This is a genomic window from Fredinandcohnia onubensis, from assembly GCF_002734215.1.
GTDB lineage: Bacteria > Bacillota > Bacilli > Bacillales > Bacillaceae_L > Ferdinandcohnia > Ferdinandcohnia onubensis.
Genome location: NZ_NSEB01000007.1, coordinates 313,400 through 398,047 on the forward strand (window position 1 = coordinate 313,400; position 84,648 = coordinate 398,047).

Genomic DNA, 84,648 nt, shown 5'->3' on the forward strand with positions numbered 1-84,648 from the left:
CTCGGCCAATTTCAGATGTAACGATTGTCTTAAGCACGATACCATTTTCCGGAAGAATACCTTGTTTCTTCTTTTCTGATAAAATGTAGTGCAGCAAAATAGCACCTGTTTGGTTTCCTGTTAATACGACATATTCACCATTGTCATCCTTAACAGCTACTCCTAAACGGTCTGCATCTGGATCTGTTCCAATTAAAATATCAGCATCAATCTTTTTACCTTCTTTAATCGCCAATTCGAAAGCTGCATGCTCCTCTGGGTTTGGTGATTTTACAGTTGAGAAATTTGGATCAGGAAGCTCTTGTTCCTTTACCACCGTAACATTTTCGTATCCAAATGCTTTTAAGCCATTTCGAACGGGCTTATTAGCAGTACCGTGAAGTGGAGTAAACACAACCTTAACTCCAGCTTGAGAAAGGGTTGGATTAATCGAGATCGTTTTTAGCTTTTCTGTATAGGCATTATCGATTTCTTTACCAATCATTTTAATGAGTCCGGAAGCTTTTAATTCTTCTTCACTGCCAACTTTTAACTCAAGCTCATTATGGATCGCATTTACCTTTGCAATCACTGTATCAGCAGCCTCAGGTGGTAGTTGTCCACCATCTGAGCCATATACCTTATACCCATTATATTCTGGCGGATTGTGGCTAGCTGTCACCACGATTCCTGAAAAAGCACCTAAATGACGAACCGCATATGAAAGTTCTGGTGTAGGTCGAAGTTCGTCAAATACATAGGTTTGAATACCATGTGTAGCGAGTGTTTTTGCAGCTTCCATTGCAAATTCGGGAGACTTGTGACGAGAATCGTACGCAATGGCAACCCCACGGCGCTTTGCCTCTTCACCAAAGGACTCTATAAATGCTGCAAGCCCAGCTGAAGCTTTTCTTACGGTATATAAATTCATACGGTTTGTCCCCGGTCCGATTTCTCCACGCATTCCACCAGTTCCAAACTCGAGATTTTTATAAAAGCAATCTTCAAGTTCTTTTTGATTTTCTTTCTTTTCAAGCAACGCATTCTTGATTTCTTCATCTAACCCTGGCGTATTAAGCCATTGGTTATATTTTTCCATCCAACTCATGTTCGATGCCCCCAATTACAGTTGTATTGTTAATATCTTTGTTTTATCTTCTACTTATTCTATATAAAATCCTGTCTTTTTCCAATTAATTTAGCAAAGTTTGTCTTGTTTCTTATGAAAATGAGTAAAAAGGCTAGGTTGATCAAATGAAGTTTATGATTTTTAGTAGGGGTTCCTGTTATGATCCCAATCGTACTTGTACAATAGGGACCACTAAGTTTGTTCTCTTTTAAATTTACAGGAGGTACATGTTTAAGGAGGTCACTGGTTCACTATTCCCTAATTTTATCCAGATGCGTGCCTATTTAACTGGTTTGCTGGTTCGATGTCTCCTAATTTTATCCATATGCTTGCCTGTTTAACTAGTCTACTGGTTTGCTGCTCCCTAATTTTATCCAGATACTTTCCTGTTGAGCCAGTCTGCTGGTTCACTGTTCCCTAATTTTATCCAGATGCGTGCCTGTTTAACTATTCTGCTGGTTCGCTGTTCCCTAATATCCTCCAGTTACGCACCTATTTAATTTGTTTACCGGTCAATGTCTCTGTTAATTTATCCACAGGTCGGAACTAAAAATTCCCTAGAAATCAAAAACAGACGGATTTCTCCGTCTGTCTACACAAATAACTATCTCTCTTCAGTTGGCTCGGTTGCGTCTTTAATGTGCGCTTCAACTTCGGCTTCGTAGCCTAGTTTTTCTTCGGCAGTCCAGTTAAACTTTTCTGCCATATAGGCAACAATCTGTTGTTTCCATTGATTGACCCAATCAATATCAAAGAACATCGCACCTGTACGGCGAATGAGGAAATCGATTGGTTTTGTGACCATCTCATATTGAATTCCATATTCCAATGCTGCAAGTACTGGCAGAGTCGCTTCATTCGCTTTTTCACTAAAATCGACCATGAACCCCTGAATAATTTCGATGTTTGATCCATACAATCGCGTTAATTTTTGAGCATCCTTTTGAGAAAGGTGGAATTCGTTCATGAGTTCCTCAACTTTTTTAGCCACAAATGATGGATAGTTTTTCGAACCACCAACATTCCCTCCAGATATAGCCATACTTTTTGTTTGACAAGGTTTAAGTGTAGTTGCCCCTTCTTCTTGCAAAAGCATTCCGACTTTGTCTACCACGGTTTCGGCCATTTTACGATAGCCTGTTAATTTTCCACCTGCAATTGTGATGAGACCTGAATCAGAAATCCAGATTTCATCTTTACGCGATATTTCGGAAGGATCCTTTCCTTCTTCATATATCAATGGTCGTACACCAGCCCAGCTCGATTCAATATCCGAATCCTCTACATTTACACTCGGGAACATGTAGTTGATTGTATTAATTAAATATGCACGGTCCTCTGTTGTTACTGTTGGATGTGCGGTATCTTTGTCATAAAATGTATCCGTTGTTCCGATATACGTTTTACCATCACGAGGGATTGCAAATACCATTCGGCCATCTTGTGTATCATAGTAAACCGCTTGTTTTAACGGGAACTTGGATTGATCAATTACAATATGAACACCTTTTGTTAGGCGTAATACTTTACCTTTTTTCGAATTGTCGGCTTCTCTCATTTTATCTACCCAAGGCCCTGTTGCATTGACAATTTTTTTCGCATGAATTTTGTAATCTTTTCCTGTAAGTTGGTCTACTACCTTTACTCCTTTTACCTTTTCATCCTCATAGATAAATGATTCCACCTTGGCATAATTGACCGCTTTTGCGCCACTTTCGATGGCTTTTTTCATCACTTCAATTGTTAAGCGTGCATCGTCTGTTCGATACTCAACATAATAGCCTCCACCTTTAAGACCTTCCTTTTTGATAAGTGGCTCTTTTGCAAGAGTTTCATCAGCACTTAACATGAATCTTCTCTCTGACTTTTTCACTCCTGCTAAATAGTCGTAAACACGTAGGCCTATGGATGTTGAAAATTTCCCAAAGGTACCTCCTTGATGAAGGGGTAATAGCATCCATTCTGGAGTTGTCACATGTGGACCATTCTCATATACAATAGCCCTTTCCTTCCCCACCTCGGCCACTAATCCGACTTCAAATTGTTTTAAATAGCGAAGGCCACCATGGACGAGTTTTGTAGAACGGCTTGATGTTCCGGCAGCAAAATCCTGCATTTCAACAAGAGCTGTTTTAAGTCCACGGGTAGCAGCGTCAAGTGAAATACCAGCACCCGTTATTCCACCACCAATTATAAATAAATCGTGAACCTCCTTCTCCATATCCTCTAAGATTGAACTTCTATCTATACTTGAAAACTGTGTCACGATCCCCACTCCTTAAAGAGGTAGAAAAAAGAGACCACAAAAGTCATTGTACACATAGTGACAATGCTCCTGCGGTCTCTCCCTAATCTCCTACCGAATGATTAACTTATCTTCATGATAGCATACCTTTTATTTGAATGCCATGGCAGCCTGTACTGCCTTTTTCCAACCGTTATAAAGTTCTTCACGTTTTTCTTCACTCATTTTTGGTTCAAAGGTTTGATCAATCGCCCATTTACTAGAAATTTCTGATTGACCCTTCCAATAACCAACTGCCAACCCAGCCAAATATGCAGCCCCTAAAGCTGTTGTTTCATTGATTACAGGACGTTCGACTGGAACTCCTAAAATACCGCATTGGAAATCCATAAGGAAGTTATTTTTGACAACACCACCATCTACACGAAGTGTTTTCAACGATATGCCAGAATCAGCCTCCATTGCTGTTAAGACGTCCTTTGTTTGGTAGGCAAGTGATTCTATAGTTGCTCGAACGAAATGTTCTTTTGAAGTCCCACGTGTAAGACCAAACACAGCGCCACGAACGTCACTATCCCAATACGGCGCGCCTAGTCCAACAAATGCCGGGACTACATATACTCCATCAGTTGAATCCACCTTTACAGCATAGCCTTCGCTATCCTTGGCATCTTTAAACATGCGAAGACCATCCCGTAGCCATTGAATAGCGGAACCTGCGACGAAAATACTTCCTTCTAAGGCGTATTCAACTTTTCCGTTAATCCCCCATGCGATTGTTGTTAATAATCCGTGCTTAGAAGGTACTGCTTTCTCACCGGTATTCATCAGCATAAAGCAACCTGTGCCATATGTGTTTTTAACCATCCCCTTTTCATAACAAGCTTGCCCGAAAAGAGCTGCCTGTTGGTCACCTGCTGCACCCGCAATTGGCACCTCTTGACCAAAGAAATGATAGGGAGCTGTAGTTGCATACACGTCTGATGATGGGCGAACCTCTGGTAGCATCGACTTAGGTACGGTTAAATGTTTTAATAACTCCTCATCCCATTTTAGTTCATAAATGTTGTACATTAAGGTCCGGGAGGCATTTGAATAATCTGTTACATGAGCCTTTCCACCTGATAGCTTCCAAATAATCCAAGAATCAATTGTCCCAAATAGAAGTTTCCCGCTTTCCGCTTTTTCACGTGCTCCTTCAACATGATCTAAAATCCATTTCACTTTTGTCCCTGAAAAATAGGCATCAATTAATAGGCCTGTTTTTTGACGGAATGTATCACTTAATCCCTTTGCTTTTAACTCTTCACAAATATCAGCCGTTTGACGTGATTGCCACACAATTGCATTGTACACTGGCTGGCCTGTCTCTTTATCCCACACAACCGTGGTCTCACGTTGGTTTGTAATCCCAATTCCTGCAATCTGCTCTGCTTTTACGTTTGCTTCTGATAAAACAGATGCCATGACTGATAAAATGGAACCCCAAATTTCATTTGCGTTATGTTCCACCCAACCTGGTTTAGGAAAAATTTGCGTGAATTCCTTCTGTGCTACATGTACAATTTCACCTTTTTGATTAAATAAAATCGCGCGCGAACTTGTAGTACCTTGATCAAGTGAAAGTATGTATTTTTCCAATTAACAGCCCCCCTTAAAACATTTTCCTTACTTAAAATTAACACGCTTACATATTTTTTTCTACCTGAGATGAGGAGCTTTTTTAGGTCTAAAATTATTTTCTCAGAATAAATGTAGTAATGGTCAATTTTAAAATTACCTCTTGTAAGGAGTGGAATGATTTGATTGAAAAAGAAGTTACAGTTACGATCAAGGAAGGTCTACACGCTAAGCCAGCCGGGGAATTAGTTCAGAATCTCAGTAGGTTTACAAGTGATGTTGAATTTCAGTTTAAAAATAGATCATACAATGCCAAAAGTATTTTAGGGTTAATGGGGGCAGGTATTCGTGAAGGACAGATCATTACTGTTAAAGTTGATGGTCCAGATGAAGAGGAAGCATTAGAGTGGCTTGAAAATTTTATTTAGTCTCTATTTGAATAAAAACCACGATTGATATTGGGCTGATATTAATCGTGGTTTTTATATTTTAATTTTGAGTAATTCTGTCTATTTTTTTAATTAGTTCATTTAATTGAATCGCTGCCATCGACTCTAAGCGATGATCAACCTCACAGAATTCTAAATCCTTTGTTACTTGATTCGGCACTACGACACAGTACATTCCAGCTCGTTTAGCTGCAAGTGCACCATTTGCAGAGTCTTCAAAGACAAGACATTCCTCTGGTGACACACCTAAGCATTTAGCTGCCTCTAAATATAGGGTCGGATCGGGTTTTACCTTTTCAACATCATCAGAAGTACGGATGCATTCAAAATAATCGAATAAGCAAAGATTCTTTAAATGATTTGATACCCATTCGTAAGTAGAGCTTGAGGCCAAACCGATTTTCAAACCGGCTTTCTTTGCGGCTGCAAGGTACTCCTCAACTCCTGGTAATGGACCTTCATTCTTCATTCGTTCATTGAATCGGTCTCTTCGTATCTTGGTTAATTCCTCGTGGTCAACTTTCTTTCCAATTTGCTCTTCTAAATAGGAAAGAGCATTGAATCCTGCTTGCGTTCCAATCACCTTGCCCCACACCGACATTGGAAGTTCGGAGCCATGCTCTTGAAAGATTTCATTTAACACATTATATTCATTGGTTTCTGTATCATAAATTAAGCCATCAAAATCAAAAATAACTGCCTTTATCACTTCACCATCTCCTGTCTATCTAATCCACCTACTATTATAAAGAATTAATAGGCAATGTCCATGTTCTCTCTGTCGACTTTGTCACAAATTGTCCACAAATATATCTTCACTTCAAGATTTTACATTTTACAATCGCCTATAGTGATACTATAATTTTGAGTATACTTATGTGGAATGAGGGAGACAATTGAACTCTAAATCAAATGAAAAGGTACTGGAAACGTATTTATTTATTGCATTTGCTGCAGCATTAATTTCTACGCTTGGTAGCCTTTATTTTTCAGAAATACAGAAATTCGTACCATGTGAACTATGCTGGTACCAGCGTATCTTCATGTATCCTCTCGTAATCATTTTAGGAATCGCTATTATTAAAAAGAACTATTCCATTGCACTTTATACCTTTATCCTGTCTTTAATCGGTGGTTCTATTTCAATCTACCATTATCTTGTGCAAAAGATCCCTGCAGTTGGTGAGAACTCACTCGCATGTGGTGTTGTACCATGTACAGGCCAATACATTAACTGGTTTGGTTTTGTAACAATTCCTTTTTTAGCATTAATAGGCTTTACAATTATTGCAATAACTAGTTTTATAACACTAAAAAGATTGAAAGAAGGGAAATAAACCTTGAAAAAAGTTATTATTTTTACAGTTATTATTGTTGCTATTTTCGGAGCACTAGCTTTTGTAACAACTACTCAAAACAAACAACAATCGGAAGGTAATCCTTATGGGAAGGATAAGCTAGATCCTGCGACTGTTAAACAGCTTAATGATCCAAACTACGGAAATCAAATTTTACCTGACGAATTAGAAACAAAATTAGAAAATGGTGAAACCATGACTGTTTACTTTTACAGTCCCACATGTCCACATTGTCAGGAAACAACTCCGGTCATCGTTCCAATGGTCGATGAAATGGGACTTGATTTAAAGAAATACAATCTTCTTGAATTTGAGGAAGGTTGGAATAAATATGGAATCGAGTATACACCTACATTAATTCACTTTGAAAATGGTGAAGAAGTTTCGCGTCTCGTTGGGTACCATCCAGATCATAATGAATTTAAAACTTTCTTCGAAGGCGCAATGGCAACTTCAAAATAAAAGCAAATCCCTGCTCTGTGAGCAGGGATTTTTTCATCTGTAAAGGCTAATATTACCTTTATGTATTAAGCTAGATATTGATTGGCTGGCTTTGAATATTTACTTAATACGTCCGAATTATTCACACATTGAAACTCTTCGATGGTGAACGGAAACAAATAACCATAATCATTTAAGATTTGCACATTCTTTGCAAAGATTTCCCCGTGATATTCTTGATAGCCTTCTTCTCGAATTGTTTCCAAAACAGCAATAATTGCTTGAAGGCTTGACATGACTTTAAAAGCCTTATCCAAAGTTCGGTTATAGTAGACGTCTTCCTCTTTTGGTGCTAACACATTCCACTTTTCGAGTTTTGTAATATACTCATCTTCAAAGTAGGTTGGAAAGATTGAAGAATACATATAATCGACTAGCTCCGTAATATGATTTTCCTGCTCAGGAGTTGATGCTACTACAATTTTCAATGTAAAACCCACCCTTATATCTCCATAGTATCCATAGTAATAAGACTAGAATAACATAGGATTCTTTGTTTTTGGTACGGTAAGTCTTTCCTCCATACCCACCTTTCTCTTTCATTCATTACCTGGATTGGATATACTTTTAAAAGACATAAATTCAGAGAAAATCTAAAGGATGATTGTATGTTAACAAAACGATTTGGAGAATGGTTTGAGGTTACTGTTCCGAGTAGTTGGGAAGGTATCACCATTGAAGACGTTCTTAAGACTGAATGGACAATACCGAAGCAAATGCTTCATCAATTACGTATGGAAAAAGGGACAAAGCTTAATGGGGAAACCAAGAATTTAAACACTCCTCTTAAACAGAATGATAAACTTCAAGTTCACCTTTTCCCTGAAGAGGAATTTGGAGTGATACCAGAATATGTAGCTGAGTTACAAATTTTATATGAAGATGATCATCTCCTAATTGCAAATAAACCACCAGGAATGGATACACATCCAAATGAGGAAGATCAACTTGGCACACTCGCTAACGCAATTGCCTACCATTTTCAAGCGAACGGTGTGCACACAAAAGTTCGTCATATTCATCGCCTAGACCGTGACACAACGGGCGCTGTTATTTTTGCGAAACATAAATTAGCTTCATCCATTTTAGACCGGAGATTGGAAAAACGTGAAATTAAGCGGACCTATGTCGCGTTAGTGCATGGAATTATCAAACAGAAAAAAGGGACAATAGATGCTTCGATTGGTCGGGATCGACATCATCCAACCCGTAGAAGAGTATCTCCGACAGGACAAAAGGCGATCACAAAATTTAACGTGATTCAAACACTAGTCAATAAAAAAATGACATTGGTGGAACTTGAACTGTTAACAGGTCGTACTCATCAAATACGCGTTCATATGAGCCATCTAGGGTACCCACTTGTGGGAGATACTTTATATGGTGGACAACCAATAGTTCCAAGACAAGCACTACACGCAGCCAGAATTAGCTTACAGCACCCTCTTACAAACGAGAAAATTATGTGTGAGGCACCTTTTTTGGATAACTCGTTTATTTTTTCATAGTTCATTCATCTAAATCCTCAGGTATTGGGTCTTGTACACATGCGGGAATTACTTTTTTCCTGTATAATATTGGACACAAAGTGAATAAGGAAAGGGGTTTGCCTTTGCAGGACTTACTTATTTACCTGATATTAGGTCTTTGTGTTGGAGTAATGTCGGGCTTTTTTGGTATCGGCGGTGGATTTATTCTTACCCCAACATTAATTCTAATGGGATTTTCTCCGGTTATAGCAATCGCTACAAGCCTATTATACACAGTTGCGACATCACTTTCTGGTGTTGTTGCACATTTTCGCCTAAACAATATTAAATGGGAAACATCCATTGTGATTGGGATAAGTGGAATTATTGCCACTCAGCTTGCGCACCCGTTCGTTATATTACTAGGAAAGTATCAGCTGGAAAATACTGTAATTCCATTGATGTATATTGCACTAATTTTATATTTTTCAATTTCAATACTTGTGAGTAACTCGTCAAGTAAAGAAAAAGCCATTAGTAAAACCAAATTTTCATATATGAAGATTGTGTTAATCGGCTTATTCGCAGGTTTTATTTCTACCGTATTAGGTGTAGGCGGAGGGTTTATAATTGTTCCTTTATTGATTGGAGTTCTCGCCTTTCAACCAAAGTATGCGGTGGGTACAAGCTTATTAAGTGTATTAATGATTGTAATAGCAGGTTTTACCACATATGCATCTACAGTTGAACTTGATTTCGGTGTTATCGGGAGTCTTATCGTTGGCGCACTAATTGGTGGTCAGCTTGGTGCCAGAGTTTCAAATGTGTATGAGGATAAACAGGTTCGCCACTTCTTAGCTGGTTTGTATATTGCTACCGGGGTAAGCTTAGTATTAAAGTTGTTTAATATGGACCTTCTTGGATTACTTATACTATTTTCCTACTGCCTCTATATGCTTTTACATTTCTTACTTCATACTCTTAAGGTACGAGTTAAGGAAAAAGAGGTTAGTTAAAACAACATCCCTATTATCGAGAGGATGTTGATTTATTTTTTAGATGCACAAAAAATAGGTTAGAACCTTTTTTTTGATTTCTCCATGTATGTCCATTTCATATTTGCTGTCTTTCCATAGGATATAGTATCTCTCAAAGAAGGAGGTGCTATATATGAGTTACGATGGAGGCCGAAACAACAACAACTTTGTGTTAATCGTAGTTCTATTCATTCTATTAGTCATTGTAGGAGCTTCATTTATGAGCTACTAATCGATAGGTTTTATGCGTATCCACCACGTATCCTATCCTATCTCCTCATTAAGGTGTTTCAAAGGCTAATGCCTTTGAAACACTTTTTTATATATACTTTTCTAGCCAGTTGATGACATCCGTAAACACTTCTTCTTTATTTAATTCATTTAGGATTTCATGCCTACTATCTTCATAGAGTTTCACGGTCACATCCTCGATGCCTAATTTTATATACATATCTGCAGCTTGGAGAATGCCCTTTGAAAAATTCCCAACCGGATCTTTATCACCTGCCAAAAAGTACATCGGTAAGTCTTTAGGAATTTTACGATTCGCACTATGTTTATTTACTTTCGCTACTCCACTAACTAGGTCATAAAAAAAGCCTGCTGTGAAAATTCCTCCACATAGAGGATCTTCAATATACTTATCCACTTCACTATCATCTCTTGTTAACCAATCAAACTCGGTTCTAGCAGGTGTAAATGCTTTATTATAACTACCGAACGTAAGCTTGTTCATTAGGGAGCTACTCGTTCTCTTTCCTTTTCGCTTCATTTCAAATTTTGAGATGCCAATTCCTACCTGCCCAATAAGTCCAGGATTGCCACCTGTACCCGATAGAATGACTCCTGCTAATTGGTCACCATGCGTTTGTATGTATCTCCGAGATAAGAATGAGCCCATACTATGTCCGAATAAAAAAATGGGTTTGTTCGGATAATCCTTTTTTATGATATTTGTTAGCTGAAGCATGTCTTCAACCACAAGATCAAACCCATTTTCCTCTGCAAAAAACCCCACCTGATTTGCATTTTTTCCCGTTTTTCCATGGCCCCGATGGTCGTTTCCGTAGACGACATATCCTTCCTGTATTAACGCTTTGGCAAATAAATCATAACGTTCAATATGCTCAGCCATCCCATGAGCAATTTGGATAATTCCTTTTGGTATTATATTACTTTCATTTTCCCACTTTTTGTAAAATATTGTGAAACCATCATTCGTTAAAAATGTAAAATCCGTACAGCCCATCTATATAGCCTCCTTTTATCTCTATTATATGAAATGAATTAGGGAAATAGATATAGATTTGGTAACAACCACCTATTTTCATTTAGTAGAGGGTTCGGTAAAATTAAGACATAAACAACAGATGCTGTAATGTTAGTTGCCTAGTATTGTTTTAACCGAATACTAAATTTTTGGGAGTTTAAGAGACTAACCCGCAACACCATGCCATCTCCTTAAGTGGAAGGTGAAGCAGGTTATGCAAACACCCACCTGTCAAGAGTGCAGGTTGAGAAACAATATGGGGACGGCAATTGTGGCATTCCCTTTGTGATGAAAGCTGATTTTCGTTTAATGCGGAATCAGCTTTTTGTTTCTCTTATATATCTCTTTCTTGTTTCCATTTTTTGTGCATATAATAGTAGTAGTATGTGAGAAACATGACGAGGGGATGAAAAAAATGAGTCTATTTACAGTGAAGGGTACTTGGAATGGGGATAGAAACGGGGAAGGAACCATTACCACAGATGGACTTCATACGGTGGTTTCTGCACCAAAACAACTTGACGGCCCCGGTAAAGGGGCAAATCCTGAAGAATTATTAGTAGCAGCAGCTACAAATTGTTATATGCTTACTCTTGCTGCTATCTTGTCTAATCGAGATGTTGAATATACTCATCTCGATGTTGAAACGGAAGGGACAGTTGGAAAGATTGGTAAGCGCTTAATCTTTGAAAAGATTGTTCATAAATTAGTTATTTATGTGAAGCAAGCTGACGAAGAATTAAAAGAAAAATTAATTCAACTTGCACATCGTGCAGAGACAGCCTGCTTTATTTCACAAACGCTTAAAGGAAATGTTGAAGTAACTGTTGAACCTGTTGTTAAAGTTGTTGATTAGTTGTTTCGTTACACCCCTTGTAAGGGATGCTGCCAATTGGTGGCAAACCCAAACAGGGGTGTTTATGTCTGAAATAATGTAGTGGCAGTATTTTTTAGATAGTGTTAGTAAGTTAAGATTAGTGACAGTATTTGAGAATAGCGGCAGTAAATCAAGATTAGTGGCAGTATTTTGAGAATAGCGGCAGTAAATCAAGATTAGTGGCAGTATTTTAAGATTAGTGACAGTAAATCAAGATTAGTGACAGTATTTTGAGAATAGCGGCAGTAAATCAAGATTAGTGGCAGTAATGCATCAAACAATAGAAAAAGGCAGTGCGCTCACACTACCTTCCCCATTTCAATTACCCTCTTTGTGCTTGATAAACCTTTAAGTTTGAATAGATGATCTCTAATAATGGCGTATCGATTCCTTTTTCCTGGGCAATTTTATATAAATAACCTTGTAATTGATCAGCCTCTACATCAAAGCCTTTTTCCATATCACGCTGCATCGATGATTTCATATCATAGCTCAATAAATTGGTTGTTTTTAAATGCTTTTCCTCTATGTCCTGATCAATAGGTGCACCAATTGCCCTCATCACAGAACCGATTTCTTTGTACAGGTTTAGAATAAGCTTTTGACCATTCTGCTCTTCTCGAATTGGGCCAATCGCTGATCTCATTAACGCTGTAATTCCTGAAAAACCAGTGATAAACATATATTTATGCCACATCTCTCGATCAATATTATCGCTTGATTGAATCGTTGTTTTCGTTCCTGACATGATATCCGCCAAACTTTCAATACGATTCGTTCTTTCTCCTGAAAACTCCCCGAATAAAGCACGATGGCTTGGGCTTGTCTGAATGATTTTCCCCTCGGAATCCAATGTTGATTCTATGAAGCATAAACCACCAATTACATTTTGTGGGTTAAACTTGGATTTAATGACATCCACATGACTGTAACCATTCAAGAGCGGCAGGATCATTGTATCCTTGCCCACATATGGCTCAATACTTTCTAAGGCACCTTCAAGGTGATATTGTTTTGTTGAAAGAATGATAACATCAAAAGCACCTGCTTCATCACCCGTTTTAATTGTTTTTGGTTGAAGTGTCACATTTCCATGGATGCTCTCAATTTGAAGCCCATTTTTTTGGATTTGTTTTTGTCTATTTTCACGGACTAGGAAAGTAATGTCTTCCCCTTTTTCTAGTAGGCGTCCCCCAAAGTAGCCACCAATTGCCCCAGCTCCTACAACTAGTATTCTCAAAATCTTGCAACCCCTTTCATACTGATACTACAATATTATAACAAAAAAAGACCAGATAAGTACTGATCTCTTAGACTCTCAATTAGTTAGATACATAATTTGCTGCGGAACGAACTTCGATTTGAAGTGAACCGCCTTTTACTGACGATTTCAATACTACTGGATATGGACGATTATTTGAAAACTTAAAGTCTAAATACGGATAAGCAACTGTCGCGTCACTCCCAATTGGAACATAACCGACTGGTTTTGAGTGGTGATGGACCTCAATCATTTCAAGTCCCGCCTTTGCAACAGCATTATAAAGAGTACTAGAAGTTTGACATACCCCTCCCCCATATCCCGGAACAAATTCCTTGTTCACAATTACGGTCGCAAGCGCATAGCCGTTTTCTTTTGATGCATTTCCAACAACTGTATTAAAATAAAAACGGTCCCCTGGTCCCAACACTGTATCATTAATTTGATCTGCAGATTTTTTGATATTAAAGCTTCTTCCTTCTACAGAAGCGTCAAAATACGTTGTGAAGCTTCCAAGCACAACTTCATTAATACCTTGAACTTGATCTTGTGTAACGTTTGGATTTGTTTCTTCAATCGGAAGTACAACCTGCTTATTAAAAACCGAATTATCTAGTAATCTAGTGACAAGCTCATCTTCCTTTAAAATCATTTGGCTTTGACCTTGTTGCAATTCTCCAGAAGTACTAAGTTTTGCAGGTATCATTGGTCGATCAATCGTTGATGCCAAATCACTTGCTATTTGAATGGCTTTTGCTTTTAATTCTTCTTCATTTTGAAATTCATCCATGTTCAGAACTTCAATGATACTGTTATCTCGAGGATCGATTATAGAAACTTCACGTACATCAACGCCTTGCTTTGTCTCAATTACTTCAACAGGCGCTACCTGATGAAGATCTACTGTCACTGGTTCTTTTTCGATGAGACTGCACCCACTCATCAATAATACACCTAATAATAATGGCAAAGTTGTTTTCTTCAAATTACTCTCTCCCATAGTTTAATGGTCTTGCTTTTTTGTGGACAATGTTACAAATATTAAAAATGGTTAACAAAAGAACTTACATTGGAATCTTATTAATGAAAAATGAATATATTCCAATTTACTGTAAGTATTTAAATTCCTTCTCGTATTAGGGATATAGACTGAGATGTTTGATAAATGAAAGTGAATGTTGTGGAAAGAATAGTAGTTTAGCAGTAGAAGAAGATAACCTTTTTCACCTCATTAGACGTTGGATAGCTTGTATTTGTTACAAACTTTTGAAATATTTGTCATATTTTTATTATACGTTCTTTCTAAAGAACAAATCAACTAAAAAAACTGCAATCAGAGTCATTTGATTGCAGTTTTTTCTTTTAAAAGAGAACCACAAGAATAGTCCTAGCTTTTATTGTTGTGATAGTCCCTTTGATTTTTGAGTGCAACTTTCCATCGCTGCGATTATAGCCGCACGAAAGCCCTGTTCTTCAAGGGTTGCAATGGCTTGAATTGTTGAGCCACCCGGTGTGCATACATCATCTTTTAGTTCGCCAGGGTGTTTTTCAGTTTCCAATACCATTTTTGCTGCGCCAAGTAAAGCTTGGGATGCAAGTTTGTACGCTTGTTTTCTAGGAATTCCTTGCATAACCGCTCCATCTGCTAAAGCTTCGATAAACACATAAGCATAGGCTGGCGATGAACCACTTACTGCGGGAATGGCATCCATAAGCCGTTCTTCGATAACCTCAGTCTTTCCAAAACCTTCAAATAGTTGGACGATTTCAGATAAATCTTCAGTCGTCACATATGAGTTTACGCAAAGCGCACTCATTCCTTCTCCAACTAATGAAGGTGTATTTGGCATGGAGCGAACTGTCTTTATAGGTTTTTCAAATTGTTTTTCGATAAAGTCAAGCGTTATCCCAGCAGCAATTGTAATGATAATCGCTTCTTCTTTTACAACCTCTTTAACCTCATTGATAACCTCAGCATATAAATCTGGTTTTACAGCTAGAAATAAATAGTCAGCATGTGCAGCTACTTCTATATTTTTAAGGGAAGTTCCGACTCCGTATGTTTTCTCTACGAATTGTAATGTTTCTTCAGTTCTTGCACTCACAATAATTTGTTGTGGGGTAGCCACTTCAGAAGTGATGATCCCTTGAATCATCGCTTGAGCCATTTTTCCACATCCAATAAACCCAATTTGTTTGTCCATGTTGTACCTCCTCTACTTACTCCATTATAGAGAAGTTCTACGAATAAAAAAACTTAGATGACCAGTGCATATAAATGGAAAGGGCGGATAAGCTAATCCAAAAAGAGGTGAAAAAGATGTATCGATTTGAAAGACTTCTTGATACCGTCTTTGGGTATACAGGCTGGCACGACCTTACAAATACAATGATTCACAGTGAACAAGAACTCGGGTCTTTATATGAAGACGAAGAAGATGATTCGGTCATGTAAAAAAAATGACTCCTTAAATGGGAGTCATTTCTTATGTACGCTTATAACAATGACAGCTTATTAGATGATCATTAACCATCCCTGTTGCTTGCATAAATGCGTAGCAAATGGTGGAACCAACGAATTTAAAACCACGCTTTTTTAAATCCTTGCTTAGTTTATCGCTAATTTCAGTAGTGGTTGGTACTTCACTTAAGGTTTTAAAATGATTTTCTATCGGTTTACCACCCACGAATGACCAGATGTATGTATGTAAGCTTCCGAATTCCTCTACGACTTTATGAAATGCTTTTGCATTTGTGACAACCGCATTTACTTTAAGACGATTTCGAACAATCCCTTCGTTTGATAATAATTCCTCAATTTTCTCGTTATCATATGTAACAATTTTTTCTGGATCAAAATCATCAAAAGCTTTACGGTAATTTTCTCGTTTTTTTAATATGGTGTACCAGCTAAGCCCAGCCTGCGCACCTTCTAAGTTTAGATATTCAAATAACAAACGGTCGTCGTAAACAGGTACACCCCATTCATGATCATGGTAATCTTTATATAGAGGGTCTTCATTCACCCACCCACATCTTTTCAAATACTCTCCCCACCTTCTATTTCATTTTATTAAGGATTATACCAGAAGAGTGGGAATAAAGGAGATTCCCCTTTATTCCTTTATTAACCTCCGTTTTTATTCTTTTATCCCTTCAAGCCACTCCTTGTAGCATTCCTTACATAATGTTTCTTCTCGTTCTCCTTCAACATTAACAAATGCAACATAATGAAATCTTTCGTTTTCAAAAGGATCTTGGCAATAAAAGCAATTAGTCGTCATTTTATAACCTCTTATGGAATAATCTTTTTCTTATTTTTATCTAACTGTCCGTTGTTTTTTCACGTTAATAATATCCAAAAAAAAAGAGTCAGCATCTGCCGACTCTTTGTTATACTTCTAAATATTTTTCATTATTAATCTCATCAAAGAAAAAGCTTCGTTGTCCAATTGAAAAAAGCTGCAATTCATGCATGGCCCTTGTGCAGGCAGTGTAAAAAAGCTTTCTTTCATATTCTCTTCCGTAAACGTCATTTGATGCGTTATAAATAATAACGGCGTCGAACTCGATTCCTTTTGCTAAATACGTCGGCAATATTAAAACACCTTTATCAAATTGGTACGTCTCTTGGCTCATTAAGCGGACCTGTATTTTATCTTGTAATGCCTGAAATGCTTCGTTACTTTCCACTGCAGTTTTACAAATGACCGCAATCGTTTCATGACCTTTGTCTTGAAGAGCTTTTATATGGTTTAAAATTTCTTTGTGGAGATTCGCCTTAGTATCCACTTCCTTAAGAATAGGAAGCGATCCTGAACGATTAAAGGCTTCGATTTCCTCTCCGCCAGCGACAATGCCTCTAGAAAACTCAACAATTTCTTTTGTAGAACGGTAGCTTTTTTTCAATTGTATAACTTCATATTTCTCTTCCTCATAAAGCTCTGGAGATAATAATGTTGGTGCATTCATGGAATGAGCGTATATCGCCTGATTGTAATCCCCAAGAATGGTCATCCGACAGCTTGGAAATAACTGCTTCAAATATTCAAATTGGAACGGAGAATAATCCTGGGCTTCATCAATGAATAAATGACGGATACCAGTGTTCGATTTTTTTCCCTCTATTAAGTCCTGTAAATATAAAAATGGAGTTGCATCCTCATAATTCAATTGGTTTTGTTGCAATTGTTTGATGGAGTACGAACAGATTTCGTTCCAATCCTCTGATAATTTTTGTTCATTCACATACGAAAATAATTGCTTATATAGTCCTTTTATATCTAGATATTCCAATTTTTTAATCGCAATCTTGATTGGTTTAAAATGCTTACGTACAATTTCCTTAGCAATTAATTTTTCCTCACGTTCATAATCATCAAAGGTATCCTCAGAAAACTCCTGCTTTTTCTGTAATTGTTTAAAGATTTCGAGATGATCTTCCTTCTCCATTAATTCAGCTTCTTGAAGAACCCAATCCTTTTTACGTTCTTTTCGTTCGAACTTAATAACTTCCTTCATTAGCCACTCTGTCACTTTGGTCAATCGATTCGGAATTGAAATGGTTGGATCTAATGTATAGAAGTATTCCTGAATCTTATTTTTCGAAATAATTTTTTTTCTGTTAAAAACAATATTTTTAAAAAGAAGTCCTTTTTCTCCAAGTTGTCTTACATAAGAATCGATTAATTCCATAAACCCAATGCTTGCTTTTAACGTTATTGCTTTAAGCCTCACATCATAATCAGGTTGATCCATCGCTGTTAATAAATATTCCATTTGGGAAAATGGATCCTCCACATCATATAGGGTGCCTAATCGATGCTCTACATACTCTTGGAATGTAGATTGCTGCATGTTATCTTCCCCAAGTTCAGGCAGAACAGTTGCAACATAGCTGTTGAAAAGAGGATTTGGTGAAAATAGCATGATGTTACTAGAGTTAAGCTGTTCACGATAACGATAAAGTAGGTAAGCAACCCGCTGTAATGCAGCTGACGTTTTCCCTGATCCAGCCACACCTTGAACAATTAAATAACGACTTTTTTCATTTCGGATGATTTTATTTTGCTCACGTTGAATAGTTGCAACGATACTTTTCATCTGTGTATTCGCATTATTACCGAGCACCTCTTGAAGCATTTCATCCCCAATTGTGACACCCGTATCAAACATACTTTTCATCATGCTATTTTTGATAATGAATTGACGTTTTAAAGTCATTTCCCCTTGAATTTTTTCAAATTGGGATTCATACTTTGCTGGGCCAGGATAATAATCATAGTACATACTTGAAATCGGTGCTCTCCAGTCAAATATTAAAAAATCCTCATCCTTTTTATCTAATAATGAAGCAATCCCAATGTAAATTTTCTCTTCTTTTGTTTCTCCATCTTCCAAAAAATCAAATCGGCCAAAATATGGTGAGTCTTTTAGTCTTTCAAGAACTTTGATTTGTTTATGAATCAGTCGATGGTTTCTTTCACGTTCACCTAATAGTTCGGACTGCTGTTTAATACTTTGAAATGTTTCAATGACGTCATCAGGTTCATCAAGATTGACAGTTACATCTTCCCAAAATGTTTTTCGAAGGTCGACAAGTTCACTTTTTGTGCCTCCTACCTTTGATTCAATGGCTGCTTTCTTACTATCGATGACCTCCAGTACATCTTCAAGTCTGTCTTGTTCCTGAATCCAGTCTGGATTATGTTTTTCCATGAACACCACTCCTCGTATAAGTGAACTTTGCGTCTCTACCCTGAAATTGATAATAGTTGACAAACAAAAAGTATTGTTATAAAATTATAATAGGGTAATTTGAACGCATTTATTTATATGTTGCAAAAAAAAGACAGAACAATGACATCATATCATGTCGTTCTGTCTTTTTCAATGTTTTTTTCAGTAATTACTGGGGTTACTCTTCATAAAATCTAAGGTTCTTCTAATTCCTTCTTCATATGGTGTTGCTGGTAAAATGCCGATTTCCTTCTCATATTTTGAACCATCTAATACCACCGGATCCTCTGTTAAATAAAGCATTTCTACAACTTCTCTCATTTGTTTATCAAAAATCCCTAAGAATTGAATCATTCTCTTTGATACAGTTGAAACAGACTTTGGATAATGTAAATGACTTCCTGCAATACTGATGATCTTTTCACCAGAGATAACTCCCGTAGCTGGAATATTCCAACTTTGCCCATATGCTTTATCGTGTATTGCTAGCTCAACAATTGCCTTTGCCCCATCAGGAGTATAGATATATTCCCTTGCATTTTGTTGATTTCCAACGAACATTGCCTTTTTATTTTTAACCATTTTATCGAATGTGTAGGTCAACATTGCATTTACTGCGTTAGGTCCATAAAAATCAGGAAAATGTGCGATAAGTACTGGCACATTTGCTTGAAATGCTAAATTACTAAGCTCCACCCTTATCTTCCCTTTTTTCGTATGAGGATTTTTTGGATGCTCTTCATTTACTTTACGACCAGTTCCGCGACCGTATGCATAAATATTATCAACTATCGCAAGCTTACTATTTGCTGATTCAGCAGCTTGAACGACATTTCTCATTAGAGTTGGCTGCTTTTCATACCATTCACTATACGGAATATTGATCGCATGAAAAATAACATCAATACCTTTCGCCGCATTTATCAGATCTTCCTCATTAAAAACATCCCCTGTAACGATTTGTACTTTTTTACTGTTTTTAAATAGCTTCTCCAATTTTTCTTTAGAACGAGCAAAAGCTATTACTTCAATTTCTCTTTCAAGTAACTCTTCAACAATCGCATATCCCATTCCACCTGATGCACCTAATACTAATGCCTTTTTCATCCTAACCCTCTCCCTTGCAATTTATTAACCAATGGTCAATAATGTTTAAAAAAATTTAAATTCATGGGAAAACTTAATCAAATACGCCAAGGCGTATTTGCGCCCGATTTTTTCGAGCCTGCTCGAAAATTTCCTTTGAAAAATCGTGGCATCCGCCGGAGGCTTAACTTTATTCACCGGTTTTGAAACCCAATGATAGTGTAAACTCATCCCCTATATAGCAATAGGGATTTCAGAGGAATAAAGTTAATCTCTCCCAGTTAAAATTGGTTTTAAGATAAATTCAACATGAGACTCCGCTAGTGTTTTCACATCATGATATGATTGATTGCTTCTACAATAATGCGTAACAAAACCATGAATCGATAAGAAAATAGACCAAATATCTTGAATGCTCGTTTTTTGGTTGCTTAAATTAGAAATGGCATTTGCAAACATTCCATAACTTTCGAGTGGTTCCTGTTTAATACAGCTTTTTACCTCTTCATCATTAATTAAAAACATTAATTCATATTGGCTTTTATTTGAAAGCCCAAATTCAATATACCCTAATAAAATTTTCTTCACTTTCTCTTCTGGTGGTAAGTTCTGATTCATGATTTGCTGTAAAACATCGTTAAGCATGTCAAAGTCCTGCACAACCATTGCATAAAATAAATCAGCTTTATTTTTAAAATGATAATAAATCGCACCATGGCTATATTTTAATTCATTTGCAATTTGACGCATTGAAACATGTTGGTAGCCTTTTTGTACAAATAATTCATGAGCAACATCCATTATTTTTTCTCGTGATAATTCCTCTTGTACTTGTTTTCTTGGTGACATTAGAAACAATTCTCCTTTATTAACCACTGTTCAATAATAAATATATTCCAGTTTCAACCAGATGTCAATCTGTTCCATGCACATTTTTATATAATTTCAATACAATATAAAAGCGGACCCTTTTACGAGTCCGCCTTCGATTATTCTGCTTTACTTAAAACTTGCTTTTCTTGCTGCTCTTCAGCTTCATTGGCAGCTTTTTTCTGTTTCATGTAACCAATCCCTACAACTGCAGCAACTATGATTAACTCAAAGCCATACTTCACAAATCCATTACTAAATATTGAGCTTAGGAATGGTTCTGCAACTATCATCTTTGATGCAGTCCAGGCTAATATAGCAGCACCAATTGTAATAATGATCGGGAAACGATCAATTAATTTAATAAATAATGTACTTCCCCAAACCATAATTGGAACTGAAATAATAAGTCCTAACACAACTAGTAAGAAGTTTCCGTGAGCAGCACCTGCAACCGCTAATACATTATCAAGACCCATTAGTGCGTCAGCAATGATAATCGTACGAATAGCTGCCCAGAAACTGCCAACAGCTTTTATTTCATGGCCTTTGTCATCTGTTAACAGATTATAAGCAATCCATACAAGAAGTACTCCACCCACTAGTCGTAGTCCTGGTACTTCAAGTAACCACACCACGGCTAAAGTGGCTGCAGCTCTTATGACAATCGCACCTACAGTTCCCCAAATAATTGCTTTTTTCTGTTGTTCTTTTGGTAAATTTCTTGCCGCTAAGCCAATAACAATGGCATTATCTCCCGCTAATACTAAATCAATCGCAATAATAATTAAGAGTGCGGAAAAAAACTCTGCGCTTAAGAATTCCATCAAAGATCTCCCTTCTATTTTTCTTTTATTCTATAAAATTAGGAAAAACAATATTGCCCTTCACTAGAATAAACTACTTGATTATTGCCATATGTTTATCATCTAGACGTTTTTCAATCTTTTCGAGTTCTTTTTTGTCTTTCAAAATCTCTTCTTTGTTCTTTTTTATTAAGTCCTCAATTGATACTGTTTCTATCTTTCTCTTAAGCATTCCTCTTCTCACCTCACTACTCTTTGTACTAAAAAACAAAAATGACCTTTACCTCATGAGGTAAAGGTCATAAATATAGACCTCTACCGTAATCTGGTAAAGGTCTTGCTAACAACGTTAGTTGCCAACAAAGCCGAGAGTGGCGACACTCTGAAATGACGACTTTGCTGTAAAAGCTACTCCCCTTTAGGAGAACACTATTCACAATATTTATTATATAATCAATATTACACATTGTTTATACTTTTGTCAACGATTATCTTATATTTTTTCCGTAAAAGATTTCATCCATTTCTGTAATTAACTTTTCAGCAATAACTAATTCCTCTTCGGATGTCAGTTTTTCTCTTGTATCACTAAAAAATAAATAGTGTTCCAGGTCAAATTCCTTCAATTTGCATTTCGTGTGAAAAATGTTTTCCTGATACACATTCACATCAATCATATGATACATTTCCTGAATATCTTCTGGTATATAGTTTTGTATCGAATTTATTTCATGATCTATAAATAGTTTATGTCCTGTTACATCTCTTGTGAATCCACGAACACGATAATCAATGGTCATCACATCGGTTTCGAACGATTGGATCATATAATTTAGTGCTTTTAGAGGGGATATTTCTCCACAGGTTGAAACATCGATGTCCGCCCGAAAAGTGCTAATTCCTTCATCTGGATGAGATTCCGGATAGGTATGAACCGTTATATGACTTTTGTCCATTTGTGCAACGACTGATCCTGGTATTGGACCAGGAGATTCTTCAAAGACATCTTTCGTTGGATCATTTACTGGTCCCTCTGATACTAAAATCGTGACACTAGCTCCTTGGGGAACGTAATCCTGTTTTGCGACATTCAAAATATTAGCCCCAATAATATCGGCAACATTACTTAGTATCTCGGTTAATCGATCTGCATTATAGACATCATCAATATATTCAATATACGCATCTCGTTCTTCTTGAGAACTTGTATAACAAATATCATACATATTAAAGCTTAGCGATTTCGTAAGATTATTGAAACCATGTAGGTCTAATATCTGGTTCGAACTCATCTCCATATGTTTCATATACTTCTCCCCCTTTTATTATTTTTTCCATATTTTTATATTGGTTGATTCGTGGAAATCTATGCACGTTAATGAGATTTTTCATTTTGCGCAAAAAAAATCCGGCTAAAAAGCCGGACACTGTAACGATATGATCATTTAAAAGGGGGGTATGAAAAAGCTTATCTTTTCCATGTCTTTATCTTACGTTGTAAATATGAACAAACTATGAATAAAGAATTAAGTTTCTATTAAATCTTCTTTTAGGTCTATAACATAGATAATCATTTAATTAGAACATACATAAATAGCAATATTTGCACACTTTTTAAGCAATTCATACACATTTTTGAGTATCCCTGCTATGGTACACTCATTTTTGAAACCGCTTTATTGTTGAACATATCAGCATTCTAGCTAAAAAGGCAGGTGTAGAAAAATGAGAGTTTATCATGATAAATTGTTTAGCAAAAAATTTAAGAGACCGAAGTTTACTATTCAACATAAAGCAGATCGGAAAACAGCTTCTAACTTCCACTCTCATTCAGGTTTTGAAATCGTGTGGCTCCAAAAGGGAGAAGCCACATACATTTTTGAAGAAAAAGTCTTTCGTTTAACAAAAGGACAAATTTTATTTTTTAAGAGTACTGATTTTCACAAAGTTAAATTACATGAAGGTGTGCCTTATGAACGAGTTGTTACTCTATTCTCTGAAGACTTTCTAAAGTTTAAACATCCGATTTTCGAGAAATTTAAAAGCTTTTTGGACAACCTCCCTTCCCCTCAATATGTATTGAATGTACAAGCCTGGAAGGAAGAACAGCTTCAGCAAATCGTTGATCATTTATTATTTGAGCAAGAGAATGAAGATCTCTGGGAAAAGGAGGCAGCACTAGAATTATACCTCCTCGAACTCTTACTATTCTTATGCAGAGAAATTCAGTCATCCTTTGCGCAGAATTCCCATTTAATTGTAAAGCGCGACTCTCGAAAAGTTGAAATGCTTGAACGTATCTTAAAAGAAATTAATGAAATCTGGAACACAGATTGGCGTCTTGATTCACTAGCTCAAACTTTACATCTAAATAAATATTACCTTTGCCATTTCTTTAAAAAAGAATTTGGTCTTACCATCCACGATTACATACTTCAAAGAAGAATTTACGAAGCGAAAAAACTACTTATTTTAACGAGTTCTCCTGTTAATCAGGTGTCCGAAAAAGTAGGTTTTTCCTCCCCTTCTAGTTTTATCAGAAGCTTCAAACAACAGGTCAGTATGACCCCAAAACAATATCGAACAAATGCCAATATCCTCTAACATTAGATTTGAGAATATGGGTGATTTAAGGAGGTGATTATTGCTCAAGCGTTGAGTTTTTCATCTGTATTTCATTACATAAAAAAGGGAGGCCAAATGGTGAGGAAGTTTAAACGTTTTATTACTGTGCTACTTTGTTTACTATTATTGTTGCCTAATATGAGTTTGAATGTGTTTGCTGCTGAAGGTGAAACCACTGAGATGGTTGATATTCCTGAAACTTCTGATTGGAAAGGTGCTGTCGGTGGCGATGTTGGCGGTAATGATAAAATTACTGCCGAAAACTTTTCAATTAAGGAAAATGAAGACGGCACTGTCAATATGAGCGTCAAAAACGATCGAGGAAAAATCTCAAGTAGTTCAGAAGGAATTGCTTATTATTATCAGCAAGTTAATCCAACAGATAATTATGAACTAACAGCTAAGGTTAAGGTTGAAACCTTTGAGGCAAATAGTCAGGTTGGTTTTGGGATTATGCTAAGAGGCAATCTATTAACTTCAACTGATGTAAAAACTGGTGATTATCTTGCGGTAGGTGGTATCAAGCAAGATATTAGAGGGTTCTATAAGTACAGTAGCGCTTCATCTATATATCCAGATGAGCTAGACTTTGCAGCAAACAACCCTGCTCCCGGGGAAGAGTATACACTTAAGCTTAGAAAAGAAGGAAATATTTATCAATTAACAGTCGGTGAAGAAACAAAAACGTTCACAGATTTTAATGGGGAAATGAATTATGTTGGATTTTTCGCCGCAAGAAATGTAAGCGTTATCTACAATGATATTAATTTAAATAAATATAAAAAAGTCCAAAGATTAGAAGTAAATAGCGATCATATGAAAAAGGAATATCTAACGGATGAAGAACTAAACCTCGATGGTTTAGTCGTTAAAGCAATTTACGATACTGGCGAAGAATCTACTTTATCTGTAAATGAATTTATCGTTACCGGTTTTGATAGCAGCACTGTTGGGACAAATACAATTAAAATTAGTTATGGTGGAGTTGTATCAACAGTTGACTTAACAATCAATGCCATAACTCTAAATGACTTAACAATCAAATACTTCCCTGCAAAAACGGTTTATTACCCCGGTGATAAGTTTGAATCAGCTGGATTACAAGTATTCGGTTCGTATAATAATGGTGAAACCTATGAACTTTCTGCGGAACAATATAATTTTAAGATTGATGATATTACTTTAGATGATTCATTCGAATTTAAAGTACCTGGTACAAAAACCGTATCAATTGTGCCAAAAGATTTTCCTGCTGTTACAGCAAGCTTTTATGTAACTGTAAAAGATACTGAGCTTGAAGGGCTTGAGATAAAGAAACAACCTGTTAAAACACAATATTTTATTGGTGATCCACTCGATCTTACTGGATTGGTTGTTTATGCCATCTATAAGGACGGATCTCAGGTAAGATTACTAGAAAATGAATATGATGTCTACAATTTTGATACGACAACACCTGGAGACAAGAATGTAGTAATCAGCCATAAGGATGCAAGTAAAACTATCACATTCAATGTAAAAGAAAAGGAAGTACTTGAATTAAAAATAACTAAGTTTCCTAATACAACTTTTGCAATCGGTGACGTGTTTGCATCTAATGGATTAGAAGTTTCAAAGGTTTATGATAATGGAGATCAAGAGGTATTATCAACTGATGCCTATGTTGTTGACTCCAGTTCATTTAATAGTGATGTGGCCGGTACGTACTCTATTACTGTGAGTCCAACAGTAGATTTGGAAGTCAGCCCCATCACATATAAGGTTACAGTTAGAGAAAAAACAGCATACAATTTTGATTTTATTCGCTTTGGCCAATCAACCTCAGATGAAAGAAATACAATTGAGTACTTAGAGAATGATACCGTTCGTTTAGCTGCTATTGATGGTGGCGGTAAGGTTACTGGAGACCATGATGGAATCTCCTTCTATTACACCGAAATTGATGCGAATGAAGATAATTTTGAGCTCTCAGCTGATATCAAGGTTGTTGAATACGCAAAGAATCCTCATGATGGACAAGAGTCCTTCGGAATTATGGCGAGAGACGCCATATACGAAACTGGCGACCAAAAGGGAATTTTTGCGAGTAATATTGCCGCAATCGGAGGTTATTCAGGTGGTACTCGAGATGACAACGGAACACAACTGTTTGTTCGAACAGGGGTAACATCACCGGATGGTACAGGAAGCCTAGGTATTCAAAAAGAAATGGTAAAGGCAGAAAGACCAACACCTTCTAATACTCATCCAAACAAAACATATCGTCTTACACTTAAGAAAACGAACAGTGGTTTTACAGGAGTACTTAATGACGGTGAGAAAACGATTGAAAAAGAGATTTATGCACCAGATATTCTAAACGTCCAAAATGGAAAAGCTTATGTCGGCTTCTATACTGCACGTGTAGCAACAATTGAAGTTAGTAATATAGACTTCAAGGTAACAGCAGCGGAAACAGATGCTCCTAAAGAAGAAGCACCTGTTAAAGAGGTCACTCCTCAGTTTGATATTTTATCATTGGAAAGGACTTCTGATGCGAATTATCGCCTTATCGTTCAATCAAATGTGAATGGAACTGTGACGATTAAAGAAGGCAATGAAACGATTCGTTATGATGAACCTATTATTGCCGGGCAAAAGCTTGAAATACAAACAAAAATCGCAAAAAATGCAAATACAAACTTTAGTTTTGTATTTATACCTGACGAAACTCAAAAACTAACAGACTATAATAGAATCATTCAAAACTTCACGGTTGAAATGAAGACATTTGCCGAAGATGGAAATATCTATGTTTCTCCTAACGGATTGAGTTCCGGTGACGGATCAAAAGAAAATCCATTAGACTTAGATACAGCCATTGAATTTGTAAAACCAGGTCAGCACATCTATGTGATGGAAGGTCGCTATGTGAGAAATGCGATACTAGAAATTAAGAAATACAATGACGGCACTGAAGATGCGATGAAGTACTTATGGGCTGATCCTGCCGCTACAAGTAGACCTATCATTGATTTTGATAAGAAAACGGAAGGTGTTATTCATAGCGGTAACTACTGGCATGTAAAAGGCTTAGACTTTATTCAATCTGCCGGCAACACAAAGGGCTACACAGTTGGCGGTAACCACAATATTATTGAAAACATAAAAACCTATCAGAACGGAGACACTGGTCTACAAATCAGCCGTACGGATGATTCTACTACTATAGCTGATTGGCCATCTTATAACTTGATTCTTAACAGTGAATCATTTGATAACCGTGACCCATCTGACAATAATGCAGATGGTTTTGCTGCAAAACTCACGGTTGGTGAAGGTAATATTTTTAGGGGTACTATCGCCCATAATAATATTGATGATGGATGGGATCTTTATACAAAGGTTGGTACAGGTGCTATTGGAGCAGTTACAATTGAGGATAGCATTGCGTATAACAACGGTTTCTTAACAGATGGAACTGTTGGGAGTGGTGATAAAAACGGCTTTAAGCTTGGTGGTGAAGGTGTCCTTGTCCCTCATACTATTAAAAATAGTGTTGCTTTTGGAAACGGAGCATCAGGTTTCACAAGTAATAGTAATCCAGGTGTGATTGCCGAAAATAACTATGCATTTAATAATGCCGGTGGAAATATGGCGTTCACAACATATGGTCACATTACACCTGATTTTACAATTGATGGGTTTATCTCATTCTTTACAGAAAACAGCCAAAAGAAAACAGACAATTATCAACACGCTGATTTAGATAAGAACTTCATGTTTAATGGAGAACAATCTGTTAATAAATCTGGTGATGTGCTTCCGGATGAGATCATTCAATCTTTGGCTACCATTCAGAACTTCGAACGTAGTCAGGATGGTGAAATTGATTGGAATGGTGTTTGGGATACGTTTGGTGACTTTATGGCTCAATATGAAGAACCAAGCGAAGTTTGTAAAAAACCAGGTAAAGGGCCTAAACCTGGTAAGGGGCCTAAACATAGAGAAGGTCAAAAACCTGGAAATAACCCAATCCCGGGATATTGTAAAAACCTAGTAAACATGCAGAATCGTTAATTTAATATCTTAAAGAACGAAAAATAATCATACGAGGTTTTCTTAACTAGAGTTAAAGAGGGGGTCCCCCCTCTCTTTTTTTACCCCCTTCTTCTCTCACACTCCCCCCCATTACATAGATAATCATTTAGTAAGGATTTCCCTTTTTAGCAACATCCGCATACTTTTATAGCAATATGTTGCTATAGATTGGCATCAAGCTTATGTTACACTCTCCTTTGTAACCGTTTTATTAATTGAATATTCTGATAGTTCTTTAGACCTATTAGGGAGGTGAGTCGTTTTTACTAGAAATTAAATGACTAGTTTTTGTTGTTCTACTTATTGTTTATAGAAAGGAGATTTTAATGAATGAGTACAATTAAACGTTACTTTTATTTGACATTGGTAGTTTTGCTCACATTCACAAGTTTATTTTCTACCGTATCTATTACTCCTGTTCATGCTGAAGAAACGGACGCATCCACCTTCCTTTTTGAGGCAGACTTTAATAATGACACCACTGGGGAACATCCCTCAGGATTTGTTGTATCTGAAAGTGGTGGAACCATTCAAGTAACAGAGGTTCCCGACGCCACGAACAAAAGTGTGTTTTTAGATGATACAAGTGATTCAGCAGACGTTAATCTAAGCAAATCCTTCGAGGAGCTTGTTGGTGTCGTTACTGTCCAAATGAAATTTATGCAACCACAGTATACAAGCTCCACAAAGGTAATGAGAGTAAAAGGAGACAAAACTCCACTCATTATCGAAACCAAAGACAAGAACATATCATATCGTATTGGCAGCACCTATGTACCATTAGTCCCTCTTGAGGAAAATGTGTGGTATGACATCAAGACTGAAATCGATTTAAATAATCAAACAGCAAATGTTTATATCAATGGAGAACTTAAGTTAGAGAATGCTAAGTTAAATGAACCTACTACAAAAATAAGTTATTTTGAAACATTCACACCTGGAAGTAAAGCATTAGGACATTATGTAGATGATATTACAATTTCTGGTTCATTTCCTGAGGCTAATCCTGAAGAACCTACAGATCCTGAGAATCCATCTGAGCCGACACCTCCTACTGAACCAGGTGCAGGTGGAATCTATGAAGCGGAAGATGGAAAGTTAGTAAATGCAATCATAGACAACAAACATCCTGGGTTTACAGGAACTGGCTTTGTAGATATGGTACCGAATGCACCGGGCGGATCAATCGAATGGAAGGTAGACATTCCTGCTGCAGGAGAATATACCTTAGATTTCCGCTATGCTCATGGTGGTACAGACGAACGTCCTTCAGAAATTAAAGTTAATGGAGAAATTGTTGAACCTAAACTTGCATTTAATCCAACAGGTGGTTGGGCGAATTGGATCTACACTTCAACCAAGGCTAACTTAAAAGCAGGTGAAAACGTCATCGTAGCTTCCGGTGTTGGGTCCAGTGGAGGTGCGAATATCGACCATCTAAAAATTTATACGGAAGTTGATCAAACCTATGAAGCAGAAGATGCCCTACTTGATGAAACAGGGGTCATCATCGATAATCAGCATACTGGGTTCACAGGAACAGGTTTTATTGATTTTAAACCAAATCAAGCTGGTAGCTGGGTTGAGTGGACAGTACATGTTCCAACTGATGGAGAATACTTCCTTGACTTTAGATACGCGTCCGGTGGAACTGATGCAAGACCTGCTGAGATTAAAGTAAATGATGAAGTAGTTGCAGAATCGTTAGCTTTTGATCCTACAGGAGCATGGACAACATGGGTATATACTTCTACGAAAGCGACCCTAAAAGCTGGTGAGAATAAAATTCGTGCTACAGGTGTCGGTACTAATGGTGGCGCAAATATTGACCATTTACGAATCCATAATAAAGAAGCTGGGTCTGATGAAGGACCTATCGAAATTGAGGACTCTGAATTAAAGGATATAGTTAGCGGACTTTACTTGAAAAAGTTAAATGAGTTGGGAGTAATCGTTGAAAACCAGCCTGAAGATACCGATTCTATTACAAGACTCGAATTCATGTCTTTAATAAACAGTAAACTTGTATTAGTTAAAGAAGAACAATTCAAGGGATTAAGCACTGAATCTATGGTTTGGGAAGTTTCTCTAAATGAGTGGTACTCATATGTTCTAGCTGCTGCTAAACAAGCTGGATATATGGATGCTCTTGTGAGAAATGGAAAGATACAACCTAACAAGACCCTAAAGAAAAAGGAAGCTGTAAAAATTATCCAAGAGCTAAATGGCTCCTCAATGAATGCAGATAATAACAAAGAACTCACATGGGGGGAAGCTAAGAAACTCGTTAATTCCCTTCCATCAGGAGAACAAAATAAAACAGTGCAAATCGCGGATATTCATGCAATTTCAAACAATCTTATTGCGGTTACGTTAAATAGTACTTTTGATGAATTTGATTTCTCTGATATTAGTGTGGTTTACCCTACTGGCAATTGGGCGACTCTAAGCCCTAACTTTAAGAATCTTAGAATTGACAAGGCCGCAAAAGGTAAAAATAAATTTGGTCAAACGGTCCTTATTTTAAATAGTTTGGATGAGTTAGATCAAAACGGGCAGTATATCGTAGAGCCTGAGAAAGTAACTTTTAAGGGCGATTTAAACGATGCGATTCGTAAAGCAGATAATCTATTAACCTGGCAAATGGAACACGGTGGTTGGACCAAGAACTGGCCACATATATATGAACGTCCATGGGATGGTAAGGAACCGCGTTCAGAATGGGTAGCCAATGGTGTTGAATTAGGAACGATTGATAATGATGCAACGATTAAGGAGATACTTTTCTTAGCCGAAGTATATCGTGAAACTGGTGATGAAAAATACAAAGATAGTATTGAAAAAGGCTTTGAATTCTTGTTCCAATTACAATATGACACAGGTGGATTTGCTCAGGTTTATCCTAGACGCGGTAACTACTCTGACTATGTCACATTTAATGATGAAGCGATGATCAATGTATTGGAGATGATGGATGATGTTGTCGAAAAGAGATATCCATTCGATGCGGATGTAATAAATGATTCTTATGTTAATAGAATCAAACTATCCATTAAGAGTGGTATTGATTATATCTTAAAAGCACAGATCAAATTCTCTGATGGAACATTGACGGCTTGGGGTGCTCAGCATGATCCATATACGTTTGAACCACAAAAAGCACGTGCATATGAGCATGCTTCAGTTTCAGGTTCAGAATCTATTGGAATCATAAGATTCCTTATGTCTCGTCCACAAACTGACGAAATAAAGAAGTCTGTTCGTTCTGCGCTAGAGTGGCTAGATGAGGTTAAACTTGAAAATACGCGATATGTAAGTGGTGATCCAAATAATGTGTATTTTGTTGAAGATCCAAATTCAACGGCTTGGTACAGATTTTATGAGATTGGTACAAACCGAGGAATCTTCTCAGGCCGCGACGGTGTTATTAAATATGACATTATGGAGATTGAAGAAGAGAGACGAAATGGCTATTCTTGGGGCGGGAACTGGGCTACGAAATTATTAAGTACCGCTGAAGAAACTGGATATTTTACAAATAACGTATATGTTCAGGTTGTTGGTAGTAACTCTAAAGATCTATATGATAGACAATTAGAAGATGGTGATATCAAAGTTGTGAAAAGCCTAGAAAAACAGATTAGCCAAATTGAAAATGAAATTTTTGTTGCTAAAGATGGAACTGGAGATTATACAACAGTCCAGGCAGCAATCGACGCAATTCCTGCAAACAATACAACTCCAATTACAATTTTCATTAAAAATGGAGTCTATAAAGAAGTTGTTACTGTGCCGAATAATAAGCCATTTATTACAATGATTGGTGAAAATCCGGAAAACACAGTGATTACATTCGATAACTTTGCAGGTAGAGATAATGGTGTTGGTGGAACTCTTGGTACAAGTGGAAGTGCCAGTGTGTATTTACGCGCAAATGATTTTAGAGTAGAAAATGTAACATTCGAAAACTCTTTTGATGAAAGCTCAACAGATGTGAGCGGAAAACAAGCTGTTGCCGTATATGCTGCTGGGGAACGTCAATATTTTAAAAATGTAAGATTCATAGGTAATCAGGATACATTATATGTTCACTCTGGAACACAATATTATAATCAAGTATATGTTGAGGGCGATGTCGATTTCATCTTCGGTGCAGCACGTGCTGTTTTTGAGGATTCCGTCATTCACTCACTTGACCGTAAATCAAACTCAAATAATGGCTATGTCACTGCTGCAAGTACATTGATCACGGACCCATACGGTATTTTGATTAAGGATAGTAAGCTAACAAGTGATGCCCCTGCTGGTACTGTATATTTAGGCAGACCTTGGCCTGCTGGTGGCAATCCGAATGCGATAGGTAGTGTGGTCATTATGAATAGCGAACTGGGTGATCATATTAAGACAGAGGGTTGGACTTCCATGAGTGGTTTAAATCCAGAAGATGCCCGTTTGTTTGAGTATAAAAACTACGGCCCCGGTGCTGCAATCAATGAATCAAGAAGACAGCTTACAGATGAAGAAGCTGCTAACTGGACAGTACAAAATGTATTAAAAGGTTGGGATCCTTCTGATGGTGAAGGTTGTGAGAAACCAGGAAATGGACCCAAGAAAGAGAAAGATCCAAAACCTGGAAATAATCCAACACCAGGATATTGCAAAAAGGCTGGAAATTAAGTTAAAATCGTGGACTTAAGCTCCCTATAAAGTTTATAGCTTCACAGGAAAAGAGAGGGTCTCCCCTCTCTTTTTTAGATCAGATACATGAATAATTGGTGTTAGAATTGCTATTCCATAACCTCGTACACTAATTAGAGCATAGTAAGTACATATTCATATCCTAAGATAAAACTAAATTATACACTTTTCCTTTTTCTGTATTAAATTGAATGAAAGAGTCACCCAATTGCTTCACATCGAGCACTTTACCCTCAGATAGGACAACCAGACTTTTTGTGTATCTTACGGTACATTTATTCCCATTGAAAGAATAAATGCTTGCATGCTTTAACTCATTGCCTTTCCATACAATATCGACTTCATATCCACCTCTTGCTCGTAATCCCTTCACTTCTCCCTCGCTCCATGCTTGAGGTAGGGCGGGCAAAAGATGAATCTCATCCATATGACTTTGTAAAAGAAGCTCCGCAATCCCAGCAGTTCCTCCAAAGTTCCCATCAATTTGAAACGGAGGATGATTATCGAATAGATTCGGGAGTGTTGAAGATGATAATAATTCTATAATATTTTGATAAGCTATATCGGCTTCCCCAAGTCTTGCCCACATATTGATAATCCACGCTCTACTCCACCCAGTATGGCCTCCCCCATTTTGCAATCTACGTTCTAATGTTACTTTCGCAGCGTTAGCTAATTCAGGCGTATGTGTTGGATTGATTTGATTTCCCGGATGTAGGCCAAATAAATGAGAGATATGACGATGCCCAGGCTCTGCTTCGACATAGTCCTCCAACCACTCCTGTATTTGACCATGCTTTCCAATTTGAATGGGTGGCAGTTTCGATTGTAAGGCTTGTAGTTCTAAGCGAAATTCTTGATCTGTTTGCAGAAACTCACTCGCTTGAATACAACTTTTGAAAAGTGCATTAATGATTTGACTATCCATAGATGGTCCTTCACACAATGTACCTTTTTCCCCGTTTGGCAATATGTATTTATTTTCTGGAGAAACCGAAGGTGAGGTAATGAGGTACCCATCTTTGTTCTCAATGAGAAAATCAACAAAAAATAGTGCTGACTCTTTCAATATTTTATAAGCTCTTTCTAAAAAGCTAATATCCTCTGTATATTGATATCTCTCCCAAAAATGCAGGCTTAACCAGGCAGCACCTAAAGGCCATACTGTTGCAGGCATATACATATCTTGTGGGGCTGTATCTGCCCATATATCCGTATTGTGATGAGCTGTAAAACCTCTGCAACCATACATAACTTGTGCAGTTTTCTTTCCTGGCTCAACCAAACGTTCAATATGTTCAAATAACGGTTCATGGCATTCAGAAAGGTTAGCCACCTCTGCTGGCCAATAGTTCATTTGTGCATTAATATTGATTGTAAATTTACTATCCCACGGTGGTAGCATCTGATTATTCCAAATCCCTTGGAGATTTGCCGGTAAGGATCCAGTACGACTTGATGAAATGAGTAAATAACGTCCAAACTGAAAGTATGTACCAATTAGGCCTAAATCCTCCTCACCTTTTCTAACTAAATTTAATCGCTCGTCAGTTGTAATTGAACTTTTGTCATCCTTGGAGGATAATTGTAAGGAAACACGTTTAAATAATGATTGATAATCTTCAATATGAGATTGACGTAATGCATGATATGATTGAAAAGTAGCTGCTTTAATCGTATCTAGGCATTCTACTTTCGGGTTCTCACAACGAAAAGAAGTAGCTGCTGAGAGAAGAATCGTAACTGCATCTGCATTTTCAATTATCAAACGGTTCCCAAGCGCCTTAACTGAACCATTTTCTGGAATTAGCTTAGCAACACTACAGAAGGTAATCCCGCCTTCTCCCCCTGTTTTACCTTGCATCATGATTTGACTATCGTGAAGGGGCTTCATTTCATCGTAATTACGACCTTTTCCTCTATCAAAATATAATTGAAGTGAGATTGACTGTTTTTCCGACGCTGTAATTCTTAGAACCATGACTTGCGAAGGGTAACTAGAAAAAACTTCTCTATTAAACTCTATTTCTCCGATTTTATAATGTATATTCACGATTCCCTTCTGTAAATCAAGCTCTCTTCTATATGAGGACACTTCACCTTCTCCATGCAACTGCGAAAAATATAAATCACCAAGTGGTTCATAATGTCGCTGTGTTGCTGGGATTCCAGACAATGCTAAGGCTGCAAGGGATTCCGCCTTCTTAAGTTCACCTTCCGATAAGAGTCTACGTACCTCCGGTAGATTTTTTAGTGCGTCGGGATTGTTACGGTCCCTTGGTCCCCCATACCAAACTGAGTCCTCATTGAGTTGTATTTGTTCAAATTCAACACCACCAAATATCATTCCACCTAATCGGCCATTTCCAATCGGCAATGCCTCATTCCAATCTTTTGCAGGTTGTTCATAAAAAAGTTTATTCATTCCTTAGCCCTCACTTCTTGTAGGTAGTCTTCTTTCAAAATAGAATAGGCTGTTGGGGAGTTTACTCAACAGCCTATTCTTATTTAGTTGATTTCTAAACTTCATAATCCATTGAGTTTAAGTCTATCTTTTAACATTCTGACTTAGCAGTAACCGTTTTAGTCGAATCTATTTAGACTTTTGATATGCCTCATTAAATTCAACAATCACTTCACTACCACCCTGTTTTTTCCATTCTTCTATCGCTTTATTAAAACCATCTTTATCAATTTGTCCCAAAATATATTTGTAAGTAGCATCGACCATAATTTGTTTTAGTGTTTCTGATTTTTTTGTAAATGTATCCGATTCAAGTGTGACGGTTGGATTATGAATAAGGTATTTGTTATTATCAACTATTAACTCTTCTGCTTTAAGTTTTACATCGTAACTATGATATGGTTGTATTCTTATAGTCTCTATATCACCGATATGAATTGAACTTAATGGTCGCACATCCCGATCTATAACCGCTCTTTTTTCTTCTAATGGTGCAGCGAGTCCATCTTTTATTTCATAATGCTCCCCTTCAATACCATAAGAAATTAAGTTTGCCATGTCAGGATTAAGTAATTTATCGTAAAAGCTTAAAATTTCTTTTAACTGTTCTTCAGTTTTAACTGACGACTTAGGGAACAAGTTAATACTTCCAAATCCAGGAATTGCCCAAATTCCATATTCTCCATGTGGTCCTTCAACATAGTTTTGAACGTCATATTCTAAATCTGGATTTAGCTGAATTCCATCATTATATAAACCTGCCACATCTCCTATTGAGCCTACATACACACCAGCAGATCCATTTTTAATCATCGCTTGTTGATCAGGCTTACTTGTAACTGGAAAATCTTGATTCATATACCCATTACTATGAATTTTTTTCATATAATCTAAGGTTTTCATATATTCATCAAACATAAACTCTGGTAAAAGCTTACCATCTTTTATTCCCCAATCATTAGGGGTTCCAAACCAAGAAGCAATCGTTTTAAATGCACCATAAACCAAATCACTTCGATCTGTTAAACCAATTGTATCGTCTTTACCATTTCCATCAGGATCATCTTCGGTAAAGGCTCTCAGCATTTCGTAGAAATCTTCGGTTGTTTTTGGCGTTTCAATACCTAATTTATCTGCCCAATCTTTTCTGTATATATATCCTTGTCTTGACATAGGTGTTGCTCGATAGATTCCATACACTTTTCCGTTTACCTTTGTATTGTTTATAACCTCTTCCCTTAGTTTACTTAAATTTTCATAGTCGTCTAAATAAGGGCCAATTTCCCAAAACTGTCCATCCCTGATTGCCTCTTTGTACTGGTTATACATCTCAAAACCCATTGGAACGATTTGGGGAAGTGATTCTGTGGCAAATGCCGAGTTTAACTTTTCATCGTAAACATTATTGGGAATCCATTGAATGTCTAATTCTGTGTTTGTTTTCTCTTCAATCATGTTGATTATTTTGTCACTTGGTATTTCTGGAGTGTGAAGTGCTGTCATCATCGTAATCTTTGTTGATCCATTGTTACGAGTTTTCTCTGATACTTCTTCTCCTTGACTACAGGCTGAAAATAAAATTGTGGAACAGGCTAAGATAGCTGCCCAAGAAAATTTTGTTCTTTTTCGACTCATAGAATTATCTCTCCTGTTATAATTATTCTTCAATTCTTTACTTCTTTGAATAAGCGTCATTAAATTCCTTAATTACTTTTTCTCCGCCCTCTTCTTTCCATTTTTCAATTGCGGCGTCAAAACCTGTTTCATCGAGTTGTCCGATCATATATTTATAGGTTGCATCTTCGATAATTTGATCTAGCCTTCCGCCATCACTGAAATAAGTTTCTGATTGCAGTGTATAGGATGGATCCTCGATTAAATACTTATCATTATCCACGTATAACTCGTCGGCTTTGGCTCTCGGCTCATAATCATAGTATCCTTCATATCGTCCATTTGTTGCCGACTCTCCTATCTCGAAAGCCGAATATGGTTTTACCTCTCTACTGAACAGATCGTCGTCGATCGTTCTTGCTTTACCATCAACTACTTCATAGTGCTCTCCTTCGATTCCCCAAATAATTAAATTTGCCCCTTCTGTCGTCATTAAGTAATCTATGAATCCCAAAACTTTTCTTAATTCATCCTCAGTCTTAATGGCAGATTTCGGAAATAGAACTAGACTCCCGAAACCTGGATTTGAAAATACTCCATACTTACCATCTGGACCTTCAATATAATTATGAACATCAAATTCTACATCAGGGTTCAAGTCCTTGGCATTGCTATACATACTAAGAACATCACCCATTGTTCCTATATAGACACCACCTGTACCATTAACCATCATGTTCACTTGGTCATTTTTACTAGTAACTGGGAAATCTTGATTCATATAACCATTCTCATGAATTTTTCTTATATAATTCATTGTCTCTTTGTATTCAGGAAACATAAATTCTGGTAACAATTTTCCGTCCTTTTCACCCCATCTATTTGGAGTACCAAACCATGAAGAGATATTTTTAAATGAACCACCTGTCAACGTTGTCCGATCAACAAGTCCTAAAGTATCATCTTTGCCATTTCCATCAGGGTCCTCTACTGTAAACGATTTAACCATTTCGTAAAACTCATCCGTATTTGTTGGAGCTGAGAGACCAAGTTTATCTGCCCAGTCTTTGCGATAAATAATACCCGCTCTCGAGCGAGGTCTACCCATATATACTGTATACAGTTTGCCTTCAACCAGTTGGTTAGCTAATATATCATCATTAAGCTTGCTCAAATTTTCAAACTCATCTAAATAAGGACCTATTTCCCAAAATTGGCCATCTTGAATCGCTTCTTTAAATTGTATAAATGTATTAGTACCAGTAGGAACGATTTGTGGAAGTGAGCCGGTTGCAAAACCATTGGTAACTTGGTCATCATAGCTTGATGCAGGAATCCAGGTTACATCTAGACTTACTCCTGTTGCCTTCTCAAGTTTTTCTTCAATTTTAGTATTGGGAACTTCTGGTGTGTGCAATGGAACCATCACCGAAATTTCATATGGTTTATCATTATTTTGATTATTTGAAGCCTTTTCACTTGAATTCGATTTGTTGCAAGCACTCAAAAGACTTAGCATAACAATTGTTACAACTAATAAAACAAAACGATGTTGTTTCATAATAGCCCCCTATAATAATTGTAGTGAGAATGGAAAACTATGCTTTTATTAATTAAAACTGCCCATTCAATCTAAAACACCGATATTCATAACTCCACCTTCCTTTCAATTAATCTCTTAATTCAATTTTATCAGGTCTAATTTTACATATTTTGTTGTAATCGCTTTTTTTATTAACATATAAATTTCTGCTAAATAAAAAGCTACTAAAAAATGGAGTACCACTTCTTTAGTAGCTTTTTTATATATTTTTATATTTCTTTTTTTCCTGCAGAGAGTCTACCCTAAACTGAGTTGGAGACTTTCCAATTTCTTTTTTAAAGACCCTACAAAAATGAACATGATTAGAAAATCCAATTTTTATTGCAATGTCATGTATCTTAAGATTTGTTTCAAGTAGTAATCGCTTCGCTTCATTTACTCGGACAACATTTACATACTGAACGATTGTACAACCGGTAACGTTACGGAATAGATGACAAAGATAATGCTCACTTACATAGAACTTTTGAGATAGCCACGACAATGACATGCTTTTGTTAAATTGATCATGAATATATTTAATAATTGAGGATACCAAATCACTTTCTGTACTTTCCTTCCCAATAGTCACATGTTTCCTTTGTTTTTCGTAAAGTCGTTTACTTGCAATGAGAAATTGTATAAGTAGTGATTGAATATATAGAGTGGAATCTTGTTGGTCATTGTTAGAATACTCAAATTGAATTCCTTTTAATAATTCAACAAATAGTTGTCGCTGTTGAATGGGTACATTAAGTATTGTTGGTCCGTTTTCAAATAAGAGCTGTATTAGATAATAAGTTTCAGCTGATATAAATGATTTTTGAAAATTAAGTACAAAACGTTTATGGGGAGAATCATTTGCTGCACAAGTTTTGTGAAGAACATTTCTATTAATAAAGACTAAACTATTGTCATGAACATGGTACTCTTCGTTGCCAATGATAAATTTCCGTTGTCCTTCAAGCTGAAAATATATCTCATAATCATTATGTATATGATCCAATATCATACTAGTAGGTGCTCCTTTATTTTCATAATGAATATAAAAAGAACGATCCCGATGAGTGATACATATATTTTTAGCCAAAATAGATCCTCCCTCGTAGATATAATTTTTATAAATTAAAATCACAAAATAATTAATTTAAGTAGTGTGATTCCTTCGATTATTGTGATATTATTTAGTTCGAAAGAATGTTATCGATAACAAAATCCTAACATCAGATTACAGAATTGTCTAGCTTTTCAGAAATATTTTAGAGAAATTTGTTTAACCGCTTTCTTTTCATTTTTACACTTATTATTATCGAAAAATTTGATAAGGGGGGGGGAGATTTTTGGCTACTATATACGAAGTCGCTAAAAGGGCAAATGTTTCAGCCATGACTGTCTCCAGAGTAATAAATAATCATAAATCAATAAGAGCCGAAACACGGGATCGCGTATTTAAAGCGATCAAAGAATTAGATTATATTCCAAACAGTACAGCGAGAAGTCTAATCTCAAAGGATTCAAAACTCTTAGGTTTAATAATAACTGATATTACCAACCCTTTTTTCACTAATATTTCTAGAGGTGCTGAGGATAAAGCTAGTGAAAAAGGATACCAAGTGGTATTTAGTAATTCTGATGAAAATCTTGAGAAAGAGAGTGCATATATTCGCTCAGTTATTTCACGAGGAATTGACGGACTTCTTTATGCACCAACAAACGATTTCTCAAAAAGCAATGTAGAAACCTTAAAAAAACATAATATTCCTTTTGTATTAGTAGACCGTGAGATAGAAGGAATTGATGAAGATTTAGTTATTGGTGATAATAAACAATCCATATATTGTTTAATGGATTATTTAGTAAAATTGGGCCACTCAAAAATTGCGTTCGTTTCGGGACCAGTCAGTATTTCGAATACTAGAGAAAGAGAAAAAGCATATCTAAATTATATTAAGGAAAATAACTTATTTCACGAGACTTCATGGAGCTATTTCACATCATTAACAAATATTAACGTTGATGAGTTTTTGCAATTGTTTATACACTTTTCTATTCCTGAAAGACCCACAGCCATAATAGCGACAAATAACTTTATTTCTATTGAACTCATTAAAGGGCTAAATAAACATGGATTTAGTGTACCTGAAAATGTTTCTATTGTATCTTTTGATGATCCTAGCCCACTGCCGCTTCATAAATCTCTATTAACACTTATTAAACAACCGGCTTACGATATTGGCTATTTGGGTATGGAACTTTTAATTCAAAAGATTGAAGGAAAGGAATGCAAGAAAAAGAAAAAAATCGTCCTCCCTACAAACTTACTCATAGGCGAATCTACAACTACAGCTAAAGATGGTAATTCCAACATTAAAAGTGGGTAACTTACTTTGACTGATTTGATAATAAATACAAATGATAGGGAGGTTCATTTTCTCATGAGGATAGATGCTCACCAACACTATTGGAAGATATCTAGAGATGATTATGGTTGGATTAAACCGGATAATCACCTTATGTATCGTGATTATTACCCATCAGATCTTCTTCCTCACTTAACACATCACAATATAAATAAAACGGTATTAATACAAGCAGCTCCTACATATGATGAATCCATATTTTTACTTCAACTTAGTAATAATGTTGAGACAGTAGCGGCTGTTGTTACATGGCTGGAACTAAATGATCCAAAATTCAAAGAACAGTTAGAAGTTTACAAAAAATATCGTAAATTTGCAGGTATACGTGTCATGATTCAAGATATGACCGATGAAACCATAATTTTAAGCGAACGATATGTCAATGCTTTTAAATACTTGGAGAAAATCAATTTACCAGTAGATTTATTAGTCACTCACAATCAGTTAGATACACTGAATTTGTTATTGAAAAAAGTACCTAACCTCAGGGGGGGCATAGACCATATAGGGAAGCCTGATATAGCCAACAAATCCTATGAAGCATGGTTCAATAGTATGGATAAGTTATCAAACTATCGAAACCTTTTTTGTAAAACATCTGGGATGATAACCGAAGCTTCAACTAATTGGAAAATGATAGACTTCAAACGGTATTTAAGTGCTGTTTTAGAACTTTTTGGTACCGATAGATTAATGTTTGGAAGTGATTGGCCTGTTTGTTTATTGTCAGGTACATATGATGAAGCAATTGAAGTTGTTCGAACAAATTTAGGTGATCAATTAAACAGTTTAGAGTTAGAAAAACTTTTCGGGAGAAATGCCAGCAGGTTTTATAAATTAGAATAGTGGGTGGGGTCTATGAAATATCGTAAGTTAGGAAATACTGGTATGTCAGTGTCATCTCTTAGTTTTGGAGCTTCCTCATTAGGATCCGTGTATAGAGAAGTAAGTGAAAGTGAAGGTATTAATACTGTTAGAACAGCAGTAGAGCATGGAATCAATTATATTGATGTATCCCCATACTATGGTCTAACCAAAGCAGAGACAGTATTAGGAAAAGCAATACAAGAGTTAAATAGAGACGACATTATACTGTCTTCTAAAGCAGGAAGGTATGGAAGTGAAGAATTTGACTTTTCCTATGGACGAATTATTAAGAGTGTCGAAGAAAGTTTACAAAGACTTCATACCGATTACTTGGATATATTATTTTTGCATGACATTGAATTTGGTAATTACACACAAATTCTTGAGGAATCTATTCCAGCCTTACAAGATTTAAAAAAAGAAGGAAAAATAAGATTCTACGGAGTATCTGCCTTACCTTTACCAACCTTCACAAAAATATTGGATGACGTGTCATTAGATGTAATCCTTTCCTATTGTCATTATTCATTAAATGATACATCATTGTTAGATTTAGTGCCTATGTTGAAGAAGAAAGGTGTTGGATTAGTGAATGCATCTCCCCTATCCATGGGGTTACTGCATGACGGTCCTATAGCCGAGTGGCATCCTGCTGATAAAGAAATTATTAAGGTTTGTAAAGAAACCGCAGTTTATTGTAAAGAACAAGGAGTAGACCTGGCTAAACTTGCGATTCAATTTTCAACTTCCAACAATAATATTTCTACAACTTTAGTAAGTACTGCCAGTGTAAAAAATATTATCAAGAATATTAATTGGCTAAAGGAACCTATTAATCTGAAGTTACTAGAAGAAGTTCGCAACAGATTATCTCCAATACATAATCGTACTTGGCCAAGTGGAAATAAAGAATATCACCAATTCATTTCAAAAATAGGCGGTGAATAAACTTGAAACAAATTAAATGTATTAAACCAGGCCAATTACAGGCAGTAATATGACTGATATAGTTATAGATGCTACTGAAAATAAAGGTTCATTGGAACAATCATTGGAGTATATTTCCTTTGGTGGGAAAGTGGTTTATGTTGGGCTGGTCAAAGATACAATTCATTTTCACAACCCGGATTTTCATAAAAGAGAAACTATATTAATGGGCAGCAGAAATGCAACGATGGAAGATTTTCAAATGGTTTATAACCTTTTGAGGAAACGGAAGTTTGACATGCAAAAGTTTATAACTAATAGGTCATTATTCGCAAATATGATAAAAGATTTTACTGGGTGGACAAATCCTAATTCTGCTATTATAAAAGCCATGGTAGAAGTATGAGGTTCAGAAAAATTAAAAAACCAAAAAGCCAGCGTCTCAGCTGGCTTTTTTCTATGCATACGCCTTATTTTCTTCTTCATTCTTAAAAAAGCTCTTCATCGCATGAAATACGTCTGCTTTTTGTTTTAAAATATAGTACCTAAATCGTTCATCCTCAATGTTTTTATAGGCTGACATAAGGGTCGAATGACGGTTATACTGGTTTACCTCCCCATAGCCAAACATATTAGAAACCTTCATTAACTCGCTCACTAACTTCACACATCTTGCATTATCTGAGGTTAAATTATCTCCGTCTGAGAAATGAAATGGATAAATATTATAACGTGCCGCTGGATACTTATCATCAATTACTTCTAATGCTTTGCGGTACACTGATGAACAAATTGTACCCCCACTTTCACCTTTTGAAAAAAAGTCCTCTTCAGACACAACTTTGGCTTCCGTATGGTGGGCAATAAATTCGATTTCCACCGTTTCATATTTTGTACGCAGGAATCGAGTCATCCAGAAGAAGAAGCTTCTTGCCATATACTTCTCCCAAATTCCCATTGAACCACTCGTATCCATCATCGCAAGCACTACTGCCTTTGAATCTGGTTTTACAATCTCATTCCATGTTTTAAACTTCAAATCCTCCCGATAAATCGGATGGAAGCTAGGCTTCCCTGCCATCGCATTTCGTTTGTATGCCGACATCATTGTCCGTTTCTTATCAATATTGCCCATTAAACCGGTTCGACGAATATCATTAAATTCAATATTTTCTACAATGTTTTGATCCTGTTCTTTCCGCTTAAGATTTGGCAGCTCTAATTCCTTAAATAGGGCTTCCTCAAGCTCCATTAGAGAAACTTCCGCCTCATAATAATCTTCACCGGCTTGATCACCTGCACCTTGCCCTTTTCCAGGGCCTGCTTTTCCTGCACTTTGTCCGGACCCATCTCTTGCAATAACGTCACCAACCTGGCTATCTCCATTCCCTTGGCCAACATGTTTATTTTTATCATAGTTGTAACGGATTTTATATTCGTCTAAGGAACGAATAGGAATTTTAACAACATCTTTTCCGTTTGACATAATTATACTTTCTTCCGTTATCAAATCAGGTAAATTATTCTTAATAGCATCCTGTACCTTATCTTGGTGTCTTGTTTGATCATCATGGCCTTTGCGATGGAGGGACCAATCTTCTTGGGAAATGACAAAGTTCTTTGAATTACTTTTCGACATAATCTTTCCCCTCCTAAAATTTTTTTATTAAACCATTCACATTTTTACCTTGACCTTCATACATTATCTTGACGGTTTGTGAAAGAACTTCGTTAAACGAAAAACTGTATTAAACAAAAGCTGTTTGAAATAAAAAAGAGACCAGCTTCTACCTACTCTTTAGCAAAAATTAACCAATAGTAGATTACTCTATACTATGCAAGAACATTGATTTATTGACAAAAATTTTCGTGAATTAGGCGATTAGTCTTAAAAATAGACAAGTTCCTGCTGTTTATTACAAACAGACTCCATCACTATTATTCATAAATGGACAAGTTTCATCTTTCTAAGTGCGATGAAGGAGATTACAAGTGGATTCCTTACTTGAATTGCTCTTCAAAAGCGCAATGAAGGGGATTAACGGTCGATTTCAGCTCGGATTCCTCTTCATGAGCGCGATGAAGGGGATTACAAGTGAATTCCTTGCTCGGGTTCCTCTTCACAAGCAGGATGAACGGGATTAACGATCGGTTTTCTCGCTCGAATTCCTCTTCATAAGCCCGATGAAGGGGATTACACGTGGATTCCTTACTCTGGTTCCTTTTCATAAGTACAACCGAATAGATCCGTCCGATTTGAAAAACAAGGGATTAGACCATCAAGCTGGCCTAACCCCTATTTTCTTTCTAGATTATCGGTTCAATAAGCTTCCTACGTAACGTAGCAGTTCATTCGCGGATGTTGAATTATAACCGTGCTCATCAATTAATCTTGCCACAACCTCATTGACCTTCTTCAGCTGTTGCTCATCTGGTGTTTTTGTAGAAGTAGTGATTTTCACGACGTCTTTCAGGTCCGCAAATAATTTCTTTTGAATTGCCTCACGAAGACGTTCATGTGACTTGTAATCAAATCTTCTTCCTTTACGGGCATATGCTGAGATACGAATAAGGATTTCCTCTCTGAATGCCTTCTTTGCATTTTCAGAGATTCCAATTTGCTCCTCAATCGAACGCATAAGCTTCTCATCTGGATTCATTTCTTCCCCTGTTAAAGGATCGCGAAGTTTGTTTTTATTACAGTATGCTTCAACATTATCTAGATAGTTATCCATTAATGTCTTCGCAGACTCTTCATATGAATAAACAAACGCCTTTTGAACCTCTTTCTTCGCAATATCGTCATACTCACGTCTCGCAATTGAGATGAAATTCAAATAGCGCTCACGGTCTTCATTCGAAATGGATGGATGGTGTTCAAGGCCATCCTTTAAGGAACGCAATACATCCAATGCATTAATGGATGGGTTTTCTTTTCGAATAATCGTGGATGATATCCGGTTAATTACATAACGCGGGTCAATACCACTCATTCCCTCATCCTGATATTCCTTTTTGAGCTCCTCCACATCAATTGCATTGAAGCCTTCCACACTTTCCCCATCATACAATCTCATCTTTTTAATAATATCGATATCGCCTTTTTTAGGGGCCTTTAATCTAGTTAAAATCGTAAACATTGCTGCCACTCTAAAGGTATGTGGAGCAATATGAACATCGCGCACATCGCTTTCCTTAATCATCTTTGCATATATACGCTCTTCCTCAGAAACACGTAAATTATATGGAACCGGCATAACAATGATACGTGAATGTAGCGCTTCATTTTTCTTATTCGCAATAAAGGAACGATATTCTGTTTCGTTCGTGTGTGCGACGATCAGCTCATCCGCTGAAATTAAAGCAAATCTTCCTGCTTTAAAATTACCTTCTTGCGTTAAGGAGAGTAAGTGCCAGAGGAATTTTTCATCACACTTTAGCATTTCTTGGAATTCCATCATTCCACGGTTCGCTTTGTTTAATTCTCCATCGAAGCGATAGGCACGTGGGTCTGATTCTGAACCAAACTCAGCAATTGTTGAAAAATCAATACTTCCAGTTAAATCAGCAATATCCTGAGATTTTGGATCTGAAGGACTAAAGGTTCCAATTCCTACACGCTTATCCTCGGACAAGAATATTCGCTCAACTCTAACATCCTCAATTCTGCCTCCGTACTCTTCCTGCAATCTCATCATATTTAGTGGCGATAAATTACCTTCAATCCGAACCCCGTACTCATCGAAGAAGTCCTCTCTTAAATGATGGGGAATAAGGTGCAGTGGGTCTTCATGCATCGGGCAGCCTTTGATTGCATAAACCGCGCCTCTTTCAGTATGTGAGTATGTTTCTAATCCTCTTTTTAACATGGAAACCAATGTTGATTTACCACCGCTAACAGGACCCATCAATAATAAAATTCGCTTACGAACATCAAGTCGTTTTGCTGCTGGATGAAAATATTCTTCGACTAGTCGCTCAAGTGCTTCCTCTAAACCAAATAGTTGGTGGTCGAAGAACTTATATTTACGTTTTCCATTTTCCTCTTCAATCCCGGCGTCTTTAATCATATTATAAACTCTGGAATGAGCAGACTGAGCAACCCATGGCTTTTCCTTTAGTAGTTCTAAATAATCAGCGAAGGTTCCTTCCCACTTCAAACGTTGTTCCTCTTCACGAAATTGTTCTATCTTTTTTAAGATATCCATTAATTAGGGGCCTCCTCCATCTTTGTTGTCTCTTGCACGGTTTAATAAAATGTATGCGAGGATGTCCTTTAACATGCTTTAATCTTACAAAATTCAACATGTCCTATTCTGAATTATAAGAAAAATTCCCCTAGTATTCTTGATTGGACAAAATGAAAATAATTTAGAAAAAATAAGGGGATACAATGTAAAAGGAGTTTATAAAGTTTATGTGCCTGTTTTTAAAAGGTTCGAAAATGTTTACAATTTGTCCATAGATAACATTCACACAAAATTGAATTTAGGTTATAATACACCTAGGAATCTTTTTTGAAGGTTATTTTTGAGCTTCATACATAAAGGAGGAAAAACACATGAAATTATTGTTAATTTTAGGTGTTATTGTTACATTTTTAGCAGCTATCTTTACGGGTGGGTATGAAGATAAGCCAAGCGTAAACAAAAAATAATAAAAAAATGACCTCTGCCAATGGGTAGAGGTCGTTTTTGTTTTACGTTAGTCCAGGATAATTTTGTTGTCTTAAAGCTTCGTATACTAAAATAGCTGCGGTATTAGATAAATTTAAAGAGCGGACATTTTCTGTCATTGGTAGTCGGAGAGCCCGTTCTTTATTTTTTTCGATGAGTTCCTTAGGTAGCCCAGTAGTTTCTTTTCCAAATAAAAAGAAATGATCCTTTTGTAAATCACTATAATCAAAGGATGAATATGCTTTCTGTCCAAACTTTGTAATAAAATAAAATTTTCCATCCTGGTATTTTTCAAAAAGCTCCTCTAAAGAATCGTAATAAAGAATCTTTACAAACTCCCAATAATCTAAACCAGCACGCTTAAGCATTTTGTCCTCGGTTGAAAATCCCATGGGCCGAATTAAATGCAAAGTTGTCCCTGTTGCTGCACATGTACGCGCGATATTCCCTGTATTTGCAGGAATCTCTGGTTGGTATAATACGACGTGTAGTCCCACTTTCATTCACCTCAATCGTTATTATACCAAAAAGAAATCAAATACGCCTTGGCGTATTTGCGCCCGATTTTTAGGCCCACACGATGTGGGTCATAAAGACGTTGCCACAGGAAGTGGCGTTCTTAGTCTTTGAACTTACTGCTCGAAAAATTTCCTTTGAAAAATCGTGGCATCCGCCGGAGGCTGTAACTTTATTCAGCCACGATTTGAACCCCACATAAATAGTATATCTTATTTTCTTGATTCCACACGGACAGTTAAGGGGCTTCTACTGAATAAAGTTATTAGTTATTTATGATATGAAAAAACTTATATTTAATATTCGGTGTATAGGCTGTTGAATCATAATAGGACCAATACCTCATCCGACTGTTTTGCGACTGGGCATTAACAAGTGGATAACCTTCAATATCCTTCGCCACGACAATCGTATTATGATTAAAACGCCCATCTCCTTCAAAGTCATAGCAAATGATATCACCCAATAAAAGCTGCTTTGGCGAGGATACTTCTTTTGCTTGAAGACCTTTTTGTGATCCACTTAAATACCATCTCAAGGCATTCGCAACAGTCCAACTATAACTCCAATTATTATTTTGCATCCACCAACCTTTACTGCGATTTGGATATCCATACATCGGTGAGCCCCCAGCACGGAGACATTGCGAAATAAAATTCGTACAATTATCTTCAAACTTTTTGTATTTTGGGTTGTAATCATTCCACCAACGCTCCGCGTATTGAACCGCTGCAAGACGGTTATATTTAAAATCCCGATCGTCTTCTTCTTGGTTTTCACGATCCATCGCTTCATGATGGGTGTCTTTTTCTTTTGGAACCTCTTCATCACTGATTAATTTATTTAATGTAAATACAGCCCTTCTTTCTTCACATTGCTCCTCGACGTACAGATTTTTATTCTGACGAATTAAATATTGGTAATGAACAAGATAATTAAGATGGACCTTTCCATCCACCTCATTTTTACTAATGATCTGGCCGTTTGAATTGCATTTAACGATTTCAGCTGAACGTTTATCAAGAAGCTCTTTTTTCCTCTGAATAAACTCAAGGTCCTTTACTGGCAAACTTATAGAAGGAACACTTCGTTGATTTCCAACTAGTAATTGAGCTTTAGCCTCAATTACTTTTGCTAAGGTCGATTTCAACTACCAACACCACCTTCAGGTTGTGATATTACACAATATGAAAGAATTCGTGAAAATATTTTATTGTTTGTGATCTGGACTTGCGTTTAAGAATGGTATTTCTGATATTCGCGTTACTTCGGATCGGGGCTGTTTGCCGATTTAGTAATCAATGGTCTCAACCTATTTATTTTGTGGTTCTAATCTGAACTCACCACGATTATTGGGACGTTCCTATTGGTTCACATGCTTCTCCTGTCGGAATCAACCTTCTTTTTGGACTCTGCCTTGGTTTTTCACATGCCTTCTGTCAAAATCAACCCTTCATTAGGACTCTACCTTAGTTTTTTCTCATGACTTCTGTCGGAATCAACCATCTATTTTGACTCTGACTTAGCTTTTCTGGTGACTGCTGTCAAAATCAACCCTTCATTCGGACTAAGCCTTTGGTTTTTCTCAGGCTTCGGTCAGAATTAACCTTCTATTTTGACTCTGACTTGGTTTTTTTCATGCATTCTGTCAAAATCACCCCTTCATTTTGACTATGCCTTTGGTTTTTCTCAGGCATCCTGTCAGAATCTCCCCTTCATTCGGACTAAGCTTTTGTTTTTTTCAGGCCATCTGTCGGAATCAACCTTCTTTTTGGACTCTACCTTTGGTTTTTTCTGGTGACTCCTGTCAGAATCGCCTCTTCATTCGGACAACTATCTGTTCCTTTTAATTCTTTTTGTCCAAATCATGCATAATACTAAAAATCACTTCACTCGTACAAAAAAGGATGCGTCATCGCATCCTTTTTTGTTGATTAACATATTCAAACCTTTTTCAATTTCTTGTAGAACTTGCTCGTCCTTCTTTTATAGACAGACAGTTATTAAGCTACCTCTAGTAAATTTAATCTAATCTCCATTTCAAGAAAATAATCTTAAAGAAAAAGGAAACAAGATGATGCACTTGTTTCCTTTTCATTATGTTTACATTTGGTTCCACACAACTAGTTTCATTTCAGTCATTTCTTCAATCGTATATTTCAACCCTTCGCGGGCGTTTCCACTTTCTTTTACACCGCCATACGGCATTTGATCTACTCTATAAGTTGGAACATCATTAATCATAACTCCTCCAACCTGAAGTTTCTTAGAAGCTTCCATCGCAGTTTGAATGTCGTTTGTAAAAATTCCAGCCTGTAATCCAAACCTAGAATCATTTATTAAATTAATTCCTTCGTCTATACTTTTAATACAATTAATTGTAACAATAGGTGCAAATACTTCTTGGCAGGATACCTTGGAGTGAGCTTGGGCATTCGCGATAGCCGTCGGCAGTAGGATATTTTCGTTTATTTGGCCACCTGTGATTATCTTACCGCCCTCTTCTACTGCTTCGTCAATCCAGACTTTTGCTCTTTCTAAATCTTTTCCAGAAATAAGTGCTGAAATATCGGTACTTTCCTCTATTGGATTTCCTAAAATAAGCTTTTCAGTTTCCTCTTTAAATTTATTTATAAATGCATTAAAAATATTTTCATGAACGTATATTCTTTGAAGTGATATACAAACTTGCCCTTGGTTAGAGAAAGCACCAACTACACATTTTGGAATAATCTTATCTAAATCTACACCATCATCTATGACCAGTCCTGAATTTGAACCTAGCTCCAATGCGACTCTCTTTAGCCCAGCCTTATTTTTAATACCGATGCCTACTTCAGGGCTTCCAGTAAAAGTTACCATACTGACTTTTTCACTAGTTACTAACCGATCACCTACTATACGCCCACTTCCAGACACTACATTTACAGTACCTTTTGGAAGTCCAGCCTCTTCTAATAATTCGGCAAGAAAAAATGCAGACAACGGCGTTTGTGAAGCAGGCTTTAAAACCACTGTATTTCCTGCTGCAATCGCAGGCCCTACTTTGTGAGCAACCAAATTCATTGGAAAATTAAATGGAGTAATTGCAGCCACAACGCCAATTGGCTCTCTGAGAGTATAACCTAACTTATTTGCACCATTTTTTGCTGCATCTAAAGGAATCATTTCTCCATGGATCCGTTTAGCTTCTTCAGCTGCAAACTTATATGTTTCAATTGTTCTATCCACTTCGCTCAGTGAAAACTTTATTGGCTTGGCAGACTCTATAGAAATGATTTTAGCTGCTTTTAATCTGTTTTTTCTTAATAAAATAACTAAGTTCTCTAATATCTCGGCCTTTTCAAACGCTGTTAAACTTGCCATTATTCCTCTATTGTTATAGGCAGAGTCAATAGCTGCATCCACTTGTTCATTGGATGCTTGTGGTATCTCTGCAATTTTCTCACCTGAGAAAGGTGAATATAAATCTGCATATTCATTTGATTCAATCCACTCGCCATTTATATATAATTTTTCTTTCATTAAATACACCTCTTTTATCTTCACGTTCTTAATTTCTAGAACAATAGCATTATTCCAATAATAAAAATCATCGAATGAACAACTGTAAAAAATGACTTTTCTGATATTTTAGAATGAACCCATTTTCCAACTAAAGCACCAACATAAATAAAAGGAATATATAATGCTACTAATAAAAAGTTTTGTATGTTCAGGATACCTAAGATTAAATAAAGAATAATTTTGATCGAATCCATTATCGCTAACATGATAACAATATTAGCAGCAAATGCATTTTTATTTATTGATCGATCATTCAAAAAGAGGACAATTAGTGGAAGGCCTCCGGAATTAGCAGTTGATCCTACTAACCCTGATAATAATGCCCCTAAATGATATTTAAATCCTATTTTCTTAGTTATAACAGATGTACTATCTTGTTTTTCTTCAACTTCCTTTTCACTCATTATTTTTTTACGAGATATCAAGAGGAAGAATCCCATTATTATTGCAATAATTCCTATAGTTGGTTTCAATATTTGATCATTTACATAAGCGAGTACCAAACTACCTAATAATGTACCAATTATGGCCATTGGTAACATTTTTTTTATGAGATTCCACTCTATCGATTTCCTATGTGTTCTTGCCCCAGTAAAATTACTAAACCAGAGAATTGGTGCCAGCAGGGTAACAGCTGTTGCTGATGGTACAAATAATGTTAAGATTGGGTTTAATACAATACCGGCTCCAAACCCAAAGCCTACTTTTGCAAGTCCACTTATCATTGCAAATAGTATTAAAACCCCTATTAATATGTCCATCTATTTTTTCTCCTTCTGCATGATGAATTTATCTAGTTCGAACATAAACTGTTTTCCACTCTGTATAAAACTTAATTGCATGAGTACCTAATTCACGGAAACCGCCAATACCAGTTGATTTAATACCACCAAATGGCATATGCGGCTCACTGTAGGTAGAAGGTAAATTAATGTGCACAAGTCCTGACTCAATTTCATCTGCATACTTCATCGCAGCTGATATATCTTTTGTGTAAATAGTCGAAGATAAACCGTATTCAATATCGTTTGCTTGTTTCAAACATTCATCGAGGTCTGAAAACTTAATGATCGCTAATACTGGGCCAAATATTTCTTCCCTTGCTATAGTCATATCTTGTGTAACATTATCAAATAATTTTGGTTTAATATAATAGCCTTGTTTTACCCACTCTTCAGATGGCTCATCATCACCATAAATTAAAGTTGACCCTTCAGCCAGAGCCTTATTAATATAATGCCAACTATTTTCGTATTGTCCTTTATCTACAACAGGACCAATAATTGATGATTCTTCCGTAGGAGGTCCCAGCTTTACAGAATCTAAAACTTTCAACATTTGCTCTTTAAATGATTCATAGATCGTATTATGGACAAAAATTCGACTAGTCGCAGTGCAACGTTGTCCTGCATCTAATAATCCACCTGCTACGATATCTTTACATGCTAGTTCTAAATCGGCATCAGGCATGATAATAAACGGGTTTTTCCCTCCCATTTCCGCCTGAAAACGAATACCTCTAGTTGATAATAGTTTATTAATAGTCTTTCCTGTTTTATTTGAGCCAGTGAATGTAACTGCTTTAATATTTTCGTTTTCTGCAAATATGTCGCCAACTAATGGACCGTCGGCTGGAATCATGGCTACAAGATTTTGAGGGAATCCCACTTCTTCAAATAAAGAGACAAGCTTTTGAGAGATTAGTAGCGATTGGTTAGCAGGCTTCCACACCACACTATTACCTGCAATTAGTGCTGGAGCAATTTTCCAAACAGGAATGGCAAGTGGGACATTCCATGGAGTTATGACGCCTACTACCCCTAAAGGTTGTTGTTTCGTATACGCAAAGACTCCTTCTTGTCTAGAAGGAATCGTTTCCCCTGTCATCCGAAACCCTTCCCCGGCAAAAAAACGCAGTATAGTGACTGTTCTATGAACCTCAGCAATTCCGTCCCTTAAACATTTACCAACCTCTTCAGTTAGTAGCCTTCCCCATTCTTCGGCCTCTTTCTCTAATTTATCTGCCATTTTTAAAAGCATTTCCCCTCTTACTGGAGCGGGGGTTTTCTTCCATTCTTTTTGAGCTTCAACTGCAGAAAGTATTTTTTCTTCAACTTCTTGACGATTCATCATTTCGAACTCTGCAATCATTTCTTCAGTTGCTGGATTAATTGAAACATATTTATTTTTCTCTAAAATGTCTTTCATTTTATCATCCCCCAGTAAAATTTCAGTGCATAAATATGGATGTAAGCGACCTATTATTTGATAAGAAATAGTAGGTCGCTTACTAGTAGAAAAACAGTTTTAAAATAAGATTTATAAATTGGTTTATTTCATCTGTTATTGATATCTTGCTGTTAACATTTTCTTTCTAGTATAAAACTCAACACCATCTGTTCCATTTGCATGAAGGTCCCCGTAAAAAGAATCTTTCCAACCAGAGAATGGGAAGAATGCCATTGGGGCAGGGACGCCTACATTAACTCCTAACATTCCAGAGTCGATTGTTTCACGGAACTTACGTATTGAACTTGCGTTTTTTGTGTAGATACAGGCACCATTTGCAAATTTTGAACTATTTGCAACTTCAATCGCCTCTTCTAATGACTTTACGCGTACTACGGATAAAACAGGTGCAAAAATTTCATCCTGCCATATTTTCATATCTCTTGTTACTTTATCGAAGATAGTCGGACCGACAAAGTAGCCGTCACCTTTTACTGCAGCATCCTTTCTACCATCACGAATTAGATCTGCACCTTCTTTGATACCTGATTCAATATATCCAAGAGTTCGTTTTTTATGTTCATCACGAATAACTGGACCTAAAAATACATTTTCTTCCAATCCATTCCCTATCGTAATATCATTAGCTTGATTATATAGTTCCTTAATCAAATCATCTGCCACGTCCTCCTGAACAGTAACAACAGAGGCCGCCATACAGCGCTCACCTGCTGAACCAAATGCTGCACTTGAAATTTGAGCTGCTGCATCTTGAATGTCTGCATCATTTAATACGATAGAGTGATTTTTAGCGCCAGCTAATGCTTGAACACGCTTCAAGTTTTCAGTTCCTTTTTTATACACATACTCTGCTACAGGCTGTGACCCTACAAACGAAATAGCCTTAACCAGTTTATGCTCTAAAAGTCCATTAACGACATCATGAGCACCATGTACGATGTTCAAAACCCCTTTTGGTAAACCAGCTTCCTCAAATAGCTCAGCAAGTCGATTTGCTAATAAAGGAGTTCGTTCAGATGGCTTTAATACAAATGTATTACCGCACACGATTGCTAACGGAAACATCCAACAAGGTACCATCATTGGGAAATTAAATGGTGTAATACCACCAACCACTCCAATTGGATAACGATACATGCCAGACTCCATATTAGTAGCGATATCTGGTAGTTGTTTTCCCATCATTAATGTAGGAGCACCTGCTGCAAATTCGACACACTCAATTCCACGCAAGACCTCACCATGGGATTCTGTATAACTTTTTCCATTTTCCATCGTTATTAATCTAGCAAGTTCATCCCAATTTTCTACCAATAATTGTTGATATCTAAAAAGAATACGTGCTCTTTTTGGTACAGAAACCTGTGACCATGATTTAAAAGTTTCGTTAGCCACCTGAACAGCTTTATCCACATCTTCTTTTGTAGAAAGCGGTACTTCTGCGATTATTTCTCCGGTTGCTGGATTATATACTGGCTGTTTAATAGTAGTAGAGCTTTCAATCCATTCCCCACCGATATAGTTAAACAATGTTTCTGATTGAACTAGCATGAATTTCTCTCTCCTTTTGGCAAGCCTATATTAATAAGCTAGGGTAGTAAATTCACCTTGTTTTTTCTGATTCATAGCCTGACGATAAGGCATTGTTGGTGATTGCCACTCATCAGTATATACATTAATAACGCTAGGTCTGCTAGCTTCAAGTTCCCGTTTTAGAATAGGGCCTAAATCTTGAATGTTACTTACGTTTTCTCCAACCATTCCAAACCCTTCAGCAATTGTTCCAAACTCAAAAGTTCCTAGCTCAACGGATTGGTTATGACCTGCTAAATTCAGTTGTTGCGTCCATTTAGACCAAGATAAAACTGAGTTGTTAAAGACAACATTGATAATAGGTAAATTTAATTGTTGTAAAGTCGCTAGTTCACCTACGTTGTAACTAAATGCACCATCACCACTTATAGCAATAATACGTGCACCTGGTTTTGCCATTGCTGCACCAAGAGCAAATGGTAAAGAAGACCCTAATCCTGCCGCTCCACGAGGAAGAATAATATTGCGTCCTTTTCTATTTAATTCTACAAATCCTCCAGCCCATCCACTTGAAAAACCAGCATCACAGGTAATAATATCGTTTTCTCCTAATTGGTCTACAATGGCTTGAATAGCGGCTTGAGGCCAAATAGGAGTATTCTTACTATAGTTCTCACTGTTACGTACTTGTAACCACTTCTCTTTCTCAGTTTTAACTACATTCAACCATTCACTTGAGGTTGCAAATTGATGGTTCTCTAACTCAACTAGAATTTGTCTTAGAGTTTCACGAGCATCTCCCCATAAAGCAATATCTGCGTTGATTATCCGTCCAAACTCAGCAGGATCTATATCGATGTGAATTAGTTTCTGATCTTCTCTTGGCCAACTCCAACGATACGAGCTATTTTGGGAATGTTTATATCCAATTGCAAGAATGACATCAGCTTGATCAGCTACCACTTTTGCACAAGGACTACCTAATTCACCTAATACACCAAGACATAAGTCATTTGTTTCAGGTACACTTCCCTTACCAGTTAAGGTTGTTACGACAGGAATTTTATAGTCATCTGATAATTGATTAAGTTCCTCGTATGCTTGAGAAAGTTGTACCCCTCCGCCTGCAAGAATAATAGGTTTCTTTGCTGTTGAAAGTAAACGAACTGCTTTAGCAACCTCAGATTCAGGTGCAGAACATCTAAATTTAGGAAAATGACTCGTTCCTGATAACGGTTCCAATTCTGTTGTCGCTAAGAAAACATCTTGAGGAATTTGTACAACTACTGGTCCAGGACGACCTGTAACTGCTGTATGAATAGCAGCAGAGACAACTTTAGAAAGCATCTCAATACTAGGAACATTAAATGTTTCTTTAGCAAATGGTTTTAACATATCAAGTTGGTTTCCACCTTGGCTAATACGTCCATATTGGTGCAATAATACAGAGTTTTGCGGATGATCACTTACAATTACTAAAACCGGAACTGAGCTATTATACGCTTCCATTAGTCCGGAAGGAAATTTAGTAGCACCTGGACCTACAGTAGCGTCACAAACACCAATGCGACCCGAAACTCTAGAAAATGCATCAGCAGCAAATCCTGCAGTTGTTTCATCCCTAATCAAAGTATGAGTAATTTTATCTTCACGTTGTGATAAAGCATCATAAAAAGCATTTGCCTGTCCTCCTGGCATTCCAAAAACATGTGTTACACCGTGATTAATAAGTGTATCGACTAAAACATAACCTCCGTGACGTTGCATAACAATTCCTCCTATAAGTTCGTATTATTTTTATAAATTAATATTTTGATAACCTATAACTTGAATAGCACCTTTACTTGCTCTTTGTTTTTAAAGACTTCAAATGCTTCTTTCCACTGCTCTAACTCATAAAATTCGTCAAATAGAAGTGAAAAATCAACTTTACCTTCCTTTACGATACGCAGTGAATTTTCCCAATCTTGTTTGGTATGTCCAATACTTCCAGTAACTAGAATTTCTTTATAAGCTATTTTCATAAAATCAATCGTTACCGGTGTACTTCTTGTACCTATCTGCACATACTGTCCAGCTCTTCTACATAACTCTAACCCTTGATTTACACCACCTGCGGTACCAGTACACTCAATTACTATATTAGGTCCTTGACCATCAGATAAAGCTAAAAGCGGATCATCAGACCCATTATTTAGTTCGTTAGAGACAACAACCAAATCAGCTCCCAACTTTTTAGCTAATCTGAGTCGCTTTCGATCATCTTCTAACCCAGATACGACTACTGTTGCACCATAAGCTTTACAAAGAAGCACTGCCATAAGTCCAATAGGACCTGGACCAATTATAAGGACAGCATCAGACGGCTTAATTGTAACCGCATTCATAGCGTGGACTACTACAGTAAATGGCTCTGTTAGCGCAGCAGTTGCCAAATCAATTTCTTTAGGAAGTACATGAATTTGATTTTTATGGACTTTTACAAATTCAGCAAAAACACCATCATGATCGAAACCAATTCTTGTTTTTTCCTTACATAAATTTTCTCTTCCCTTTATACAAAGCTCACACGCTCCACATGATGAGTAAATCGTTCGAGCAACTACATTTGTTCCAATTGTCAAATCACTTACTCCTGGTCCAAGTTTTACAATTTGACCACTAAATTCATGTCCCAGTACTAATGGATTTTTATATGAATGATAATGACCATCATATATTTTCATATCTGTCCCACAAATACCTGCATAATGGACTTTAATGAGCACTTCATCATGGCCAGGTACTGGTTTTGCTAATTCTTGTAGCAATACATCTTCAGCATCAAAGCTTTGTTTCATTAATGCCTTCATTAACTACTCCTCCAATACTGTATAGAGAATGCCAGATTGTTACATCATCAATCGTCCACCATTAATATCAATTACAGATCCAGTAATGTAACTTGATTGAGTTGTTACTAAAAATAGAATAGTATTTGCTACTTCTTCAGGAGTACCTAAACGTCTCAATGGGATATTATTTATTACTTGTCTATTTACTTCTTCCGGAACGTCCTTAACCATAGGCGTGTCTATTCGACCAGGAGCAACCGCATTTACATAAATTCCACTTGGTCCTAATTCACCTGCCATTTGACGTGTAAGAGAGATAAGACCTGCTTTACTAACAGCGTAATGTGCTCCCGTAATAGAACTATAAGACCTACCAGCTTGGGAAGAAATATTTACAATGTGCCCACTTCCATTCTTCAACATTAATCGTGCTGCAGCCTGTGAGCAGTAAAAGGATCCATTTAAGTTAATATTAATTACTTTATGCCATTCCTCAGTTGACATTTGTTCCACTGGTACTCTTCCATTTTCCCCTTTAGGAGATATACCAGCTCCATTTACCAGAATATCCAATCGACCAAATTTATCCTTAATAATAGCTTCTACATGTTCTACAGCACTTTGATTTGACACATCTAACTGTAGTGGTACAACCTCAACACCATATTTATATAATTTCTCTGATAGTTCCTGCGCCTTTTCAAGATTTACATCTGTTATCACTAGGTGACTTCCTTCTTTAGCTAAGGCCTCACAGATTGCGCTTCCTATACTCCCTGTAGCTCCTGTTATCCAACTAACAGAATTATCTAAAACTCTCATCTCTTCAATGCTCCCTCTCCAATCAACGTTTTTGAATTTTTTGATTATTAACTATTGATTAAAAGTTTAAATAATAGTTATCTATATGTAAAATATCAATATTATATGATATCCATATGTACTGCATATCTTTACTTATATAACATCATAATGAAAAACATCCCCATAGCTATGGAGATGTTAGAAGTTTCTTACTCAGTTCGCAGAGTCGCAAATGGAGAAAATACCTTGAAATAACTAAATTGGTTTAAAAGTTGAGTTACTTAATCATGCAGTATTTGTTTATTAGGTTTTTTAAGTTGATTATTACAGGGTTTGTCTCATTTTTTCTCCAAATCACGGCAGTAGGAATATAAATGTCTGACTCCCCGAATGGTAAAACTTTCAATCCCTCCTCAACTTGATAAACAGCTGAATGCGGTGCCAACCCTACCCCTGGACCAGTTTTCACCAATTTTAGCAGTGTAGAGCTTGTTTCTGTATGTGCTATTATATTTGGCTTTGTCTTAGTTTCCTCTAATCTCTGAACAATTTGAGTAAATGCACTATGAGTAGTACTGGCTCGTATCAAAATCAGCGGTCTTTCCTTTAAATCCTTTGGTAATATTTTTTCTTTTTCAGCTAATGGATCATCTTTACGAACAACAACACGAATTGGATCATTTCCAAGAATAGAATAATTAAGTTCAAGATGATGTATCGGTAATCGTGCGATTCCTATATGGGCTTCTCCACTTAATACTAATGATGCTACTGCATTTGAATTTCCTTCTTTAATTGAAAAGTGCATATTAAGGTCATCTTTCCATATATTTGCCAACGCAACACTTAAGCTAGCAGAAAAACTCGACATGATAGCCACCGTAATGTTGCCCATCATTAGATTTTGAGGATCTGATACATAGTTAAGAACTTCGTCATATTGACGAAGTAAAGGGCTGATTTTTTGTAGAAGAAGTTTACCTTCCTCTGTAAGAACAACTCCCTTTTTATGTCTTTCAAATAACTTTACTCCCATTTCGTTTTCCATGCTTTGAATCTGTTGACTAAGTGGTGGTTGAGACATATTTAATTCTGCAGCAGCTTTTGTGATGTTACCAAACCTTGCCACGGCCTCAAAATATTTAAAGTTTCTAAAATCCACTTTACTCCCTACCTTTCTTCTAATATTTATGAATCTTCTCTTTTCAAACTGATTTTATTTATTTGAACAAATTCAGAATCTACTACTAAATAACCATATGATATTTTTAATATTTTTCTTTTATCATATGCCTAGGATATGTCATCAATATTAGTTTCATATTGTACATTTGTAAAGTTGTTTATTATTATTAAATTACAAGATTTAGAATTGTCGACGAATTCTAATTAATATATTTATAGTTTTTTATTAATGATGAAAATGTATAATAGAAAAATGTACAGATTTTTGAAAGTTCTTTAATACACATTCAGAAATTATTTCAACATTAAAATTTAAACGCTTACATTGTTAAAGGTCTGAAAGGAGGACTTTATCCTAAGCATTTATTTAATTAGTGGGAATTTTCACTTATAATTTAAGTAATTTCTTGGTAAGTTATCTTGATTATTTTGGTGGGTGTAGTTCATTTTTAAAGTGAAAAATAAGGAGAGTGGAAGTATTGAAGAAAATGAAATTTAATAACCTTCTTTTAGTATTAGCTTTAATATCTATTATTTTAGTTGGTTGTAGTTCAAATAAGAATCAGGCTCAGGGATCTTCGTCAAAAGATACAAAACTTGATTATCCTACTAAATCAATTAACTTCATTGTTCCTTTCGCAGCTGGTGGAAGTACTGATACAGTTGCTAGAGGGATTGCTGAAACTGCACCTAACATTATTGGTCAATCCATGGTCGTTGTTAACCGTCCAGGTGCAAGTGGAACCATTGGAACCGCCGAAGGGGCAAAAGCAAAACCAGATGGATATACGATTAATCTAGTTACTGGTACTTCCCTTGCAATGCAACCCTTATTAAAAGATCTTAATTATACTATTGATGATTTTAAATTCATTTCTAGTGTTGTTTACAATCCATTACTATTAGTAGTAGATGGTAATAGTCCATATGACTCCATTCAAGACCTCATTGGTCACGCAAAAGCAAATGATCAAACCCTTAAAGTTGGTCATCCAGGTGTTGGTACAGTTAATGATATTGCTCATGCAGCCTTTTTTAATAGCACAGGTATAAAGACTTCAAATATTCCATTCAAAGCTAATAACGAATCAATTGCTGCAATTATTGGTGGCCATATTGATATTGCTGCAGTTCACCCCATGGAATCGTCAGAATATCTTAGAGATGGAAAATTAAAAGCCCTTGGTATTTTTACACCAGAAAGACTAGATTTATTTCCAGATGTTCCGACAATTGGCGAAGAATTAACAAAGGCTGGTATTGATTCACCATATAACAATTATGACTTTTCTGCCTGGTACTACTTAGCAGTGCCAAAAGAAACTCCAGACGAAGTCGTTAATTTTCTCAGAGAAAACATGAAGTCTGTTTTAGAAGATGAATCTTTTAAGAAAAATGCTGACAATCTAAAAATGACCATTCGCTTAATTGAAGGTGAGGAAATTACTAACCAATTAAAAGAAATGGAGAAAACGAACGAAACTATGATTAAGGATTTTGGAATCGGTAAGGAATAATATTTTTTAACTAAAGACTTAGGAATATTTAGAGTTAGTAGGTGGTGTATTTGGAAAAGAAATTAGTAACAAATATTTTTAACGGTATTCTATTCTTAATTTGCGTAAGCTATTTAATTATTTCTTTCAGTATGTCTATAGGTAAGCCTGATAACCCTGGCCCCGGATTTGTACCTATTACTATTGGTGTTATGGGTACCCTTTTAGCTTTAGGTTTATTAATAAAAGACATAATTAGTAAGTACGATGTTAAAATTGAGGATTTCACTAAACCAGGTGTTTTACGATTTAGTGGGTTTGTCGTTTCAATCCTTCTATTTTTATTAACTTATAATCTATTAGGGGTACCTGTACTGTTTTTATTAGTTCTTAGCCTTGCCAAAATTATAGGCTATAAAGGCTGGATATTCCCCATTCTATTCGCTGGAGTTTTCACATCAATTGTATACTTTTTATTTAGTTTACTACAAATCCCATTCCCTGCTGGGATCTTTTAGGGGGTGAATGTTCAATGGACGCATTTTCAAATTTAGCTGCTGGGTTACAATCCGCCCTATCATTAGAATTGTTATTAATCTGCTTTTTAGGGGTTTTGGTTGGACAAATCACAGGAGTACTTCCAGGAATCGGTCCAACCGGAGCTATGGCGCTTCTATTGCCATTAAGTTTTGGAATGGATCCAGGTGCGGGTCTAATTATGCTGGCAGGTATTTATTACGGTTCAATGTATGGTGGTGCTATTACTTCAATCCTTGTAAACTTACCAGGTGAAGCTGCTTCTTTAGTTACAACGCTTGACGGCTATAAAATGGCTAGAAAAGGTAGGGCAGGAGCGGCTTTATCTATAGCGGCAATTGGCTCTTGGGTTGCTGGTACCCTAGCCATCGTAGGACTTATGTTTTTTGCGCCGATATTAGCAAATGCCGCGCTTGCTTTTGGCCCTCCTGAATTTTTTGCTCTAGGTTTATTTGGACTAATCGTACTAAGTAACTTAACTGGTGGTTCGTTCGGAAAATCTTTTATGATGGTCATAGTTGGATTAATGTTGAGTACTGTAGGAGTTGATTTGGTTACTGGTGAAGATCGATTTACATTTGGTTCACTGGAACTATCAAAGGGTATAGACTTAGTACCGGTCGTTATGGGATTATTTGGTCTAGCGGAAATATTCAACGTTGCACTTAACCCCTATCAAAATAACGATATGATCAAAATAAAAGCTAGAGACATGTATCCTAATAAGAAAGAAACCCGGAGATCGGTATGGCCTATTTTAAGAGGTACATTCGTTGGATTTCCTATGGGACTACTACCTGGTCCTGCTGGGTTTATGTCTACATTAATTTCTTATAGATTAGAAAAAAAAATGTCTCGTCACCCCGAGGAGTTTGGTAAAGGGGCGATAGAAGGAGTTGCTGGTCCAGAATCCGCTAATAATGCTGCATCAACGAGTGCAATGATTCCATTTTTAGCATTGGGCTTCCCATTTTCTCCACCAACAGCGTTATTACTAGGAGGATTATTAGTACATGGGATTACTCCTGGTCCAATGTTTATCACTGAACATGGTGATTTATTTTGGTTAGTTGTAGCAAGTATGTACATTGGTAATGTAATGTTACTAATTCTTAACCTACCTTTAGTAGGCGCATTTGCTTCTTTAACAAAGGTACCAGTGAAAATACTTATTCCTATTATCACAGGTATAATGTTTATTGGAGCATATAGCATTAACAATAGCATATTTGATTTATGGATTATGTTTATTTTCGGATTAATCGGTTTTGTCATGAAGTACTGCGACTATGATCCTGCACCGTTAGTTGTCGGTCTAGTATTAGGAACCATCTTTGAAGAGGGACTTCGTCAAGGCCTTATTATGGTCGAAGGTAACCCCCTACTGTTCTTTGAAAGGCCAGTAGCTGCTACATTACTAGGTATATCAATAATTATTGTCTTATGGAAAATAGTACAGAGTTTACTACCGAATCGAAATACTACTGTTAATAATAATCAAACACAACAAGAAGAGAAAGATATTAATATTAAGTCCTCATAAGCTCAAAACTACTATCCATGTTTTAAAAAAAGGATGCGTCATCGCATCCTTTTAGTTGATTAACATATTCAAACCTTTTTCAATTTCTTGTAGAACTTGCTCGTCCTTCTCTTTCTGACTTGCATCTTTTAAGATTTCAATTGCACTTTCGTCGCCTATTTTTCCTAATGCCCATGCAGCAGTACCCCGCAGTACCGGTCTTGGGTCTTCCTTTAAAACTTTTGTTAATTCAGGAATCGCACTGCTATCCTTAAAGTGGCCAAGTGCAATAACTGCATTTCGTTGGATTGGTTTTTTCCCTCTCCAAGACCCCGACAGTGAACCGAATGTTTCCTTAAAATCACGATTACTAATTGATAAAATCGGTTTTAACAATGGCTTAACGACCTCAGGCTCCGGCTTCATTTCCTCATGAAAATGAAAGTCAATTCCTTTGTTTTTCGGACATGCTGTCTGACAGGAATCACAGCCATACAGTCGATTTCCAATTTTCGAACGCAACTCGTCCGGTATAAAGTCTTTTGTTTGCGTTAAGAAGCTAACACATCTTTGTGCATTGATTTGTCCACCCTGCACCAAAGCGCCCGTTGGACAAGCATCAAGACATGCTCGACATGAACCACATTGATCCTCAATTGGTGAATCAGGTTTGAAAGGAATATTCGTAACCATTTCCCCTAAATATACATACGAACCGAACTCAGGTGTAATTATTGCACAGTTTTTTCCACTCCAACCGATCCCTGCTCTTTCTGCTACAGCACGGTCAGATAATTCCCCTGTATCAACCATCGATTGGAGTTTAGCATCAGGCAACTTTTCTATGATAAACGCCTCAAGCTTTTGTAACCTGTCCCGTAATATATGGTGGTAATCCTCTCCCCAAGAGGCACGTGCAAACAAACCTCGACGTTCGTTTCGTGTACTCCTTGGTGCATCCTTTAGCTTTGCTGGATAAGCCAGTGCTATCGCAATAATAGACTTCGCACCAGGTAAAAGGAGCTCTGGATTTGTTCTTTTTTCAATATCTTTTGGTTCAAATCCCGATTGATAGCCCAATTCCTGTTGACGTAATAGTCGTGATTTTAATTCTTCAAATGGCGAAGCACTCGCAAAGCCAATTTTATCGATCCCAATCGTTTTACTATAATCAATGATTTCTTGTTTAAGTTGTATAGTGTCCAAGTCTTGGAACCTCCCTTCTTAGGACTTGTAAGCCGTTCTATTTAATGAATTACTAGGATTTATGGTACACTATTTACAATAATTTTTGGAGGGATAAATGATGGAAATTAAGATTTCGCCACATTTAAAGGAACTTGTTCCTGATTTTAAAGTAGGAATTATTCAATACGATCATATCGAAGTTGGCGATTCTCCACAAATGATTCGTGGCAGATTACAGACCTTTCAAGAATCGCTTTTTTTTGATTTAGAAGACAAGCATGTAACAGATTTTCCGGGAATCGCTGAGTGGAGAGAGATTTTTAAGCAAGTTGGTACAGATCCCAATCGATATCGTCCATCTGTTGAGGCAATCTATCGTCGGATCCAAAAGCAAAACTATTTGAACTCCATACACTCCGCTGCTGACTTAAACAATTTCTTTTCGATGCAGTATGAAATACCATTAGGGATTTATGATACAAATAATATTAACGGAGATATTGAAATCCGTGTGGGACAACTGGGTGATGAGTATTTAGGGATTAATGGGAGAACCATTTCGATGGAGGATAAAATTTTATCCAGTGATGAGTCAGGAGCATTTGGAAGTCCTTATGTCGATTCCGAGAGAACTGCTGTAACAATCGAAACCAAACAGGCCATTCAAATTGTGTATCTGAAGCCATCGTTACAAAATGATAGCTGTGAAAAATTACTGACTTCACTAGGTGCAATGTTCACACAAGTACATGGTGGCTCGGCTGAATCCTTTTTAGTTATGTAAAATCTATACAAAATAAAAAAACGCAACACCTCGTTTATCTAAGAAACGAAACACTGCGTTATATATGTATGGAGCGGGTGATGAGAATCGAACTCACGACATCAGCTTGGAAGGCTGAGGTTTTACCATTAAACTACACCCGCACATTGATATTAAGTTTATGAAGTATTCAGTACGTCTTTCGGGCCTTACATGCCTCTTCCTCTGCAAGATTATTCAAGAAGTAAATGCGTCGAGGCAACTCGAAGCAAATTCATTGAAGCTTTGCTCGTGGCTGAGGTTTTACCATTAAACTACACCCGCATATAAAATTTGTATGAAGTTCGTTAATCAATTATGTGATTATTATAACAAGTTTGTAAATGAAGTGCAATAGGTTTTGTAACTTTTTGTCGAAGTTTTTTTATCGGCTGACTACCTGATTTATTATACACGCCTCATTATTATTTTGCAATAGTAATATTAAAGATATATTCATGTTATTTGCATAGTTAACGCAACGTATCATAAAATTAACCTTTATCAATATAATAATATTCCTTATGGACTGCCTGATTTCTTCTTGGCATCCTTTTTTCTTTTCATAAATTTGTTTTGACTTTATAGATTATTAGGAGTAGATTCATATGTATATTCAAATAATCAGATATTCTATTATTCAGAAGGAAGGATAAAAATGCTACATAAGTGGGCTTTTTCAGGGAGATTTAAAGGGTATTCGGTTCATTCTTTTCAAAAGGATCTTATTTCTGGCGTCGTTGTTGGGATTATAGCAATTCCTCTTGGAATGGCATTCGCGATTGCTTCAGGCGTCAAACCTGAATATGGGATTTACACAACCATCATCGCGGGTATTCTTATTTCACTCTTTGGAGGCTCCAAATACCAAATCGGGGGACCAACTGGTGCCTTTATTCCGATATTATTTGGAATTGTCGCAACCTACGGGCTTGAAAATTTATTAATTGCTGGCTTTATGGCGGGTGTCCTTCTATTCTTAATGGGTATTTTCAAACTTGGGTCTTTAATCAAATTTATTCCACGACCGGTTACCATTGGATTTACATCAGGAATCGCAATTATTATTTTTGTTGGGCAGGTACCAAATTTTCTAGGCCTCGATAAGATTGAGAAACACGAACTATTTTTAGATAATATGAGAGAGATTATTTTTCATATTCGTGAGATGAATATTTATAGCATTCTAACAGCAACGATTTGTTTAGTCGTACTGGTGTTAACTCCAAAGCTCTTTCCTAAGGTACCTGGTTCATTAATCGCTTTGCTTATTTCTACTGGTATCGCGACTATTTTTTACCCAACTCAGGTTGCTACAATTGGGTCAACATTTGGGGATATTCCTAGCAAACTACCAAGCTTTCAATTTCCTGAGATCACATTTGAACGAATCAAACATTTGATTCAACCCGCATTTGTGATTGCAATGTTAGGGGCAATTGAATCTCTTCTTTCCGCAGTTGTTGCTGACGGAATGACAAATAGTAAACATAATAGTAACCGTGAATTAGTTGGTCAGGGAATTGCTAATATGGTTACCCCATTATTTGGTGGAATTCCAGCAACTGGTGCCATTGCAAGAACGGCAACCAACATTAAAACAGGGGCTGTATCACCTTTTTCAGGTGTCATACATGGTGTCGTTGTTTTGCTTGTTTTACTTTTATTTGCACCATATGCTTCAAAAATTCCTTTAGCTAGTATGGCCCCCATTATTATGTTGGTTGCTTGGAACATGAGTGAACGCCGTGTTTTTTATCATGTGTTACAAACAAAAACGGGAGATTCTCTTGTCCTCGTTGTCACCTTTTTACTGACAGTCTTTATGAATCTAACTGTTGCGGTGCAGGTAGGCCTCATTTTAGCAGTTGTACTTTTTACTAAGCGAATGAGTGATATAATAGTAACGGAAAAAGCTTTACCAAACCCAGAATCTAAACATGAAAAAGTAGATAGTCGTGTTGTGACAGATTCACATGATTGTCCACAAATAAGCATTTATAATGTGGAAGGACCTTTGTTTTTCGGAGCTGCTCAGGCTTTTGAACAACAAATTATGAATTCAATTAATTACAAACCAAAGGTTCTTCTCCTACGATTAAGTAGGGTACCTTTCATGGATACAACAGGAGAAGGGCGATTGGCTAGTATTGTTCAGGATTTTTCAAAGCAAGGTATTGTTTTAATTTCAGGAATCAAACCACAACCAAAAAGCGTTCTTCATAAAACAGGTTTATATGAGGTAATCGGAGAGGAAAACTTTTTTGAGCATACAGGCGATGCCATTGATTATGCCCTTACCCAGATTAACAACAATAAATGTTTGGGTTGCAGACACTTTGCTTTTAAAGAATGTCAGGCTCTCTCCGGAGTCCAGGAAAAAGTAGTGAAAAACAGAGGTATTTCAATGAGTTAATGTAGAAAGTGAGGTAAGGTAGTGAATCTAGAAATGCAGCAATTCAAGGCTGACTTTTTTAAAGCTCTCGCACATCCATTGCGGATTCGTATCCTAGAGCTTCTTGCTGAGGGAGATAAAAATGTGAATGAAATACAAACCCTTATTGGAAGTGAAGGGTCAGCCGTGTCCCAGCAACTAACTGTACTCCGTGCTAAAAATATTGTCTATGGAACGAAAGACGGCAATCGCGTCATATACTCACTAAGAGACCCAATGATTGTTGAACTTCTCTCAGTGGCAAAACAAATTTTTAATAATCATCTTGTTGATACCATTTCCCTACTTGATAAAATCGGGGAAAATGAAAACTAATAGAAACGGCTAAAATGATTGCAACCATTTTAGCCGTTTTTTTACTTTACTTAACTACTGGGAATCCGAATCCAGAAGCGATGTCATCACCATTTCCGGCATATTGTCCAGCAGTGATATCGTTACCCTTTGCACGGTTTTGCAACTCAGTTCTTAATTGTAGGTTTGTCATACTTGGATTTTCCGCCCATATTTTTGCTGCAAGACCTGAAATATGAGGTGTTGCCATTGATGTGCCGCTGATTGTGTTGTACGTACCGTCACTCCAAGTTGATTCAATTGCACGACCTGGTGCTGATAGTTCAACATCTCCTTCTCCAATCACAAAATCACCAACTGTTGTTGGATTTCCTCTAGAAGAAAAATCGGCAACACGGTAAGAACCATTCTGCAACACGTTCTCTAATGCAGCTACTGCAATTGCATTTTGAAGTCCACCAGGGTATTCAATCGTATTCGGTGCTGGACCACTATTGCCAGCCGCTGCGACGACTAATGCTCCATTATTGACTGCATACGTAACAGCATCGGCAATTAATGAGCTTTTCCCGCTCGATCCTAATGACATTGAAATAACGACTTTGACTCCGTTTTTCTTTCCTTCATCGGCTGCATGGCGAATGGCTGCAGCGATATCATCTGCATATCCAGAGCCACTATTTCCTAATACTCGATATGCCCATAGCTTTGCATCAGGTGCGACACCATAAATTCCATTTCCATTGCCGCCATTGGCTAAAACAGTTCCGGCTACATGCGTTCCATGACCATTTTTATCGTCACATGAATTATTAATGATTGGAGATTTTCTTTGGCTAAAATCCTTGCATTGCTCAACATTGGCTTGTAAATCAGGATGACTTATATTTGTACCCGTATCCAATACCGCTACTCTAATATTGTCCCCACCATCTGTAGCGGCAATTTGTGGGTCATTATAGATTGATTCAATTCCCCATGGAGTGCGATCAGAAGGTACCACTTCTCCTCCCGCTTTTGGTTTTGCAGCAATTGAAACTTGATCAACAAGCTCTATCTTTACATTTTTATTTTTTAATAAGGCGTTGTACTGTTTTTCATTAACCGTTGTTGAAAAGCCTTTGGATTCAAAATCCCATCGTGCACCATAAGTAGATTTTAGTTCTGATTTATCATTTTTATTGAGTGGTTGGATTAAAACGCGCAATTCATTGTTCGAGGACTCGTTCTGTTGGGGAGCAGCAAACACTCCAATAGCTAAAAGAGAATAAAACATAACCGCAATAATGAAAACTGACAGTAGCTTTGAAATTGATTTCAAGAACATCCCTCATTTCTTTAATATGTAGATAATGGATGGAATCAGTTTCAATAATCTTGGGTTAAATTGAAGTTGGATAAACTAGAAGGAAAATTGGCAGGAAGAATAACAACCTTTAACTTTACACCACCTTTTCTTTTATTGAATATTCCGCCTCTCAATTATAATTGAAAGCCCTATCATCTTCATTAGTTCAAAAGAACGTTTTTATCGTAAGCGACAGGGAAAATAAGACTAATTTAAAAAGGCTAGTTCATAATGAACTAACCTTTAATCTGGTAAAAATTCATCACCAAAATTATTGATGATAAATCTTTTTTCTTCAGCTTCATTCATTAAACCATATGCTTTTCCAATTGATCCGTTTTGATAGTCCCAAAAATAATTATGATCATCATCGGCTCTACTGAAATCACCATTTTTCCATCGTTCCGCAATTGCTAAGAGCTCTTCTTTTCTAGCAAAATCACTTTTGGAAATGATATCATATATCTCATTAATGGTATCTGGAATCATCGGAGTTGCCCCCCATTTATCATCGGCTTTTACCTTTTGATGGGTCATATGATGCATCACTTCAATTACTTCATGCTCATCCGGTGTTTGGCTTATTTTCAGATCATATGTGATGCCGCCAATTTTCTTAGTCTGTTCCTTAAACTCATTCACATTACTGGATTCCTGCTTTGATGAAGAGCCTGCTTTTTGATTCTCACCACTGTCGAACATATTAAAAACACTGAACATCAAACCAACTGAAACGGCTATTAAAACCAAAAAACCTATTATCCAGAATTTCATCATTTCCCCCTCTAAAAAACCACATTCTTACTTTTAAGTATTATGTATCCATATCCAATATTAGCATAAAATAAATAGTTAAATGACATATAAGCTTAAGTGAAGTATTAGATTCAAAAAAATAGGTGAAAATACCTATAAACAAGTCGGAGGTTATTTTGATTGAGTCTTGGAGCGTGGGCTTATCTACTTTTATTTCTTTCAGGATTAACAGTATTAGTTTTTTCATATTGGAAAATTAGGTCTAGTCGTGCTTTTATCCTTTATTTTACTGTCACTGGTACTACCCTTTTATTTGATTACTTCGTTTATCTTTGGGGTAAAGCTTATGTTTATAAAGTTGGTGTGTTAGACCATGAATTAGATTCACATTTAGGTGCAATGGTTAATGGTCTTGTGCTTCCTTCGTTTGCAGTCTTATTTGTCGTTTTAAGGTGTAAGTGGTACTGGAGCATTCCGTTGGCTCTATTTTTCACCCTTATTGAACTCATTTTTACTAATTGGGGAATATTTGAAACGAATTGGTGGAGCCCCTGGTATACTGTTGCTGGTTTAGTTATTTATTTTCCTATTGCAAGACTTTGGTGGGTACATTTAAAAAGGAAATGGATTCACTTTGGAACATTACTATTATCGTTTTATGGTCTATTTATCCCTCTACATTTTCTGCTCCACGCAGTTATTGATATAAGAACCTACCATATTGAATGGTTGGACCAAATACATCGGAGTAGTTCTGCCATTACAACAGTCACTGGTCTCGTTTTTGCCATTTTACTTGCTTTTTTAAGCATTGTTAATGCAAGAAATGGCTGGTATTTTATTATTATTGTTTGCTATATTGCTTATGATATAGTGTTGAAAATGACCGGTGTTGTTAAGGCTGAACATACGGTTCTAGATTATGCATTAAGCTTTCTTACCTTCTTCCTTGGATATCTATTTGTAAGGTATGCAGATAGAAAAATCAAAAACCTTGTAAATGATGTATCTATTAGGATTTGAACCGATATTACATTGGAAGAAGGAATAATAAATGTAGAATTCGCCTGTTCCCGGATTAAAGCGGTGGACAGGCATATTTTTAAAGTTTTTTAGTTAAACATATAATTCGATTCGCTTCTTGAAATCCATTTCTTAAATGAAAATTCAAGCTTACATTATTCTCAAGTTCAACGTCACTTGCAAATTCTTTACACCCTTTACTCGTTGCCCATTTTTCACAAGCCGATAAAAGCTGTTTAGCAACACCTATCTTCCTGTATTCTTCTTTTACAAAAATACCTTCAAGATATCCTACAGGGCTGCTTTCAGTTCCCTCAACATAATCCATTCGTAATTGACATTGAGCAAAACCAATGGCAACATTCTCTGCCTTAGCTAAAAAAATGATCGCTTTTTGGTCAAGAATTAGCTCAGAAAACTCACTGGTTAGTTCGTTTTCTACATTATCTGGCCATAACAGCAATGCAAGTTTCGTAATAGCTTTTACATCATTCTCAGTAGCCTTTACTATTTCCATAAATTCCTCCTAAATCGCTTCTTCTATCTTGAACGTCGGCTATAATCACGTTCGATTTCTTCCTTCCAGCTTCGGTCTATTTTTTTCCCGCTTCGCAAGTTTGTGACGGCCTCACTTACCATTTGATAGTTCAATTGTGTTCCTTGTTCGTCAGCATGGTAGTCTACCGCAAAATCCTCATCAATTCCAAACTGTGATGCAGTTGAAACCGCATCAATATTCGCACCTAAAAACATGAATTCCCATCCATATTTCTGTTTTTGGTCTTGAACCATTTTTTTGATTTTATCTGCTGTAAATTCATGGCTTGCATTTTCCATTCCATCTGTTGTAATAACAAATAGTACTTTTTCAGCTCGTTCATTTTTGCTCGTGTGTTTTTGAACATTGTTTATTTTTTGGATTGTAAAACCGATTGCATCTAATAATGCAGTGGTACCACTAACCTCGTAATCTTTTTCGGTGATTGGTGAAATTCCCTTCACATTGATTCGGTCATGCAATAATTCATAATGGTGATTAAATAAGACTGTGGTGACAAAAGCTTCTCCTTCTGCCTTCTTTTGTTTCTTTAGCATTGAATTGTAACCACCAATTGTATCAGCTTCAAGTCCTGCCATTGATCCACTCTTATCTAAAATAAACACTAATTCGGTTTTCATCACGTTATCCTCCGTTCAAATTTGATTACATCGTAAGGATAACAAGATTAGGAACAGTGTTGGTCGCTTCAAAAGCGACATTTTTAAGCACCTAATAACGGCTGGTCGAACATAAATAAAGCTTCATTAATTTCATGAATATTATATTTTGCTTGTTTAATAAAGAATTCAATGATAACGTCAAATTTGCTGCTATGGGTCAATGTGTAACCAGCAGCAGACAATAAATGAATGGTTTCATCAACATCTAATTGTAATGCGATCGCAAAGGCAATCGCTGTTTTCTTTTTAGGGGTGTAGCCTTCATCTTTGCGAATCTTGGAGAACAATCGACGATCAATATTTGCTCGCTTATAAGTTTCGGCATCAGTCAATCCTCGTTCATCAATTAAACGAAGGAGTCTTTCGGAAAATGATTCATCTAATTGGTTGACGATATCAGCTAAACTGCTATCAACCTGAAGGCTTTCTTCGATTTCGTAGAGTTCGAATTCGTCTGTTTCCTCAATTGGTTCGGCATTATAAAGTTCAATGTTTCTAGCACGGCTAAAGGTCGTTTCTATTTCATCTACATAGTGTTCGTCTATATACTGGTTTATGGAAGCAAACAACTTTTTACTAACACCAAAAGATGCTTTATCAAAAACGACTAGATAGACAACCATCTCATTGTCCATCAAATATGAGCTAACCGTCGATACCGCGATTTGTAGAGCTTCTTCTTTTGGGTAACCATAGATACCTGTTGATATCAGTGGAAACGCGACGGATTTGCATTTATGCTGACTAGCAAGCTCTAATGATTGTGTATAAGAGGATTGTAAGAGCTTGGCCTCATTCTTAGAACCCCCCTGCCAAATCGGCCCAGGAGTATGAATGATATATTTTGCTGGCAAATTAAAAGCATCGGTGATAACTGCATGTCCTACTGGGCATTCACCCATTTTATCACAAGCAGCTTGGAGTTCATCAGCACCCGCAGCATTAAATATTGCTCCACACACACCTCCACCCATCTTCAGCTCTGTGTTCGCAGCATTTACTATCGCATCGACCTTCATCCTCGTAATATCATTCCGAACAATCTCCAACGGCATGACTGATTACTCCTTTCTCTTGGGACAAAAAGGACAGGTTCTCTGTCCCGTTAATAGATTTCTTTTTCAAAGCGATCTCCGTTACTATATTCGACTTTCATCACTAGTCTGATATTTTCATACTGTTCAACTTGATGGATGTTGAAAAAACGTTCACTAAAATCTGGTGAGTTTTCTTTGACCATGTCCAATTCTTCTTCTCCGATTAAGGTATCTCCCTTATATTTTAAGAGGGTTGCTTTTTCTACATATACTGATTTTTCATCAACTTGATAATTGATCAACGTTATATCTAATTTAGATTTAAAAATATGAACATCTGTCTGGATAATTCCGTAAAAACTCGATCTCAAATCCCCTAAAAATTCATTCTGAAGTTCACTGCTTTTTACCATATCATCATAAGAAACCGTTACATAAAAATGAATTCCATCATTCCCATCGAGGGCTTCTTTTTCTGATGCCTCTTCACTGTGATAGGAATCTGAAGTAATCAGGCCGACATGCCATTGCGGCTCCTTATCAAATCTAAAAGGCACTTTTACCTGGAAAAGACCATTTTGGATTTCATTTGCAGGAAGAGCTTGATATTCCTCACTCTCACCAAATGCATAATGAAACACAACCTCTGAATTTTTTTGTAACTCCTTGACCTGCCAATTAAAAATGGCATTCGCTTGGCCATTTGTTACTGCATTGTTATCAATATCCATCGTAATCCTACTAATCCAGCTCTGATCATTTTTAAATTCTTCTAAAGCACTGTACACTTGTGTTGCCTGACCATCAATACTAGAGGTAATATCATGTTGAAAGTTAGAAATATTGCTTACCTGCCCCTCAAGCTGATTCACTTTCGAAACTAACGTAAAATTCATCACCAAACTCCCCACCAAAGCCAGTACTACAAAAATCCTAAAATTTCTCTCGATCCCCATCATCTCCCCATAAAAAATAGAAACTTCCGCATAATAACATCATATTCTCCTTACATTAAATATAACAAAATTCTGGGACATAGGGACAGGTTCCTTGTCCCGCTGCAAATAAAAAAAGGGACTGGGGAGCCCCGTTCCAAAAGAGGGTAAAAATGAAAATTCGTTTTGGTTATGTGGCAAATGCTTTAGGTTTATGGGATTCAAGTCCTTCAAAATCATTAACTTTCACACGGTATGCAGCACTACCTAAAGATGAACGTATGGAAAAGCTAAAATTTGTGACCGCACAGAATTTACTTCATACAAAGAGAATTCTGCATTATAATATCGCACATGAAATTGAGGTTTACCGACTTTCAAGCTCACTTGTCCCCTTGGCCACCCACCCTGAGGTCATGTGGGATTTCATCACTCCCTTTAAGAATGAATGGGATGAGCTTGGGCGACTTATCCAACAATTTAATATGAGGGTAAGCTTTCACCCGAATCAGTTCACCCTGTTTACAAGTCCAAGAGAAGAAGTCACGACGAACGCTGTAAGCGATATGGAATTTCATTTCAAGATGCTTAAAGCATTGAATGCACTTGACAAAGGAGTCCTTAATATACACATTGGTGGTGCGTATGGAGATAAGGAAACATCATTATCACGTTTTCATCAAAACCTTAAACAACTACCAAATGAAATAAAAAATCAAATGACACTTGAAAATGATGATAAAACCTATGATGTAGAAGAAACACTGCTTACTTGTGAAAAAGAAAACATTCCAATGGTTCTCGATTACCATCACTATATGGCAAATAAGGGAGACGTTGACCTCCCTCTTTATTTGGAACGCATTTTCAATACTTGGAATGATAGGCCTACTATACCAAAGGTGCATATTTCATCACCCAAATCTGATAAAGCCTACCGTTCACATGCTGATTTTGTGTCACTAGATTTTATTATGCCTTTTTTAAAAATGGCTAAGGAGTTTGATGAAGACTTCGATATCATGATTGAAGCAAAGCAAAAAAACCTTGCCATGCACAAACTCGTTGAAGAAATATCGAAAATCAGAGGAGTAAAGCGAACATCTAGTTCAACAGTGGAGTGGTAGGGACAAAGGTCCCTTGTCTCACTAGTAATCGTTAATAATAATGTGAGGTGAATGATGATGACAAAGGTACGTCTCGGTTACGTGGCAATGAGTACGGAACTTAAAAATGCTTCCCCTTCTAAAACAATGACATTTGCCCAATTTCAAAAAATAGAGGACCGAGAGGCAGCGATTCGCAAATTAGAGCGAATTGCCCTTTCCAATTTACATAATACACTAAGACTACTAAAGCATAATGCGGCATCTGACATTCATTTTTACCGACTTACTTCTCGACTCATTCCTTTAGCCAATCATGAAGAGCTTCTTGATTGGAATTATATGAAACCATTAAAGGCAAGCCTTCGTGAAATTGGAGAATTTGTGAAGGAACATGAGATCCGGGTGGATTTTCATCCAGATCACTTTGTGTTGATCAATTCTCCTCAAGTGGACATTCTTAAAAACTCAGTGCGCACCCTAAAGCTTCACTATCTTCTTTTAAGAGCTATGAGGCTAGATCCCACTCACCGCTGTGTCATGCATGTCGGAGGCAACTATAAAGAAACGGATGTTTCACTAGAACGATTTGTTACCAATTGGATGGATGTCCCGGCAAAAATTCAAAAGATGATCATACTTGAAAATGATGATACATCGTTTACTCTAGAAGATACCCTGTACTTATGTGAAAAACTAAATATTCCGCTCGTATTTGATTATCATCACCATCTCGCCCACCATGAGAATCCTAATTGGGAAATCCATTGGGAGAGGGTTGTCCAAACGTGGAAGCATTCACCTCTTCCGATCAAAATGCATATTTCAAGTCCAAAAAGCAAAGAAGCGTTTCGTCATCATTCAGACTTCGTCGATAGTGAGATGTTCTTTACATTTTTAAAAGAAATAAAAGGCAGTGTACCACAAATCGACTGCATGATCGAAGCAAAGAAAAAAGATGTTGCACTCTTTCAACTAATGAAAGAAATCAAAACGAGGGATGATGTAGAAATAATCGACGGCTCTTCCTTTTATTTAAAATAAGTGGATCACAGGGAAGGTCCATTGTCCCAAAATAAAAAAATGGGACAGGTAATAACCTGTCCCTCCGTCCCATTAGGATACTAAGTCTCTCATGGAATTGTATATGCGTTCTACCACTTCTACACCAGCTTGTTCCCATCTGCTTTTATCGGATATACGCCCATCCTTATCCAGTGGCTCTTGGAATTGGTCAAGTCCCGTCGTTGCAGTGACAAATGAGTTTTCGTCATGGTCAAGACCAAAATTCACAATATGCTTTATGACATATGGTGTACCAAATTGAATTTGGGTACTCGAATGATCAAGCATCCCTTCCACAACGAAAAAAGGAACCCGTAAATAAATCGTTTCTCCATTTTCACGCGATAATACAGCATCAAACTTTCCTTGATCATATTCAAAATTACTACAAAAACTGCAGCCATGGGAATCAAATATATCTCGGACTGCGCCAAAGTTTGCTGTTTTCCCATCGATTACTGAATTTAATGCAATCACACTTATTCACCTCTACTAATCATAGTTACTATTGGTAGTATTTTCAAAATGGTAAAGGAACATACATGGTTGTATGAAACCTCTTCTTTTTCCATAATCCAACAGACATAACTTAGGGAATGAATAGCAAAAATGAGTAAAAAGGATTCATCCTTTTTATTGGGACACATGTACAAATTCGTTGTCCCAGCTAATACAAATTTCGGGACGAAGGACCTCTGTCCCACTGTAAAGGTGATGTCATGGAACAAATGTATCAGGCTGGAGATGTTGTTTATGTATTTTATCGAAATCCCCATACTCAAGATGTAGCTAATATCCAAGCGGCAGCTGTAGTGAATCACCCTGAGAGGCCAAATGAGCTAGCCCTATTTCTGTATGAAACATATTATCCATTATCAAATGAGGTTGCTGTTTATTCCACAGAAGAGGAAGCAAACCAAGCCTATCAGTATTACTATGGGGATGTTTCAGAAGGGACATTCGAATGAAGCCATTTAATCCAAAACTCATTTATTTTGAACCGAAAGCATTAGATTATCCGTTAGGAAAACAGCTTCTTGAAAAATTTGAAAAGATGGATGTTGAGATTCGATATACCACATCACACAATCAGGTAAGAAACTTACCAGGTGATAACGACTTCCAAAAATACCGAGTCGCTAAATCAACACTTGTAGTGGGGATTAGGAAAACACTTAAATTTGACACCTCAAAGCCTTCAGCAGAATATGCAATTCCATTTGCAACAGGCTGTATGGGGCATTGCCATTATTGTTACCTGCAAACAACGATGGGATCGAAGCCATATATTCGTACATATGTAAATGTCGACGAAATTTTAGAAGCTGCTGATCAATATATGGCGGAGCGCGCACCTGAAATAACAAGGTTTGAAGCATCTTGTACATCGGACATTGTAGGGATTGATCATTTAACACATACTCTAAAAAGAGCGATTGAACATTTTGGTGAATCAGAATTCGGTAAATTACGGTTTGTGACAAAGTTTCATCATGTCGATCATTTATTAGATGCCAAACACAACGGCAAAACTAGGTTCCGCTTTAGTATGAATGCTGATTATATTGTAAAGAACTTTGAACCTGGAACATCCCCATTAGAAAAAAGAATCGAGGCTGCAGGTAAAGTTGCGAGGGCTGGTTATCCTCTTGGGTTTATCATAGCTCCTATCTACCTCCATGAAGGTTGGGAAGATGGATACTATAAGATGTTCGAGCGTTTAGAGGCAGAGTTACCGCCAGAAGCCAAAAAGGACTTAACTTTTGAGTTTATTCAACACCGATTTACCAAGCCAGCAAAAAGGGTCATCGAAAAAAATTACCCAATGACTAAATTGGAATTAGATGAAGAAAAAAGAAGGTATAAGTGGGGTAAATACGGGATCGGGAAATACATCTATCAGAAGGATGAAGAAGAGGATATCAAAAAACACCTCTATTCGTATATGGAAAAATTTTTCCCAAACGCAAAACTAGAATACTTCACATAAATCAAGGTAACAATACCGTTGGACAAGGTATCCTTGTCAGGGACACAGGGACAGGTCCCTCGTCCCAAAAAAATGCAGAGGTGAAAATGATGGCAAAGCAAAAAGGAAATAACAACGCGAAACAACAAAGAAATAGTGATGTTGGTTCAGGATCAAGATACCATGAAAAACACGCAAGCCATGTTCCAGATTATGGTGCTAATAGCATGGATCCAAATGCAAAGGGATACAAATAAGCTTTAGAAAAGAGGAATCAATAGTATGGATTTTGAAGCTAGAAATTCAACGGAGGCTGCCCTCCTTGATTACAAGACCGGTATTGGTACTTTCACTAAAAAAATGCCAAAGCTTGCTGAGTTATATAATGCTTTTACAGAAGAATGCTTTAAAGAGGGCGTTTTATCTCAAAAACAAAAACAACTTATTGCTTTAGGAATAAGTCTGTATTCACAAGATGAATATTGTATCATTTACCATACAAAAGGCTGTTTAGATCAAGGTTGTTCTGAAGAGGAAATTCTCGAAGCTGTCGGTGTAACTGCGGCGTTTGGTGGAGGGGCAGCCATGAGCCAAGCTGTTACACTTGTTCAGGAGAGTATGGAAGAATTGAACCAATTAAAACAATAAACCTTTTAACCCAAAGACAGTTCTCCTCAAGGCTGTCTTTTTTTCACTAAAAAACACACCCTTATGTGTTAATGAGTGTGTCATACATTAATAGGGTTCATCTATTAAGTAAGATTTTAATCTCTTCTGCATGTCTGCGACTTGAATCGATGACCTCTTCAGCTATTTTCCTGCTTTCTGGATCAAGATCTCCCTTAACAAGCTCTTCTGAATACTCAACACCATATTTATCTAGCCCTTTTATCGCATCCTTCATAATCCCCTCCGGATCGTTGGAAAGCATCATTTTGTGCATGGAACTGTGGATTCTTCCGGATAAACCCTCGTTATCTGCAGGCACTCCATTTAAATTCTGAATCCTTTCTGCGATTTTTTGAGCATTTTTCTTGGTCTCTTGTTGCATCGCTTGGAACCTCTGTCTTAACCCAGGTTCGTCAAGATTTTGAATGTGATGTTCAAAGGCACGAATCCCCATATAACATCCTCTCAATAAAGTGTTAAGTTCCTCAATCACGATTTCGTTATTATTCATATTCACACACTTTTCCTTTTTCCCTTATTATGAGGGATTTAAAAGAAATTATGCATGTAAAGGAAACCACTATACAGGCACCTATCCTTATTTTAGACATAAATTGAATTATGATAAATATATGTCTGGAGGACTCAATATGGAGAAGAACAAAACACCACAATCCATGCCAAAAACAACAAGAGCAAATTGGCATATGTGGGAAATTATCGGGGTTATTTTAGTTTTTGGTTTACTGCTTCTTTTATTAATTTCTCCTAACTCTATGTCTACGCTTTTTGATACCATCATTCAAGAAGTAAAACCAGTTGTTGTAGATATTTTCCTCACAAGTGAAATTGGCATCGCTATTATTGTGAGCGTTATCATTGGTAGAATACTAGAACGATTAGGTTTTACAGACGGGTTAATTCGGATTTTTGTCCCCATTATGAGGTGGTTTAAAATCAATCCTTCAGTCATCATCCCAAGTGTGTACAATATTCTCGGTGATATAAATGCAGCTGGAAAAATTTCTGGACCGATTTTAGTAAAGGCAAACGCTACAAAGGCTGAACAAAAAATTGCCGTTGCGACAATGATTCAGTCCCCCCAATCCTTTGCTACTTTTGTACTTGGACTGATTGCTCTTTCCGTTTTTGGAATTAATGCTTTTCCATTAGTACTATTATCTATTTTCGTTCCAATTGTTATTGTTCCATTCCTGCTATCAAGAACGATTTACCGAGACACAAAAAAAGTAGAACTTACCGAATTACCTCGTTTTACGCCCAACACACGTTTTTTAAACACGATCTTTGCATCAGCTAAAGAAGGAGCAGAACTTCTCTTTCTTATTATCATCCCTGCGGTAGCTACAGTATTCTTTTTCATCGGCGTATTAAAATTTGCGGGTGTCTGGAGCTTCATTGAATCAGGTCTTTCTTCTAGTCTAACGTTTCTCAGTATCGAACCTGCTACTGGAATTGTCTCGGTACTTGCTGCACCAACATTGGCAGTTGCCCAACTTGCTGACCTTGCTACAACCATTGATCCTCGATTAATTGTTGGTTCATTTGTTCTTGCCAATTCAGGTTTGCCGTTATCTGTCATTTTTGGCCAAGTGCCTGTCACTTGGGCTGAAACCTCAGACCTTACAGAAAGAGAAGTACTTGGAGCAGCCGTAATTGGACTGATTATCCGCATTGCCACAGCCTGTGTGCTTGGCTACTGGCTAACTCCATTTTTGGTGTGATGATAGATGAAATATATTATTCGCTGCAAAAAACTCATTACAGTTTCGGAAGAGGGAACGATTGATAACGGTGGAATGTTGGTCGAAAACGGATTAGTTAAAGTGGTGGGTACATGGAATGATTTACAAACTCAATACCCTGATATTGAGGTGGTTGATTGCTCGCAGCATGTGATTACACCATCACTTGTTGACTGTCATACCCATTTACTTGAGTTTGCGCCAACCTCGCTTTATCCGGTAACTCCTGAGACCCATCTTATTGCCGGAAAAGGGATTCTTTTTAAGGCTTTATCCTTTGGAATCACAGCATTAGGTGAGCAAATATGTGGTCATCCCCTATGTAAATTTTCTATAAGTGATTATCGTGAAGCAGTGGCTGGTTTTCCAATGGATATCTCGTTTGCAACGACAAGCATCTCCATTGGCTTTGAGAAACTTGCTCACTTCACATCGATTACCGAATCAACGGCTGTTACACAGGATGACTTAACTTCATCTACTCTTGTAAAAAAAATAGCCGAAAACAGTGACTATCCCGGTGAAAATATATTTGTTAATGCCACCCCAGCTAATTTTACGGAGGATGTGGTACCAAGAGCCGGCGAAATCATTTATACACGCCGTCAACTGCAGGAACTTGTCTCTATTTTTCATGAAACAGGTAAAGACATTGGTTGCCATGTTGCGGGTAAAGAAGGAATTGAGCTGACCCTTGAAGCAGGGTTTGATGTCTTGCATCATGCCCACGGGATTACGGATGAGCAGATCAATCAAGTAGCTGAAAGAGGAATACAGATTGTCGCTACTCCAATGGGCGGAACACATCTACCACCCAACTCTCCTGAGGAAATTATGAAGTTGGTGCAGAAACAGATTACTGTTTCTATTTCAACAGATGCATACTTGCCACCTTATCCTGGGGTTCCATGGCTGCCATTTCAGGATCGCTCTTTAAAAGGCCCAGATTCTTTGATGCTTATCGCCGGGCCAGCTATGAAACTGTTAAAGGATAGCTACAATGAGAACGACATTCTTGCATTATTAACCGCAAATCCAGCTAGGATTCTAGGAAAACAAAAACAATTTGGTAAGTTAAAACCAGGACTTGAAGCCAATTTCCTAGTTGCTGAGGGCATACCAGGTTTGGAAATAACAGATGTAGAACAAATTAAAAAAGTCTATTATAAAGGTGTAAAAGTGATTGAACGAGATTGATTAAGACGAAAAATGGTGGGACACAGGGACAGGTCCCTTGTCCCTGTAAAAATATGGTGGAACAAGGGTCCTCTGTCTAATTATAATAATTCCTTAGCCAGTAATCTGTATACATTCAGTCGCTTTTCTTGTGAATGAGGGATGCTACAAATCATTGCTTCGTCAAAGCCATATTCCTGCTGCTCTTGACGAAGTTTTTCAGCAATTGCTTTAGCTGATCCAACTAAGTGAAGTTTTTTGCGATTTTCTTGTATGGTCGTCCATTCTACTTCAGTTAACGGATAGTCTTGTGCTTCCTCTGGAGTTAACACCTGTCCAAGCTTACCTCTCATCAGCCATAGACGCGCAATGTCATGTGGCAATGCTTCAAACTCAGCTTCCTCCTCTGTTTCAGCAACGGTCACCATATAGGAAACTGTAATTTCTGGCTTTTCCATAAAGACAGTTGGCTTAAATTCATCTTTATATAAGTCTAGAATATCCTTTGTTATTTCCCCGCTAAAAAATTGTGCAAAGGAATAACCAACACCCATCCTTCCTGCCATGACAGCACTGTTTCCAGTTGAACCTAATAACCATGCTTCAGGCAGTACAACTTGAGACGGGGTTGCGATTGTATTTTTATAGAGTGGATGGTCAGGTACTTCGTCTTTAATCATTTGTAATGCTAGGTCGAATTTTTCGTACATATTATTTACCATTGGTTGGCGGCCTTCAGATAAGGCATAGATTGCGTATTGGTCCCCACCTGGTGCACGTCCAACTCCAAAATCAATTCTACCTGGAGAATATGAACTTAGTGTTTTGAACACTTCAGCAAGCTTTAGCGGTGAGTAATGCATCATCATGACTCCACCTGTTCCAATTCGAATCTGCTTTGTTTTCGCCGCCAAATGTGCAACAGAAATCTCAGGAGCAGAACTCGCATACGAGCCGGTTCCGTGATGCTCAGCCATCCACATCCGATGGTACCCTAATTCATCAGCCAAGATTGCAAGCTCCTCGGCTTTTTTCAATGCATCCGCAGGAGAATTTCCTTTTGTAATCGGGGCTTGGTCAAGAACACTTAATCTCATTTTTTGAATTCTCCTCTCTATGTTGTGGTAACGAGGGACCTGTCCCTCTGTCCCTAAAAATAAAGTGCCAGCATCCTTAATGGGGCTCGCACTTCTTATGTTTTAGTTTGTTTTTGTGAAATCGACAAATGCTTCAATTTTACTATCTAAGAAGCTTAGTGTTGATTCGTCAACGAATTGTCCAGTTTGTTCATCAACTTTTTGATGTACTGTGTTTATTAGGATTTCATTAGCTCCTGGAGGTAGAATATTTGCCTGGATACCTGGGGCTACTAAAATATCACGTAAATGTAATTGGGCTCGAATCGTTCCCATCATCCCTGGAGTAGCTCCAAGCGTCATAACAGGTTTGCCAATGAATACTTGCTCCACGCGTGAAGTCCAATCTAAGGCATTTTTTAATACACCAGGAATCGACCAGTTGTACTCAGGTGTAATAATAATAACACCGTCAGCATTGGCAATGGCCGCTTTAAAATCCTTTACAACCTGTGGCGGATCTAATTCATCATCTTGATTAAAATGAGGCAAAGCACCGATATCTGGGATTTGCATGTTCAGTTTGTCCTTATATCGTTCTTGCATGGTTTTAGCGACTTGCATATTAAACGAATTTTTTCTCAAGCTTCCTACGAGTGTTACGATGTTCATTCCTTTTACCTCCCAAGAATTAAAAACATTAACACTTTCACATTATAGTAATTTGTTCCATTTTTCAAACAGATTGCTCATTCTACTAAGAAGGAGGTTCTACGTTCTAGATATGGTGGGACGATGAACCTGTGAACTATAACCCGAATAATGGACAATTTTAGAATAGGGACATTATTCGGGTTTTCTTATATTAA

75 protein-coding genes, 1 tRNA gene and 1 other RNA gene (1 of these 77 running past the window's edge) are annotated in these 84,648 nt (G+C 36.9%); 32 read left to right on the forward strand and 45 right to left on the reverse strand.

Features of this window, described 5'->3' with window-relative positions; translation table 11 throughout:
* From CKK03_RS10565 to glpK, 3 genes are all read right to left on the reverse strand, one after another.
* On the reverse strand, window positions 1-1,087 hold the 5' portion of the coding sequence (locus CKK03_RS10565) for a phospho-sugar mutase (protein ID WP_099362541.1). It extends 644 nt beyond the left edge of the window; the window shows 1,087 of its 1,731 coding nt (coding positions 1-1,087); its start codon is at window positions 1,085-1,087; the stop codon falls past the left edge of the window.
* A 625-nt stretch (window positions 1,088-1,712) separates the two neighbouring features.
* Window positions 1,713-3,329 carry a glycerol-3-phosphate dehydrogenase/oxidase gene (locus CKK03_RS10570; protein WP_099362621.1) on the reverse strand — a complete coding sequence of 539 codons (1,617 nt, stop codon included), beginning with the start codon at window positions 3,327-3,329 and terminating at the stop codon, window positions 1,713-1,715.
* Between the two features lie 174 nt (window positions 3,330-3,503).
* Complete coding sequence (glpK, locus tag CKK03_RS10575) at window positions 3,504-4,994, reverse strand: glycerol kinase GlpK (protein ID WP_099362542.1); 1,491 nt, start codon at window positions 4,992-4,994, stop codon at window positions 3,504-3,506.
* 161 nt (window positions 4,995-5,155) lie between these two features.
* On the opposite strand from glpK, the gene CKK03_RS10580 reads away from it, so the two are divergent.
* Window positions 5,156-5,401, forward strand: a complete 246-nt coding sequence (locus CKK03_RS10580) for an HPr family phosphocarrier protein (RefSeq protein ID WP_099362543.1) — start codon at window positions 5,156-5,158, stop codon at window positions 5,399-5,401.
* A gap of 61 nt (window positions 5,402-5,462) precedes the next feature.
* Here the strand turns inward: CKK03_RS10580 and CKK03_RS10585 are convergent, their stop codons facing one another.
* Entirely contained in the window at window positions 5,463-6,131 is a 669-nt protein-coding gene (locus CKK03_RS10585) for an HAD family hydrolase (RefSeq protein ID WP_099362544.1), read from the reverse strand.
* 187 nt (window positions 6,132-6,318) lie between these two features.
* Between CKK03_RS10585 and CKK03_RS10590 the strand changes: the two genes are divergently transcribed.
* The gene (locus tag CKK03_RS10590; RefSeq protein WP_099362545.1) at window positions 6,319-6,759 is read left to right on the forward strand and encodes a disulfide oxidoreductase; all 441 of its coding nucleotides are present in this window, start codon (window positions 6,319-6,321) and stop codon (window positions 6,757-6,759) included.
* A gap of 3 nt (window positions 6,760-6,762) precedes the next feature.
* The gene (locus tag CKK03_RS10595; RefSeq protein ID WP_099362546.1) at window positions 6,763-7,242 is read left to right on the forward strand and encodes a thioredoxin family protein; all 480 of its coding nucleotides are present in this window, start codon (window positions 6,763-6,765) and stop codon (window positions 7,240-7,242) included.
* Between the two features lie 65 nt (window positions 7,243-7,307).
* Here the strand turns inward: CKK03_RS10595 and CKK03_RS10600 are convergent, their stop codons facing one another.
* Window positions 7,308-7,709, reverse strand: a complete 402-nt coding sequence (locus CKK03_RS10600) for a DUF5365 family protein (RefSeq protein WP_142354016.1) — start codon at window positions 7,707-7,709, stop codon at window positions 7,308-7,310.
* Window positions 7,710-7,889: 180 nt separating this feature from the next.
* Between CKK03_RS10600 and CKK03_RS10605 the strand changes: the two genes are divergently transcribed.
* The 3 genes from CKK03_RS10605 to CKK03_RS10615 all read left to right on the forward strand — a co-directional run bounded on the left by CKK03_RS10605 (window position 7,890) and on the right by CKK03_RS10615 (window position 10,019).
* Window positions 7,890-8,789 carry an RluA family pseudouridine synthase gene (locus CKK03_RS10605; RefSeq protein ID WP_099362548.1) on the forward strand — a complete coding sequence of 300 codons (900 nt, stop codon included), beginning with the start codon at window positions 7,890-7,892 and terminating at the stop codon, window positions 8,787-8,789.
* A gap of 104 nt (window positions 8,790-8,893) precedes the next feature.
* Window positions 8,894-9,766: a sulfite exporter TauE/SafE family protein gene (locus tag CKK03_RS10610; protein ID WP_099362549.1), complete on the forward strand. Its 873-nt coding sequence runs from the start codon at window positions 8,894-8,896 to the stop codon at window positions 9,764-9,766.
* A gap of 154 nt (window positions 9,767-9,920) precedes the next feature.
* Complete coding sequence (locus tag CKK03_RS10615) at window positions 9,921-10,019, forward strand: YjcZ family sporulation protein (protein WP_099362550.1); 99 nt, start codon at window positions 9,921-9,923, stop codon at window positions 10,017-10,019.
* Between the two features lie 87 nt (window positions 10,020-10,106).
* Here the strand turns inward: CKK03_RS10615 and CKK03_RS10620 are convergent, their stop codons facing one another.
* Complete coding sequence (locus CKK03_RS10620) at window positions 10,107-11,036, reverse strand: alpha/beta hydrolase (RefSeq protein ID WP_099362551.1); 930 nt, start codon at window positions 11,034-11,036, stop codon at window positions 10,107-10,109.
* 118 nt (window positions 11,037-11,154) lie between these two features.
* On the opposite strand from CKK03_RS10620, the gene ssrS reads away from it, so the two are divergent.
* Both ssrS and CKK03_RS10630 read left to right on the forward strand, forming a co-directional pair.
* A non-coding RNA gene (gene ssrS, locus CKK03_RS10625) (6S RNA) lies at window positions 11,155-11,339 on the forward strand.
* A gap of 133 nt (window positions 11,340-11,472) precedes the next feature.
* Window positions 11,473-11,913, forward strand: a complete 441-nt coding sequence (locus tag CKK03_RS10630; RefSeq protein WP_180271222.1) for an OsmC family protein — start codon at window positions 11,473-11,475, stop codon at window positions 11,911-11,913.
* Between the two features lie 343 nt (window positions 11,914-12,256).
* On the opposite strand, the gene CKK03_RS10635 is transcribed toward CKK03_RS10630, so the two are convergent.
* The 3 genes from CKK03_RS10635 to proC all read right to left on the reverse strand — a co-directional run bounded on the left by CKK03_RS10635 (window position 12,257) and on the right by proC (window position 15,399).
* Window positions 12,257-13,174, reverse strand: a complete 918-nt coding sequence (locus tag CKK03_RS10635; RefSeq protein WP_099362553.1) for a ketopantoate reductase family protein — start codon at window positions 13,172-13,174, stop codon at window positions 12,257-12,259.
* A gap of 82 nt (window positions 13,175-13,256) precedes the next feature.
* Window positions 13,257-14,180, reverse strand: coding sequence for a VanW family protein (locus CKK03_RS10640; protein WP_180271223.1), 924 nt, complete (start codon window positions 14,178-14,180; stop codon window positions 13,257-13,259).
* Between the two features lie 409 nt (window positions 14,181-14,589).
* Window positions 14,590-15,399, reverse strand: coding sequence for a pyrroline-5-carboxylate reductase (proC, locus tag CKK03_RS10645; RefSeq protein ID WP_099362555.1), 810 nt, complete (start codon window positions 15,397-15,399; stop codon window positions 14,590-14,592).
* A 116-nt stretch (window positions 15,400-15,515) separates the two neighbouring features.
* Here proC and CKK03_RS24130 point away from each other — a divergent pair, with 116 nt between their 5' ends.
* On the forward strand, window positions 15,516-15,650 hold the full coding sequence (locus CKK03_RS24130) for a hypothetical protein (RefSeq protein WP_281254489.1): 135 nt from the start codon (window positions 15,516-15,518) through the stop codon (window positions 15,648-15,650).
* 31 nt (window positions 15,651-15,681) lie between these two features.
* Here CKK03_RS24130 and CKK03_RS10650 read toward each other — a convergent pair whose 3' ends face one another.
* From CKK03_RS10650 to speD, 8 genes are all read right to left on the reverse strand, one after another.
* Window positions 15,682-16,239, reverse strand: a complete 558-nt coding sequence (locus tag CKK03_RS10650; protein WP_099362556.1) for a DNA-3-methyladenine glycosylase I — start codon at window positions 16,237-16,239, stop codon at window positions 15,682-15,684.
* A 96-nt stretch (window positions 16,240-16,335) separates the two neighbouring features.
* Window positions 16,336-16,479, reverse strand: coding sequence for a hypothetical protein (locus tag CKK03_RS23685; RefSeq protein WP_165918292.1), 144 nt, complete (start codon window positions 16,477-16,479; stop codon window positions 16,336-16,338).
* Window positions 16,480-16,588: 109 nt separating this feature from the next.
* A complete protein-coding gene (helD, locus tag CKK03_RS10655) occupies window positions 16,589-18,913 on the reverse strand; it encodes an RNA polymerase recycling motor HelD (protein WP_099362557.1) in 2,325 nt (774 codons plus the stop codon).
* A 183-nt stretch (window positions 18,914-19,096) separates the two neighbouring features.
* Window positions 19,097-20,041: an SDR family NAD(P)-dependent oxidoreductase gene (locus CKK03_RS10660; RefSeq protein ID WP_099362558.1), complete on the reverse strand. Its 945-nt coding sequence runs from the start codon at window positions 20,039-20,041 to the stop codon at window positions 19,097-19,099.
* 246 nt (window positions 20,042-20,287) lie between these two features.
* On the reverse strand, window positions 20,288-20,869 hold the full coding sequence (locus CKK03_RS10665; protein WP_099362559.1) for a TetR/AcrR family transcriptional regulator: 582 nt from the start codon (window positions 20,867-20,869) through the stop codon (window positions 20,288-20,290).
* A gap of 140 nt (window positions 20,870-21,009) precedes the next feature.
* Window positions 21,010-21,717, reverse strand: a complete 708-nt coding sequence (locus CKK03_RS10670) for a TerC family protein (RefSeq protein WP_099362560.1) — start codon at window positions 21,715-21,717, stop codon at window positions 21,010-21,012.
* 73 nt (window positions 21,718-21,790) lie between these two features.
* Window positions 21,791-21,928, reverse strand: a complete 138-nt coding sequence (locus tag CKK03_RS10675) for an FbpB family small basic protein (RefSeq protein ID WP_099353293.1) — start codon at window positions 21,926-21,928, stop codon at window positions 21,791-21,793.
* A gap of 256 nt (window positions 21,929-22,184) precedes the next feature.
* Window positions 22,185-22,994, reverse strand: a complete 810-nt coding sequence (gene speD, locus CKK03_RS10680) for an adenosylmethionine decarboxylase (RefSeq protein ID WP_099362622.1) — start codon at window positions 22,992-22,994, stop codon at window positions 22,185-22,187.
* Between the two features lie 427 nt (window positions 22,995-23,421).
* On the opposite strand from speD, the gene CKK03_RS10685 reads away from it, so the two are divergent.
* The 3 genes from CKK03_RS10685 (at window position 23,422) to pelA (ending at window position 33,078) form a co-directional block, all read left to right on the forward strand.
* On the forward strand, window positions 23,422-24,300 hold the full coding sequence (locus tag CKK03_RS10685; RefSeq protein ID WP_099362561.1) for an AraC family transcriptional regulator: 879 nt from the start codon (window positions 23,422-23,424) through the stop codon (window positions 24,298-24,300).
* Window positions 24,301-24,399: 99 nt separating this feature from the next.
* Entirely contained in the window at window positions 24,400-28,380 is a 3,981-nt protein-coding gene (locus CKK03_RS10690) for a right-handed parallel beta-helix repeat-containing protein (RefSeq protein WP_180271224.1), read from the forward strand.
* Between the two features lie 351 nt (window positions 28,381-28,731).
* A complete protein-coding gene (gene pelA, locus CKK03_RS10695) occupies window positions 28,732-33,078 on the forward strand; it encodes a pectate lyase (RefSeq protein WP_099362563.1) in 4,347 nt (1,448 codons plus the stop codon).
* A gap of 163 nt (window positions 33,079-33,241) precedes the next feature.
* Here pelA and CKK03_RS10700 read toward each other — a convergent pair whose 3' ends face one another.
* From CKK03_RS10700 to CKK03_RS10715, 4 genes are all read right to left on the reverse strand, one after another.
* Window positions 33,242-35,524 carry a glycoside hydrolase family 95 protein gene (locus CKK03_RS10700; RefSeq protein ID WP_099362564.1) on the reverse strand — a complete coding sequence of 761 codons (2,283 nt, stop codon included), beginning with the start codon at window positions 35,522-35,524 and terminating at the stop codon, window positions 33,242-33,244.
* Window positions 35,525-35,692: 168 nt separating this feature from the next.
* On the reverse strand, window positions 35,693-37,198 hold the full coding sequence (locus CKK03_RS10705) for an extracellular solute-binding protein (RefSeq protein WP_099362565.1): 1,506 nt from the start codon (window positions 37,196-37,198) through the stop codon (window positions 35,693-35,695).
* A 37-nt stretch (window positions 37,199-37,235) separates the two neighbouring features.
* Window positions 37,236-38,738: an extracellular solute-binding protein gene (locus CKK03_RS10710; protein WP_099362566.1), complete on the reverse strand. Its 1,503-nt coding sequence runs from the start codon at window positions 38,736-38,738 to the stop codon at window positions 37,236-37,238.
* 241 nt (window positions 38,739-38,979) lie between these two features.
* A complete protein-coding gene (locus CKK03_RS10715) occupies window positions 38,980-39,849 on the reverse strand; it encodes an AraC family transcriptional regulator (protein WP_099362567.1) in 870 nt (289 codons plus the stop codon).
* 250 nt (window positions 39,850-40,099) lie between these two features.
* On the opposite strand from CKK03_RS10715, the gene CKK03_RS10720 reads away from it, so the two are divergent.
* Genes CKK03_RS10720 through CKK03_RS10735 form a run of 4 tightly spaced genes read left to right on the forward strand, consistent with a single transcriptional unit; the run spans window position 40,100 to window position 43,379 of the window.
* Window positions 40,100-41,140, forward strand: a complete 1,041-nt coding sequence (locus CKK03_RS10720) for a LacI family DNA-binding transcriptional regulator (protein ID WP_099362568.1) — start codon at window positions 40,100-40,102, stop codon at window positions 41,138-41,140.
* 54 nt (window positions 41,141-41,194) lie between these two features.
* Window positions 41,195-42,025 (forward strand): amidohydrolase family protein, encoded by an 831-nt coding sequence (locus CKK03_RS10725; protein ID WP_099362569.1) that lies wholly within the window; start codon window positions 41,195-41,197, stop codon window positions 42,023-42,025.
* A gap of 12 nt (window positions 42,026-42,037) precedes the next feature.
* Entirely contained in the window at window positions 42,038-42,994 is a 957-nt protein-coding gene (locus CKK03_RS10730) for an aldo/keto reductase (protein WP_099362570.1), read from the forward strand.
* A 34-nt stretch (window positions 42,995-43,028) separates the two neighbouring features.
* Entirely contained in the window at window positions 43,029-43,379 is a 351-nt protein-coding gene (locus tag CKK03_RS10735; protein WP_281254493.1) for a zinc-binding dehydrogenase, read from the forward strand.
* Between the two features lie 51 nt (window positions 43,380-43,430).
* On the opposite strand, the gene yhbH is transcribed toward CKK03_RS10735, so the two are convergent.
* Window positions 43,431-44,612: a sporulation protein YhbH gene (gene yhbH, locus CKK03_RS10740; RefSeq protein ID WP_099362572.1), complete on the reverse strand. Its 1,182-nt coding sequence runs from the start codon at window positions 44,610-44,612 to the stop codon at window positions 43,431-43,433.
* Window positions 44,613-44,965: 353 nt separating this feature from the next.
* On the opposite strand from yhbH, the gene CKK03_RS23690 reads away from it, so the two are divergent.
* Window positions 44,966-45,118, forward strand: a complete 153-nt coding sequence (locus CKK03_RS23690) for a hypothetical protein (protein WP_180271225.1) — start codon at window positions 44,966-44,968, stop codon at window positions 45,116-45,118.
* A 167-nt stretch (window positions 45,119-45,285) separates the two neighbouring features.
* Here the strand turns inward: CKK03_RS23690 and CKK03_RS10745 are convergent, their stop codons facing one another.
* From CKK03_RS10745 to CKK03_RS10795, 11 genes are all read right to left on the reverse strand, one after another.
* On the reverse strand, window positions 45,286-47,181 hold the full coding sequence (locus CKK03_RS10745) for a PrkA family serine protein kinase (RefSeq protein WP_099362573.1): 1,896 nt from the start codon (window positions 47,179-47,181) through the stop codon (window positions 45,286-45,288).
* Window positions 47,182-47,672: 491 nt separating this feature from the next.
* On the reverse strand, window positions 47,673-48,146 hold the full coding sequence (trmL, locus tag CKK03_RS10750; protein ID WP_425432855.1) for a tRNA (uridine(34)/cytosine(34)/5-carboxymethylaminomethyluridine(34)-2'-O)-methyltransferase TrmL: 474 nt from the start codon (window positions 48,144-48,146) through the stop codon (window positions 47,673-47,675).
* Window positions 48,147-48,430: 284 nt separating this feature from the next.
* Window positions 48,431-49,315, reverse strand: coding sequence for an amidase domain-containing protein (locus CKK03_RS10755; RefSeq protein WP_099362575.1), 885 nt, complete (start codon window positions 49,313-49,315; stop codon window positions 48,431-48,433).
* A gap of 953 nt (window positions 49,316-50,268) precedes the next feature.
* The gene (locus tag CKK03_RS10760) at window positions 50,269-51,690 is read right to left on the reverse strand and encodes an aldehyde dehydrogenase family protein (protein WP_099362576.1); all 1,422 of its coding nucleotides are present in this window, start codon (window positions 51,688-51,690) and stop codon (window positions 50,269-50,271) included.
* A gap of 35 nt (window positions 51,691-51,725) precedes the next feature.
* Window positions 51,726-52,493 carry a sulfite exporter TauE/SafE family protein gene (locus CKK03_RS10765; RefSeq protein WP_099362577.1) on the reverse strand — a complete coding sequence of 256 codons (768 nt, stop codon included), beginning with the start codon at window positions 52,491-52,493 and terminating at the stop codon, window positions 51,726-51,728.
* Between the two features lie 28 nt (window positions 52,494-52,521).
* Window positions 52,522-53,940, reverse strand: coding sequence for an aldehyde dehydrogenase family protein (locus CKK03_RS10770; RefSeq protein WP_099362578.1), 1,419 nt, complete (start codon window positions 53,938-53,940; stop codon window positions 52,522-52,524).
* A 135-nt stretch (window positions 53,941-54,075) separates the two neighbouring features.
* A complete protein-coding gene (locus tag CKK03_RS10775) occupies window positions 54,076-55,533 on the reverse strand; it encodes a CoA-acylating methylmalonate-semialdehyde dehydrogenase (RefSeq protein ID WP_099362579.1) in 1,458 nt (485 codons plus the stop codon).
* Between the two features lie 30 nt (window positions 55,534-55,563).
* Window positions 55,564-57,282, reverse strand: a complete 1,719-nt coding sequence (locus CKK03_RS10780) for a thiamine pyrophosphate-binding protein (RefSeq protein WP_099362580.1) — start codon at window positions 57,280-57,282, stop codon at window positions 55,564-55,566.
* 53 nt (window positions 57,283-57,335) lie between these two features.
* Window positions 57,336-58,367 (reverse strand): zinc-dependent alcohol dehydrogenase, encoded by a 1,032-nt coding sequence (locus tag CKK03_RS10785; RefSeq protein ID WP_099362581.1) that lies wholly within the window; start codon window positions 58,365-58,367, stop codon window positions 57,336-57,338.
* Between the two features lie 39 nt (window positions 58,368-58,406).
* Window positions 58,407-59,171: an SDR family NAD(P)-dependent oxidoreductase gene (locus CKK03_RS10790; protein ID WP_099362582.1), complete on the reverse strand. Its 765-nt coding sequence runs from the start codon at window positions 59,169-59,171 to the stop codon at window positions 58,407-58,409.
* 259 nt (window positions 59,172-59,430) lie between these two features.
* A complete protein-coding gene (locus CKK03_RS10795) occupies window positions 59,431-60,315 on the reverse strand; it encodes a LysR family transcriptional regulator (RefSeq protein WP_099362583.1) in 885 nt (294 codons plus the stop codon).
* Window positions 60,316-60,826: 511 nt separating this feature from the next.
* Between CKK03_RS10795 and CKK03_RS10800 the strand changes: the two genes are divergently transcribed.
* From CKK03_RS10800 to CKK03_RS10810, 3 genes are read left to right on the forward strand one after another with little or no spacing between them, the layout of a single operon-like run.
* Complete coding sequence (locus tag CKK03_RS10800) at window positions 60,827-61,855, forward strand: tripartite tricarboxylate transporter substrate binding protein (RefSeq protein WP_245864090.1); 1,029 nt, start codon at window positions 60,827-60,829, stop codon at window positions 61,853-61,855.
* A gap of 50 nt (window positions 61,856-61,905) precedes the next feature.
* The gene (locus tag CKK03_RS10805; RefSeq protein ID WP_099362585.1) at window positions 61,906-62,352 is read left to right on the forward strand and encodes a tripartite tricarboxylate transporter TctB family protein; all 447 of its coding nucleotides are present in this window, start codon (window positions 61,906-61,908) and stop codon (window positions 62,350-62,352) included.
* Window positions 62,353-62,366: 14 nt separating this feature from the next.
* A complete protein-coding gene (locus CKK03_RS10810) occupies window positions 62,367-63,914 on the forward strand; it encodes a tripartite tricarboxylate transporter permease (protein WP_099362586.1) in 1,548 nt (515 codons plus the stop codon).
* A gap of 51 nt (window positions 63,915-63,965) precedes the next feature.
* Here CKK03_RS10810 and queG read toward each other — a convergent pair whose 3' ends face one another.
* Window positions 63,966-65,099: a tRNA epoxyqueuosine(34) reductase QueG gene (gene queG / locus CKK03_RS10815; protein ID WP_099362587.1), complete on the reverse strand. Its 1,134-nt coding sequence runs from the start codon at window positions 65,097-65,099 to the stop codon at window positions 63,966-63,968.
* A gap of 100 nt (window positions 65,100-65,199) precedes the next feature.
* Between queG and CKK03_RS10820 the strand changes: the two genes are divergently transcribed.
* Window positions 65,200-65,865, forward strand: coding sequence for a B3/B4 domain-containing protein (locus CKK03_RS10820; RefSeq protein ID WP_099362588.1), 666 nt, complete (start codon window positions 65,200-65,202; stop codon window positions 65,863-65,865).
* A 69-nt stretch (window positions 65,866-65,934) separates the two neighbouring features.
* Here CKK03_RS10820 and CKK03_RS10825 read toward each other — a convergent pair.
* A tRNA-Gly gene (locus tag CKK03_RS10825) sits at window positions 65,935-66,008 on the reverse strand.
* Between the two features lie 533 nt (window positions 66,009-66,541).
* Between CKK03_RS10825 and CKK03_RS10830 the strand changes: the two genes are divergently transcribed.
* Window positions 66,542-68,299, forward strand: a complete 1,758-nt coding sequence (locus CKK03_RS10830) for a SulP family inorganic anion transporter (protein ID WP_099362589.1) — start codon at window positions 66,542-66,544, stop codon at window positions 68,297-68,299.
* A 21-nt stretch (window positions 68,300-68,320) separates the two neighbouring features.
* The gene (locus CKK03_RS10835) at window positions 68,321-68,653 is read left to right on the forward strand and encodes an ArsR/SmtB family transcription factor (RefSeq protein WP_099353283.1); all 333 of its coding nucleotides are present in this window, start codon (window positions 68,321-68,323) and stop codon (window positions 68,651-68,653) included.
* A gap of 46 nt (window positions 68,654-68,699) precedes the next feature.
* Here CKK03_RS10835 and CKK03_RS10840 read toward each other — a convergent pair whose 3' ends face one another.
* Complete coding sequence (locus CKK03_RS10840) at window positions 68,700-69,953, reverse strand: S8 family peptidase (protein WP_245864087.1); 1,254 nt, start codon at window positions 69,951-69,953, stop codon at window positions 68,700-68,702.
* A gap of 270 nt (window positions 69,954-70,223) precedes the next feature.
* Complete coding sequence (locus CKK03_RS10845; RefSeq protein WP_099362590.1) at window positions 70,224-70,754, reverse strand: DUF6241 domain-containing protein; 531 nt, start codon at window positions 70,752-70,754, stop codon at window positions 70,224-70,226.
* Window positions 70,755-70,916: 162 nt separating this feature from the next.
* Here CKK03_RS10845 and CKK03_RS10850 point away from each other — a divergent pair, with 162 nt between their 5' ends.
* The gene (locus tag CKK03_RS10850; RefSeq protein ID WP_099362591.1) at window positions 70,917-71,759 is read left to right on the forward strand and encodes a hypothetical protein; all 843 of its coding nucleotides are present in this window, start codon (window positions 70,917-70,919) and stop codon (window positions 71,757-71,759) included.
* A 79-nt stretch (window positions 71,760-71,838) separates the two neighbouring features.
* Here the strand turns inward: CKK03_RS10850 and aac(6') are convergent, their stop codons facing one another.
* From aac(6') to CKK03_RS10870, 4 genes are all read right to left on the reverse strand, one after another.
* A complete protein-coding gene (gene aac(6'), locus CKK03_RS10855) occupies window positions 71,839-72,276 on the reverse strand; it encodes an aminoglycoside 6'-N-acetyltransferase (protein ID WP_099362592.1) in 438 nt (145 codons plus the stop codon).
* A gap of 23 nt (window positions 72,277-72,299) precedes the next feature.
* A complete protein-coding gene (locus tag CKK03_RS10860) occupies window positions 72,300-72,938 on the reverse strand; it encodes a vWA domain-containing protein (RefSeq protein ID WP_099362593.1) in 639 nt (212 codons plus the stop codon).
* A gap of 83 nt (window positions 72,939-73,021) precedes the next feature.
* A complete protein-coding gene (locus CKK03_RS10865; protein WP_099362594.1) occupies window positions 73,022-74,035 on the reverse strand; it encodes a macro domain-containing protein in 1,014 nt (337 codons plus the stop codon).
* A 50-nt stretch (window positions 74,036-74,085) separates the two neighbouring features.
* The gene (locus CKK03_RS10870; RefSeq protein WP_099362595.1) at window positions 74,086-74,913 is read right to left on the reverse strand and encodes a hypothetical protein; all 828 of its coding nucleotides are present in this window, start codon (window positions 74,911-74,913) and stop codon (window positions 74,086-74,088) included.
* A gap of 212 nt (window positions 74,914-75,125) precedes the next feature.
* On the opposite strand from CKK03_RS10870, the gene uvsE (CKK03_RS10875) reads away from it, so the two are divergent.
* Window positions 75,126-76,079: a UV DNA damage repair endonuclease UvsE gene (gene uvsE / locus CKK03_RS10875; RefSeq protein WP_099362596.1), complete on the forward strand. Its 954-nt coding sequence runs from the start codon at window positions 75,126-75,128 to the stop codon at window positions 76,077-76,079.
* Between the two features lie 57 nt (window positions 76,080-76,136).
* Window positions 76,137-77,102, forward strand: a complete 966-nt coding sequence (gene uvsE / locus CKK03_RS10880; RefSeq protein WP_099362597.1) for a UV DNA damage repair endonuclease UvsE — start codon at window positions 76,137-76,139, stop codon at window positions 77,100-77,102.
* Between the two features lie 72 nt (window positions 77,103-77,174).
* Here the strand turns inward: uvsE (CKK03_RS10880) and CKK03_RS10885 are convergent, their stop codons facing one another.
* Window positions 77,175-77,600 carry a YugN family protein gene (locus tag CKK03_RS10885; protein WP_099362598.1) on the reverse strand — a complete coding sequence of 142 codons (426 nt, stop codon included), beginning with the start codon at window positions 77,598-77,600 and terminating at the stop codon, window positions 77,175-77,177.
* A gap of 242 nt (window positions 77,601-77,842) precedes the next feature.
* Here CKK03_RS10885 and CKK03_RS10890 point away from each other — a divergent pair, with 242 nt between their 5' ends.
* From CKK03_RS10890 to CKK03_RS10900, 4 genes are all read left to right on the forward strand, one after another.
* Window positions 77,843-78,091, forward strand: coding sequence for a transcriptional regulator SplA domain-containing protein (locus CKK03_RS10890; RefSeq protein WP_099353271.1), 249 nt, complete (start codon window positions 77,843-77,845; stop codon window positions 78,089-78,091).
* Complete coding sequence (splB, locus tag CKK03_RS10895; protein WP_099362599.1) at window positions 78,088-79,113, forward strand: spore photoproduct lyase; 1,026 nt, start codon at window positions 78,088-78,090, stop codon at window positions 79,111-79,113. The genes CKK03_RS10890 and splB overlap by 4 nt, the downstream gene beginning before the upstream one ends.
* A gap of 89 nt (window positions 79,114-79,202) precedes the next feature.
* The gene (locus tag CKK03_RS23695; protein WP_180271226.1) at window positions 79,203-79,349 is read left to right on the forward strand and encodes a hypothetical protein; all 147 of its coding nucleotides are present in this window, start codon (window positions 79,203-79,205) and stop codon (window positions 79,347-79,349) included.
* A gap of 25 nt (window positions 79,350-79,374) precedes the next feature.
* Complete coding sequence (locus CKK03_RS10900) at window positions 79,375-79,740, forward strand: carboxymuconolactone decarboxylase family protein (RefSeq protein ID WP_099362600.1); 366 nt, start codon at window positions 79,375-79,377, stop codon at window positions 79,738-79,740.
* 97 nt (window positions 79,741-79,837) lie between these two features.
* Here the strand turns inward: CKK03_RS10900 and CKK03_RS10905 are convergent, their stop codons facing one another.
* Window positions 79,838-80,272 (reverse strand): DUF2383 domain-containing protein, encoded by a 435-nt coding sequence (locus tag CKK03_RS10905; protein ID WP_099362601.1) that lies wholly within the window; start codon window positions 80,270-80,272, stop codon window positions 79,838-79,840.
* A gap of 139 nt (window positions 80,273-80,411) precedes the next feature.
* On the opposite strand from CKK03_RS10905, the gene CKK03_RS10910 reads away from it, so the two are divergent.
* The gene (locus tag CKK03_RS10910) at window positions 80,412-81,506 is read left to right on the forward strand and encodes a hypothetical protein (protein ID WP_245864088.1); all 1,095 of its coding nucleotides are present in this window, start codon (window positions 80,412-80,414) and stop codon (window positions 81,504-81,506) included.
* 6 nt (window positions 81,507-81,512) lie between these two features.
* The gene (locus CKK03_RS10915) at window positions 81,513-82,724 is read left to right on the forward strand and encodes an amidohydrolase family protein (protein ID WP_099362602.1); all 1,212 of its coding nucleotides are present in this window, start codon (window positions 81,513-81,515) and stop codon (window positions 82,722-82,724) included.
* Between the two features lie 80 nt (window positions 82,725-82,804).
* Here CKK03_RS10915 and CKK03_RS10920 read toward each other — a convergent pair whose 3' ends face one another.
* Window positions 82,805-83,800, reverse strand: a complete 996-nt coding sequence (locus CKK03_RS10920; RefSeq protein ID WP_099362603.1) for an MsnO8 family LLM class oxidoreductase — start codon at window positions 83,798-83,800, stop codon at window positions 82,805-82,807.
* 102 nt (window positions 83,801-83,902) lie between these two features.
* On the reverse strand, window positions 83,903-84,451 hold the full coding sequence (locus CKK03_RS10925; protein WP_099362604.1) for an NADPH-dependent FMN reductase: 549 nt from the start codon (window positions 84,449-84,451) through the stop codon (window positions 83,903-83,905).
* Window positions 84,452-84,648: the final 197 nt, after the last annotated feature.

Coding starts and splice junctions, on each gene's coding strand:
- CKK03_RS23685 (WP_165918292.1), bottom strand. CDS start 16,479: ATGACGACTAATTGCTTTTATTGCCAAGATCCTTTTGAAAACGAAAGA.
- CKK03_RS10900 (WP_099362600.1), top strand. CDS start 79,375: ATGGATTTTGAAGCTAGAAATTCAACGGAGGCTGCCCTCCTTGATTAC.
- CKK03_RS10925 (WP_099362604.1), bottom strand. CDS start 84,451: ATGAACATCGTAACACTCGTAGGAAGCTTGAGAAAAAATTCGTTTAAT.
- CKK03_RS10800 (WP_245864090.1), top strand. CDS start 60,827: ATGAAATTTAATAACCTTCTTTTAGTATTAGCTTTAATATCTATTATT.
- CKK03_RS10630 (WP_180271222.1), top strand. CDS start 11,473: ATGAGTCTATTTACAGTGAAGGGTACTTGGAATGGGGATAGAAACGGG.
- CKK03_RS10820 (WP_099362588.1), top strand. CDS start 65,200: ATGGAAATTAAGATTTCGCCACATTTAAAGGAACTTGTTCCTGATTTT.
- CKK03_RS10870 (WP_099362595.1), bottom strand. CDS start 74,913: ATGAATTTTACGTTAGTTTCGAAAGTGAATCAGCTTGAGGGGCAGGTA.
- CKK03_RS10905 (WP_099362601.1), bottom strand. CDS start 80,272: ATGAATAATAACGAAATCGTGATTGAGGAACTTAACACTTTATTGAGA.
- CKK03_RS10810 (WP_099362586.1), top strand. CDS start 62,367: ATGGACGCATTTTCAAATTTAGCTGCTGGGTTACAATCCGCCCTATCA.
- uvsE (WP_099362597.1), top strand. CDS start 76,137: ATGACAAAGGTACGTCTCGGTTACGTGGCAATGAGTACGGAACTTAAA.
- CKK03_RS10620 (WP_099362551.1), bottom strand. CDS start 11,036: ATGGGCTGTACGGATTTTACATTTTTAACGAATGATGGTTTCACAATA.
- CKK03_RS10785 (WP_099362581.1), bottom strand. CDS start 58,367: ATGAAGGCATTAATGAAACAAAGCTTTGATGCTGAAGATGTATTGCTA.
- CKK03_RS10675 (WP_099353293.1), bottom strand. CDS start 21,928: ATGCTTAAGAGAAAGATAGAAACAGTATCAATTGAGGACTTAATAAAA.
- speD (WP_099362622.1), bottom strand. CDS start 22,994: ATGGAGATGAGTTCGAACCAGATATTAGACCTACATGGTTTCAATAAT.
- CKK03_RS10890 (WP_099353271.1), top strand. CDS start 77,843: ATGGAACAAATGTATCAGGCTGGAGATGTTGTTTATGTATTTTATCGA.
- CKK03_RS10615 (WP_099362550.1), top strand. CDS start 9,921: ATGAGTTACGATGGAGGCCGAAACAACAACAACTTTGTGTTAATCGTA.
- CKK03_RS10705 (WP_099362565.1), bottom strand. CDS start 37,198: ATGAGTCGAAAAAGAACAAAATTTTCTTGGGCAGCTATCTTAGCCTGT.
- CKK03_RS10745 (WP_099362573.1), bottom strand. CDS start 47,181: ATGGATATCTTAAAAAAGATAGAACAATTTCGTGAAGAGGAACAACGT.
- CKK03_RS10730 (WP_099362570.1), top strand. CDS start 42,038: ATGAAATATCGTAAGTTAGGAAATACTGGTATGTCAGTGTCATCTCTT.
- CKK03_RS10910 (WP_245864088.1), top strand. CDS start 80,412: ATGGAGAAGAACAAAACACCACAATCCATGCCAAAAACAACAAGAGCA.
- CKK03_RS10685 (WP_099362561.1), top strand. CDS start 23,422: ATGAGAGTTTATCATGATAAATTGTTTAGCAAAAAATTTAAGAGACCG.
- CKK03_RS10860 (WP_099362593.1), bottom strand. CDS start 72,938: ATGAAAACCGAATTAGTGTTTATTTTAGATAAGAGTGGATCAATGGCA.
- CKK03_RS10665 (WP_099362559.1), bottom strand. CDS start 20,869: ATGTCACCAAGAAAACAAGTACAAGAGGAATTATCACGAGAAAAAATA.
- splB (WP_099362599.1), top strand. CDS start 78,088: ATGAAGCCATTTAATCCAAAACTCATTTATTTTGAACCGAAAGCATTA.
- CKK03_RS10915 (WP_099362602.1), top strand. CDS start 81,513: ATGAAATATATTATTCGCTGCAAAAAACTCATTACAGTTTCGGAAGAG.
- CKK03_RS10710 (WP_099362566.1), bottom strand. CDS start 38,738: ATGAAACAACATCGTTTTGTTTTATTAGTTGTAACAATTGTTATGCTA.
- CKK03_RS10570 (WP_099362621.1), bottom strand. CDS start 3,329: ATGGAGAAGGAGGTTCACGATTTATTTATAATTGGTGGTGGAATAACG.
- CKK03_RS10760 (WP_099362576.1), bottom strand. CDS start 51,690: ATGAAAGAAAAATTATATATAAATGGCGAGTGGATTGAATCAAATGAA.
- CKK03_RS10605 (WP_099362548.1), top strand. CDS start 7,890: ATGTTAACAAAACGATTTGGAGAATGGTTTGAGGTTACTGTTCCGAGT.
- CKK03_RS10845 (WP_099362590.1), bottom strand. CDS start 70,754: ATGAAATTCTGGATAATAGGTTTTTTGGTTTTAATAGCCGTTTCAGTT.
- CKK03_RS10770 (WP_099362578.1), bottom strand. CDS start 53,940: ATGAAAGACATTTTAGAGAAAAATAAATATGTTTCAATTAATCCAGCA.
- CKK03_RS10700 (WP_099362564.1), bottom strand. CDS start 35,524: ATGAATAAACTTTTTTATGAACAACCTGCAAAAGATTGGAATGAGGCA.
- CKK03_RS10775 (WP_099362579.1), bottom strand. CDS start 55,533: ATGCTAGTTCAATCAGAAACATTGTTTAACTATATCGGTGGGGAATGG.
- CKK03_RS10780 (WP_099362580.1), bottom strand. CDS start 57,282: ATGCAACGTCACGGAGGTTATGTTTTAGTCGATACACTTATTAATCAC.
- CKK03_RS10725 (WP_099362569.1), top strand. CDS start 41,195: ATGAGGATAGATGCTCACCAACACTATTGGAAGATATCTAGAGATGAT.
- yhbH (WP_099362572.1), bottom strand. CDS start 44,612: ATGTCGAAAAGTAATTCAAAGAACTTTGTCATTTCCCAAGAAGATTGG.
- CKK03_RS10830 (WP_099362589.1), top strand. CDS start 66,542: ATGCTACATAAGTGGGCTTTTTCAGGGAGATTTAAAGGGTATTCGGTT.
- CKK03_RS10660 (WP_099362558.1), bottom strand. CDS start 20,041: ATGAAAAAGGCATTAGTATTAGGTGCATCAGGTGGAATGGGATATGCG.
- CKK03_RS24130 (WP_281254489.1), top strand. CDS start 15,516: ATGTATCGATTTGAAAGACTTCTTGATACCGTCTTTGGGTATACAGGC.
- CKK03_RS23695 (WP_180271226.1), top strand. CDS start 79,203: ATGGCAAAGCAAAAAGGAAATAACAACGCGAAACAACAAAGAAATAGT.
- CKK03_RS10865 (WP_099362594.1), bottom strand. CDS start 74,035: ATGCCGTTGGAGATTGTTCGGAATGATATTACGAGGATGAAGGTCGAT.
- helD (WP_099362557.1), bottom strand. CDS start 18,913: ATGGAAAAACATAATCCAGACTGGATTCAGGAACAAGACAGACTTGAA.
- CKK03_RS10670 (WP_099362560.1), bottom strand. CDS start 21,717: ATGGAATTCTTAAGCGCAGAGTTTTTTTCCGCACTCTTAATTATTATT.
- CKK03_RS10790 (WP_099362582.1), bottom strand. CDS start 59,171: ATGAGAGTTTTAGATAATTCTGTTAGTTGGATAACAGGAGCTACAGGG.
- pelA (WP_099362563.1), top strand. CDS start 28,732: ATGAGTACAATTAAACGTTACTTTTATTTGACATTGGTAGTTTTGCTC.
- CKK03_RS10920 (WP_099362603.1), bottom strand. CDS start 83,800: ATGAGATTAAGTGTTCTTGACCAAGCCCCGATTACAAAAGGAAATTCT.
- uvsE (WP_099362596.1), top strand. CDS start 75,126: ATGAAAATTCGTTTTGGTTATGTGGCAAATGCTTTAGGTTTATGGGAT.
- proC (WP_099362555.1), bottom strand. CDS start 15,399: ATGGACAAACAAATTGGGTTTATTGGATGTGGAAAAATGGCTCAAGCG.
- CKK03_RS10765 (WP_099362577.1), bottom strand. CDS start 52,493: ATGGACATATTAATAGGGGTTTTAATACTATTTGCAATGATAAGTGGA.